Below are 115,343 nucleotides of genomic sequence, written 5' to 3'. Positions count from 1 at the left end.
TGCACATGAATCTACTTTTTTTAACTTCGGAATCAACGTTTTAACGTTCGTTGCCTGACAATCATCACACACACGAAATTCGTTTCCCATTATATATAACACTTCCTCTATTTTAAACTTTTCACAAGTACATTTTAAAATAAACACTAAATGGTATTTTACCGCTCTTTGAAGCTTGTTGCAAGTCTCCGGGCATGGCTCTATTCCTATATAAGGCTACATATTATTTATATTTTCTCCTTCAAAAGCTTCCACCATTCATAGCAAAAATTTCTTCTCTTCATCGAAATCTACCATATTTTTAAAAGCTTTGTATAAAAGCTTTTTTTTTTGCCCATTATAAAAATAGGAAGTTCATAAAAAGAAAGGGAGTTGAATCTATGAAAGTAAGACAAGATGCTTGGACAGACGAGGACGATTTATTACTTGCTGAAACGGTGCTTCGCCATGTTCGAGAAGGAAGTACTCAATTAAATGCATTTGAAGAAGTAGGAGATCAGTTAAACCGCACATCCGCTGCTTGTGGTTTCCGCTGGAACGCTGTCGTTCGTTATAGTTATGAGCAGGCTCTTCAACTAGCAAAAAAACACCGTAAAGATAAAATGCGTGCTGCGAGCGGTGAACAAGCGAAAAAACGTTTACTTTATACACCAACAGCCTCAGGATCAATAACTGATTACGAGGAACTAATGCCAAACGAAACAGCTGTCCAATATAAAGAAGCTAGTCCATATCAAGAACCGACTGTTCCTACTTCAAAAAGTTCAATAACAATGCAAGATGTTATTTACTTTTTACAAACAGTTGGATCTTCAAATATAAAAGTAACAGCTCTTGAAAACGAGAATACGAGATTGAAACAAGAAATTAAAGCGCAAATACTCCGAAATGAAGAACTAGAGAAGAAACTAGAAAAATTAGAGCAACAATCTCATACTGTACAAGAAGATTACGAAACACTTATGAATATCATGAACCGCGCTCGCAAATTGGCAGTAATGGATGATGAGGAACGCTCACAAACATCTTTCCGAATGGATCGAAATGGTAATTTAGAAAAAATTGCAGAATAAAAAGGATGCAGGCAATGCATCCTTTTTATTCTTTCACTTTATATCCGAGAAAACCCCTCATTTTTTGCTATAATAGAGATTGTCATTTTAAAGATAAGGGGTTAGTTATATGAGCAATTCCCGTTCAATTTTATCTCAGCCAGAGTGGCGTATTGTAGATCAGTCTAGTTTAGGACCGACATTCCATGCCTTGCAATCATTCGCAATGGATGACACATTATGCACAAGTATTGGGAATGGCGCATCCGCTGCAACAATGCGTTCTTGGGTTCATCACAATACAATCGTTCTCGGCATTCAAGATTCACGCCTACCACACTTAGAAGAAGGTATTTCCTTTTTAAAAGAAAACAACTTCAATGTTATCGTTCGTAATTCCGGTGGACTTGCGGTCGTACTTGATGAAGGTGTGTTAAACGTATCACTTTTATTCCAAGAAACAGAAAAAGGTATCGATATTGATCTTGGATACGATACAATGTGGCATTTAATTAAGGAAATGTTAAACGATTACGACGTTACAATCGAGGCAAAAGAAATTGTTGGTTCTTATTGTCCTGGTAGCTATGATTTAAGTATTCGCGACCAAAAATTCGCAGGTATTTCTCAGCGCCGTATTCGCGGTGGGGTTGCTGTACAAATTTACTTATGTGCTACAGGAAGCGGATCGGAACGCGCTGCGCTTGTTCGCGACTTTTACAATGTAGCAATTCAAGGCGAAGAAACACGCTTCACGTACCCTGAAATTGTACCGAGTACGATGGCCTCACTCTCAGAATTACTTGGTGAAACAATTACAGTACAAAATTTAATGATGCGTCTTTTAAAAACATTACAGCAATTCGCTCCAAAGTTAACACCATCTCAATTAACAATAGATGAGATTCCTTTATATGAGACGAATTTGCAACGTATTATTGATCGTAATAATAAAGCACTTGGTTTAGAAAAATAAAAAAGACCACCCGCATTTCAAAAGAAATAGGGTGGTCTTTTTTCATATTAATTCATTATAGAATTAAAGTGCTTGAGCTGCTGTAATTAAAGCTAACTTGTACACTTCTTCTTCGTTACATCCACGAGATAGGTCATTTACAGGCATGTTTAAACCTTGTAAGATTGGTCCTACTGCTTCGAAGTTACCTAAGCGTTGAGCGATTTTGTAGCCGATATTACCAGCTTCTAGGCTTGGGAATACGAATACGTTAGCATCACCTTTAATTGTAGAACCTGGAGCTTTCTTCTCAGCTACAGATGGTACGAATGCAGCATCGAATTGGAATTCTCCATCTAAAGTTAATTCAGGAGCCATTTCTTTCGCAATGCGAGTTGCTTCCACAACTTTTTCTGTTTCTGGAGATTTCGCAGAACCTTTTGTAGAGAAGCTTAACATAGCAACGCGTGGGTCAATGCCGAATAGTTCAGCAGTTTTCGCACTTTCGATACCAATTTCAGCTAAATCTTGGCTGTTTGGTGCAATGTTAATTGCGCAATCAGCGAATACATACTTCTCTTCTTCACGTACCATGATGAATACGCCTGAAGTTTTTGTAACGCCTGGTTTTGTTTTAATAATTTGAAGTGCTGGACGAACTGTATCAGCTGTAGAGTGAGCTGCACCACTTACTAAACCTTGTGCTTTGCCCATGTATACAAGCATTGTACCGAAGTAGTTTTCGTCTTTAAGGATTTTGCGAGCATCTTCTTCTGTTGCTTTACCTTTACGGCGTTCAACGAAAGTTGCTACCATTGCATCCATTTCTTCGTATGTAGCTGGGTCGTAAATATCAACGCCCGCTAATGTTAAGTTCATGCTAGCAGCTTTCGCGCTAATTTCTTCTTTATTACCAACTAAGATTGGTTTTACTAACTCTTCTTTTGCTAAACGCTCTGCAGCGCCTAAAATTCTTTCATCAGTTCCTTCAGGAAGTACGATAGAAATGCCTTTTCCTTGAACTTTTTCTTTTACTGTTGTAAATAAGTTGCTCACGAATAAACCCTCCTACATATGTTAAAAAAACTCTATCTTTAAGAATACTGCTTTTCCTCTATATTTTAAACTTATAGCTCCCAAAAAATAGATAAAATAAAAATGATTATATTTTCATAAAATTCAGCCGAAAAATAAAGCCTACTTAATCCTTATTTTCTCCCGTTTTGAGTAAATATAAATGTGACAATTTTATGCGCCGAAACTTTATGTAGATGTTTTTAACCCTATATATGCTATAGTTAACGTGTAAAATATCATTAACTGAGGTGAATAGAATGAGTGAAGCAACAACAACGTTAGATGGCTGGTATTGTTTACATGATTTACGTTCTATTGATTGGGCAGCATGGAAAACATTATCTAGTGACGAACGCGGACAAGCTGTGTCTGAATTTTTAAATGTCATTGAAAAATGGAACGAAGTAGCTGCTGCGAAAAAAGGCAGTCACGCAATGTATACAGTTGTTGGCCAAAAAGCAGATATTATGCTTATGATCTTACGTCCAACAATGGAAGAATTAAATGAAATTGAGACAGAATTAAATAAAACAACATTAGCTGAATATTTAGTTCCCGCATACTCTTACGTATCTGTTGTTGAACTAAGCAACTACCTTCCAGCTGATGAAGATCCATACCAAAATCCACAAATCTTAGATCGCTTATATCCTGAGTTACCAAAAGCAAATCATATTTGCTTCTATCCAATGGACAAGCGTCGCCAAGGTGATGACAACTGGTACATGCTTCCTATGGAAGAACGTAAAAAAATGATGTACAGTCACAGTAAAATCGGTCGCCAATACGCAGGGAAAGTACGCCAAGTAATTTCAGGATCAGTCGGATTCGACGATTTTGAGTGGGGCGTAACATTATTCGCTGACGATGTTCTTCAATTTAAGAAGCTTATATATGAAATGCGCTTCGATGAAGTAAGTGCTCGTTACGGTGAATTCGGTACATTCTTCGTTGGGAACATTTTACCAGACGAAAAAGTAGAGAAATTTTTAAACATATAATAATGAAAAAGGAACGACTTTCGTTCCTTTTTTATTATCCTCTATATTTACCCACCAAAAACTTCTTTTCTCTGCAAATTTGAACAAAAATCGACAAATTATTTTCAAATTTCTTGTAAGATTGTAACCTTTTTACATCCGAATTTATGCTAAAATGGTACGAGCTATATGCTAATAACGATGCGAAGGTGATAATGTATATGAAGAAAATCTTGTCTATTTTACTAGTGTTCCTATTGTCAATTTCTTCCTTATGAGTAACAACATCCCATGCAGAAGAAAAAATACATATAGAGGCAGCTGCTGCACTTCTATTTGATGCAGATACAGGAAAAATACTGCATGAACAAAATCCAGATGAATTACTAGCTATCGCTAGTATGTCAAAATTAATTGTTGTTTATGCCGTATTAGAAGCAATTAAAGAAGGAAAAATCACTTGGGATACGAAAGTAAACATTTCTGATTACGCTTATGAAGTTTCACGTAATTATGAATTCTCTAACGTACCGTTCGAAAAGGGACGCCAATATACTGTGATAGAATTATATCATTCTATCGTTATCTTCTCTGCGAATGGATCTAGTATTGCTTTAGCAGAATTACTTGCAGGCAGTGAGAAAAACTTCTTAAATCTTGCAAATGAACATGCAAAAAAACTAGGGTTAAAGAAATATAAATTTGTAAACGCTACTGGGTTGAATAACGCTGATTTAAAAGGGAAACATCCTGAAGGAACTGATCCGAATGGAGAAAACTCTATGTCAGCTCGCGATATGGGTATTCTTTCAAAAACAATTATTACAAAGTATCCAGAAATGCTAGAGGATACAAAACAAAGATTTAGAAACTTCCCAGATAATCATCCAGTTCCAATTCGTATGGAAAATTGGAACTGGATGTTACCAGGTGCTGCTTTCTCTTATGAAGGAGCGGATGGTTTAAAAACAGGAAGTTCTGATACCGCTGGATATGGATTCACTATTACAGCAAAACGCGGTGATTTACGCCTTATTTCAGTTATTATTAAAACGAAATCAATGGACGAACGTTTCACAGAATCTCGCGCATTAATTGAATACGGGTTTAATAACTTCGAAAAACAGAAATTAAAAATAGATAAAAATAACAAAATTTCTGTAGTAAAAGGAAAAGAAGACTACGTAACAGTTGTACCAGAAAAAGAAGTGACAGTAGTTACTGCAAAAGGTAGCAAAGCACCTTACAAAATTTCTACTGAAGCGGATAAATCACTCGCTGAAGATGGACATTTAGTTGCTCCTATTAAGAAAGATGCAAAGGTCGGTTCCATCGTTTTAGAACCAACTGATAAATACGGATTTTTAGATGGAAATAAAAGTATGAAAGTTGCTGCAAAAACGACAGAAGAAGTAGAAAAAGCAAATTGGTTCGTATTAACAATGCGTTCCGTTGGTGATTTCTTCTCAAATTTATGGTCTAAAATGTTCTAATGAAAAAGCTAGCCCACGCTAGCTTTTTTTCTTTCCCCCTCTAAATGTAAAACTTCGTTTGGTTGTCATATCTGAGTCCTTTTTCTCATACGTATGAACTAGTAATTGTTCCACACTTCATCTAGAAATAACCTCTTTCCAAAAGGTATTCCAAAAAGAGAGGTGACACATAATGGGTGTTATTGCTTATAACGAGGAAGATGTAAAGTTATTAGCTAGACTGATGCGTGCTGAAGCCGAAGGAGAAGGGCAACAAGGAATGTTGATGGTCGGAAACGTTGGGGTAAATCGGGTCCGCGGAAATTGTTTAGATTTTAAAAAAATACGTAATTTACGTCAAATGGTTTATCAAAATCCTGGTGGTTTTGAGGCAACGCAAAAAGGGTATTTTTATCAACGAGCAAGGGAACAAGATATCGCCTTAGCAAGACGAACCATTCAAGGGCAACGTTTTTGGCCTGCCAACTTTTCCTTATGGTTTTTTAGACCTGAAGGCCCTTGCCCACCAACTTGGTATGACCAACAAAATTCTGGCCGCTTTAAAAAACACTGTTTCTTCCAACCATCTGGTGAGGATTGTCCTGGCGTATATTAAGGAATGAAAATGAGGAGGGATTTTTGAATGGCACAGCAACAAAACCCATACTACGGAACAGGTTTTTATCAACCATCTGGAACTTATGTGCAACCGCAACAAATGACTCCTGGGCAACAGCAACAGCAACAAGCGATGCAACAACAAGTTGCTCAGGCTCAGCTTGCAGTTTCTCAAGGGATGTTACCACTAGAGCAATCGTATATCGAAAACATCCTTCGTTTAAACAAGGGTAAGCCAGCTACAGTTGTAATGACTTATGAACGTGGTAGTTCGCTTGGTACACAATCTTATACAGGGATCATCGAGGCAGCTGGCCGTGATCATATCGTTATTAGTGAACCGAAATCCGGAAAACGCTACTTGCTACTAATGATTTACTTAGATTATGTAGAATTCCCAGGAGAAATTACGTATTTACCTAGTCAACAAGCAACTTATCCTCCAAGACCATAAAAAAAGCTGGCTCCTGCCAGCTTTTGTTTTTTATAATCCTTTTACAACTGCAGTTCCTACTAGAATCCAAGCCACAATAAATGCCACACCACCAAGAGGTGTAATTGGGCCAAAGAACTTAATACCTGTCGTACTTAATGCATACAAACTGCCTGAGAACATAATAATCCCAGCTACCATTAGCCAACCAGCAGTAGTTAAAAGTGATGATTGAATCTTATCCATCAATAAAGCTACTACAAATAGTCCACCCGCATGAAACATTTGATATGTAACGCCTGTTTTCCAAACTTCTAACATTTTTGCAGAAATTTTATTTTCTAAACCGTGTGCTCCAAAGGCTCCTAACGCAACAGATAGCCCCGCTGCAATACAACCTAGTAAAAAGAAAATTTTCATCTTAATTCCCCTTTTTTACTTTTATCATAAGCAATTTTTTCATATAAGCCAAACGATTTTGCTTTTAAAAATCCAATAAAGAGTTACCGTTTGCATCATCTTCTTTTATATATACTGGCTCTCCAGAAATCGGCATAACTGGTTGAACTGTTGTCATAGGCTGAGATCCGATTATTTGTGATTGAACTTGTGGCTCTCTATACGTATGCGATTCAACTTGTTCATCTAATAATAAATCACATAATGCTCGCACAACTAATAAATGTTCTTTAGACTTTTGCCCTTCACTACTTTTTGCCTTTGCAATTTCATTCGCCATTTTATTTAAAACCTTGTCGCTAGATATTTGCATTCCTTATCACCTCGTACTTTGTAATTCTTTCTCAAATTGCCCCAGTTTCTGTACTGAACCAAATACTATTATCATATCACGTTCTTGCAGTTTTTCCTGCCCCGTTGGATTATGAATAATATTTCCATTCCTTAAAATAGCTAAAATTGTTACATCAAACTGATTTCTTACATCGCTCTCTAATAATGATTTACCAACTAATATAGAATCTTTGCCAACTAAAATTTCTTCAATGACAAATGACTGTTCTACTCCATATAAAACTGTATCAATATAATTAACTGTTAATGGATTCGCAATACCTTTTGCAATATGAATTCCTGCCATACTAGACGGATTAATAACCTTATTCGCGCCAGCACGCCGTAACTTCTCTTCTGTTTCTGGCTTTTCAGCTCTTGCTACAATTTTAATTGCATCGTTCAATCCTCTTGCTGTTAATGTAATAAATACATTTTCAGCATCATTTGCTACGATAGCAACTAGACCAGCCGCCTTTGAAATTCCCGCGTTATGTAATACGTGATCTTCCGTTGCATCTCCATTTACATATAAAAGCTTTTCCTGCTCGAATATACTTTCATCTTTATCCACAACGACAAATGGAATTTTCTTCTCCTGTAATTCATGTACAACTTGAAGTCCTACTCTACCACACCCACATACTATAATATGATTTTGTAACTGTGCTATTTGTTTATCCATCTTCTTCCTCCGCACTGCATGAAATAAATTCCCTTCAATAATCATAGCTGCTACTACCCCTATTGCATACGTAACAATACCGACGCCAACAGGGATAATAAGAAGTGCAAATAATTTCCCCGCCTGCGTTACAGGAACGGCATCTCCGTATCCAACAGTTAATACAGTAATCATTGTCATCCAAAATGCTTGAAATAAACTAATCTCTTCAATTGTCATAAATCCTAATGTTCCTAGAAGTACAACAGAGGTCATACATATAACTGCTATCCATAATTGCTTGCGTGCATTCATATCGTGTTTCAACTCTTTTCTCTATCTACATTCTTTGCCAGTGGAAATGAAATACGTATATACTAGATACGTAATCTATGAAAGAGGTTGATATAATGAAGATATTTCTTTCCGCCTTACAATGGGCACTATTTATTTTAGCTGGAAGCCTTATTGTACCAATTAGTGTCGCAACTAGTTATGGTATCGATGGTGCTGAAGCTATCGCATTTGTACAAAGAACATTATTTGTTCTTGGCTTTGCCGGCCTACTGCAAGCTATATTTGGTCATAAACTTCCTATTCAAGAAGGTCCTGCAGGCCTTTGGTGGGGAATTTTCTCCCTTTATGCAAGTTTAGGTGTCGTATTATTTGGATCAAGCAATGAAACGCTTAAAGTTCTTCAGTACGCTTTCCTATTAAGTGGAATTATTTGTATTATTCTTAGTGTGTTTGGACTTATCGATAAACTAGTTCGTTACTTTACACCGACAGTAATTGGAACATATTTATTCCTTCTTGTCGCACAACTTAGTGGCTCCTTCTTAAAAGGCATGTTTGGTCTTGATGGACAACATACAGAAGTACAGGCTAACGTATTTATTCTTTCACTCATTGTTATTTTACTATCTTTTTTCATTATGAAGCTACCTATTATTGGACAATATTCCGTTCTTTTCAGTATCGTCTTCGGCTGGATATTATTCGCATGCTTCGGATTATCTAATCCAGTAACACCTGTGACAGATATAATTCGTCTTCCATCTCTATTTGTTTTCGGCATGCCTCGCATTGAATGGAACATGGCAATTACAGTAATTTTCGTCACACTACTACTTCTAACAAATATGTTAGCAAGTATTCGCGTTGTACAAAAGGTTGTTTCTAAGTATGAAGAAGATGCCGCTCCAAATCGTTTCAAACAAGCTGGCATTATAACAGGAATAAATCAATTACTAGGCGGCCTATTTTCAGCCATTGGTCCTGTTGCCATTTCTGGATCAGCAGGATTTATCGCAACGACAAATATTTATAAACGCCTTCCATTTATGTTAGGGTCAAGCTTTATCATTCTTGTTAGTATATTCCCAAAGATTACTTCATTCTTTGCAGCAATCCCCGTTGCAGTTGGGTATGCTGCGATTTATCCTGTATTTGCAAGCATGATTGGTCTCGCTTTTCGCGAATATAACACTGTACAAAATAAAGAACAATTATTTAAAGTAGCAGGTCTTTCAATATTTACAGGAGTGGGAGTTATGTTCATTCCGGCAGGAGCATTTTCTACGCTACCACCATTTTTAGCATCATTTTTAAGTAACGGTCTCGTTCTTGGGTCTGTTATGGCTATTTTGCTGGAAATACTATTTTCGCGTTCGAACGAAAAGCAACTATCGTAAATTGGAAAACTTCCATTATTGCACTCTACCTTTAGAGTTGTTACGATAATGATAAATTATCATGGGCAACACGCTCATGATAATTTATACTAACAATGCAGAACCTTTCTTATCTTCATGCAAAGAGGTTCGATGTCTTACTATATATATTCCCCAATATCTTCATAAAAATTTATTTCTATTCCAACAAAGAAAGGAATTTTCTATATGACTTATAAAATGATTGTTTTAGATTTAGATGATACTTTATTACGCGATGACCATACCATTTCACCTCGTACGAAAGAGGCTTTAATGACAGCACAAGAGCAGGGGGTCAAGGTCGTACTTGCTTCAGGGCGTCCAACGTTTGGTATGCGCAACGTCGCAAAAGAACTTCGTTTAGAAGAATACGGCAGCTTCATTCTATCTTTTAACGGCGCAAAAATTATTAACTGTAAAACAAATGAAGAAATCTTTAGTAGTACGCTATCTCCTGAAATCGTTCACAACCTATTTGAAATTAGTAAAACTGAAGGTGTATGGATTCATACTTATATTGGCGATGATATCGTAACAGAAGAAAATAATCCATACACTGAAATTGAAGGCGAAATTACTGGTATGCCAATTGTTGTAGTAGATGATTTTAAAGCCGCTGTAACAGAGCCTGTAGTAAAAGTATTAATGAATAAAGAAGCTGAACGTCTTGTTGAAGTAGAAAAGAAACTACAAAAACAACTAGAAGGCCAATTAAGCGTTATGCGTTCAAAACCTTTCTTCTTAGAATTTACTGAATATGGTGTTACAAAAGGAACAAGTCTAAACCAACTAATCCAAAAACTTGGTATTAAGCGTGAAGAAGTTATCGCAATGGGTGATAGCTATAACGACCAAGCAATGATTGAATTTGCTGGTCTTGGCGTTGCAATGGGCAATGCACCAGATGATATTAAAGAAATTGCGAACTACGTGACAGACACAAATATGAACGATGGTGTTGCAAAAGTTGTAGAGAAATTCGTTTTAAAAACGGAAGTACTTGTTTAATATTTTCATTCATAAAACCTATTTGAAGTCAAATACTTCAAATAGGTTTTTATTTAAATTACAACGCTTTTGTGACTATATTTTGAACTTTGCACTATTCTCGTAGTGTAAACTTTCTTTTTGTATATAATGGAACAAAATAGACTATTTTATTTTGAAAAAGAATACAAATTTACTATAAACAAGCATTCATTAAAGGAGGCTACTTCATGTTATCTACACCAATCGGACGATTACGAGCAATCGGACTAGTTGAGGGGATTTCTTTCCTATTACTATTATTTGTAGCAATGCCGTTAAAATATTTCGCAGGATTTGCAACAGCTGTTAAAATTACAGGTATGGCTCATGGCGTTTTATTTATTCTATTCATATTTGCAGTAATTCAAGTAACAATCGTACATCGCAAATCAATTTTATGGGCACTTGGTGCACTTGTTTCATCAGTTATCCCATTCGGTACTTTTGTACTAGATGCAAAATTAAAAAATGAACAATAATAGTAAAAAGGTAGTTAACAATTGTTAGCTACCTTTTTTGCGTTCATATATTCGGAATTTGCCAATCGATTTCTTTTTCATCCATGTTAGATAGAATCTCATTTACTTTAGAGTATGGCTTACTACCAAAGAAACCTCGTCTTGCTGATAATGGACTTGGATGTACAGATTCAATAATATGGTGATTCGTATTCGTAATTAACTTTTTCTTCGCCTGCGCGTGACGTCCCCACAGTATGAAAATAACTGGCTTTTCACGTTCATTTAATAGCTCAATTACGCGATCTGTGAAATGCTCCCATCCTTTTCCTTTATGAGAGTTTGCTTCACCTTGTCGAACTGTTAATACAGTATTTAATAATAAAACTCCTTGCTCCGCCCACTTTACTAAATAACCGTTATTCGGAATTTCATAACCATATTCATCTCGAAGTTCTTTATACATATTTAACAATGACGGCGGTGTTTTAATACCAGGTTGTACAGAAAAGCTTAAACCATGCGCCTGATTCGGTCCATGATATGGATCTTGTCCTAAAATAACAACCTTTGTATTTTCATAACTTGTATACTGAAGAGCGTTAAAAATATCTTCTACCTTTGGATAAATCACATGCTCCTCATACTCTTCTTTTAAAAAGTTAGCTAAATCTTGATAGTATTCTTTCTCAAATTCTGGCCCCAGTAATGGTCCCCAATCATTCTGCAAAATGTTTTCCATACTTTCACTTCCTGTCCAATTAATTCACCATATCCTGCCTTGTAAATACTACAAACGAAATAATAAGGGAAACAACTGCCCAAACAGTTAAATTCATTAAAGAAAATCCCATCGATAAACCTTGTAATGCAGGTAATTTTCCTGATAAATAATCCGTTAACGTTAAGTTCACACTAAAAATATATTTCGCACCTTCCCAAGATGTTGCAAATGAGCTTAAAATGCCTCCTGCAATTAATGCGGCTAGCATAACGCCCATACCAGCTGGTGTATTACGAATTAAAACAGAGACCATAAATGATATAGTTCCGACAACGATAGCGACAAACCAAGCTAATCCATACGCCATTAAGATGTATTGCCACTGCGGAATAAGATGTACAAAATTCGTATTTAATGTCTCCTTATCAATGACGAATCCTGTTAAAACAGGCAAGTTCCATCCAGAGTATCCAAATACAAGCCCGGATAATACGTAAGCAAACAAACCTACAAGAAGCAGTATGAGTGAAATGAAAAATAACATCGTCACGTACTTACTAAGAAGTATTTTCCAGCGCCGGATCGGCCGCGTAAGTAACATCTTCATCGTCCCATCACTTCGTTCTCCTGAAACAATATCAATAGCGACAATCATTACAAGAAGCGGAATAAATAATGTAATTCCTTGCTCAATAAATGCCCTTACAAAAGTCGGTGCGCCCGGCGCCATCGGGTTAATATCATGATCTAAATAATATTGTTGTTGCTCCACTCTTACCTTTAGCCAATCACGCCATTCTTCTGGCAATCTAGAGTTGTTCAAACGGTTCTGTGAATCAACAATTTGTTGTTGTAATGAAACTTTCCAATCCGTTGTACCGAGTCTTTTTTGCGTCGTTTCTATTTCACGATACTGAGCATACACGAAAAGTGGGATCAAGATTGCTAAAATAAGCATGACAACAAAAATACGTTTCTTACGATAAATTTTCTCCGATTCATTTAAAACTAGATTCGCAAATTCACGCATGCTGCTCACCCCTTGTGAGTTCAATAAATAAATCTTCTAGCGTAAATACCAGTTCCTTAACGCTATGCACATCTATCCCATTTTCTACAAAGAGTTTATTCCAACTACTTATAGATGCAATATCCATGCGGCATAGTAATCGGTCATCTTCTATACTCACTTCCCTTACTTCCTCAGCCAATTCAAGCATATTTTTCGCCTTAGAGATCGGTGTAACAATCCATTCTACACGATCACTTGCTGTTTTAATTAACTCTTCAACCTTGGCAACTGTTATCATTTTTCCTTTATGAATAATAGCAACACGATCGCATATCATTTGTACTTCACTTAGCAAGTGACTTGAAATAAACACACTCATATTTTCTTCTTTCACAAGCTTATGTATAAATTCCCTAAGTTCTCTAATTCCAACTGGATCTAAACCATTTGTTGGCTCATCTAATATGAGCAATTTGGGATTTCCAAGAAGCGCCTGGGCAATTCCAAGGCGCTGTTTCATACCGAGTGAGTATGTTTTTACCTTGTCGTGAATTCTTTCATCCAAATGAACCATTTGAGCAATTTCAAGAATACGTTCATCTGATATACCACCTAGCATACGAGCAAATTGTTTTAAATTTTCCCATCCAGTTAAATATGTATACAGTTCTGGGTTTTCAACGATACTCCCTATTTGACGCATCGCTTCTCTGAAATTTTCCTTAATAGAATAACCACCTATAGAAATCGTACCTTCTGTTTCTTTAATCAATCCAACTAACATTCGAATTGTAGTCGTTTTTCCGGCACCATTTGGCCCTAGGAAGCCAAACACTTCCCCTTGTTTTACATCGAAGGAAATATTCTCTACAATTGTCTTCTTTCCAATTACCTTCTTCACGTCTCGTACAGAAAGTATCGTCGTCATTTTACCCCTCCTTGTTCTAGTTTTAATTTACTCACAACATTTTGAACTAATCGGTCCGCCATATATGTATACCCTACTTCATTCGGATGGAAATGATCGGAGTATAATAAATCTTTTCCACGGTTTTGGAATAAATCAAATGTCGGTGTAATATACACATTTTTATTATTTATCGCCAATTTTTCTAAAGATGCATTCCAATCTACAACAATGTTTGAAGACCCTTTTAAATCTTCTACATCTTCAAAAGGATTATATAAACCTAGCCAAAAAATTGGGCTGTCTGTATTTAACTTACGAATTTCTTCTATTATTTTCTTCGCTTCATTTTGGAACGTCGCTGTATCAGGACGGTATGTTTCTAAATCTATCTTTCCAAGCGATTCCCAGCCTGGAAATAAATCATTTCCTCCAATTGTTAAAACGATTACATCCGCTTGCTTAATTGAATATTGAGCGCCACTACTCTCAATTTGTTTTAATAAGTCAGGCATTTTCGCACCACTAACAGCTAAGTTTGTTAATGCAACCTTTTGCTTATAATCTTTTTGTAAATCCTCTTTCATACGCCCAATATAGCCAATTCCTTCTTTATCACCAACACCGCGTGTTAATGAATCACCTAAACTAACGACTTGCAATGTTCCGGTTTTCTTTTTCTCTTTTGCTACTACATCCGTTTTCTTAATTAAACTTGAAGCTTTCGGATTTAATACATCATTTACACCTGAAACAAAGCCATATGCAAATAAACAGAAAGATGCAATTGTAATGAGTAGAGTTACTTTTACTACTTTTGATCTCATATCAAAACCCCTTTTAGCCCTCATAGATTGTCCATAATTATACCAAACGCAATTTTGAAAAGCGATTTTCACACCTTATCTATTATGTTGTTTCCCTTTGTACTAATTCTGGCAATAACTCCACGTGCTTTACATCTATTTGCTCTTCATTAATCTTTTCATATAATAATTCAAATGCCTTCACACCAACATTTTTACTACAATATGAAATCGTCGTAATGCCTAAAATGTCTGCCACATCTTGATCATCACAACCGATAATCGTAATATCTTCTGGAATACGAATTCCTTGTTTTTTCGCCTCCGTTACCATTCCCGCTGCAATATGGTTGCAAGATACAAGAAACGCAGTTGGTTTTACTGACATAGAGGCCCATTCCCTAATTACATTCCGTCCATCTTCCACCGTAAAACAGCCTTTAAACTTCCAGGCCTCTATCGGTGCTACAGCCATCTGTTGAAGCGAATCTTCATATGCTTGTTTTCTCCTTTGGCTATTAATGCTATTACTTCTTCCAATGCAATACCCAATACTTGTATGGCCCGCATCTATTAAGCTCTTCATACCGCGCGAAAACACTTTATAATAATCAATATGCACACTCGAAATTAAATTCGAATCTATTTCTTCACACATAACAATTGGACCAAATTTCGTATATTCTTCAAGCTTTTCCTTACTATTTGCCCGCGAACATATAATAACCCCATCAAGCTTTTTCATTTTTAACATATTCAAAATTTCTAATTCTCTTTCCTCACTATAATTCGTCTGACAAAGCATCATATTATAATTATTTTTTGCTGTTTCCTTTGATATTCCCTCGATAATAGCGCTATAATATTGATCATTTACGTGCGGCAATAAAACACCAATGACATTCGTTTTTCCTTTCACTAAATGAATTGCATTCACATTTTGCGTATAATTCAATTCTTCTATAATTGCTAAAATTTCTTTTCGTTTCTGTTCATTCACATATGGATGATTATTCAGTACACGTGAAACAGTTGAAACAGACACCCCAGCAAGTTCAGCAATCTTTCTTATATTTGTCATCTCTTTTTCCCCTTCTCACAAAAATTCTCCCTTGACCTGGTAAGCTTTCCACAATATATCCTTTCCTAGCAAATACATTTTGAAAGGATATACAACTATGCTTCGATTCAAATTAGAATATATATTTTTCATTGGTGGTTTACTCATTCTCGCCATCGGCATTAATATGATGACGACAATTACTTCCTTTGGACTTAGCCCTTATGATTCCTTCTTTATTGCACTATATCAAAATTTCGGCATAAGTATCGGTTTTTGGATTTTCATGATTAACTTTGTTTTTACCCTAATCGTACTCTTTTGGGACAAAAAACAAATTACAATCGGCACAATTGTAACGATGATTCTTATTTCTCTTTTTGTTGATTGGGTTGGTTCTATTACGACTATTATGGACGCTATCCGCTCTCTTCCAAAATATATAACACTTATTTGCGGAAATCTATTCGTCGGAGCCGGAATTGGTCTTTACGTCTCTACTAACCTTTGCGCAGCACCTCAAGAGGCTTTCGTTTTAACTGTTGCTGAGAAAAAGAAGTGGACATTTAGAAGAACAGAAATTTCATTAGCTTTTTTATTTTTAACATTAAGCTTCTTATTAGATGGGCCAATCTATTTTGGAACAATTATCTTATCCTTTACAACAGGTTGGATTATTCAAGCATTTATTCAAGTTGGTACGCAGATTTTAAATAGAAAAAAACCTATTAAGCAAGCCGCTTAATAGGTTTTTTCATTTTATCCCGCTATTTGCGGGCAGTAAAACTCCCACCTCAAAATCCAGCGAATGCAAAGAAGTTAGGTGGGAGATAACTGCCCCTAAATGCCCGATTGGTGAAGACAAATAATCAGTGGGGGATGGACAAAACCCCCACTGATTAAAGTTTCACTTTATGATAAGAGATACTACTTAGCATCTCCTTCAATTCGATAGTTTGCTTTCAAACAATCTATTTCTTCATACGATTGCAATGTATGTAGAATGTACTCGTAATCCGCAAGAGAAGCACGATGCGTTACAATTACAATTTCTGCTTTCCCTTTCTCTTCAAGCGGCATTTGAATAATCTTTTCAAAGCTAACACCACGCTCAGAGAACAATGATGTAATTTTTGCAAATACACCAATTTCGTCTTTTACATGAAGTCTTAAAAACTTTTTCACAACAATTTCATCTGGCTCTTTTAATACTTTTTCATACTGAGGAGATACCGCACTATTTCCGTTTACACCTAACCTAATATTTTGCATTACAGCAACTAGATCTGACACAACAGCTGTCGCTGTCGGTAAGCTTCCTGCTCCCGGTCCATAAAACATCGTTTCTCCTACCGCTTCACCATACACATAGACAGCATTATATTCATTTTGTACTGCCGCAAGAGGATGTGTATTTGGAAGTAACGTTGGTTCAACTGTAACCTCTAATTTTTCACCATCTCGCTTTGCAAGACCAATTAATTTAATTGTATAACCTAAGCTCTTACTATATTCAATATCTTCTGCTGTAATAGAAGTAATTCCCTTTACCTTCACATCTCCAAGCTCTACATTTGTAGAGAAACCGAGAGTAGCCAAAATCGTCATTTTCCTTGCTGCATCTAAACCTTCTACGTCTGATGTTGGATCTGCTTCTGCAAATCCAAGCTGCTGAGCTTCTTTTAACACGTCGTTATATGCTCTCCCTTCATCTGACATTTTCGTCAAAATAAAATTTGTCGTTCCATTTACAATTCCCATTACTTTCGTAATAAGATCTGAAGAAAGTCCTTCTACGATGCTTCGTAAAATCGGAATTCCTCCGGCTACACTTGCTTCATAAAACAGATCAGCTTTATTATCCTTTGCTACCGCCAATAATTCCGCTCCGTGTAACGCCATTAAATCTTTATTTGCAGTCACAACGTGCTTCCCACTTTGTAAAGCTTGTAAAATATATGCTTTTGCATCATCAATGCCACCCATTACTTCGATGACAACATCAATATTAGGATTATCTAAAATTTCATTCGCATCTTGTGTTAATAGAGTAGAAGATACTTCGACCTCCCTCTCCTTCTCAATGTTTTGCACCAACACTTTCGTTACTTTCACTGGACAACCTACTTGGTGTATGAGTCGTTCTTGATGATCTGTAATAATACGAACTACACCGCTACCAACTGTCCCAAGACCTAATAAACCAACTTGAATTTCTTTCATAATACTGTCCACCCCTCAAAAATTGTGTTTAGATGAAATTATATGAGTAAAAAATCTGAAAAACAATGTATTTTGAACATTCGGAAAAATAAAGATTAATCTTTACAAAGAAAACGTTGCCACGTGTTACACAATCTTTTTTTACAATACATAAGGGGTTTCTTGATACACGTAATAATTCAACCAATTAGAGAATAATAAATTCCCATGACTCCTCCACCTAACAAGCGGTTTCTCATTTGGATTATTATGCTTAAAATAATTTTTTGGCACATCAATATTTAACCCTTTTTGACGATCTCGTTCGTATTCTTCTTTTAACGTATCACAACTATATTCGCTATGACCGAGTGCGAAAACTTGCCTTCCCTCTTGCCCAATAACAAGGTGAACACCAGCTTCTTCAGAGTTTGCTAACAATGTTAATTCTTTTACCCTTCTAATATCACTCTCTCGTACTTCTGTATGACGAGAGTGCGGGGCAAAAAACAACTCATCAAAGCCTTGTAACAATTTCACATGTTGTTCAAGGACCTCATGTTCAAATACACCAAACATTTTTTCCTTAAGAGGATACTTTGGAACGCCATAATGATGATACAAACCAGCCTGTGCCCCCCAGCAAATATGAAGCGTAGATGTTACATTCGTTTTTGAATACTCCATAATACTTTTAAGCTCTTCCCAATAATCTACTTCTTCAAAAGAAAGAGTTTCAACTGGTGCTCCTGTAATAATGAGCCCATCAAATCTTTCATTTTCAATATCACGAAACGTTTTATAAAAGCTTGTTAAATGGTCCTGCGCTACATTACGAGACAGATGTGATTCCATATGAAGCAAATGAACATCTAATTGCAACGGTGTATTTCCAATTAATCGAAGTAATTGTGCCTCTGTGTCTTGCTTCGTTGGCATTAAATTTAATATGGCAATTTTCAATGCCCGGATATCTTGTGTTTCTGCTCGTTCCTTCGTCATTACAAAAATATTTTCTTTTTGCAATACTTTACGAGCTGGTAAATCTTTATCAATTATGATCGGCATGTTGTTTGCCTCCGATTAATGCCGCTTCTAAATCTGCAATAATATCAGAAACATCTTCTATACCAACCGATAAACGAATTAAATCAGATGTAACACCAGCTAAACGCTGATCTTCAGCACTTAATTGTCTATGCGTCGTACTAGCAGGATGTATAACACAAGTTCTTGCATCAGCTACATGAGTTACGAGAGTCGCTAGTTTTACATTTGCGATAAATTCTTTTGCTGCTTCTAATCCACCTTTAATACCGAAAGTTAAAACTCCACTAGCACCTTTTTTCAAATACTTTTGTGCTAACGAGTAATTTTCATTACTATCTAACCCCGGATAATTCACCCATTCAATACGTTCATGGTTAGCAAGCCACTTGGCAACTGCGAGAGCATTTTCGCTATGACGTTCCATTCGTAAATGCAGTGTTTCTAAGCCAATATTGCTAATATACGCATTGAATGGGCTCATACAGTTTCCATAGTCTCTTAATAATTGAACGCGCGCTTTCACAATATAAGCTGCCGCTCCAAAATTTTGTACATAACTTACGCCGTGATAACTCGGATCAGGTTCGACAAGCTCAGGATATTTTCCATTTGTCCAATCAAAGTTTCCTCCGTCAATTACAATGCCACCTAAAGAGCTTGCATGACCATCAATATATTTCGTCGTAGAATGAACAATAATATTTGCTCCATGTTCGAACGCTTGGCATAAATAAGGAGTCGCTAATGTATTATCAACGATAAAAGGTACTTCTAATTCTTTTGCTGCCGCTGAAAGTTCTTTGAAATTCAAAACGTTCATTGCTGGATTTCCTAACGATTCTGCATAAACGAGTTTTGTCTTATCATTCGCAAGTGCCGCAATTTCATCTGCTGTTAAATTTGGATTAAAGAACGTAACATCAATGCCCAGCTTACGTAAACTTACTCCAAATAAATTAAATGTTCCCCCGTAAACTGTTGAAGAACAAAGAAGATGATCTCCACTACTACAAATATTTAAAACTGCCAGCATAATGGCCGCCTGCCCAGAAGCTGTCGCAACAGCCCCCACACCGCCTTCTAAATCTGATAACTTTTGCTCAAATGCAGCTAAAGTAGGATTTCCAATACGCGTATATATATATCCTTCTGCCTCTAAATTAAATAGTGCCGCTAAATCATCCGAGGTATCGTATTTATACGTTGTACTTTGATAAAGTGGCAAAACACGCGGTTCACCATTCTTTGGCGTATAGCCACCTTGCACACAAATTGTTCCTTTTCCCCATGATTCTCCCATCTCTCATTCTCCTTTCTTTTATACAAAATAAAAAACTGCCCCTTTCCTGAAAACAAGAAAGGAGCAGTTTGAAAACACGCTCTAAAGGCTCTTTCTTATCTCTCAGGATTATTACCTGCAGGATTTGGCACAATTCCGTTATACGGCTGTTGCCAAGGTTTCATCGGGCCTGTCCCTCCACCTTTTCTTGATAAGACTATGCAATTACCGTTGATTTTATAGCAATAATTTCCTGATGTCAATTGTTTTTTCTGAATGTTCTAAATCAAATTCATGAATTTTAATATAGACAACAAAAGAAATATATTCCATATTCATTTAAAAAAGACCTTTTAAAAACCTCGATCAATATATAGAATTAAATAAGTAGTTTAAGCGTATAGGTTCAAGATTCTCAAGAGACTCCATTATATTGAATAAGCCAGCCTCTCAAAAAGATACTATATATATTCAATTCATTTCACACTAGCATATTTAATCCTTTCTACATTAAAACTTACATAACGGAGGTATAACATGAAAAATAAAAAGGACATGCACTATATACTCGTCCTATATGGCATTCTTTTAGGCTCTATAGTAGGGGCTACAGTTTGGTTATTTTTAGTTACGCTAAATATCGGAATCCACTTTATTTGGGGATATTTACCTAACGTTTTCTCTTCTCCTCCTTATTACACTCTTTGTGTAACAATCATCGGCGGTATCCTCGTTGGTTTAACACAAAAATACTTCGGTACATATCCACGTCTTATGCCAGAAGTAATGGGTGAATATAAAAAAACAGGTAGAATTGAATACCGTTTTGTACATAAAGCTACTTTAACTGCGCTTATTGTTTTAATATTTGGAGCTAGTCTAGGTCCAGAGGCCGCACTTGTTGGAATTATCGGTGGACTTTGTACATGGGTAGGGGATCGCTTTAACTTCGCTTTAAAGGGAATGAACGAACTAACAGAAGTTGGAATTGGTGCCACTTTAAGCGTCATTTTTAACGCTCCATTATTCGGTTATTTAGCTCCGAATGAAAATGAGGGTGAACAAATTAATGGGTTTTCTAAAAGAAAAAAAGCAATTGTATATCTAACTACTACTTTTGCTGGTTTTTCCGTTTATTTATTGCTTAGTAAACTCGATAATCGTGGATCTTTTATTGTTGATTTTGGGGAAGGATCTCTTTCAATCAATGAATGGATCGCCTTTCTCCCTCTTGCTTGTATCGGTGCTATCGTCGGTTTCCTTTATTTCAAAGTAGAATTTACATTAGAGAAAATTATCCATCCTTTCCGCGAATACAAACTAACACTTGGAATTATAGGTGGGGTTTTATTAGGAATTGCGGGGACTTTTCTCCCATACACATTATTTTCTGGGGAACATCAATTAAAAGATTTAGTTGTTGAATGGAGCCATTTATCTTTTTGGGTATTACTTCTTTCAGGAGTTTTAAAATTATGTATTACCGCCGTTTGTTTAAATACAGGTTGGCGCGGTGGACATATCTTCCCAATTATATTTGCTGGATCAAGTATCGGATTCGCGATGGCTTCCATTCTTCCTATAGATCCAATAGCATCTGTGGCCATCGTAACAACAGCAATCTCAAGCTATGCGTTACGAAAGCCAATAGCTATAACCTTGTTATTACTTATGTTTTTCCCGCTCAATTTACTATTACCAATGCTTGGAGCGGCAGCGATTGGTAATGCATTTCCACTTCCTAAAAACAACGAAGCTACAAACGAATAAAAATAGGCAGTAGGGACAAAAGTTCCACTGCCTATTTTTATCCCGCTATTTGTGGGCAGTAAGACTCCCACCTCAAAATCCGGCGAATGCGAGGGAGTTAGGTGGGAGATAACTGCCCGTAAAAGTCCGATTGGTGAAGGCTAATAATCAGTGGGGGATGGACAAAACCCCCACTGATTAAAGTTTCACTTTATTACACACGCTGCTTTAATAGCGCGTATAACTCTTCAAAACTATGCACTTCATATGTTGGCACAATCTCGCTATTATTTGGTTTCTTTTCTGGATTAAACCAACAAGTATCAATTCCTGCTACATATCCACCTTTAATATCGGCACTTAACGAATCCCCAATAATGAGCCCTTCTTCAAAAGCAAAATTAGGAATCCTTTCAAAAACATAATCAAAATACTCTTTCAGCGGCTTTTGGAATCCCGTATCTTCAGAAACAAAAATATCTTTAAACAATGAATGTAATCCTGCATTACGTAAACGTTTATCTTGCGTCTTAGAAATACCGTTTGTCACTATATATAGATCATACTCACTTTGAATTTGATTTATAAATTCAAATGCACCTTGCATGAGTTGGTTTCCTTCTTCTAAGTAGCTACGATAATTATTTTCGAATAATATCCCATCTACTTCTTCCCCGTACTCTTTAAACAAAATCGAAAATCGTGTATTTACGACTTCATCACGGTTTATTTCACCTTCTTCAAAAGCATCCCAAAGGCTTTTATTAACTTTTTTATACTGCGCTTCAACCTCGCTAGTTAAAGGAATCCCTTTCTCTTCAAAGAGCATACGTAACGCCACTTTCTCCGCCTTCTGAAAATCTAACAATGTATCATCTACATCAAATAGCAATGTTTTATATTTTTTCATAAACCCCTCACGCTCTCTTTTCTACAAAAACAAATTTACATAAATCGTATCATTCTTCCTTGTAAAAATAATAGGAGATATCTCATACTACAAACAGGGGTGAAAATATGAAAATCAGTAAAAATGAGAAAGAAATTTATCAACACATACAAATTCATCAATTCCATACTCTTTTTTCCTTTCATGTCTTACCATATGTAGAACTACATTCTTTTCAAAAGAAAGAGATGATATGTAAGGAGGGGATCGACCTCCCTTATCTCTATTACTTAATTTCCGGGAAAGCAAAAATATATATGAGCCATAAAAATGGGAAAGTCTCTTTAATTAATTTTATTCAAGCACCTTCATTCATTGGGGAATTAGGATTAATTGGCGTAGAATCTGTTACGAAAGGGGTTGAGGTGATTGAAGATTGCATTTGCTTAGCGCTTCCTCTTAAAGATTGTCAGCATCTTTTATTGCAAGATGCTACCTTTCTACAGAAACTATGCAAATTTATTGGAGAAAAAACAATTACCCGAACAGAAAATTACGCCAAAAACTATAGTTATCCGTTTGAAAACCGATTAGCTGCGTTTATTCTATTAACGGAACAAAATAATTGCTATACCGAAAAACATACTGAGGCCTCAGAATACTTAAACGTCAGTTACCGCCATCTTTTATATGTATTAAACCAGTTTTGCCAGCAAAATTATTTAAAAAAAGAAGGCCGAACATATTATATACAAGATCGAAATCAATTAGAAAAACTTGCTGACGAGCTGAAAATATAAAAAAACAGCATTAACTTTTATGTTAATGCTGTTTTTTGAGTGGCGATTATAATTTCAATTAAAATTTGCTTGCTACTTTAGCTGCTTCTTCAAGACCTGCAGTAATGATTTCTTCTGCTTTATCTGGAAATTGGTTATGTCCCTCGATAACTACCGTTTCCATGTTTTTTGCACCGAAGAAGCCCATCATGCTTGCTACATATTTAACAGCCATTTCAACTTCCGCCGCTGGGCCTTCAGAGTATACGCCGCCGCGTGCATTTAATAATGCAATTTTCTTATCTCCGATTAGGCCAACTGGACCTTCTGGTGTATATTTAAACGTTTTACCTGCACGGTTTAAATAATCAATATACGTGTGTAGTACTGCTGGAATCGTTAAGTTCCATAATGGGAAACCGAAAACAACTTTATCAGCTTCTAAGAATTGATTTAAATACTTATCAGCAACTGCTACTACTTTTGCTTCTTCTTCTGTTAAATCAAATCCTCTGCTTGCTTTGAATGTACCATTAATCATGTCTACGCCTACATATGGTAATTCTTCTTTATATAAATCAAGTTCTACTACTGTATCATTTGGATGTGTTTCTTTATAGTTTGCTAAAAATGCCTCGTATAATTTCACACTTACTGCTTGTTCCGCTGGGCGGTTGTTTGCTTTTACAAATAAAACTGTTGCCATGATTCTTTTCCTCCTACTATTCACTCTTATGTTGTTATATATTACTTACGAAAAAGGGTTTCTCCCTTGTAATTGTTGTTGCTTACAAATACATTTTATCTTTATTTCAAGACAATTTCGTCCTCACATAGACGTATTTTTCCATAAAAAAGGTCCACCTTCTAAAGGCGAACTCAGTCTTACGACTTTAGTCTTATACAATTCCATTTTTCACTGCATATAATGCTGCTTGTGTGCGATCTGATAAATGTAACTTGCTCAAAATACTACTCACATGAGCTTTTACCGTTTTTTCCGTAATAACTAAAACAGAGGCGATTTCTTTATTACTCATCCCTTTCGCTAATAGCTGCAATACTTCATTTTCTCTTGCTGTTAGCACATCCACTTGAATAGAAGGTTCTTCTTCCTTTTCTTCCACAGGTAATGTTTGAGAGAGAAGAGCATTTGCTATATCCGGGTGTAATTGAATATTTCCTTTATATGCGCTTCGAATAGCTTCAACAAGCTGATCCGGTTCTACATCTTTTAAAATATAACCACTCGCTCCAGCTTTCAATGCCGGCAATACATGAGCCTGATCAGAAAAACTAGTTAAGACAATTACTTTCACGTTTGGATATTCTTTTTTAATACAAGCTGTCGCCTCAATCCCATCCATCTCAGGCATATATAAATCCATTAGTACAACATCAGGATTTGTTTCTCCTACTTTCACTAACGCTTCTTTTCCATTATTGGCTTCCCCAACTAATTCAAAATCTTCCTGTGTACTTAGAAAAAACGCTAATCCTTTTAAAACGACTGTATGATCATCAACTAACAATACTTTTATTTTCACAAACTTCCCTCATTTTCACATCATAATGGTACATTTACTTTTACACTTGTTCTTTTCTTATCACTTACAATTTTAATTGTTCCACCAACTAATTCTACTCTTTCACGCATCGTAGTCATACCAAGTGATTTCTTCTCTTTTATATCCTTTTCTTCAAAGCCGTTTCCTTGATCGATTATTTCTAATGATACATTTTTCTCCGTCACCTTGAAATAAATCGTCGCTTCTCGTACATTCGCATGCTTACTTACGTTATTTAAAGATTCTTGTCCAATTCGCCATAGCGCTTCCTCTACTACGCGTGGCAAATCACGAACACCAGTAACCTGTTCCCGAATTTTCAATCCCAAACTTTCGCCATATTGCTTTAGAGCTGGTAATAACCCTTTCTCTAATCCTGCCGGACGAAGCTGCCAAATCAAGGTCCTCATTTCTTTCAAAGCACCTTGCGCTAGTTCACGCATTTCATACAAAGAACTATCTACCTTTTCATTTTGGCCTTTTAAAACAGCTTCAGCACCCTTCGTCATAAAAGTTAATGAAAATAATTTTTGTGATACAGAGTCATGCAAATCTCTAGCTAAACGATTACGTTCCTCCATTCGTACAAGCTCTCGGCGTTTTTCATTTAACCTTAAGTTTTCTATCATTAATGATATATGATTTGCTAAAGCCTGTACTACATCTATCGTATTTATATCAAATTCTCCATTATTAGAACTTACACTTAATACGCCAAATATATGATTTTGAATATGTATTGGAATGGCAATAACTGCACTATTAGGATGTGCTATATTACTAACCTGACTCTTTAATAAAACAGGTTCTTCTTTTTCCAGCGCTTCCTGTGCTGCTAACTTCAAATCTTCTTGCAGCTCATCCATCTTATAAGAAGCCCTTACAGCAAGTTCATTTTCTTCTCTAATGAAGAATACAACTTGCTCCCATAGAAATAATTTCCCTATTTGTTCTACAATCCCCTCTGGCAATGCATTAAATTTATGAATCGCTCTTAAGGCTTGAATAAAACGCTCCAATTTCACATAATAATGCGCTCTTCGCTTTTCATTTTCATATAGTTTTGCCCGCTTTAAAGCCGTTCCAATTTGGAAAGCAACGGATTGGAGTAGTACTAATTCTTCTTCCGAAAAATGTGTTTTACCTGGACTTGCTACATTTAATACGCCAAACTTTTCTCCTCCAGCTTTTAAAGGAACCGTAGCATGATGAAGAATTCCTTCCGTATCTCCCCAATTATATTCAATTGCATTATTAATTCTTTTACATTCAATAATATTAACTGCTCGTTTTAATTTTCCATCTACAAATCCTCGTAAACACCAACACTCACCTTCACACATCGGGCGTTTATTTTCATATGTAAGTGCCTCTGGTAATTGGTAATCGATTAACTTCGTATACTTCCCATTTTCATCCGCAAGAAAAATCCATCCTGTCGTTAAACCTGTTACACTTAGTAATTTTTCTAGGACCGCTTGCAATACATGGTAGGTATCATTTGAGGTATTCAACGTTTCTGCAATCTCTTTTAATATAACTAATTCATTTGTACGATTCTCTTGAAACATAATTCGTCTCCTGCATACAAGATTTTAAATAGTACTTAACATAAATCATCTACTTTTCACTTTGTACTTATTCGTAACATTGATATAATAGTGAAAACATAGTTTTCATTATATCACTTGAGGGGGCTTTCATAATGACATTACATAAGGCACTTACAATCGCGGGTTCTGACACAAGTGGCGGTGCTGGTATACAAGCAGATTTAAAAACATTCCAAGAACTTGGCGTATATGGAATGACATCTCTTACGACAATCGTAACGATGGACCCACATAACGGTTGGGCACATAACGTATTCCCGATCGCGGCTTCTACATTAAAACCACAATTAGAAACAACAATTGAAGGTGTTGGCGTAGATGCTTTAAAAACAGGTATGCTTGGATCAGTAGAAATTATCGAAATGGTTGCGGAAACAATTGAAAAGCACAATTTCAAAAATGTAGTAGTTGATCCTGTTATGGTATGTAAAGGGGCCGATGAAGCGTTACACCCTGAAACAAACGACTGCTTACGTGACGTTCTTGTTCCAAAGGCACTAGTTGTAACACCAAACTTATTTGAAGCGTATCAATTAAGTGGTGTGAAAATTAATTCTCTTGAGGACATGAAAGAAGCTGCAAAGAAAATCCATGCTTTAGGTGCTAAATACGTACTAATTAAAGGTGGTAGCAAACTAGGTACAGAAACTGCTATTGATGTATTATATGACGGTGACACATTCGATCTTCTAGAATCAGAAAAGATTGATACGACAAATACACACGGTGCAGGTTGTACATATTCTGCTGCAATTACAGCAGAACTTGCAAAAGGAAAAACTGTAAAAGAAGCGGTAAAAACTGCAAAAGAATTCATCACAGCTGCAATTCGTCATTCATTCAAAATTAACGAGTATGTAGGACCAACACATCACGGTGCATACCGCAAATTCGTTGCACAGAAAGAGCTTGTCTAATAATAAATTAAAAAACATACTAAAACCGACAGAGCATTCATTGTTCTGTCGGTTTTAGTATGTTTTGCAAAAATGTTTTAAAGTACTCCTCGAATTCCTATGATGCTGAACTAACTTGGTTTCTACCATTTCTTTTTGAATAATATAATGCATCATCCGCTGCTTGAATAAATTGCTCAGGTGATTTTTTATACTCTGAAATCCCAACAGAAACTGTAATTTTAATTTTTGTTCCGTTTTTCAGTTGGAATGAATGCTTTTCAACAGCTAGTCGAATTTGTTCCCCTATACGAGTTCCAAATGCGAATCCCTTTTTCGGTATCAACAAGGCAAATTCTTCGCCACCCTTTCGAAAAACCAAATTAGAGAATGGTCCATTCTCTAACAAAATATGCCCTACTTGTTTTAACACTTCATCCCCAGCAGGATGACCGTATGTATCATTTACATACTTAAAGTGATCAATATCGATAAGTAATAAACAGAGTGAATCATTTTTCATATACTTGTTATCAATATGACGATTCATCTCTAAATCAAATTGCCTTACATTTCCTAGATTCGTTAATGCATCTATCGTTGCATAATGCTTCATCGTTTGAAATAATTCATTTGATTGCAATACGTAACTTGTACTTACAAATGTGATATATGCCGCTACAATACAACAAACTAAATATAATGAAACTACATACATATCCTTAAATAAAATATAAAGTGGCAGTATTAAAATAGACAAACTGCACACATTGAACCATATCCATTTTGTAAATATAGAAATTTTCATTCGCCAAATAAGGGTAATGCCAATCCCTATTGCCACGATAGTATAGCAAGCCAATTCAGAGGCTAAAGAATACTCAGTAAAAAGCACCCGCGTTATTAAAATGATCATAACTGTTATACTACTAGCTATTGGGCCACCAATTATAACTGCCAAAATAACTGCTAAATAACGTAAATCCAACATAATATCTTCAATATGCTATTGTATTACGTAATCCCTATAATTCCCAATTTTTTTATTTTACTGTTCCACGTGGAACAGTAAAATAAAAGAGGAGACGAAATTTCGTCTCCTCCATTAGCAACATCGTGATATCTTTCCGCCTTTTGCATTAAATCTAGCTTCTTGTGCCTCAGCAAAAAATTGCTTTTGACATAGAATTTTCTCTTCTGGATGATGCGCTTTCATATGATTTACATACGTTTCATAACTTGGAACTCCAACAAGCAAACTAATAAATTGCTTCCTCTTTCTCCATACGTTCCGTAAACTTTTAAGCATAGTTCCTCGACTCACTTTCATCTCTAGGAATATATGGCGCCTCTTTTAGCGGCATCGGCTTATTTCTTAATACTTGGATCCAAATTCGAAGTGCAGAAATTAATACAGCGATTACAACTATCATAAAAATTCCACAAAGTGCCGCATCAATATAGTCATTAAAAATAATTTGTTTCATTTGCGCAACGTTTTTAGCTGGAGCTAATACCTTCCCGTCATCTAATGCTCCCTGGAATACTTTCGCATGTGATAGAAATCCTATTTTAGGATTTTCATGAAATAACTTTTGATAACCAGCTGTCATTGTTACAATAAGCAATCCGACAGTTGGAATAAGTGTCACCCAAACATATGCTTTTTTCCCCATTTTGAACAAAATTGTCGTTCCAAGTAATAATGCAATACCTGCTAACATTTGGTTTGCAATACCAAAAAGTGGCCATAGCGTATTAATTCCGCCAAGAGGATCTACCACTCCTTGATATAAAAAGTACCCCCACCCTAGTACACATAGTGTTGTAGCTATCACATTTGCTAATGTAGAATCTGTTTTCGCAAACGGCTTATATACATGTCCTAAAATGTCTTGAATCATAAATCGCCCTACACGTGTTCCAGCATCAATCGTCGTTAAAATAAATAGTGCTTCAAAAAGAATCGCAAAATGGTACCAAAATGCCATCATCGCCGTTCCACCCATTACTTGTGAAAATATATACGCCATACCAATTGCTAATGTTGGTGCGCCACCTGTACGTGATAAAATGGTCTGTTCTCCGACATTAACAGCAAGTTCTTTTAATTCATTCGGTGTAATAGCAAATCCCCATGAGGAAATAACTTGAGCTGCTTGTGATACATCAGTCCCAATTAGTGCTGCTGGGCTATTAATTGCAAAATAAGTTCCTGGTGTTAATACACAAGCTGCAATCATAGCCATCGCCGCTACAAACGACTCCATCAACATCGCTCCATAACCGATTGGCCTTGCATGGCCTTCTTCCTCAATCATTTTCGGTGTCGTGCCTGATGAAACGAGAGCGTGGAATCCAGACACAGCACCGCAAGCTATTGTAATAAATAAGAACGGGAATAAATTTCCAGAGAAAACAGGTCCTGTTCCATCAATAAATTGAGATACTGCCGGCATCTTTAAATCTGGAGCTACAACTAAAATGCCAATTGCTAATCCAAGTATCGTTCCTATTTTTAAAAATGTACTTAAATAATCTCGTGGTGCAAGAAGCATCCAAACTGGTAATGCTGATGCAATAAATCCATATACGATAAGCATAATAGCAATTGTCTCACCACTAAAAGTAAACATACTTGCAAGCGTCGGATTTTCTGCTACATATTGTCCTCCAACAAGAGATAAAACTAGTAAAATAATACCAATTACTGATCCTTCTCCTACACGTCCTGGCCTAATGTAACGCATATAAACTCCCATTAAAATAGCAATTGGAATCGTTGCTGCGATTGTAAACATTCCCCACGGACTTCCAACGAGCGCTTTCACGACTACTAAAGCTAATACCGCTAATAAAATTATCATAATACCTAAAATACCAATCATCGCAATTAATCCTGTAACAGGACCAATCTCATCTTTAATCATTTCTCCTAATGATTTACCGTTACGTCTCATTGAAGCAAATAAAATTACAAAATCTTGTACAGCTCCAGCAATAACTACTCCAACGATAATCCAAATTGTCCCGGGTAAATAGCCCATCTGCGCCGCCAAAATTGGACCTACTAAAGGACCTGCCCCTGCAATCGCTGCAAAGTGATGGCCAAATAAAACCCATTTATTTGTCGGAACATAATCCTTCCCATCATTTAATGTATGAGCAGGTGTTTGCCTATTATTATCTAGTCCGAAAACTTTCCTCGCTATAAATCTACTATAAAAGCGATAAGCAATCGCATACACTGATACAGCAGCAACTAATAGCCATACAGCATTAATTGTTTCGCCTTGAGATAAGGCTATTACACCAAAAGCAGATGCTCCTAGTGCTGCAATAACTCCCCAAAGTAAAATTGACTTCAACGTTTTCACATACAATCCCCCCATTACTACTTCTTAGTGGAGATTGTACTAAATTTTCTGAATATTTAAGTTAAATCCTCCTTATCATGAAGGATTTCTAGTTTATCATGTTAAAATTCTCTCATTACTTGTCATAGTTCAATTTTATTTCGAAGTCGTTTTACATAATTACGACTTACTGGAATCGGTTGCTCATCGTACCCGTCTAAATACAAATTATACGTGCCATTATAATAAGGTTTAAGTTCTTGTACATATAACATATTAATTAAATAACTTTTATGTACACGTAAAAAATCATATGCATTAAGCTTATTTTCTAATTCCTGAAGTGTATATGTTGAAATATGATGATTATTCGTTGTATAAATTGAAACTGTTTTATTTTCCTTATTTTTACTTACATATATAATATCCTCTGGAAAAATATATCTAATTCCCTCATGGCCTTCTATCGGCAGTTTACGCAAATGACTCTTTGCTTTCTCACTTTTTTCTTTCCCCATTTTATATAAAATGAATTGTAAATCTTCTTCACGAAATGGTTGCAATAAATAATAAAATGCTTGGAAACGAAAAGCTGTAATTGTCTCCTCTATATCCTCACCAATAAAAATAAATTTTGTATAACAATTCACTTCTCGTAACAAGCTCGAATATTCAAAACCAGTGCCGTCTACTAATTGCGAATTTAAAAAAACAAAATCAGGTGTATGCTTTTTCATTATTAGCAAAGATTCTGTTCCGGTTCTCGCTTCAAAACATTCTACATTTCGAATGTTCTCAGTAAAGTACTCAACTAATTTTCTTCGCTCTTCTGTCTCTTCCATGATAAGTAAAATTTTCATTTATCCAACCACCTAATTCCTTTGTCCATATGTCTTGTTGTATACATTCGCTTTAGTAAGAAACAATCCCTTTTTCTTACTATACCATTATTTATCTAAAAAAACAGAAAAAAGGAAACCACTTTGGTTTCCCCTTTTCTTTTATCTCGATTGGTGCGTGCTAATAATCAGTGGGGAATAGATGAAACCTCCACTAATTAAAGTTTCACTTTATACCAATTCCTGCTGTTTCGTTTCTTGCCCAAGTATAATCACAGCAAGTGTCCCAATTAAAATTGATCCACAGAAAATCGTAAATATTAGCGATAGTGAAGCTTGTGAAGCAACTAAATATCCTACTAATAGTGGTCCAAGAATACCACCAATACGTCCAAATGCCGCTGCCATTCCTGCACCCGTACCGCGAATAACTGTTGGATACTGTTCAGGTGTGTAAGCGTATAATGCACCCCAAGCACCTAAGTTAAAGAAGGATAATAACATTCCCGCTACTATTAATGCTGTTAATGAATCCGCGATTCCGAACACATAAGCACTACATGCTGTACCAATTAAATACGTAACCAATACAAATTTACGACCAAGACGTTCAATAAACCATGCTGCTGTAAAATATCCTGGTAATTGAGCTAATGTCATAATAAGTACGTACTGGAAACTTTTTATTAAACTAAAACCTTTCAGTACCATTACACTAGGTAACCAAAGGAACATTCCATAATAGGAAAAGACAACACAAAACCATAAAATCCATAACATAATTGTTGCTTTACGATACTTCCCAGACCAAACCGATTTTATATTCTCAATAATAGATGGCCTTTTTTCAACCTTTTGAAACCTTGGAGAATCGGGTAAATTCCATCTTAAATATAAAGCATATAAAGCCGGAACTGCACTTAATACCATCGCAACTTCCCAACCGTATTTAGGAATCACAAAGTACGAGATAAGAGCTGCAATTAACCAGCCACCAGCCCAAAAGCTTTCTAATAGCACAACTATTTTCCCACGTTCGTGCGCTTCAACACTCTCTGATACGAGGGTAGATGCAACTGGGAGTTCTCCGCCGAGTCCCATACCAATTAAAAAGCGTAACATGAGGAACATTGTGAGTGTCGTCGTTAAGGCTGTTAAGCCACTACCAATAGAAAATAGTAATAATGTAATAATGAAGACCGATTTCCGTCCTATTTTATCTGATAGTACCCCAAAGACAAGCGCTCCTACAGCCATACCAATTGAGTTAATACTACCTATCCAACCCATCTCTTGAGTACTTAATCCCCAATCTTTTTGCAACGCCACTATTACAAATGAAAGCATTCCAACATCCATTGCGTCAAATAGCCATCCAAGCCCCGCTATACCAAGTAGCTTTCGCTTCGAAATTTCTTTTACCTTGCTCACAAGAAGTCCTCCTTACACAGCTGTCTTTACACATCATTTTACATGTGTGTATTGTATAAGTAAAATACTTTCGTGTAAAAAATTCTCCTTCATCATTCCCCAAAGGTAAAATGTTTATCAAAAATAAACAAATAAAAAAAGTAGCGATGTTCCGCTACTTTTTTGAACGCATTACTTCTTTTAAAAACTCAGCTAGTACTAACTGACGACGCCAGCGTGTTGGATTACTACATAATCTGTAAAACCACTCTAAGTTAATAGCTTGGATCCATTTTGGCGCACGTTTTACCTCTCCAGCCCACACATCTAAACTACCGCCTACTCCAACAGCCATTTTCGTTTCTAAACGATGCTTATTGTTTTGGATAAAGTTTTCTTGTCTTGGGAATCCCAGCGCAACAAGTAATAGATCTGGTTTTGCTTCTTGAATACGAGAAACAATATTCTCTTCTTCTTCTTGTTTAAAATACCCATCTTGTGTACCCACAATAGATACAGCCGAATATGTCTTCGTTAAATGATTAGCTGCAGCTTGTACAACATGTGGTTTTGCACCTAATAAGAAAACAGATACTGGTCTATTATCTTCTGATAACTTTGCAAGTAAATTACACATTAAGTCAAAACCTGCCACACGCTCTTTTAAAGGTGTACCAAGCATACCACTTGCTTTAACAACCCCGATACCATCAGGTGTAATTAAATCTGTATTTAATAATGTTTTATGGAATTTTTCATCCTTTTTTGCGCACATAACAATTTCAGGATTCGCTGTTACTACCTGAAAAGTATGAGTTTGCTCCAATTCTAGTTGTTTCTTTAAATATTGGATTGTTTCATCCATTGTCATTGTAGAAAAAGGAACACCTAGAATATCAACCGTTTGTACTGCCATATTTAACTATCCTCTCTATCATTAAAGGTTTTTCGTTATTAATTGCTGATATGTTTCTTTCGTATCTTCATATAATTTTTGAAGTGAGAAGTTCATAGTAGCATGCTCATAAATATGTTTACCCATTGCTGCTAACTCTCCAGTTTTCCACTTATCATACGCTTCTTCTAATGCCGATGCTAATGCTTTTCCATCACCAGTTGGCACAATCCATCCGTAAGTTTCGTCTGCGATTAACGGCTCGATCTCTCCCGCTCTAGTCACAATTGATGGTACACGCTGATTTGCCGCTTCTAATAAAACTAATGGAAATCCTTCGCTATGGGAAGTTAATAAATTTACATGTGATGAAGCAAATAATCGTTTCACATCTTGACGGTGCCCTAAAAATTCAACTTTATCATTAATTCCTTTTTCAGTAGCTAACGCCTTTAACTCTCCTTCTAACGGCCCGTCACCAACTAATAATACTTTAATCTTCTCCAATTTTGTTTGTTGTAACGCATCGAATAAAACTTCATGTCCTTTAACAGGATGCAGACGTGCTACTTGGATTGCCGTAAACACATCTTCATCAATATTAAACATTTCCTTGTTATTATAGCCAGCTGCTTTTTCCTGATCATATTCAATACCGTTATAAATAACATGCATCTTTTCATTTGAAATCCCTAATGCCGCTAAACTTTTTTTCAACCTATTCGTTACAACAAAAAATAAATCTATATTTTTTAAAGCTTTTAAATTTAACTTAGTAAAAATCCAACCTTTTATGCCTTGTTTAGTGAAGTCTTGAAATGGATCACTATGAATTGTCGTTACCCATTTTGCCGCGAATTTCTTTTTCATTAAAGAAACAAAGAAATTTGCCCTAGGACCGTGTGTATGAACTACATCAAATTTTTCTTTATTAATGAATTCACTTATGTTTTTTAAAATGGATAAATCATAGCGAGATTTTTGTGAAAACACATGAACTTTTATCCCTAGCTCTCTTGCTTCTTTCGCAACAATTCCATCTTCAAATACTGCTAATTCTACTTCACCATCCGGAAACTGATCGAGCAGTGAAATAATATGTGTTTTTCCTCCACCATCTTCTGCTCCTGCATTCATATGCAATATCCTCATATTTTTTCCTCCTTTAAATCCTCGCTACATTTCCATCTATCTTTATTTTACTGTACTAAAAAATAAAAGCTAACAAAAGTTAGCTTTTATTTTTATCATTCAATTTCTAAATCTACAATTAGATAAGCTAACACCACTACAAAGTAAATTCCCACTCCTGGTGCTGTCAAAATATGTCCTGCAATGTACGCAATACCTAGTGCTAATACTAAGCTTGCTGAAATCATTCCATATTTTATATTAAATATTTCCTTAAATCTTGTAACAAATGCTATCAAGATTCTTAAGCCATAATAAATAAATGGAATCATCATTAATGCAAAACCAATAATTCCGAAATCATAAAACCAATCATGGAAGTCCATTTCAATTAACTTCGGATCTGGTTGTTTTTGTTCGTTATACTTAAAGTTACCTGCGTAACCCATTCCGAATAGTTTTTGTGACATTGGCGCTTCCTTAAAGAATTGCTTATGTCTTTCTTCATATACTTGACGTCCGCTGAAAATAAGATTTTCTTGATTTTCTTTCTTTTGCTCTTTCTCAATCTCTTTTTTAACTTCCGCCTCTATCTTTGCTTTTTCTTCCGGCTTTTCAACTTTATGTTGTTTTTCTTCTTTTTCTTTAATTTCTTGTTCTTTTTTTATTTTCTCTTTAATTTCTTGTTCTTTTTGCCCTTGTTGTGCTACGTTTTGTTCTGATAAATAGTTATTATGAATACCCATATTTTGTGCTAATGGTGTCTTTTTAAATGTTCCAACTACACCAGCTAATAGGACAATAGCAATTAATGCATTAAGTACAAGAGCTTTTTTGTTTGGATTTTTTCTATCAAATAATAATTGTAGTACAATAATCCCGATTGCTGCCGCTAACGTAGCACCAATTGAGCCCATTCCTACCTTCGTTCCAACTTGAATTAAAGAGTAAATCATTAACAGCGATGGAATCCAATATAAAACGTGTTTCATGCTCTTTGTTTTTTGAATAGAATATAGTACCACAATAGGGAAAATAATAGCTAAAATTGATCCTAATTCATTACCTGCATAGAACCATCCTCGGGAACCAACTTTCATCCACTCATAACTTCCAAAGTCTGTAGAAGTTGTAATAGAAACAACCATAACAGCATTAATAATTAATGTTGAATACACAATGTTATTTCTAACTTTATCGCTAATATTTACTGTCTTCTTCAGTGATTTTAAAGCTAAAATGTATGAGCCAAGCATAATATATATATACAATGCTTTTCCAATGAATTTAACTTCTTCTGCGAGTACAATAGGACTCTTGATTAACTTGTTATTAATAAATCCTATTCCTAATACAACTCCTAGTAATACAAGATAAATCAAAAACTTCCTATTTTCTCTTTCTTTTGCCTGAATTAAAATATAAATGCCACCCATTGCCATAATGAGGAATCTTACCATAATTCCAACTGTCGCATTTACTTTTAATAACTCAATGCTAAGAGACGTTAATAAATCTAAAACAGGCTGTAAAATAATAAAAAAGAGCAAAAAATGCTCAAATCTAACCCTAGCTTGATTTGCTAACATTCCAAGACCTCCATACTAAATCTTCACATTATCTTTTAATCATAGTTTTCTACTGTCTAAACATACCTAGCAATTATAACATAACTCATATTTAAATTGAGAACTATTTTTCATGCCGAAACTAGTCAAATCCAGCATTATTAGTAACCAAAAACAATGTCCTTTAGCTATCCTTTCCTATCCCTATAAAAACTATCTAACACATATGCACTTACTTTCGACAGTACAGAAATATTTTTTCATCATTTTATATAAATGTACAAAACGGACTTCTCCTATTGTACCATCCCTCTAACTAAGCTACATCAAAAAACTATGCAATGAATCTTCCCACACTTTTTCACTTTACTTTATTGCTACTTATCAAGCATTTTCAAACGCTTTCTTTAGCTATTTCATCCGTTTTTCTACATGTAGCGAAAAGTAATTGTTATTTCCAAAACTTTAGTGTATATTTTTTCTCTGGAACATCTTTAAGAGGAAGGAATTAAAGCCATGTTATTAATCGATATATTTACGTTTCTTGGCATTATCGCCGCTGCCATTTCTGGTACATTAGTTGGTTTGAAAAAAGATCTAGATTTATTTGGTGTCCTTTGTTTAGCTGTAGCTACTGCGCTCGGCGGCGGTATTATTCGTGATATTATGATTGGTAACCTGCCTCCTGTCGCATTTGTAAAACCCATTTACTTTTTTGTAAGTGTACTATCAGCATTATTCACATGTATGTTTTTTGAGCGCATTAATAAACTTCAAGTTGTTATTATGCTTTCTGATGCTGTTGGTTTAGGTGTATTTACAGCTATTGGTGCAAATGCAGCAATGTCACATCACGTTGACGCCTCATTTTTAGTCGTTTCAATGGGAGTTATTACAGGTATTGGGGGCGGTATTTTACGCGACATTTGCGCTCAAGATATCCCGTATGTATTCCGAAAAGAGATATATGCAATTGCTTCTATTTTAGGAGCAGTTAGTTTCCTAATTACACATGCAATGGGGGCACACGTATTAGCTTTCTATGTTTGTTTATTAATAACATTCGTTATTCGTGTAGTCACCGTAATATATAATGTACATTTCCCAGTTTTCTTTAAAACACATGCAAAAATTAATAAAGGCCATTAAGAGAATTCTACATAGAATTCTCTTAATTTATATACAATTTTGCATACTATAGAGTAATTATATATAAAAAATTGAAAATGAATTAGAAACTATCCCACAAGTAATGAAGAGTATTCAAGACGATTCCTCGAAAATGGCCTTAACGGTGGATAATTTACAACTAGAACTAAACCGATAAGGCGAATCGATACAAAAAAAGAATCCGAAATGGATTCTTTTATTGTCTGAAAAATATTTTTTGGCAATAAAAATAACCCATATAAACACCAAAGCTTTGTAAAATAAACAAAGCTGGCATAATGATATTATAGTATGCCATATCTACTTGAAAGAGCCTTAACGATACATATCCGGTAATTAATAATACAAACAACATATATCCTTCATTTTGCTGTTTCTTAATTAGAAAATGTAATAAAGCTATGGCCATAAACAATGTCACCACTATAAATATAAGCTTTTCACATTTAAAAAGAATAGAATTTATCCCCTCATTTGAAAACTGGCTAATAACTGGTTTTAACAGTTTAAATCTTTCTACTTCCATTTCTTTTAACTCTTGATCAATTTGCTCTTTTACACTTTGATTTTCAGATGTTTTTTCTTCATTTTGACTTTTTCCAATTAAAACAGATTGAACATAATTCTGATTAGAAATCGTATACTGTGACATTCCCATCATCTTGATACCATAGCTCACACCAAAATGAGTACTATAAAACAGAATAAGTATTCCTATCATTTTTAATAGTAATTTTTGTTTCGCCCCTGATTGAAATAATTCAATTAACAGCACATATACAGCTATAAATATAGGTAAAAATAACCCCATTGGAAAAATCATATTGCTAAGCGCAAATAAAACGGCTGAAATTACCCACATATAAGGATGATCCAATCCTTTATATAAAAGTATGTAACAAGCACAATAAAATAAAAATATTGCGAGTGATTCCGCCGTTAATACAGAACTCATAAATATATTTGGAATATATAAAGCATAAAACACGGACGCGATACGACCACACTCTTCTCCAAAGACCATTGCCGCAATGCGGTAAATGAAAAATGCAGTTCCTGTACAAAATAAAATATTAAATAGTTGCAAAGCGAATACCGTATCACCAAATATACGAATGATGATCGATTCATAAATAATAAAAGGTAACTGCGCTACATTCTCTATATTATTTCCAATTGCAATCTGCTTTGCAGACTCATACATAGCTTTCATATCACCTATTATTGGACCATCTACAAATAGAACTGTGATAAATCTTGCAACTATAGATACGCTTATAAGAAAGATAAGAAATTGTTTATCTGTAAAACGATATTGCAAAATCGATGCCACTAACAAAATAAGAATAACAAAAATTACTAATACGATTGTTATACTTGTTGTACTTCCTCCAAAAAATTGCTTACTTGTTTCAAAAGCCGACCAACAATTATAAACAAAAAATGCAAGCATCGCACCAATCGTTATTTTACTGAAGAAAGACGAAAAATTTGTTTGTATATGATTCATATGTCCATTGCACCTCTACTTCCATTTATAACAAAACGATTCTATCATGAATAGGCACAAGGTTAATAGGGAATTTCTATGACAAATACATAGTCATTACTTTTTCACTTGCAATGTAAGCGAATCCTCTTTTACACTACATTTTATATACGATAAATTTTCTTTCAGTTACATGAATACAAATACAGAAATTTCAATAAAGTGAAACTTTAATCCGCGGGGGTTTCATCCTCCACTGACTATTATCCTGCTATTCGCGGGATAATCCTCTTGGAACACTTTACTTCATTAAATATCTAATATGAGTAATCCACTTACACATGTCACTCTGATTGAAAACAAAAAATAGGGGATGAATATATGGAAAAGAAATTCATGCGAGAATCAAAAGCAATTAAAACAACACGTGTTTTTCCTAACGATTTAAATAATCACCAAACACTTTTCGGTGGAAAATTATTAGCAGAGATTGATAGTATCGCTTCAATCGCAGCTGCGAGACATAGCCGCAAACATTGCGTAACAGCATCTATCGATTCCGTTGATTTTTTAACTCCAATTCACCAAGCAGATTCTGTCTGTTATGAAGCATTCGTATGTTATACAGGAAAATCTTCAATGGAAGTTTTCGTAAAAGTAATTGCAGAGGATCTACTAGCAGGCGAGCGTAGAATGGCCGCAACTTGTTTCATTACATTTGTCGCATTAAAAGACGGAAAACCTTCATCTGTACCACAAGTAATTCCTGAAACAGAGGAAGAACATTGGCTACATACAACTGGTTCAGATCGTGCAGAAAATAGAAAAAAAGGACGTTTGAAGAGTAAAGAAATGGCTGAAGTGTTAACTTTGAATAAACCTTGGAGTATTTAATTGCATTTAGCACAGGTAAACATCCCCATATGTTCGCCTGTGTTTTTTATTTTGTCTTAAATTATGATACACATAATCACCTGTTTCATAATCCTCATTAACAAACGTCCACTATCCTGACCTTTATTTTAGTATACTACTAGTGTTATAGTAGATGAGGCTTGCAAAAAATAATACTGCCTAATTAACATTATAAAGGATGGTGCAATATGTCTGTTGAGGTACCAATTGTAATACCTAAAACTTTGATTATTATTCCCGCTTACAACGAAGAAGAAGCGATTGCAGATACATTAACAAGACTTTTAGAACTAAAAGAACACTTTGTAGGGTTAGATATTTGTGTAATTAACGATGGTTCAATGGATAAAACGCCTGAGATTGTTACAACATTCCCGGTCCATCTTGTAAATCTACCTTATAATTTAGGAATTGGGTCCGCTGTACAAACTGGATACAAGTATGCTTATGAGAATGACTATGATATCGCTATTCAATTTGATGCCGATGGACAACATAACCCAGAGGATTTATATAAAATCATCCAACCTATTGCTGAAAATCAATGCGATATGGTGCTAGGGTCTCGATTTACGGAAAAAACTGCATATAAGGGAAGTCTTTCAAGACGAATTGGTATATTTTACTTTACTGCCTTATTAAAATTACTAACGAAACAAACATTTATGGATCCAACATCTGGATACCGTGCTATTAATCGCGAAGTAATTCAGATTTTCGCACACAATTATCCAAAAGATTATCCAGAACCAGAAGTACTTATCCACTTAAAAAAGAAAAATCTTCGCATTAATGAAATATCAGTTAATATGCAAGAAAGACAAGGTGGACAATCTTCTATTACACCATTGAAATCTGCATATTACATGATTAAAGTAAGTTTAGCTATATTGATGCAAAAAATTGTGAAAGGTTGATAATCCATGCCTATAATTACCTTTTCATTTATCTTTATCCTATTATTATTTTTCTTGATTATTAACTCGATACGTAAAGGAACTTTAGAAACAAAATATTCCATCCTTTGGATTTTTGTTTGTATCGCAATGGCGATTTTAAGCTCTACAGATAAGATTATAAATTGGATTGGGAAGCTATTACACGTAGAATACCCACCATCTGTTTTATTCCTGTTCGGACTTTTATTCTGCTTTATTTTAATTTTTGATTTAACTCGTAAGGTTTCTAAGCAGCATCACCAACTTGTAACATTGACACAAGATTATGCGCTGCTAAAACAAAAATTAAATAATAAAGAACAAAATGATTCTTTACACGATGCATAATTAAAAATGACCTATTTTCAGAAAATAGGTCATTTTTATATACCATTTAAATGTAATGTTTTTGATAAATTTAATTACATCATTTATCTATTTTAGAAATGGTCTGCTAACCCTCATAACAGTTGCGACAATACCTACACCTATCATTATAAATAGCATTGGCATCAATGGAAGTGCATAACGATCATACGCAAAGTACAAGCTATTAAAATACGTTTGGAATAGAATGTTTATCCATAGGAATGAATACTCTCTCCATCTTCTCCAACAGAATGCAAATGCTAGGATTGAGCAAATTATGAAGCCTGTTTTAATTGGTTCATAAATTTTCTTCATATCTTCTCCAGATATATCAAAAATACTAATTGTAGTGCCTGGATAATAATATGCCTTCTCCCAGAAAATTTGTGGCTTTAAAATTAAATAACTTTTCAGCATTGATTTTTTATCTGTATGCCACCATTCCTTAATACGGTCCATCGCTACTTCTTGTTGCTTCGCCATTAATTCATGTGCTTCTATACCCGGATATTTCGCGAGAATTTCCGCATCGATTTCTTCCATACTTTTCCCAGGTGGATAACCTTCACCTTGATATGTACCCAGTAGCAACGGATTTCCTGAACCTGCTGTAAGCGGAATAAACTTGTGAAATTGAACATAATTACGCGCCCACCAAGGACCAAGCACAACAAGTAACACTAATACACTAATACAGGCTTGCTTTATCATTAGGCGGAATGGATAGCGTTTTGCTACAAGGTATACAAATAATAGAATTGGATATAAAGCGATTTGTACCCTGAAATATAGTGCTACAAAGTAGAATAATAAAATAATATAAAAATCTTTCATTGAATGCGTATCTGCTAATTTCAAGCTCCAATATAATAGCCCTAATGATAGAAATAGATACGGGCTTTCTGTCAACGTCAAGTTCTCTACTACCACTTCAGGAGGGTATAATGCTAATAACAATGCAGCAATTAATCCTACTGCTGGATTTAAGATATATGTACCAATCTTATAAGTCATATAAATACTTAAGACACCGAAAGTTATCATAACTAATTTTGCACATAAAACCCCTAGGCTTCCGTGCCCAAATATGGCGAATATGCCTGCTAATAAAAATACTTGTCCAGGCATAATATGAGCAGTTGGTTTTGTCGGATCATGATACGTTAACATGCCCGTTTCTAAGAAATTGACAGCATTTTTTTGATACATTAAATCATCATTAGCGAGTGTTAAATCACTACCATATGTTATTAAAGTCATAAGCCGGAATATTAGGCCGATAACTAAAATAATACCCAATATAATTAACTCCGGTCTTCGAATATACTTGCGTAACATGCTAAATTTCCTCCCTTTTATTGCAAAACATTTGTATTTCAAACAAAAATATACACATACATCCTTTTATTATAACCAATTTCCATATAGGACTTCTATATTTTTAATAATAATTATTATATGCATAAAGTTGATTTACAAACTTTATATGCGGTAAACTTATACAGATAGGTATTCTGATAACCTTTTTTCACAAAAAGATTTACATAATAAAAATTTGAGGAGTTAAAATTCTATGATAGAACAAAACCAACTCGTCTCAGTTGTTATTCCTTTATATAATGCAGAGAAATATATTGAAGAGACGATGGAATCGATACTAAATCAAACATATAAACATATTGAAATTGTAATTGTAGATGACGGAAGTAAAGATCAATCAGCTTCTATCGTAAAAAATCTTGAGCAAAAATATCCAGGACAAATAAAATACATCCCTCAAGAAAATCAAGGTGTTTCTGTTGCTCGTAATACAGGAATTGAAAATGCTAGCGGAGAATATGTTGCTTTTCTTGATAGTGATGATTTATGGCATCCAACAAAAATCGAAAAACAAGTTGAAAGCATGCATAAAAACAACATGAATGCCTGTTATTGTGGCTATATGAATTTTTATGAAGAAACTGGTGAAAAAGTTGAGCACACGACAAACTTTATTAAAGGTGATATGACGAAAGCTTTCTTAACGCATCAAGTTGTTGCTCAAACGAGTACTTGGATTTTCAAAAGATCTATCGTGATGAATCATAACATTCGTTTCACACCAGGATGTAGCTGGGGAGAAGATTTAGAATTTCTATTTAAATTAATGAGTGTAGCAAACGTATGCTATGTAGATGAATATTTGACATATTACCGAATCTTATCAGAAGGAAATCTTTCTTCAAAGTATAAAGATTATGAATTAAAAACAGCAAAAGAATTAGAAGTATTTAATCGAATGAAGGATTGGGTTCATAATAAATCAAAAGACTTAATCGTGAATGATTCTACAGAACTTCTTGAAATTCTTGAAACCTACCTATTCCCATATACAGTCATTAATAACGCTTGTATATACATTAAGAGCAGCTCTAAATTAGATAAATCACAAGTACAACTAATCAAAAGCGATATAAATAAACATTGTCGCAAAATTTATTCAAAAAATGGAAAACGAAGCAAGAAGTTATACGCGATGCTTTGGTTTGTACGAATCAAGTTTATGTTTTCTTAAATAAAAAATACGCTTCTAAACATTCTTTCCGTAAACAAATCAAATTTACAAATAGGACGAAGCGCGTCCTGAAGAATAGAAAGGTCTTTTTCCATGAAAACAAATAAAATCCTTAAAAATGCCTCCTACCTCTTTGTAGGAAATATTACTGTTCGATTTGTACTTGCTATTGCGACGATTTTCTTTGCAAGATATGTTTCACCAGGTGAGTATGGGATGTTTACAACTGCATTAGCAGTTTCCGCTGTTATTTGTTATTTTACAGATGCAGGTTTAACACATACGTTTATGCGTGAAGGAACGAGAAGTGATGCTAACATTAGTGTGCTAATCAGCAGTTATTTACGCATTCGTTTAGTATTAGCTATCGTAATTTCCGTACTCTTCGCTATTTTTGCTCAGTTCTTCTATACTGATGCTTACTTACGCGCCATGGTATATTGGGTTGTATTACCGACCATGTTTGGAGCAACTTTACAAGGTGTTGGAATGGCTTACTTCCAAGTTACAGAACGTATGCAATTTACAGCGATTATTTCTGTAATACAAGGTGTCACAGCCGCAGCTGCGCTTCTACTAGGAATGTCATTTAAATGGTCACTTATGATGGTCGCTGCCATGTACGGAATATCTAGTCTTGTAACAGGAGCCATCGCCTTTATAATGGTACTCCGCCATACAACAGTTCATAAAGGCTGGGACAAAGGTATTTTAAATCAATTACTGATTTTCACAATCAATGGCATTATCATTATGCTCTTACCACAGTTAGGGCCTATTATATTAGAAAAAGTTTCAACGTATGAGCAAGTTGGATTCTTCGGCGCTGCATCGAAAATACCCGCTGTACTTTATCAAATACCAGGTGTAATTGCAGCAGCCTTTTATCCAAAGTTATTTGCTTTTGGAAATGAAAAGAATATTGATGAACATAGAAAACTATCTCTGTTTGAATTAAAGCTTATGTCTTTCTTAGGGATGGGAATTTCTATCCCATTTATCGCTGATCCAAGCTTTTGGATTGTTACTTTATTAGGGGGAGAGTATGCACCAGCTGGTGATGCTCTTGCAATTTTAGCCTTTATGGTCATTTTACAATCTATCAACTATCCACTTGCTGATAATTTAACAACAATTGGTCAACAGTGGAAACGTGCGACAACGATGGGAATTGGATTAGCTGTCGCTATTATAAGCTACATCGCATTAGGTAGCCAATTTGGAATGATGGGAGCTGCGGCAGCTGCGATCATTACCGAGATTACGTTATTAATCGGATTTACTTTATTCGTTCATAAAGGCTTTTCATTACTATTCAAAGGAATAATATTTAATAGCCTAGCATTTATAGTCAGTTACGCAATATACCGCACAGTATTAATTAACTTACCACCACTAATAGCTTTAACATTTACTGGTATATTGTACGGTATTATCGGTCTTGCCATTGACCCTCAAATACGTGGATTGATTTTAGGATTTGTAAAGAAAAAGCTAGGTAAGAAAATAGCATAAAGGCCAAGTTCTTTTTCATCTTTATGAAAAAGAACTTGGCTTTTTATTTATTATCCTCTACATATAAAATAGTTTCTTTTGATCCTTCATAACACCAACTCTTCTCGACGACATTTTTCATATCCCACAATGTAATTAAACACCTTTCAATTACACTCTATATTTCCCCAGAAGCAACGCAATGTTAATCTTGCAAAAATATACATTTTGAAAGGATAGCATTATACTCAATAATTTAGTATCATGATTCAAGACACTATTTCGAAATGGACGGAGGATACTATGAGCTTATTAACAGTCGAGAAATTAGGCCATACATTTGGCGATCGCACATTATTTAAAGATGTATCCATGCGTTTACTAGCAGGGGAACATGTTGGATTAGTCGGTGCAAACGGTGTAGGCAAATCAACATTTATGAATATTATTACTGGTCAACTTATCCATGATGAGGGCCGTGTAGAATGGACACCTGGTACAAATTACAGTTACTTAGACCAGCATACAATTTTAACACCTGGTCGCACAATTCGTGATGTATTAGCTGACGCATTTTTACCTTTATTTGAAAAAGAAAAAGCTTTAAATGAAGTTGCAGAAAAAATGGGAACTGCAACACCAGAAGAATTAGAGGAACTTCTTGAGGAGATGGCGGAAATACAAGATGCCCTCGAAGCAGGTGGTTTTTATTTATTAGATATTAAAATTGAAGAAGCGGCACGTGGTCTTGGAATTGATGCAATCGGTTTAGACCGTGATGTTGCTGCATTAAGTGGTGGACAACGTACAAAAGTATTACTAGCAAAATTATTACTTGAACAACCAGAAGTATTACTATTAGATGAGCCTACTAACTATTTAGATGTTGAACATATTCATTGGTTAACAACTTATTTAAAGGAATACCCACATGCATTCCTATTAATTTCCCATGATACGGAATTTATGAATAAATGTGTCGATGTTATTTTCCATCTAGAATTTACAAAAATGACGCGTTATACAGCGACATATGAAAAATTCCTAGAACTAGCAGAAATTAATAAAAATCAACATATAAATGCTTATGAAAAACAGAAAGAGTTTATTAAAAAGCAAGAAGACTTTATTGCGAAGAACAAGGCTCGTTATTCAACGACAGGTCGTGCAAAGAGTCGTCAAAAACAACTTGATCGCATGGAGCGTATTGATCGTCCTGAAACAGCAATTAAGCCGGAATTCTCATTTAAGGAATCTCGTGCAAGTAGTCGTTTCGTCTTTGAAGGCGAAGATGTAGAGATCGGATATACACATCCATTATTACCAAAACTAACAATGACAATTGAACGCGGTGAAAAAATTGCCATCGTTGGTTGTAATGGTGTCGGTAAATCAACATTACTAAAAACGATTTTAGGAAGAATTAAACCTTTAAGCGGTAAAACAAGTCTTGGTGACTTCTTAGAGCCTGCATACTTTGAGCAAGAAGTAAAAGCGGATAATATAACACCAATTGATGATGTTTGGAACACATTCCCTAGCATGGACCAACATCAAATTCGTGCAATGTTAGCGAAATGCGGATTAAAAAATGAGCATATCTCTCGCCCGCTAAATCAATTAAGTGGTGGCGAACAAGCAAAAGTTCGTTTATGTAAGCTAATGGGTGAAGAAAGTAACTGGATCCTATTCGATGAGCCAACAAACCATCTTGACGTTACAGCAAAGGAAGAACTTCAAAAAGCTCTGAAAGCATATAAAGGGACGATCCTTCTTGTATGTCATGAACCAGAATTTTATGAAGGTTGGATTACAAAAACTTGGAATGTTGAAGAGTGGGCAGAACAAAATAAATAAGCCTTAAATTCTTTCATTATAATTGTAAAATAAAATCCGTTCCTAGAAAGTACTTTCTAGGAACGGATTTTTTTATAATAATGAAACTTTCATTAGCTTCAGGCCAGTACGACGAAAAGATTAAACTAACATTTCATTATTTCAACTCGATATTATAATATCGAGCTAACCTTACTCTAAAATCCTTCAAATCATTATATGCTTCCAAATTCGCTAACATCCCTCGAACCACTGGAATCCTAGGATTTTGAACTCTCATTTCTGATTCTAAAACATCTAAAGTGACTAAAACCTCATCATTTTCCAGTTGGTCTGCTAATGTTCGTTTTAATATAATAATTTCATTTAAAAAGTGCTCTTTCACCTGTTCTTTAATAAGCTCTGAGCTACAAAAAAGCTCCCCAATCTTTTCTTCATTTAAAACCGGCTCCTCCGAAGAATCTAGAAGCCCTTCTACTAAATCGTCTACTCTTTTTAAAATAAAGGAAGCAACATGAGAGAAATCAATTTCCGGTTCATTTAAAATAATCAATTGTAAATAACCGTGGCATATCCCTTCCACCATAATTACCAAATCTAATAAATATGGACTGACCGTTTCACCATAAATAGACAATAAGCTATTCCGATAAAATGCATGAGATTCTAACTTCATCCGTATCATAAACTCTTCTACTTCTTTATTAAACGGAATAGCATTTTCTCTTGCATGCATAATAATAAATTCTTTATGTTTTTGCACATCAGTAAACTGAAAATATAACTGCTTTTCAAATTTTTCACGTGGTAATAAAGACTCTTTTTCAATATCCAGCATTTTCTTTTGGATTTTGTCATAATAATATCGAAGTGTCGCTAATAAAAGCTCATCTTTCGATTTAAAATACAAATAAAAAGCCCCTTTTGATATACCACAAGATGTGACAATCTCTTGTACTGACGTTGCACTTACACCCTTAGTCGCAAATAACTTCATAGCCATCTCTATAATTAAGCGCTCTTTTTCTTTCATATCATATCTTCTCTCCTAAACTTAATTTCGCATCTTATGTAAATGTAAATTTAATCTTATATTAGCAAGTAGCAAAACCCCTACCTCAATAGCGGGTCAAAAAGTTATTTTTAGGCCTACTACTTACCTAAAAGCTCCATTAATAAAAGCTAATGATTCAGTAAGGAATAATAAAAAGTCTCTCCCCTTATAGTTTCAATTTATTATACCATCTCTTTTCATTGACGACTGACCAATCAGTCAGTTATATTATGTATTAGACTGACCAGTTGGTCAATACAATAAAAAGGGAGCGCAAACATGAACAAAATCATCAATTTCTCATTAAAAAATAAGTTCGCGGTTTGGCTACTAACCATTATTGTTACCATTGCAGGGATTTATTCTGGGCTTAACATGAAGCTGGAAACAATTCCTGATATTACAACACCTGTTGTAACAGTAACTACGGTTTATCCTGGTGCTACACCAGAAGAAGTAGCTGACAAAGTTTCAAAACCGATGGAAGAGCAACTGCAAAATTTAAGCGGTGTAAACGTTGTTAGTTCATCATCTTTTCAAAACGCATCTTCTATTCAAGTAGAGTATGATTTTGATAAAAATATGGAAAAGGCCGAAACAGAAATTAAAGAAGCTCTCGCGAACGCGAAACTTCCTGAAGGCGTAAAAGAGCCGAGAGTTTCTCGAGTAAACTTTAATGCTTTTCCTGTTATTTCGTTAAGCGTAGCAAGTAACAATGAATCTTTAGCTACGTTAACAGAAAATGTAGAAAAAAATGTTGTTCCAGGATTAAAAGGACTTGATGGTGTTGCATCTGTTCAAATTTCAGGTCAACAAGTAGATGAAGTACAACTTGTCTTCAAGAAAGATAAGATGAAAGAATTAGGTTTAAGTGAAGATACTGTAAAAAATGTGATTAAAGGATCGGATGTATCTTTACCACTTGGCTTATATACATTTAAAGACACGGAAAAATCAGTTGTTGTAGATGGAAATATTACAACGATTAAAGCATTAAAAGAGCTAAAAATCCCAGCTGTACCTTCATCACCTAGCGCTCAAGGTAGTCAAAATGCTGGAGCTGGTGCACAAACGCCGCAAATGAATCCAGCCGCTATGAATGGAATTCCAACAGTTACATTAGACGAAATTGCTGACATTAAAGAAGTTGGGAAAGCAGAATCTATTTCTCGAACGAATGGAAAAGAAGCAATCGGAATTCAAATTGTGAAGGCTGCTGATGCGAATACAGTTGATGTTGTAAATGCAGTTAAAGATAAAGTAAAAGACCTTGAGAAAAAATATAAAGACTTAGAGATTATTTCAACATTCGACCAAGGCGCACCTATTGAGAAATCAGTTGAAACAATGCTGAGCAAAGCAATTTTCGGTGCTATCTTTGCGATTGTTATTATTATGTTGTTCCTACGAAACATTCGAACAACACTAATCTCTGTCGTTTCTATACCACTTTCTTTATTAATTGCTGTTTTAGTAATAAAACAAATGGATATTACACTTAACATTATGACACTTGGAGCAATGACAGTCGCTATCGGCCGTGTTGTCGATGACTCAATTGTTGTTATTGAAAATATTTACCGACGCATGTCGTTATCAGAAGAAAAATTACGCGGGAAAGATTTAATTCGTGAAGCTACGAAGGAAATGTTTATCCCGATTATGTCTTCTACCATTGTAACAATTGCTGTATTCTTACCACTTGGACTTGTAAAAGGTATGATTGGTGAAATGTTCTTACCATTTGCCTTAACTATCGTCTTCGCTTTATTAGCATCGTTACTAGTGGCCGTTACAATCGTACCAATGCTAGCTCACTCCTTATTCAAGAAAGAGAGCATGAGGGAAAAAGAAGTACATCACGAAGAAAAACCAAGTAAATTAGCAAATGGTTATAAACGTATACTTGAATGGGCTTTAAATCATAAAATCATTACATCAAGTATCGCTGTCCTTCTATTAGTTGGTAGCCTCGCACTTGTGCCAATTATCGGTGTAAGTTTCTTACCATCTGAAGAAGAAAAAATGATTATCGCAACGTACAATCCTGAGCCAGGTCAAACGTTAGAAGACGTTGAAAAAATTGCAACAAAAGCTGAGAAGCACTTCCAAGATAAAAAAGAAGTGAAAACAATTCAGTTCTCATTAGGCGGAGAAAACCCAATGAGCCCTGGCCAATCAAATCAAGCTATGTTCTTCGTTCAATATAATAACGACACGAAAAACTTCGAAAAAGAGAAAGAACAAGTCGTTAAAGATTTACAAAAGATGTCTGGCAAAGGCGAATGGAAAAACCAAGATTTCGGAGCAAGTGGCGGTAGTAACGAAATTAAACTATACGTTTACGGAGACAGCTCTGAAGACATTAAGCCTGTCGTAAAAGATATTCAAAATATCATGAAGAAAAATAAAGACTTAAAAGATGTAGACTCTAGTATTGCAAAAACATATGCAGAGTACACTTTAGTAGCAGATCAGGAAAAACTAAGTAAAATGGGTCTAACGGCTGCGCAAATTGGAATGGGACTTTCTAATCAACATGATCGCCCTGTTCTGACAACAATTAAAAAAGACGGTAAAGATGTCAATGTATATGTAGAAACTGACAAACAAAATTATGAAACAATCGATGACTTAACAAATCGTAAAATTACAACACCACTTGGTAATGAAGTGGCTGTGAAAGATGTAATGACTGTAAAAGAAGGTGAAACTTCTAATACAGTAAAACATCGTGATGGTCGCGTTTATGCAGAAGTTAGTGCGAAATTAACATCGGATGACGTTTCAAAAGCATCTGCTGCAGTTCAAAAAGAAGTAGATAAAATGGACCTTCCTTCTGGTGTGGACGTTTCTATGGGAGGCGTTACAAAAGATATTCAAGAATCATTCAAACAACTTGGCTTAGCGATGTTAGCTGCGATTGCCATTGTATACTTCGTTCTTGTCGTTACATTTGGCGGTGCCCTTGCACCATTTGCAATCTTATTCTCGCTACCATTCACAATCATTGGTGCACTCGTTGCCTTGCTAATCTCTGGTGAGACGTTAAGTGTATCTGCAATGATTGGTGCGCTTATGTTAATCGGTATCGTTGTAACGAACGCAATCGTGCTTATTGACCGCGTTATTCATAAAGAAAATGAAGGTTTATCCACACGCGAAGCATTACTAGAAGCCGGTGCAACACGCCTACGTCCTATTTTAATGACTGCCATTGCAACAATAGGGGCTCTTATCCCGCTTGCATTAGGATTTGAAGGCAGCGGCTTAATTTCTAAAGGACTAGGTGTAACCGTAATTGGTGGATTAACAAGTTCAACGTTATTAACACTTCTTATTGTTCCAATCGTTTATGAAGCACTAAGCAAATTTAAAAAGAAAAAAGTAAAATAAACTAAAAAAATAACCTCGCTAACTGCGAGGTTATTTTTTATTTCCAAACAAAATTAAAAAATCACCATATCCTTCTTTCTCTAACTCCCCTTTCGGGATAAATCGAAGGGCCGCTGAATTTATACAATAGCGAAGTCCATTTGGTCCTGGACCATCTGGGAATACATGCCCTAGATGTGAATCGCCTTCCTTACTTCTCACTTCCGTGCGCGTCATATTATGACTAACATCCATTTTTTCTTTCACGCTAGCTGCCATAACCGGTTTCGTAAAACTTGGCCATCCGCAGCCGCTATCAAATTTATCTAAAGAAGTAAATAACGGTTCCCCTGAAACGATTTCTACATAAAGACCTTCCTCTTTATGATTCCAGTATTCATTTTGAAAAGGCGGTTCAGTTCCATTTTCCTGTGTTACATAAAATTGCATCTCATTCAGTTTTCCCTTTAAATGAGCATTATCTTTTGGCCAATGTTGCTTAATAAACGCATCTCGCCCTGAGCCCTTACGGTATAACTCGTAGCGGAATTCATTTTTCTTATGATATCCTTGGTGATATTCCTCTGCCGGATAAAAAGTAGTAGCTGGCAATATTTTTGTCGCAATCGGCTTTGAAAAGCGCCCGCTCTTTGCAAGCTCTTCTTTTGAAGCCACCGCTTTTTTATGTTGTTCTTCATTGTGATAAAAAATCACTGTTTCGTAAGACTGTCCGCGGTCGTGGAATTGCCCACCTACATCAGTCGGATCAATTTGTCTCCAATATAGATTTAATAACTCTTCATACGGCATTTTATTTGCGTCAAATGTAATTTGTACTGCCTCATAATGTCCCGTCGTTTCTGAACATACTTCTTTATACGTTGGATTCTCTTTATGACCACCTGTATAGCCAGAAACAACCTTTATAATCCCTTCCATCTCTTCAAATGGCGAAACCATACACCAGAAGCACCCTCCAGCAAATGTAGCTAACTCTACCTTTTCATTTACAGCCATTATTTCACCCCTATTCTATCTTCTCCTTACAGTATGGCATAAGAAACATGATGTTATAAAAGAAAAAGCATCGAACATCGATGCTTTTTTAATCTGTCCCCTTTGTAAAGGACAGTACCCCCCAATGATTAAAGTTTCACTTTATTTACGAGGTTTTAAGGAATCTTGAAAATGGAAAGTGTTATTTATTAATAGCAAAATAAATATTTGTATATTTGCTTTAAATTCTAATTCTAGTAATATGAAATGGCAAATACATTTGTTGAAAATAAAATCATAGAGTGTATTAATTTACTTTAAAAGGAGAGTTTGTGAAATGAAAAAGTTACTAGTATTACCAGCAATCGCTTTATCTTTAATTGGAACAGGGACAGCTGCAGCATCAGTACCAGAAACGAACATGAATAAAACTCCTGAAGTAACAGAAATTCAGCTAGGAAATGGTGACGATTCAATCATCATGTATTCATCATCAATATTATTAGGGAGTCAAACCGTTTCCTTTGATCATGGCTCTGGGTCCGGTTATTTTTGGAATAAATCTGGCGATGATCTTAAATTTCGGATTCAAAACACGGGGCCAAGTACTTTACGCTATAAACTTATAAATTCAGCAGGCCATACGCTTTATCAAGAAAGTATAAGTCCAGGGGCGCAAAAAACTCTTTACTTTAGTACTAGTTGGTCAGATTGGGTATCAAGTGGCAAATATACCATCTCTGCATATACTGATGATGGAGGTGTTGGTTCATTTAAATTTGCAGCAAGAGCATTTCCAGAAGGATTTTAAGATCGCAAAATAAATTTATTAAATTATATATAGAGATATTTAATTATTAATTAATTAGTTAATAATAAATAAGTGTTTTATTTAATTAAACCCCAAATCGTGGATACTAAAAAAGTCCATGATTTGGGGTTTTGGTGCATTTTCACGCTCATTCCTCATTATAATGGAAACGATGATAAAAGTGAGATACAGGAAATGAGCAAAATTATTTTTAATGAAATACAAAGGAGAATTCTTTTGTTAAATTATCCACTTTATAGGGTACATTTCATTTCTTACTTCACTTTATTTTTTTCCAACGTCCTTCTCCATTTCATCACTTGTCACATCTAAGACATCTAATAAGAAAATGAAGATCGGAATACCGATAATAAGTCCCCACACACCTAAGAAATGCTCTGAGAAAATTAATACCATAAATGTGTAGAAGATTGGTAAGTTTGTTTTTTGCGACATAAATTTCGGGTTCAACACGTAGCTCTCAAGCGCATGAATTACTGTTACGATAACTAAAATATAAACGACATACATAATACCGCCGATGTTGTAAGCAATCATACAAAGTGGAAATAACGAAATGATAACACCTGCGACTGGAATTAAACCAAGCAAGAAAATCATTAACGCCAAACCTAGTAATTGCGGGAATCCTAATATCCATAATGCGATAACAGATAAAACACAGTTAACAATTGCAATTAAAAATTGTGCTTCGATTACTTTTCCGAATGAACGTGCAAATTTCTTTCCAAAATACTCTATTTCGTTATAGAAAATTGCAAGTCGACTTTCTTTAAATTTCGAAGTAAAAGCAACGATACGTGCTTTTTCAAGTAAGAAAAATAAGCTTAAAATTACAGAAAGTAAAACTTGAAGGCCAAATTTCCCAACATTCGTAATAGATTTATACAAAATGTCTACGCCTTGCCCCACATATTTAGAAAGCTCCATATGATTAACTGCATTAACTGCATACTTAATTAATTCACTATCAGGTGGATTTCTTAAAAATACATTAAATTGATAAATCAATTGTGAAATTTGTATTGTTAATACCGGTAAATATTTAAATAGCGTAATGGCAATTCCAGCCACTAACATTACATATAAAAGCGCTATAATAATTTTCCGATTAATTGGCATGAAATGATCTAATTTACGAGAAATAAACTTTTGGAATCGATCCATTAAATACGTCAGCATAAACGTAATTAAAATTAAATTTAACATACTTTGCATCCCATACAATATGAGAGCAAGTAATACTAATACGATTAACCTCTGAAATCCTTTGCTTTGAAACAGGTTTTTTATTTGCATAATCGACGAGTACTCTCTCCTGTCCTATAAAGTAAAACGTTAACAAGTAGATCTCTCTCTATTCTCTACTTATAATTATCCTTTAATATTAAAGCCATTGCGAGCAATTTATCTTCAATCCTAACCGCTCATTAATTGTGCTAATATATTATGTTACTTCTTATTTTACAATACAATGACCTATTTCAAAATGCATTATGCACAGTATTAATGAAGATTTAAGGAAAGTTTTACTCTCCTAAAAATAGGTCTTACCACCACTGTAACATAAAAAGCAAGCTATCAGTAGAAATCCGTCCTACAAATAGCTTGCTTTTATATTTTTTTAAGTAAGTTTTATCATCCAATAAATGGAATGAACATTGGAATAACCACCACTGTGACAACACCAACTACTGTCACAGCTATACTTGCCATAGCCGCTTCTACTTCACCCATTTCGATACCTACTGCAACCCCTAACGCATGTCCCGCTGTTCCAAGAGCCAAACCTTTAGCGATCGGATGTTTAACTCTAAATGTTTTTAAGAATAAAGCTCCTAATGCGTATACGATAACTGCATTAAAGATAACTGCAAATGATGTAATTGCTGGAATACCACCGATACTTTCAGATATTGGTAATGCAATTGCTGTTGTTGCTGCCTGCGGTAACATCGAGTTCATAACAGCTGTATCTAAACCAATTGCTTTTGCGACAATGAACACGACAACCACGGAACAAATAGATCCAACCACGATAGCCGATAAAATTTGCCACCAATATTTTTTTAACTTATCAACTTGTTTATATAATGGAATTGCAAAGGCGATGGTTGCTGGCTCTAAAAAGAAACTAATCATCTTCCCGCCAGTATTATATTCTTCAAAAGTAAAGTTACCTACCTTTAAAAATACAATCCCTAATACCATTGCTACGAATAGTGGTGTAAATAAGAAGAATCCTTTTGAGTGTTTGAATAAAAATGTTCCGATTCCGTATGCAATTAATGAAACGACGATTCCGAAATATGGAGTCATTGTGCTTGTCATGTTCATTACCTCCTAACCATGTATGGTCTAAAATAGTTACGCAACTTTTCCGTGTTTGCTTCCTTCGTTTACAACTTTCAACTCTTTTGTATCTTTTGTTTCTTTGTCATCTTTACCTAAAATTAATTGTGCAAATAAACCTGTTACAGCAAGTAAAATAAGTGTTGCAACAACGATTACGGTTAAGATTTGTACGAAATATTGGCTCATTACACCAAGAGAATTAATAACTGAAATACCTGATGGGACGAAAAGAAATCCGATAATCCCCGTTAAAGCCGTTCCGAGTGATTCAACTTGCTCCAATTTAATAACCTTTAGACATAATAGGCTAAATAAAACAACTAACCCGATTACCGATGAAGGCATCGGAATTGGTAAATGTGTTGCAATAATATTAGAAACTAACATAATAGCTGAAAATATGAATGCTTGTGATAAGAAACTATATACTTTTTTCGTACTCATTTTGGCCACCTCTTTCGATTTGGTACCTTTATTGTATAAGATACAAACAAAACTGTAAGCGTTTACACAACGGAACGTCAAATATACAAAATTAGTTACAAATATAGGCAGATGAAATACAAAAAGCTACTGCTTAAATACGAAGCAGCTTTTTGAGTTCTTTTGCATATGTACGGCTAACCGGGACTTTAGACCCCTCTTTCATAATTAAGTTATAAGTGGAATTAAACCACGGCTGTATCTCAGAAATATGATTAATATTAGTAATGAAACTACGGTGAACGCGCATAAAAATGGTTTGCGGTAATTTCTTTTCCAAAATCACAAGTGTATCATGTGTTACATATGTTTCTTTCATTGTTTTTACAGCTACTTTCCCATCTACAAGCCCTACATAAACAATATCTTCAATATTAATAAGTACAATTGATTCCTCAATTGGTAATGCTAATTTATGCATCTCGGTCGTTACATCTACACTCTTTACATCTTGCTTTGTTTCTAATTTTATTTGCTTTTGTTTTTTATATTTCTTTAATGTCTGTACGATTCGTTCTTCATCAAATGGCTTTAAAATGTAATCTAACGCATCTACCTCAAACGCTTGCAGCGCATATTGATCGTATGCAGTAGCAAACACAATTGAAGGTGGATTTTTCATTTTCTTTAATATATTTGCGATTTCAAATCCGTTATCATCAGATAATTGAATATCTAGAAAAACAATATCTGGTTTGTTTTTCATTAATTCTTCTAATGCATCCTCTACACAATCCGCCTCACCAATTATCTCTACTTCTTTCGTTTGCTCTAATAAATATTTCAATTCATCCCGTGCTAACATTTCATCATCAACTACTAATACTTTTAACACTCCGTTTTTCCTCCTCTACTTTTTTCGGAATTACAAAGAGGATCTCTGTCCCTTGCTCTAATTCACTTTCAATTTGAAGCATTGTCTCTTTCCCAAATAACCCGATAAGTCGTTCGTTAATATTATATAAAGCTGTTCCCGTCCCTTTCTTTGATGGAACTACCATTTTTCCTAATTGCTCTAGACGTTCACTCTCAATCCCTTGTCCATTATCCTTTACTTCAAAGTGAACCATCCCTTCTTTTTCAAACACATGTACCTCGACTTGGCACACTGGCTGCTTTTTCGGAAAAGCATGGCGTAATGCATTTTCAACTAATAGCTGAAGCACAAATGGTGGTACTAAGGTTACCTTTAGCGCTTCTTCAATGTACATCTTCACTTCATACTTATTCGGAAATCTCGCTTGCTCTAACGATAAATATGCATGTACATGATTCAACTCTTGTTCTAATGGAATAAGTAATTGGCGTGCCCCTTGCAAATTACAACGAAAATAAACGCTAAGCTGCAATAATAATTTTCTCGCTTTCTCTACATCTGTTCGGCATAGAGCTGATACCGTATTAATCGCATTAAATAAAAAATGCGGATTGATTTGTGCTTGCAGCGCTTTTATTTCGGCATCTTGCAATAACTTACTTTGTAACTCAGCTTCACCTAACTCAAGCTGTGTGGAGAAGATTTTCGCCAGCCCTTCCGCTAACTCTTCTTCAACACGACTTAATTGATTAGAGTTTTTAAAATAAAGTTTTAATGTTCCTATCGTATTTCCATGTGAAGTTAATGGAATAACAACTGCCGCTTGTAATGGACACCCTTCATGTTGACAATTAATCATCTCACGCGACTTCGCTTTCATTATTTCCCCTGTTTTTAATACGGATTTTGATAAACCTGTTATTAAACTGTGTGAAGGAATATGATGGTCTGATGCTAATCCAACGTGAGCTAAGATTTTCTCTGTATCTGTTAAGGATACCGCATCCGTTCCCGTAAAGCGGTGAATAATTTGTGCCACATGTTTACAAGACTCTTCTGTTAACCCTTGGCGAAAATACGGTAATGTCTTATCAGCAATTCGTAATACTTTATGTGTTTGCAGAGCTTTTGCATTCTCTTCCTGACGCAAAATGGCTTGTATCATAGAAAGTAAAATAAAACTCCCGAAACTATTCACAAGGATCATCGGTATCGCAATTGTTTTCACAATACTAATTCCATCCTCTACAATTAATAGAATCATAACCATTTCTAAAGAAACGATAAAGACACTTAAAATCGCTGAAAATTTAGGTGTAATTGTGCGATTATATTTTTTGAAAATGTATCCAATATAACCCGTTATAACTCCTGCCAAAATTGACGAGATGGCACAACTTAGCGCTGTCGTCCCACCAAGCATATAACGGTGAATACCAGCAATTGATCCTACTCCAATTCCAACGATAGGACCGCCAAGCAATCCACTAATTCCAACACCCATAATACGTGTATTCGCAATTGTACTTGATGAAGAAACACCTTGTAGCCAATTTTCATTCATAATCGTATTTCCCGCTATTTCAATCCCTGTGTAATTGCTTACAATTGTAAACACTGAAAAAATACAAATAAGCTTAATTTTATCTACATATCCGTCTTGCTTATGAAGAAGGCGCCTAAACGTTTTAATATGAGAAAGTAAAAATCCTAAAATAACAATAAGTCCGACACGTTCAATCATCATAAGTACTAAATTTAGCATCTTTGATTCATTCCTTTTTATATTAGTTAGTTTTATTATGGGAAAATAATGAAGCGGGAGTCAAGAAGAATGAAATGCTTTTTGAAATATTTTACACATAACAATTCCCACTTTATTTGACAATCTAACAGAAGAGTGCTAAAAATAAAGTAATATAATACAGTCCTTTAACCCAACCCCGTGAGGTTGAGAAGGAAGTCGGAATATACTATACGTATGGTCTTTTTTAGGGATACGTATGCTTTTTTGGCCTTCTCATCATATCAGGTGAGAAGGCCTTTTGTTATTCTTCCATAGCGACTGTAGAAGAAAATAAGGAGGAGTAATGATGAACGTCACTACTAATGTACAATCATCAACAGAGGAGACAAAAGAGAAAAGATATAAAACATTGTTTGGTTCTGCGCTAGGATATGCAGCAGAAGGTTTAGATATGTTGCTCTTATCTTTCGTACTCGTCTACATTTTAAAAGAATTTCATTTAAGCCCTGTTGAAGGTGGAAACTTAACATTAGCTACCACAATAGGAATGCTAATCGGGTCTTATTTATTTGGATTTATTGCTGATTTATTTGGGCGTATCCGTACGATGGCCTTCACAATCTTACTATTCTCACTAGCAACAGCACTCATTTATTTCGCAACAGATTATTGGCAATTATTAATTCTTCGCTTTTTAGTTGGAATGGGAGTTGGTGGTGAATTCGGGATTGGAATGGCCATCGTAACTGAAACATGGTCTAAAGAAATGCGCGCTAAGGCGACATCCGTTGTTGCACTTGGATGGCAATTTGGCGTACTAGTCGCTTCACTCCTTCCGGCATTTATCGTCCCGTATTTTGGATGGAGAGCTGTTTTCTTATTTGGACTCATTCCAGCTCTACTAGCTGTTTACGTCCGCAAAAGTTTAAGTGAACCGAAAATATGGGAACAAAAACAACGATACAAAAAAGAATTGTTACAAAAAGAAGCTGAAGGTAATTTAACAACTACTGAGGCAGAACAACTAAAGCAAATGAAAAAGTTCCCACTTCGAAAGTTATTTGCAAATAAAAAAGTAACGATAACAACAATTGGTCTTATTATTATGTCATTCATCCAGAACTTCGGATATTATGGAATCTTCACATGGATGCCAACTATTTTAGCGAATAAATATAACTACACATTAGCAAAAGCGAGCGGTTGGATGTTCATCTCTACGATCGGCATGCTAATTGGAATTGCGACTTTTGGTATTCTAGCCGATAAAATTGGTCGCCGTAAAACTTTTACAATCTATTATGTCGGTGGTACTATATACTGTCTCATTTACTTCTTCTTATTCACAGACTCAACATTATTGTTATGGGGAAGTGCATTGCTTGGATTCTTTGTCAATGGCATGATGGGAGGATTCGGAGCAGTTTTAGCTGAAAACTATCCTGCTGAAGCTCGCTCGACAGCAGAGAACTTTATTTTCGGAACAGGACGCGGTTTAGCTGGATTTGGGCCTGTTATTATCGGCTTACTTGCCGCAGGTGGCAATTTAATGGGAGCACTATCTCTCATCTTCAGTATCTACCCAATTGGTTTAGTTACGATGCTATTATGTGTCCCAGAGACGAAAGATAAAGTATTAGAATAGAATAGATTAAAACTATACGAAATGTTTGTTCGAGTACTATCCCCTTCAGGAAAAGTAGTTGGATAAATAGAAAAGAGGAAGCATCTCAAATAAAATGCTTCCTCTTTTTATATAAAATAAAACATACAATTTGTTTATTTTTTATTTTGATTTACTAGCTTTTTGGAACAAGAAGTAAGTTTTATCTTCTTCTTTTACAATACCTTGTTTTAATGCTAATTCCCCTGCAACTTTAGGCGCAAGCCACAGCATTGGGAATAACAGAATGGATACAGGAACAGCCGTCACTACAATGAAGGATTGTAAGGCGTTAATACTTCCCTCACCCATGTATAAAAGAATCGCTGCAACTGCGCCCATAATAAGCGACCAAAAAACTCGCAAACTAATTCTAGGATTTCCATCTCCAGTCACTGCCATTGAAATCGAATAGGCCATTGAATCTCCTGTTGTCACTACAAATAAAATTGTTAATAAAAGAAATGCCGGTCCAACAATATTAGAGAGTGGCAGTTGCTCTGTAATTGCAATCATAGCCGCTGGCATATCAGATTCACTTAATGCGGTCGAAATAGAACCAGGCTTCATTAACTCATAAAATACACCTGATCCTCCCAAAATCGTAAACCAAAACGTTGTAATAATAGGTGCAATAATTCCAATTGCAACGATGATTTCTCGGATTGTTCTGCCTCTTGAAATACGGCTCACTAAAATTGCCATCATCGGTCCATATCCAATAAACCATCCCCAGAAAAAGATTGTCCACGACCCTAACCAACCTGTATCACCACGATATGTGCTCATTGGAATAAATTCATTTATATAAAATCCAAACGAAGAAACAAATGAATCAATAATAAATCCACCTGGTCCAAACAGTAATACGAATACCATTAATAAAACTGCTAACCTAACATTTAAATTACTTATAATTTGAATCCCTTTATCAATTCCCGTTACCGCAGATATAGTAGAAACAGCTACTACACAAACAATAATCGCTAATTGAGTAGTAAACACATCAGGAATGCCAAACAATGCTTGTAACCCATAACTCGCTTGTAGTCCTAAAAATCCGATCGGGCCAATCGTCCCTGCAGCTACCGCAATAATGGCAAATACATCGATCATTGTTCCAAGCCAACTCTTTCGCAATTTCTCTCCAAAAATAGGATATAAAAGTGTTCGAGGTTTTAACGGCATACCTTTATGATAATGTCCGTACATCATAACTACCGCACTAATTGTACCTAAAATCGTCCAAGCAAGGAAACCCCAGTGCATGTAACTTTGTGCTAAAGCAGGCATTACCGCTTCTTTCGTTCCAGCAGTTATACCTTCATGTATTGGTGGCACCGTCATCAAATGGTACATCGGCTCGGCAGCTGCCCAAAAAACGCCACCTCCGGCAAGTAATGTAGACATAATAATAGCGAGCCATTTTGTCGTACTAATTTCAGGTTTTTCTAGCCCCCCAAGTTTAACTCTCCCATATTTCGAGAACGCCATACACATAGCAACAACAAATGTACCAATTAATAAAACCTGCCAAAAGGCACCAAAATATTTAATTGAAGCTGCAAAACTGCTATTAATGACTCCCTCTACGTAACTTTTATTTAAAATAACTGCAATTACAAATAATAAAAGTGAGCCACCACTAATAAGAAATACAGGCCAATCCGTTTTTCGACTCTTCATTCTCATTTACACTTCCTCCTTCCTCAGCAATCTAAAAAAACAACTTTATTATGTTTTATTGTTTACACCCAAAACACAATGATTATATAAGCATAATAATTCATCGATTTTCTACACACTTATGTTGTCCCTAAAAATATGCTAAATCCCTTATTTAAAAGAAAATTTCTATTCCTATTACATAAAAAAGCAAAACAAAAGACCTTATATTTCTATAAGGTCTTCGAAACAGAAATTTGATTATAACATAAGGAACTCCTTGGTTCAAAAAGCTCCTTCCAAAAATAACCAAGAGTAAAGACTTCCATTTGCTACGTAACAGTAATTAAAAAAATTATATTTTGCATAAAAAACTATACTAAATATCATTTATGAAAGAAATTCGGCTTCAAAATTTCATTCGGATACGGTTTATGATAAATATGAGTGGTAGCTGGCGACAGCGGTGGAATGAGCCACACCCAATTGCCTGTTACAACCCGTCCACATGCTGCTTCTTGCTTCTCAAATTGTTGAAATTGTTGTGCAGCTGTATGGTGATCCACAATACTAACTCCTTGTTTTTTGAAGGAATGCAATACAGCAATATTCAACTCAATTAATGCCTTGTCTTTCCATAACGTACCGTTTCTCGATGTATCTAACTCCATCATCTCCGCAACAGCCGGCAGTAAATTATAACGATCATGATCCGCTAAGTTACGTGCCCCAATCTCCGTCCCCATATACCATCCATTGAACGGAGCGGCTGTATAGGAAATACCGCCAATTTCTAAGCGCATATCTGAAATCATTGGAACCCCATACCATTTTGCTCCAAGGGATGAAATCGGGTATTCTGGGTGTTCAATTGGCACTTCTTTTACTTCTTCTCTCGGAATTTCTTTATATGTAGGCGCCTTCCCGTTTATAGAAAAAACAAGTGGCAATACATCGAAATTCGTACCTTCTCCTTGCCATCCAAGTTCCTGGCAAAAATCCGTAAACGCAGTAGAATAAGAGTCACCAATCACCCCTATTTCTGTTTTATATCCTGCATACCGAATCAATTGGTGATTATAAATTCGTATATTATTTTCTTCACCTTGATATTGCTTAAAAATTGTAATTGTCGGTTTAACTTTCCCATCGTTCGTTGCATATTTAATATGATGAATTAATGCATTATATACACCTTCCTCATCATTTACTTCACGTGCATCTAATATGTGCATCTTACTCCAAAATAGTCTTCCGATACATCGATTACTATTGCGCCATGCCATTCGCGATCCATGAACAAGTTCTTCAAATGTATGCTCATACGTGCCCGTCTTTTCTATCTCTATTAAAATTTCTTCCATACGCTCTTTTATTAATTGCTCTTTATTAAGTTCCTTATAGCAAATAGTAATAAAGTTACTTGCTTCCTCTATTAATTGTTTCGTTTTACTCATAAACAATCTCCTTCTATATCAACAAGACACTACTACTTTACAGTATAAGCAAAAAAGATAAGAGTCACAAACGAAAGTGGAAGTGTTACTTTTATCGTAATATTTGTCAGAAGATTTCTAGAATTATTGTTGACTTCCGAAAAAAACAAGTGTATTTTTGACTTAAAGAAATTTTTTTTACCTAAACCAACTTTTTGAGTAGAAAGTCGGTAATTGCATGTTTTTTCAATTACCCAATCTTTCATAAGGCTATGGTGAACTAGATCCATATATTGATGATGCCTGCCATTCATCATGCGTGTAAGGTAAATTTGGTAATGTAAAACTAGTATTGTTGAAATCCTCCTAAATCCCCCGGATTGCCACCGGGGGATTTATAATTACTTCAATCTGTTTATGTAATGCTGTAAAACATTTTTTATTTCTGCATTTAATTCTCGGAATGAAAATCCTAATTCACGAGCCTTTCCATTATGTAATGTACAATTAATCACTTCATTATAAGGCGCTACATTATCTCCTACCTCTTGAACGAGTGCTTTTATTCCCGTATTTTCTTCTATGAAATGAATGATTTCTCTAGTAGAAACTACTCCGTTACTACAAGCATTGATTGGCCCTTCTATACTTTCCACCCCGCACCAAGCTAAAAATTGGCCAGCTTCTTCTTCATGTATAAACGACAATTCTCCATCTAAATGATTCACCGCGACAGGCTCTCGCCCCGCAATATGTTCAACGTAAAGTTGTAACCTTTTCGTATAATCGTTTTCTCCAATAACAACTGGAAAACGCACTGCAACAACTGGGAATGTTGCTTGTTGAAATACAGTAGCTTCAGCTAATCGCTTGCCTTCACCATAATTAAAATCCTTCCTATCCCCATACGTAATGGCATACTCATACGGATTAAAGTTCTCTTCTAACAACCCTATTGCTGGCTCGTAAACAGCCATTGAAGATGTCATAACGTATTTCTTCGTTTTCCCTCGTAACACTTCACATATTACCTTTGCTGCATTCGAGCTATAGCATAAATTATCGTATACGATATCATAACTTTTATCTTCTAGACGCTCTACAAGTTGTTTTTTGTCTTCTCTATCGACAATCAGCCTTTTTACTGCACTTCCAAAAGTATCTTCTGTAATCCCTCTCGTCGCAATCGTTACATTGTGTCCATCTTGCAAAAGTGCTTCTACTAAATGTTTACCAAAAAACCTTGTTCCCCCTAGAACCAACACTTTTTTCACTTTCATCATCCCCTATTTTGTAAAATACTACCTTAATTATAAACCTACATATAAACAAAAAGCATGGAATCTTGATAATGATTCCATGCTTTCTTACATACGATACTTTAACGTACTCGATATTTAAAAATACAATAGCAGAAATATAAAATAGAAATTACGGATACATAAACCCATAGTTCATATACGAATCCCTCTCCCCATACTCCCATAAAATAAAAGAGTGAAGGCAACGTCAATGTTACCCATGATTGTACAAAGGCAATTCTGCCAAGATATTGATTGATATTCTTTTTTTGTGCATTTAACACAAAGAATAAATACCAAAGTAATGCCCACATAAACCATGTTAACGCATTAACAACATCGTGGAATTGAACAAATGAAACGACCATATAGAATAGGGCAATAATTGCTACCCAAATACAGAACCAGCCTAGTCCGCTACTATCCATTCCTTTAATAAAAGTAATGCCTACATATAAATAAGTTAAACCAAATAAAAAGGTAGCTGCATATGAATATACCGTCCAATTACTTTGATCAGAAATCATAATTAAATAAAACGGTATAATAATTTGTAATGCCCCTACAAATAAATTAAAGACACCAGCGCTTTTCATCTCTACTTTGCCCAATATAACAAGACTATTTAAAAATAAAGCTGCACCTGAAAGTAATAATCCTACGTAACCCATATATATTCGTGTGAAAGTCTTTCCCTTTCACACCTTTAACCTCCCCACAATATAAAGTGATCCTTTATTATTTTTCTTCTTATTTAAAACTACATACATAATTTTCAATCTAAATAAGTCAGACTTCCTACCTTAAAAAAGCCCAAATTTAAAACGCTTTCAATAATAAATAACCCTATCTAAACATTAAATAGGATTCCTTGATTATAAACGTACTCTGACCATGATACAAGTATTGGAATTCTTTTCAATATTACGTTTTTTATTTCTATAAAAAATTAATAGGATAATGCATTGTTCCTATCTCACTCTACTAATTTCTAACATAGAATATTATAGAATGGACCGGTCAGTAATACATTCATCTTTATAAGATAATCGTATTACTGACCTAAACTGTCATAGTCAATCTTGATAGTTTCTCATTCCTAATAATTGCTATTTATCATAAATATCATTCGGATTAATTGTGGGAATAAATCCATTTATAGAACTATATTTTTTAGATACGTTATTTGGAGTAACGGTAAATGTTACAATTTTATTACTTTGTTGTTTAAAATAGCGCATCCAATTTTGACTCCATTCATCTTTCGCAATAACTTGTTTATTGAAGTCTTCCCATTATTTTTATAATATGGATGTTTAGTTCACAATCTGGGAACGTAACACTTGAATACTCCATTTTGCAGCTGACTATAATTGGCGCTTATGCAAACGGGATGGTCCTCGTCATCACGTTACTCCTCTTATATTTTGAAGATCATAAAGGAGCATCTCGAACATCGGCTCTGTTCTTTTTTGCAAACCTGTTATTAAGTCTTCTTCTACTACCATTTGGATTCGATGGTTACGGTATTAGTTTTGTACTCGGATCTTCTGTTACATTCTTATATGCTATTTCTAGACTCTTTACTTATATTAAAGATATTGACTACTATACATTTTGTCAGTCAAACACCTCTATGAGACAACGAACTTTCTTTACTAAACTGGGCAATAAACTTAATAAACAGATAAAAAAATGACCTCTTGCTTATGCAAAGGTCATTTTTTTATCTGTTTATTAAACTTCTAGATAGCCATTTTTGTTATTTGATTGCCATCTCCAAGAATCTGCACACATTTCTTCTAATCCGCGTAGTGCTTCCCATCCTAATTCACGCTTCGCTTTTGATGCATCTGCAAAACATACTGCAACATCACCAGGACGACGTTCCGTAATTTTATAAGGAACTTCCTTGCCTGAAACTTTTTCAAATGCTTCAACCATTTCTAATACACTATAGCCCGTACCTGTACCAAGATTGTATGCATCTATCCCAGTAGTGCCAAGTACCTTTTCAAGCGCCTTCACATGGCCATTTGCTAAGTCTACAACATGAATATAATCACGGATACCCGTGCCATCCTTTGTTGGATAGTCATTTCCAAATACACTTAATTCCTTTAACTTCCCTACCGCTACTTGTGTTACATATGGCATTAAGTTATTTGGAATTCCATTTGGATCTTCTCCAATACGCCCACTTTCATGCGCTCCAAATGGATTGAAGTAACGAAGTAATGCAATACTCCATTCTGCATCTGCAAATGCTACATCACGCATAATTTGCTCAATCATTAATTTTGTTTGACCATATGGATTTGTTGCACTTAATGGAAACTCCTCCGTAATTGGTGATGTTTCTGGGATACCATACACTGTTGCAGACGAACTGAAGATCATTTTCTTCACATCATGCTTCTGCATCACTTCACATAGCACTAATGTGCTTGTAATGTTGTTATGATAATACGTTAACGGAATTGCTACTGATTCTCCTACGGCCTTAAAGCCCGCAAAGTGAATAACAGCTTCAATTGTATTTTCTTCAAAAATCGTATCCAGTGCTTCGCGATTTAAAATATCTTCTTTATAAAACTTAAACTGTTTTCCTGTTATCTCTTTCACTCGATTTATAGACTCTACTGAGCTATTCGAAAGATTATCTACTACTATAATTTCGTAACCGTTATTTAGTAATTCTACGCATGTATGACTACCAATATATCCTGCTCCACCTGTTACAAGTATTGCCATAATTATAGTCCTCCATATTTCATTCATTATAAACTTCTCAAAGTATATCACATATTTCTTATCCTATGTTTATTATGCGAACACAGAAACTTACATTTTATCCCATAATTATTTTATACAATACATGATTCCAATCAGGTAATAAAAAAACGCCACATAACAGACATCGCGTGGCGTTTTTTGATCAAATTACGTAACAATATACACTTAGAAAATGCGCAAGACTACCTAACAATACAAAAACATGAAAGATTTCATGGTGTCCCATATATTTAAACTCCAACCATTTTGGCTTCGCACCATAAATAAACCCACCAATCGTATAAAAAATACCTCCAAGTACTAAGAAAATAATACCTCCTGTACTTAAATTATCAGCTAGCGGTGCAAAGAATAGAACAATTAACCAACCCATCAGAAGATAAATTGCTGTCGATAACCATCTTGGACAATTAAACCAAAACATTTTAAAAACAATACCACAAATCGCAGTTCCATAAACTAAACAAAATAATAGCAAACCATTTGCCGAATTTAATGTAATTAAGCAAAAAGGTGCATATGTACCTGCAATTAATATAAAAATCATAGAATGATCTAGCTTCCTAAAGAAATAAATAACACGTTCACTCGCTACAACACTATGATACACAGCTGATGCCATATAAAGGACCATCATCCCGATACCAAATAAAATAACAGCTGTAATTGCAGCAAAAGATGGCATCTTAACAGAAACTTTCACAAGCATAGCTAATAATGCAATAAATGATAATACAGCTCCTCCTAAGTGAGTAAATGCATTAATCGGTTCTCTTACATAAGCATTCATATAAACACCCCTCATATAATTACATGTAGTTTTTATAACTACATGTAATTATATACACATTATCTATACAGGTCAACATTTACATTTCATTCGTTTCGTAATACCATATTTAAAGATATACTAAACATTAAGTTCCACTAAGTTATAAAAGTGAGGGATTCTACGTGGAAAATATAAATAAATTACTTGAATCATTACATTTGGAAAAAAACATTAAACTTGAAGATATCCCAAATGTCGACTTATATGTAGATCAAGTCGTTCAACTATTTGAGAATACTTATGCGGATACAACAAGAACTGACGATGAAAAAGTATTAACAAAAACAATGATTAACAATTACGCAAAAGGGAAATTATTCATCCCTATCAAAAATAAAAAGTATTCAAAAGAGCATATGATTTTAATCAGCTTAATTTATCAATTAAAAGGAGCCCTTTCCATTAATGATATAAAAAGCTCCTTAGAAAACATAAATGCACCTTTAATAAACGATGATACATTCGAATTAAACACTCTATATAAAGATTATCTTTCTCTTACTGAAACCAATGTAGAAAGCTTTAAACAAGACGTAAACAAACGCGTTACGGATGTAAACGAGGTTTCTTCCTTAGAAGATCCAACGCTAGAAAAGTTTTTATTACTAACATCCTTCGTGGCGATGAGTAATATGTATAGACGTTTAGCAGAAAAATTAGTTGATGATTTAAAAGAATCTTAAATAAAAAAGCTATCCATCTGTTACATTGGATAGCTTTTTTGTTTACTTAATTGCTTCATGGACTTTTAATTGTTTCCCTTTAATCGTTGTATTTTTCATGATTTTTAAAACAAGCGGTCCTTTTCCATTTAATATTTCAACGTAAGAAACATTATCTTGGATTGTAATAATGCCTATATCTTCTGCTGTAACACCTTTAATTTTAGCAATTGTACCGACGAAATCTACCGCCCTAATTTTCTTTTTCTTCCCGCCATTAAAGTACAATTTCATAATTCCTTTGTTTAGGTCTGCATTTTTATCTTTCTTTATAATTGGTTTAGCATGTATCTTTTCCTCAAATGCTGCTTTCCCTTTTATAACCTCTTCTTTTGAAGGTGAAAGTGCCTTTGGAATTTCAAATCCGATGTATTCCTCAATCTCTTCTAAAAATCTATTTTCATACGGCGTTATGAATGTAATAGCTTTTCCATTATTACCAGCTCGTCCCGTTCTTCCTGTACGATGTACATAACTTTCCTTTTCTAATGGAATATCATAGTTAATAACATGTGTAATATTATCAATATCAATCCCTCTAGCTGCTACGTCTGTCGCTACTAAATAACGGAACTTTCCTTTTCTGAAATCGTCCATAACTTCAAAACGATCTTCTTGTACCATACCGCCATGTATTTTGTCACAAGGATAGTTAACGCGCTTTAACTGTCTAAATACGTGATCTACATTTTCCTGTGTACGGCAAAAAACAATACAACTATCTGGATTCTCAATCGTTGTTACATCCTTAAGAAGTGAAAGCTTCTCCTCTTCTATCGTCTCAAAAAGTGTATGTTCAATTTTGTCTGTTGTAATCCCAGCAGCCTTAATTTCAATATGCGCTGGCGAATCCATATACTTACGAGATAATTTTTCAACATCTTCTGGAAGTGTTGCCGAAAATAGCATAGTCATTCGTTTTGTAGGTAGTTCGTCAATAATTGCCTCTACTTGATCAATAAAGCCCATATTCAACATTTCATCTGCTTCATCAATAACTAAATACTTCAAACACTCTAAAGAAAGGGTACCTTTTTCAATATGATCTAACACACGGCCAGGAGTCCCAACTACAATATGTGTTTTTTGCTTTAACTCTAATTTTTGACGCGCAAATGGAGATTTACCATAAACTGCAGCAGCCTTAATCCTTTTGAAGCGGCCTATATTCGTAATATCTTCTTTTACTTGCACCGCAAGCTCTCTCGTCGGTGTTAAAACTAAAGCTTGGGGCTTATTCTCTTCCCACTCCACCATTTCACAAAGTGGTATGCCAAATGAAGCGGTTTTTCCACTTCCAGTCTGCGATTTCACGACAAGGTCTTTCTTTTGCAAGGCAACTGGAATAACCTCTCCTTGCACTTCCGTTGGATGTTCATATCCTAAACCAGTAAGTGCTCTTACAATTTCTTTACTTAATGCATAATCAGAAAAACTTTTTTTACTCATATATTAACCTCTTTTTATTCTATATTATTTTCTTTTTTCGCTTTTCCTATCAATGAATCATCATATACGTTATTATCACCTTTTTCATTATACTTGAAAGCTCACATAAAAAGGCGAATCATTCGTAATCCACCTTTTTATATAGAAATTTTCTATTTCGAAAAATTATTCCATTATAAAAATAAACCTCTATCACTTCATATACTGTTCAACTAACTGATAGCACCTTTCCTTCGTACTATTTACATTCGATGAAATACTTGCTAAACCTGACAATGTTCCCTGCCCGGATTCATTCCAAGCTTCCTCCGCCTTTTGATCTCGATACGTAATCCATTCACGCTGTTTCTCTCTCAAAGTGTTCATTTCATTTGTAGGAAGTTGCATTTTCAAAACACCATAAATCTCATTTAATGCTTTATCCCATGCCTCGTATCTTTTGCTCTCACCCTCTTTCATTTCAGTTGTAATTCCCTTCTCATATAAGTAATCGAGTTTCTTCAAACTCTCCTCAATACTATTTAATTTAGTAATATACTCTACCTTCTGACCGGTAATAGCACTTTCTTTCTTAAGCTCTTCTACTTTCGGCTTCTCTTCATTTTTATTTTCTTCTTTTACTTTTTCTTCCTTAAGATTCTCATCTTTTCTTTTATCTACATCTATTGCCCTCGGCACAATCTGTGTAATTTGTTCATTCGCATTTTGATAATATACTTTAAACTGTTCTTTCCCTTTCGTTTCCCTAATAATTACGTTCAGTTGCTCTTTTACATCCACAAACTTCTGTTGGTTTTTCAACTCTTCTACTTTAGCAAGCATTTGCTTATATTTTTCTTCCTCATCTTTTTGATTAGATAAAGCTTCTCGTTTTTCTTTTGCTTGTTTGGCTAATATAACTGAACTAGCAGAATCATTTTCAATTTCTCTTAATAACGAAATTGCCAGGTCTATATTACTTTCCTGCAATACTTCAATCATTTTATTCGTTTGATTCATCTTCAGCCTTACTTCTCGGTCATCCTTATTTTCTTTTAATGCTAATTCAAAAGATGCGACTGCTCTATCGTATTCTTTATTTTCCAATGCTAAATCTCCTTGTTTCTTCGCCTTATCAAATGCATCATTATTGCTGCATCCAGCAACAATCAACAAAGTTATTCCTATTGTTAGTATTAACTTTTTCATAGTATTTCCCCAGCCCCCTCATCCAAAATAAGAAGCACACATATAATTTTATGCAATTATCGAAACTTTCCTTACTTTTTTTATAAACGAACGTTATACATATAAAAACCATTTAAATTCGTTTTTAACGTTATTTTTAAAAGATATTAGCTTTTTTCAAAAAAAATGTTAAGAAAATCTTTGACTTCTTAATAAAAATGATATAAATTATCCTATGGACGAACATTTTTAATCAATAAAAATAAAATATTCGTATTTTAGGGGTGTAAATGATGGAAAACGTATTTGACTATGAAGATATTCAATTAATTCCTGCAAAGTGTATTGTGAACAGCCGATCTGAATGTGATACAACTGTCACTTTAGGAAAACATAAATTTAAATTACCTGTCGTACCTGCAAATATGCAAACGATTATAGATGAAAGAATCGCAACTTATTTAGCTGAAAATAATTACTTCTATATCATGCATCGTTTCCAACCAGAGAAACGAATCTCATTCATTAGAGATATGCAATCACGTGGATTAATTGCTTCAATCAGCGTTGGTGTTAAAGAAGACGAGTATGAATTCGTACAACAATTAGCTGCTGAGCAACTTTCACCTGAATACATTACAATCGATATCGCACATGGTCACTCTAATGCCGTGATCAACATGATTCAACATATTAAAAAACATTTACCAGAAAGCTTCGTTATCGCTGGAAACGTTGGAACTCCAGAAGCGGTAAGAGAATTAGAAAACGCTGGTGCTGATGCAACAAAAGTTGGTATTGGACCTGGTAAAGTTTGTATTACTAAAATTAAAACAGGCTTTGGAACTGGTGGTTGGCAGTTAGCTGCACTTCGCTGGTGTGCAAAAGCTGCAAGTAAGCCAATTATCGCTGATGGCGGTATTCGTACGCATGGTGATGTAGCTAAATCAATTCGATTTGGAGCAACTATGGTTATGGTCGGTTCTCTATTCGCTGGTCATGAAGAGTCTCCAGGGGAAACAATCGAAAAAGATGGCAAACTTTATAAAGAGTACTTCGGTTCAGCCTCTGAATTCCAAAAAGGCGAGAAGAAAAACGTTGAAGGTAAGAAAATGTTCGTTGAGCATAAAGGTTCTTTAGAAGACACTTTAATCGAAATGGAACAAGATCTTCAATCTTCTATCTCTTACGCTGGTGGAACAAAGTTAGACTCAATTCGTACTGTAGATTATGTAGTCGTGAAAAACTCTATTTTCAACGGTGATAAAGTATATTAATTTTTAAATCTAACTAGAAGGACAAGCATCTTTATGCTTGTCCTTCTTTTTCATGTATAAAAATGTAAAATATTTTCATTTTGCTGAATTTTCTAGTATCATATTTTTAGATACTTATAATAAGGGGGATATAACAAATGAAAAATGTAATTGAGAAACGCCTTATTCGCGCAGAAGTCTCTACTGAATTGACATGGGATCTTTCTGATTTATACGAATCTGACAAAGAGTGGGGAAATGCATTACGTGTATTAACGGACGATATAAAAAAACTTGATGCATTTAAAGGACAATTACACACTGGCCCCGCTACCTTATTAAATTGCCTACTTTTAGAAGAAGAGCTTTTAATGAAGTTAACAAAACTCGGCACATATGCAAATTTAAAAGAATCCGCTGATCGTACAGATCCAGTTATTCAAGCGAACTCTTCAAAAATTTCCGCTTTAGGGACGAAAGTACATACCGCACTATCCTTTATTCATAATGAAATTCTCTCCTTTGAAGAAGGAACAATTGAAAAATATTTAACTGAGGAAACAAAACTTGAGCCTTTCCGTAAATCGTTACTAGAAATACTACAAAAAAGGCAGCACACGCTCTCTCCTGAAACAGAAGAAGCTCTTGCTGCACTTGGTGAAGTTCATAGTTCTCCCTACAAAATTTACGGCATGACTAAATTAGCCGATATGGATTTCTCTTCTATACAAGATGAACAAGGAAATGATTTACCTGTATCGTTTGCATTATTTGAAAGTAAATATGAATTTTCTCCAAGCGCATATATACGTAGAAAAGCATATTCATCATTTGTTTCCACATTGAAACGATATAAAAATACAGTTGCAACAACGTATGCTACTGAAGTAAAAAAGCAAGTGACACTTTCTCGTTTACGTAATTACGAGTCTGTTACCCATATGCTTTTAGAACCTCAAAAAGTTCCACTTGAAATGTATAACAACCAACTAGATATTATTTATAACGAATTAGCGCCTCATATGCGCCGTTTTGCAGATTTAAAAAAGAAAGTATTAGGTCTCGATCAAATGCTCTTCTGCGATTTACACGCACCGTTAGATCCTGAATTTAATCCAACCATCACATACGATGAAGCTGGTAAATTAATTCAAGAATCTTTAAAAGTATTAGGACCTGAATATAATACGATTATCAAAACAGGCTTTAAGGACAGATGGGTAGACCTTGCAGATAATGTTGGAAAATCAACAGGTGCTTTCTGCTCTAGCCCATATGGTTCCCATCCTTACATTTTAATTACATGGCAAGATACGATGCGTGGATGTTTCACATTAGCTCATGAATTTGGACATGCTGGTCATTTTTATTTAGCCAATAAAAATCAGCGCATTATGAACGTACGTCCATCTATGTACTTTGTTGAAGCACCATCAACGATGAATGAATTACTATTAGCCCAGCATTTACTAGCGACTACTGACGATAAGAGAATGCGCAGATGGGTTATTCTGCAACTACTCGGCACATATTACCACAACTTCGTCACCCATCTACTTGAGGGAGAATATCAAAGACGAGTATATACTCTAGCGGAAGAAGGACAAGCACTCACAGCTACAACTTTAACCGAAATAAAAACAAAGGTCCTTTCAACATTCTGGGGAGATTCCGTAGAAATTGATGAAGGCGCTGGCTTAACATGGATGCGTCAACCTCACTATTATATGGGCTTATATTCTTACACATATTCTGCGGGCTTAACTGCATCTACTACTGTAGCTCAAATGATTAAAGAAGAGGGACAACCTGCTGTTGATCGCTGGCTTGATGTACTCCGTGCAGGCGGTACAATGAAACCACTCGAATTAATGAAACACGCTGGAGTAGACATGTCAAAACCAGATGCAATCCGTAAAGCTGTTTCTTACGTCGGTTCCTTAATTGATGAATTAGAGCGTTCTTATCAAGAATAAAAATAAGCCCTCGCTTTATGAGGGCTTATTCTATATTACTTTCCAAATCTTTTGCGGTATCCGCACTTTCTACATAGCTCTTCGACTGCAACTCTTTTCGAAAATCCATCGACAATATTTGTTGCTCTTTCACCTTCAATAATGTTAGAAAATGAATCAGTATTAATATTACCAAGATTGATGATACCTTCACCATCTAAGCAACAAGGAATAACAGTTCCGTTCGCTAAAATTCCAGCCTGATTACGAAGTCCATGACAGAACCCTTTTCCATCATCCTCTTCTTCATGTAATGCCGGCCACTGGAATTCGTAGTCTTGATTAATAAAGACACGTTCCGCAATTTTTATACCTTTTCCTGGTGTAAGCTTCTCTTCAATTTGATAAGATAGATCAAACTCATTTTCAATTATAGATAATAAATCCCTATTTTTCTGGATTTCAGCATTTGTTTTATTATCCTGAGTTAAATTCCATAATCTTAGTGAAACGATTAAATCCGATTGACTTGTCGCCTCTCTAATGAAAGAAAGTATACTCCTTACATAGCCTTCTTTATCTTGCGATCCTGGGTGTCCATCAAAACTGTGCAGCGAAAAATTCATTTGTCTTAACGCAGGCTTATTTAACAGCCTATGCCTTCTCTTATTAATTAACGTTCCGTTCGTTGTAATATTAACTTTAAACCCTTTTTCATGGCTTAAATCTAATAGTTGATCTATTTTCGGGTGGAGCAACGGCTCACCCTTCACGTGCAAATAAATGTAGTCTGTGTGAGGTTTAATTTGGTCTAATCTTTTAGCAAAATCCTCTACAGAAATGAATTGCTTCTGCCTTTCCGTCGGCGGACAAAAGCTGCACGCAAGATTACATACACTCGTAATCTCCAAGTAAAACTTCTTAAACTTCTTCACCTTTAATTCCTCACTTCTCTGACTACTTATACTTTTTCCTCTTCATATTACAGCATACTTTTTTAGAAATAGAAACATACTTATTTTAGGAAATGAAGGTTTACTGCATAAAATACTTCTTCAACCTCTTTTCAATTTCCGAAAGCTGCATATAGCTATCATGTTTTCTATCTTTAATCTCTTGAATACCTCTCGCAAGGATTTCTTTTGCTTTCTCTTCTTGCCCTGACATCATATAAAAATCACATATTTTTTCATAAAAAATAATTGGACTCCTTGTTGCATAATCTGCCGCATTATCCCAGTCATTAATTTGCGAATAATATGGAATTCCAACATTCATTACATTATCTATAAACGCACTAAATTCCGCCCTATCATATTCTGAATTCGTGAGCTTCCAATACCGTGTACTCCTTCTCCAGCCTGGAATATTCCACTCTGCATCTCCGGCTATTGAATTATTTACTAGCTTATTTCCCCATTGTTCTTTATACCATTTAGAATACTTTTTTGACGTAACACCCCACATAGTCCAAAACTCACAATAATCTTCAGAGTCCCATTTACTGAGTGAAAAACTAAAAGTTAGCTCAAAATCACCTTGTGTACGAGAAAATTTAGGTACACTCTTTGCATAACGGAAACCTAATTTTTGTAATTCATTCACTAAAAAATTTTCTATATATAAACTTAGTAGTTGTTTTGGCTTCATACTGTTCACCCTATTACATATTGTGAAATATAGAAAACGGCCACATATGTAGCCGTTTTAATGTACTGGTATACAACTATTTATGATACGGTTCCCCGCGATTAATACGAAAAGCCCTATACACTTGCTCAAGCAATACTAGACGCATTAATTGATGTGGTAATGTCATCTTTGAGAAAGACAGAGATTCGTTTGAACGCTTCATTACTTCTGAGCTAAGTCCAAGTGATCCACCAATTACAAACGTTACTTTACTCTTTCCATATGTAGCAAGACGATCTAGACTTGCTGCAAATTCTTCTGATGATTTTTGTTTTCCTTCTATTGCTAACGCAATAACGTGCGCATCATCAGAAATTTTATCCAGTATACGTATGCCTTCTTTTTCTTTTACAATTAACATTTCTGCTTCACTTAAATTTTCTGGTGCCTTTTCATCTGGCAATTCAATTACTTCTACTTTTGCGTAAGAAGATAATCGTTTTAAGTATTCTGCTATACCTTGTTTTAAGTATTTTTCTTTTAATTTTCCGATTGAAACAATCGAGATATTCACATCTATTCCCCACCTTACAAACACGTTATCCACAGGACTTATCCACATATCCACAAATGTTACCCACATATTGTGTGAGAATCTGTGTTCGATACAACATATGTCGCCTCATTTTGACAAAATTCACATGTTTTTTTCTTTTCTTCAGAGTTATCCACATTGTTAATAACTGGCGCAACTTCACACTCATCCACAATGATATCTAATGCTAATTCAACATGTTCTAAACAACAAGGTAAATTCATATTCTTCACCTCACTTTTCTACAATAGAAAACAGGAGGTAGGCCCTCCTGTTTTTAATACTTTTGAATGCCTAATTTCACCGTTGTTGTCGCTCGTTTTGTACCACGATAAAAAGTAAGAGTCATTTTATCATTAATTTTTTTATTATATAAGGCCGTGCGGAACCCAATAATATCGTGCACCGCTTTTCCATCTACCGCCACAATAACATCATGTTCTCTTAGACCAGCTTCCGTACCTGGCGAAGGACTTTTCACATCTAAAACACAAACTCCTTCTGTTACGTTACCTGGTAGGTTTAATGTTTTTGACCAATAGTAACTTGGAATCTCATTTAATGATCTTAGTTCAATCCCAACGTAAGGTCTTCTTACTTTACCGTACTTTTCAAGCTCATTCATAATAGGAACAGCTCTCGTGACTGGAATAGCTAGTCCAATTCCCTCTACTTCTTTTGCTGCAATTTTCATTGAGTTAATACCTATTAATTGTCCAGATACATTTACAAGCGCTCCACCACTATTACCTGGATTAATTGCCGCATCTGTTTGCAATACTTCTACTTGCCAATCGTAATGTCCATCTTGATCTAAATCCACAGGAACAATGCGCTCATTAGCCGAAATAATACCTTGTGTGACAGTTCCAGAAAATTGTAGCCCCAGTGGATTTCCAATTGCAATAACAGGTTCTCCTCTACGAACGGTATTAGAATCACCAATTTCAATCACTTTCTTCACATGCTTCGCATCTATTTCTAGTACTGCTAAGTCCGTGACTACATCGGTTCCCAATACTTTACCTGGAACTTTCTTACCGTCACTTAAGCTAACTTCAATACGATTCGCCCCAGCGACAACGTGGTTATTTGTTACAATATACGCATGTCCATCTGTTCTCTTATAAATCACACCAGAGCCTGTACCAGCTTCCGAATCTGCCTCTGAAAAATCATCTCGTTGAATATTAATAACACCCACAACAGCCTCCGAAGCACGATCAACAGCATCTACAAAGCTAACTTGTTTAACAGACTCATTTCCGCTTTGAGCTTCAGCCATATTTTTTTCACTCGCTTCAACTTGCGGAAGCTTACCTTCATCATTTGAAAATAAAGGCGCTCCAAATGCAAATAATGAAGCCCCTACAATTGTTCCCGCTATACTAGAAATAACAATACCTTTATGTTTCTTTTTCCCTGCACGTTTAATACGATATTTTTCTTCATCAATAAAGGACATATTTGTTCACCTATCTTCCTGAAAACAACTATATTCACCTTTATTGTTTACTAAAATGAAGAATTATACGTATTGAATTTTCGTAGGCATTTTTGGATCTGTATCATGTATTTTAAAGGATTCTCCAACCCCAAAACCTTTTTCTTCTAATACTTGTGATACAGACATACGAGCTAATTCTTTCATGTTATTATCCAAGCTTAAATGCGCTAAATAAATGTGTTTTGTTTCGTCTGTAATAACATCTGCCATCGCTAATGCAGCATCCTCATTACAAACGTGACCTACATCACTTAATATGCGTCGTTTAATGCTCCATGGATAACGTCCCATACGAAGCATTTCCACATCATGATTGCTTTCAAATACGAAAGCATTCGCTCCCTTAATAACACCTTTCATACGGTCACTTACGTAGCCCGTATCTGTAATAAGAGCTAACTTTCTATTATTGTTATGAAAAGCATAAAACATCGGTTCTGCCGCATCATGAGAAACACCAAATGATTCAACTTCAATATCCCCAAATGTTTTCACGTCTCCTACTGAGAAAATAAATTTTTGATCAGTTGGGATATTACCTATTAAATGTTCCATTGCATTCCATGTTTTCTCGTTCGCATAAACAGGTAAATCATATTTACGCGCCAATACACCTAATCCTTTAATGTGGTCACTATGCTCATGTGTTACAAGAATACCTGATATGTCATTTATATTCAGTTCGGCTTGCTTAAATAATGCCTCTGTAGCTTTACCACTTAAACCTGCATCGACAAGCAATTTTTTTTCATCTGTTCCTACATATAGCATATTCCCTGTACTTCCACTTGCAAGCACACTAAAATGCATACTCATTCTTTCTCACTCCATTATGTTCTTCCGGCACTTGAGTTTCCCCTAATTCCATAACTTGTCCTTCAATTGCATTCACAAAGTAGTCCTTTTTCTGCTCTGTCTTTAAGTTCCACGTTGGAGCAAGCACTTGTATATTAGAAGAAGATTCAGCTAAAGTCGCATATCCAATCTGCGCCTCTTTCACGTGCGTATTTTCTGCAATTTGATTTTTTACATATATATTTTCTAAAGCTGTTTGAGCAGTGATAATTTCTTGTTCTTTCGTTTTTTCACTTTCGCCCATTTCCTTCAAATCCGTTAACATTGTTTGTGTATACGAAACAAGCTCATTTTTTTCATTCAAATCTACAACAATCATTGCATGATTGTTGTAGAAAATCGGCTTATCCTTATACTTTTGAAAGAAATAAATTTTTGAATCTTTCATTGCCCCGAACTCGTATTTCTGCCCATCAAGCACGTAATTTTTTAAGAAATCATTATACTTGTCCTTTGATAACGATTTTGCATTTAAAAATGGTTCTTTCAACTTGCTTTCTATCTTATATTCTTCTTGCAGATGCACTGTTTGATTTTTTAAAGACTGCACATCTTCTTCCTTAAAGCTTTTATTTTTCGCCATAATAAACGACTCTTTTTTCGGCTCTTTAGGAAAACTCCCCATAGTAATTTTAGACTCTTTTAATTGTTGATCAATTTTTGTTTCTGTCACAAGTTCCAATTGATTACTATCTTGCTTTTGAATGAACTGAAAGATAAGAAAGAGATCTAAAACAAAAAAGGTCACAATAAATATGGTTTTAATTCGATCCCAATCCATTTAGTCCCCCCTCACTCCATTCAAATATTTTTTGCTTACCATTTTCTTCACATTTTACATACCATATTGGCTTTAAAATAATGTTTTTTCCTTCGTTAATGGAATCTTCCAATGATAACTTATAACCAATTCCAACATCCTGAATTGAATTTTTATCAATTTGCGGATTATTCTCTAATGATGTCATCACTGTACGACCCGATGCGAGAGAAGTTTTTAGTTGTTTACTAGGTAATTTGAAACTTGGATCAAAAAAAGGTCTTTCATACTGCATGATTTCACCTGAACCCCATGCTTGCTTTAATTCCGCCATTCCATCGCTATTAAATACAGGCAATCCCTCCTCATAAAAACGGAAGGACGTTTTTCCCTTATTAATATAATCAAAACGATAGAGTTTTAAGGCACCACTATGTCCACTTACAAAGTCAAAACTTTTTTGTAAAAGTGCTGCATTATCCATAGATTCATCACTATGTACAGCGGAGTTTTTGTATTTCAACATCGCATTTGACTGATCAATTTCCATAGAACGTATACCATCTGTAAATGTTTTCTTTGATTTCTCAGAAATAGGGCTTAAATAACGTGGATCACTAAATAATGCATTTTTAAATGTATCCTCATCTAGCCTAGATCCAAAATACTCTACCTCACTTAATTCCGTAATTCCATCTGGTAAGTAAAGTTTTTTTCTATCACTTATTTGATATTCAAAATACGGTCTCGCTACTGTTATAAGTTGATTTTGAGCATTTATAACATCCTTTACATAAACACCACTCAATTTCGCTTCATATATTTTACGATAAGGATAAGTATCATAGGAAACAAAACTAATTTTAATTTCTTGGTCCTTACTTCGGGAAGGGTCAATTATAATACGATTGAAACTCCTATTACCTTCTATGTTTTTATCTTTAAAATTAAACATACTTTTAATCGTACCCAGTGGAATGTTTGCAGGAAAAATAAATTCGATTTTTTCTTCTCCATGTACATACGAAAGAAAATCACCTTTAGGAACTGTCCCTGTTATTTCCTTTAAATCATGTAACTCTCCATTTTCAAGAATTCTATAAATTAAATCCACATTACTTTTGTTTTCACTCACATAATGATTTTTCTCTTTATGAACAATGACAGAGGATGGGCGAACAACCTCTGAAAGTTTTATTGGATTTATCTCTTCATTACCTTGAACAAATTTTGCATTTTGTATCGAAGTAGAATCGGGAACATATGTCCATAAATTAAAAGTAAGAAATAGGCTAATAACAACTAAATTAATTAAAACTATCGTTTTAAAGTTTTCCATACTCATTCCCAATCGTCCTCTTCATCAGTTGCCATTGGCAGTGTGAAATAAATAGTTGTGCCTTTTCCTTCCTCACTTTTCGCCCAAATTGAGCCGCCGTGTGCCTCAATCATTTCTTTCGCAATGGCTAATCCAAGACCTGTACCACCCATTTGTCTTGAGCGAGCTTTATCTACACGGTAAAAACGTTCAAATATTTTATCTACATTTTCCTTTGGGATACCCATTCCTTGATCACTCACACTAATTTCTAATAACTCACCGCGGTCACGCAGGCGATATGTTACTGTGCCACCTTCTGGCGAATATTTTAATGCATTGGAAATAATGTTATATAAAACTTGTGTAATTTTGTCTGTATCCATATCAATAAATCGAGATTTCTTAGAGAAAGATCTTTTGAAGCTTACATTTTGCTCTTTAGACATTTCAAAGCGATCGATAACGTTATTAAAGAAATCAGTAAAGTCGACCCATTCCTTCATTAAGCGATGTTCTGTACTATCTAGTTTAGATAGTTGTAACAACGCATTTACAAGTCTAATCATTCTTTCTGTTTCTTCTTGTGTAACCGTTAAAAATTGCGGTGCGATATTCGGATCTTGCCATGCACCATCCGTAAGTGCTTCTAAGTAACTGCGCATTGTTGTTAACGGTGTTCTTAGCTCGTGAGATACATTCGCAACAAACTCACGACGCTCTCGCTCTATACGCTCCTGCTCCGTTACATCATATAATACAGCAATTAAACCATTTGCCTTACCTGTTTCTTTTTGAATGACAGAGAAACTAGCACGTAAAATATATGGTTCATTCCTCGTACTAAAATCTAATAAAACTGAATCAGGTTCTTCATATAAATGATCCAGCGTAAATTCTTCTTGTATCCCTAGCACTTCTAAGACAGATTGATCTAGTGCCGTTTCACGCGAAACATTTAACATTTTTTCCGCAGGATCATTTAATAAAATGATGTCACCTTTTCGATCAGTAGCAATTACTCCATCTGTCATATGTGATAAAACAGATGATAGTTTGCGTCTTTCACTCTCTGTTGAAGAGCGAGCTTGTTGTAATTTTTTGGATAAATTATTGAAAGATAATGCTAGTTGTCCAATTTCATCATGGCTATGCACTTTTACTTTTCTCGAATAGTTTCCTTTTGCCATTTCAATTGCTTGTCTCCGCATATCTGAAATTGGTCTTGTAATTGTTTGAGCCAACAAAATCCCAAGTACAGCTGTTACTAGTAAAGCAATTACTGTCCCCGTCGCGAAAATTTGGTTTATATCTTTCATTTGTTTATACACATCTTCCATAGATGCAACAATACGAATGACGCCAAGTACCTCTCCTTCTTGTTCTTTTAGAATAGGAGTAATCATCACTTGAACCCGATGACCTGTTTTCACGTCTTTCTCAACCTTTGACTCTGGTTTTTTTTGTACCATTACCCGTTGTACAGCTGTGTCTGCTGACGTTCTTCCTACTTTATTTTGCTTAGACTCGTCTGAAATTGCCATTAATTTTTTAGTAGAATCAATTACACTTATTTCTTGAATATCTCTCTTACGATCCGATGCAAATTTTTGAATTGAATCGTTAATAGCTTTATCTACCGATTCTGCTTTAGGACGTTCTTTTACAAACTCTTGCTTCAAGTTATAAGAAAGTAAGTTTGTTTGCTGCGTTAAGGAATCTTGAAAACCTTTTACAAGGCTTTTTTCTAATTCCCTAACGAAATATACACCAATTACTTGCATTGCTATTAATATTAACAGCATATATATGAGCACAAATTTTAAATGAATAGATTGAAAAAAACCAACTTTCTTCATATACTATTCCTGTTCTGGGTCACGCAAGTAATACCCTACCCCACGTCTAGTTACAATTAAAGTAGGATGACTTGGATTATCTTCAATTTTTTCGCGTAAACGACGTACTGTTACGTCTACTGTACGTACATCTCCAAAATAATCATAACCCCAAACTGTTTGTAATAAATGTTCACGAGTCATAACTTGACCTAAATGCTTCGCTAAATAATGTAGTAATTCAAATTCACGATGTGTAAGCTCAATGCTTTCTTCGCGCTTCGTTACACTATAAGCATTCGGATTGATAACGATTGGTCCAATAACCATCTCAGTATTTTCTTCTTTCTCTGCAGCACCACCCTGCTGATGACGACGTAAATTCGCCTTCACACGGGCAAGTAACTCCCTCGTACTAAATGGCTTCGTTACATAATCATCCGCCCCAAGCTCAAGTCCTAATACTTTATCAATTTCAGAGTCTTTTGCTGTAAGCATAATAATTGGCATTTCTGAGCTTTTACGTATTTCACGACATACCTCTAAGCCATCTTTTCCCGGTAACATAATATCTAATAAAACCATATCTGGCTTTTCTTCATTTGCTTTTTCAATCGCCTCATCACCATCATGCGCCATTACAATTTCAAAACCTTCTTTTTCTAGGTTGAACTTCAAAATATCTGCAATCGGTTTTTCATCATCAACTACTAAAATTTTCTTTCCCATCATCGTCTATTTCCTCCTTATAAAAATATGGTCAATAATCCCTAAACACATTGACGTTTATATAGTATGTCCCTATATGACCGCACCTTTTGTTTAAGTATTTTCTCCTCTATTCTCATAGACTCATGTATGATCCACTTTTTCACGGAATCCTATACGATCTATAGAAAAACCTCTAGCTTCAACTGCTAGAGGCTCCCCATTCTATTTTAAAATAACTACTCACTTTTGTAAAATTACATAAATAAAAAGGATATTAAGTGGGCCCACTTAATATCCTGAGAGTGGCTCGGGACGGAATCGAACCGCCGACACGAGGATTTTCAGTCCTCTGCTCTACCGACTGAGCTACCGAGCCAAAACTATATATAAAACCACTAATGGTGGTATAAACAAAAGTGGCGGTCCCGACCGGGGTCGAACCGGCGATCTCCTGCGTGACAGGCAGGCATGTTAACCGCTACACCACGGGACCAAAAAATGAACATAAAAAAACATGACCCGTACGGGATTCGAACCCGTGTTACCGCCGTGAAAGGGCGGTGTCTTAACCACTTGACCAACGGGCCACGAAAAATAAAATGGTGAGCCATGAAGGATTCGAACCTTCGACCCTCTGATTAAAAGTCAGATGCTCTACCAACTGAGCTAATGGCTCATACTCACCAACGTCATATTTCGTGACGACAAAATGTATCATAACATGTTTTCTTTTGTTTTTGCAATACCTTTTTTAATTTTTTTATAAAAAATAAGAAAAAACTCATGCGGACATGAGTTTTTTCTGGAAAATATCAATTAAGCTTCGTATACGTTACGAACGATATTTGTTTGATTACGATCTGGTCCAACTGAGAACATAGATAATTGAATTCCTGTTAACTCAGAAACACGCTCTACGTATTTTCTTGCATTTTCAGGAAGCTCATCTAATGATTTTACACCAGTAATATCTTCTGTCCAACCTGGAAGCTCTTCGTATACAGGCTCACATTTCGCTAAAATATTTAAGTTCGCTGGAACTTCATCGATAACTTCGCCATTGTACTTGTAAGCAACACAAATTTTAAGAGTTGAAATACCTGTTAGAACGTCGATAGAATTTAATGATAGATCTGTTAAACCACTAACACGACGTGCATGTCTTACAACAACGCTATCGAACCAACCTACGCGGCGTGGACGACCAGTTGTTGTTCCGTATTCACGACCAACTTCACGAATTTGATGACCGATTTCATCATTAAGTTCAGTAGGGAATGGACCATCACCTACGCGGCTTGTATATGCTTTACATACACCTACAACGCGAGTCACTTTCGCAGGACCCACTCCAGTTCCGACTGTTACACCACCAGCAATTGGGTTAGAAGATGTAACGAACGGGTACGTACCGTGGTCAATATCAAGCATAACACCTTGTGCACCTTCGAATAATACACGATGATTGTTATCTAGTGCATCATTTAATACAACAGATGTATCACATACATATTGCGCGATTTGTTGTCCGTATTCGAAGTACTCTTCAAAGATATCTTCTACGCTGAAACCTTCTGTGTCGTACATTTTTTCAAATAAACGATTTTTCTCTACTAAGTTGCGCTCAAGCTTCTCTTTAAATGCTTCACGGTCTAAAAGATCAGCCATACGGATACCGATACGAGCAGCTTTATCCATATATGCAGGACCGATACCTTTTTTCGTTGTACCGATTTTGTTATCACCTTTACTCGCTTCTTCTAACTCATCTTGTTTTAAGTGATAAGGTAAAATAACGTGCGCACGGTTACTTACACGTAAATTATCAGTACTTACACCACGATCGTGTAAGTATTTTAACTCTTCAAGTAATGCTTTCGGATCTACTACTAATCCGTTTCCGATTACACAAATTTTCTCTTTATAGAAAATACCGGATGGAATTAAGTGTAATTTATATTTAACTCCGCCGAAAACAATTGTATGTCCCGCGTTATTTCCACCTTGATATCTTGCAACTACTTCCGCATGCTCAGAAAGAAAATCAGTGATTTTACCTTTTCCTTCGTCGCCCCATTGTGTTCCTACAACTACTACTGAAGACATTATTAAAGCACCTCCGCGATTTTCAAACGATCTATTCAAACAATATAATTGTACCAAAACCGAAAAAGAAGTCAACCAAAAAGCGAACATTTTTTTATTAAAATTCATTTTCGTTCGTAAGAATTATATTTTCATCTTATGAAAGCCTTATCTTTCCTATATAAAAAAAGAAACACATCTTATTATAAGAAATGTGTTTCTTTTTTATACTGCCTTTATGCCCCGTCCTCAAAGCGTCGTTCTAAGTTGACGAATTTATTAAATTCCTTAACAAATGCAAGCTCTACTGAACCTACGGGACCATTACGCTGCTTTGCAATAATAATTTCAATGGTGTTTTTATTTTCCGTTTCTCGGTCATAGTAATCTTCACGATATAGGAAAGCTACAATATCAGCATCCTGCTCGATACTTCCCGATTCACGAATATCAGACATCATTGGACGTTTATCTTGACGAGATTCTACACCACGAGATAACTGCGATAAGGCAATAACAGGCACTTGCAATTCACGTGCAATCCCTTTTAATGTACGAGAAATCTCAGATACTTCCTGCTGACGGTTTTCTCCTGATTTCCCGCTACCTTGAATAAGCTGCAAATAGTCAATTAAGACCATACCAAGACCTTGTTCTTGCTTTAACCTACGACATTTTGCTCGAATCTCATTCACTTTAATCCCTGGTGTATCATCAATATATATACCAGCATTAGAAAGGCTACCCATCGCCATTGTTAATTTTGCCCAATCATCAGAAGTTAATGAACCGGTACGAAGTCTTTGTGCATCAATATTTCCTTCTGCACAAAGCATACGCATAACAAGCTGATCAGAGCCCATCTCTAGACTGAAGATCGCTACATTTTCATCCGTTTTTGTCGCTACGTTTTGTGCGATATTTAATGAAAATGCAGTTTTCCCTACCGATGGACGCGCCGCCACGATAATCAAATCATTTCGCTGAAAACCTGCGGTCATCTTATCTAATTCAGTAAATCCAGTTGGTATTCCCGTAACTTCACCTTTTTGATTATGCAAAAGTTCAATTTTATCATAAGCATCTACAAGAACATCTTTAATGTTTTGAAATGCTTTTGCATTTGTTTGATGAGATACTTCTAATATTTTTTTCTCAGCCTCATTTAAAAGGCCGTCCACATCATCTTCTCTCTCGTATCCATCCGATACAATATGAGTTGCCGTTCGAATTAAACGACGTAAAAGCGCCTTTTCAGCGATGATGCGTGCATAATATTCTACGTTAGCAGCTGTTGGAACAACTTCTGCTAACTCTGCTAGATAAGAAACCCCACCAACTTCTTCTAGTAATCCTTGATCAGCCATCGATGATGTCATTATTACTAAGTCAATTGGTTCTCCCTTATCAGACAACCCAAGCATGACTTCAAAAATCTTTTGATGTTTCGTTCGATAAAATGAGTCAGGTACCAATAGTTCCGATGCTGACGTTAACGCATCCTGATCAATTAATATGGCACCTAAGACTGCCTGCTCAGCTTCTATATTATGCGGAGGGGTACGATCAGCCATTACATCACTCATGCGCAATCCTCCTTGCTTAATTTATTTTTATTGTTCACTAACATGAACTTTTACTGTTGCTGTTACTTGCGGATGCAATTTCACAGTGACGTTTGTATAACCTAACGCACGGATTGCATCGTCCATTTCAAATTTACGTTTATCAAGTTTAATCTTGTGTGATTTTTGCATTACATCTACAATTTGTTTACTCGTGATAGAACCAAATAAGCGGCCACCTTCTCCAGATTTCGCCTTTAATTCTACAGTTAGTTCCTCTAATGTTCCTTTTAATTGTTTTGCGTTTTCAAGCTCTGCTGCTGCATCTTTTTCTTCTTTACGTTTTTGAGCTTCTAAAGTTTTCATACTACTGTTTGTTGCTTCGGCAGCTAATCCTTGTTTTAATAAGAAATTGTTTGCATAACCGTCTGGTACGTTTTTTATTTCTCCTTTTTTCCCTTTACCTTTTACATCTTTTAGAAAAATTACTTTCATGATTGTGTGCCTCCCTGTAAATAGTCATCAATAACAAATTGAAGCTTCTCCTCAGCTTCATCTACTGTAACATTTTTCATTTGTGTGGCTGCATTTGTCAAATGCCCGCCACCTCCTAAATTCTCCATGATTAGCTGTACATTCAATTCACCTAAAGACCTACCGCTAATTCCAATGAAATTCTCTCCACGTTTCGCAATAACAAATGATGCAATGATACCTGTCATCGTCAATAACGTATCTGCTGATTGCGCAATAAGCACCTGATCATAATAATCATCACTATCAACTTTAGCAATCGCAATTCCATTTTTATAAATGTACGCATTTTTAATGGCTTTTGCAACTCGTAAATACTGATTCATGTCTTCTTTTAAAAGTTCTTGTACAAGTACAGTGTCTGCACCATGCGAGCGTAAATAAGAAGCTGCATCAAATGTGCGAGCACCTGTACGGAATGTAAAACTTTTCGTATCAACGATAATACCAGCTAACAATGCCGTTGCTTCTAACATTGTCATCTTTAAATTTTTCGGTTGATACTCAAGTAATTCTGTAACAAGCTCTGCTGTTGAAGAAGCATACGGTTCCATATAAACAAGCAATGGATCTTCAATGAAATCTTCCCCGCGGCGATGATGATCAATAACCACTACATTTTCAATCTTATGTAACAGTTTTTCCTCCATCACCATCGAAGGTTTATGCGTGTCAACAACAACAAGTAATGAATCATCATTTGCAAATCCCATCGCTTGCCCTGGTGTAATAAAGTGTGACCATAACTCTTCATTTTGTTTCACTTTATCCATCAAACGTTTGATTCCTTTATCCGAATCATTTTCGTCTAATACAATATATCCTTTGCGCTCATTTAATTGAGCTACCTTTAAAATACCAATCGCTGCACCAATCGCATCCATATCAGGAGCTCTATGCCCCATTATAATGACATTACTGCTTTCTAATACTAAATCCTTTAATGCATGCGAAATAACTCTAGCACGTACACGAGTACGCTTTTCGACCGGATTCGTCTTACCACCGAAAAACTTAACTTTACCCGTTGCTTGTTTAATAGCTACTTGGTCTCCTCCTCGTCCTAACGCAAGGTCTAAACCAGATTGAGCCATCGCTCCAAGCTCCGATAAAGGTAAATCACCTGAGCCAACACCAACACTTAATGTAAGTGGTATATTCCTTTTGGATGTTTCTTCACGCACTTGATCCAAAATGCTAAATTTCCCTTTCTCCATTTGCGCTAAAATACTTTCATTTAGTACAACGAAGAATCTTTCTGAAGATGCACGTTTCAAATATGCACCATACTTAACAGCCCATTCATTTAGACGCGACGTGACAAGGCTTGTTATATTCGTACGTAATTGATCATCTAATCCTTGTGTAACTTCATCATAATTATCTAAATAAATAACAGCTAAAACCGTACGCTGATCCTCATACATTTTTTCAATCTCTGTTTGCTCAGTTACATCAAAAAAATAAATTAGTTTTTCTTCTTTTCTTACAAATACACGAAACTTTCGACTATTTAATGATACTATATCATCAGAAGTCTCTCCTTTAATAAAAAGGAGTAATGTTTCTGATACATCGTACAGATGCCACCCAGCTAATGCGTGTTGCCCCAAACATGAAGACAAGTAAGGATTTGCCCAATCAATCCCATAATCCTTATTGTATAACAATATACCAATTGGCATCTGATTGAATGCTTCGTTACTCACCTTTTTTACCCTAGTAATCATATCTGTCGTATATTTTTCAAAGTTCCTTTGAAAAGTGAGTTCAAATCGTATAACCAAAAAGAAAACGATGCTAAAAATAAAAAAGGCGGCCATCCCCATAATTAAGTGAAAATAACAAAGAATCGAGATTAGCACCAACACAAAAAATGCCAATACGTAAACAGGATATAAAAACCACTGTTTCTTATAAAATTCAGGCATGTATACAACTCCTATAACGTAAAACTAACTCCATTTCTAGTTAGTTAAACAGATTAAACACCTTAAAATAGCATAAACATGCTATTTTATCCCTTTGTTTTTCATTGAATTTTAGAACGCAATGAAATCCCTAAATCAATTATACCTAAGATTGTCACAAGAGGAAACAGCATTGGAATAAACATACATACAATAAAACTAATAATAGGAACGCCTTTCGTAAAACCTTTTTTGTGTGCTAAAAAAGTGATAAACGTTAATCCTTGCAATACAAGTAGCAAAGCAAGGATTACATATAGATTAGAAAATACCATATGTAAATATGATGTCGGTTCAACTTTCATGAAAGTTGATAGCAGAATAAAGATGACGTAATACCAGACAATACTCTTTGGCAATTGTATATCTTTAAATTTGGGCCAAGGCGCCGTGTCGTACTTTAACTTTCTCAAAACACTACCTGATATTATCACTGTGATCCAAGAAAAACATACAGAAACTAGCACAATTATACTTGGAAATAACGTTTGTAATATATCATTCATTTGTGCAAATAACTCTTTTTGTTCTTTACTAACTGGCATACCAGCCGCATTTGCTATTTTTTCACTTTGCACCATGCTTTCACTAAACATATTTTGCATTTGCTTCATTAAATCTATGTTAAAAAACTTTATACTTCCTACATAAATGAGCATCATACCAATTAAATATGCAAGTGTTCCAGCTATTAATATCTCCACTGGTTTTTTCCCTTTTTTATACATACATCCTAATACAACACCTATTAACCCAAACATCACTGTCTTTACGAGACTAATCGGTTGACTCACGATAATTGTAACAAACAGTGCCGCTACAAAAATCACGAGCACATTAGATAGTTTATGTCTTACTGTTAATAATATAAATGGTAACGGCAACGCAAATATTGCAACTGTACCTAAAATCGGAACATACATAGATATAAGCAATAAAATTGCATATATTGCCAATAACGCTGCACCCTCAGTAATAAATTTCGTACTTTTCATCATCTAACCTCTCTTTCAAAAAGAAAAGCATAGCAAAATGCACAGTAGAGTCCGACTCTACTGTGCATTTCATACGCTATTATTCACCAACATATGGTAAAAGTGCCATTTGACGAGCACGTTTAATTGCAACTGTAAGTTTGCGTTGGTATTTTGCGCTTGTTCCTGTTACACGACGAGGTAAAATTTTACCACGCTCAGAAACGAAACGTTTTAATAAATCAACATCTTTATAGTCAATGCGAGTGATGCCGTTAGATGTGAAGAAACACACCTTACGACGCTTCGCACGTCCACCTTTGCGTCCTGCCATGTCTATTCCCTCCATTCTTTGTTAAAAATAGCCGATTCATACCATTAAAATGGTAAATCGTCGTCCGAAATGTCAATCGGTTGACCAACATTCGAAAATGGATCGTCATTCTTCGTAAATCCAGAGTTACCTTGGTTACCTGAATTACTAGATTGACCAAATGGGTTAGAGCTTTGGTTACCGAAACCAGCTCCTGATGGTTGCTGATTGAATGAACCACGTTGCTCCCCACCGCCATTACGCGGCTCTAAAAATTGTACGCTCTCCGCAAGAACTTCTGTTACATATACACGTTTACCATCTTGTCCATCGTAATTACGAGTTTGAAGACGTCCGTCTACGCCTGCTAAGCTACCTTTTTTCAAATAATTTGCCACGTTTTCTGCTTGTTTACGCCATATTACACAATTAATAAAGTCAGCTTCACGCTCACCTTGTTGATTCGCAAATGCGCGATTCACAGCTAACGTAAAAGTAGCTACTGCAACACCATTGGGCGTGTAACGTAAGTCAGGGTCCTTAGTTAAACGACCAACGAGGATAACACGATTCATCAATCGAACCACTCTCCCTTATATATCAATTATTTTTCTTCTTCTTTAACAACGATATGACGAAGGATATCTTCGTTGATCTTAGCTAAACGGTCGAATTCGTTAATCGCCTCTGAGTTAGAGTTCACGTTTAAGATCATGTAGAAACCTTCACGTAAGTCGTTGATTTCGTAAGCTAAACGACGCTTACCCCACTCTTTCGTGTTAATGATTTCTGCACCATTGTTTGTTAAAACACCTGCAAAACGTTCAACTAAAGCTTTTTGAGCTTCTTCTTCAACGCCAGGACGAATGATGTACATAATTTCGTACTTTCTCATTACACTTTCACCTCCTTTTGGTCTAAACGGCCCATAATGGGCAAGGAGCAATTAATTTATAGTAATTACTCACGAGTTTAGATTATATCATAGTAAGTTATATGAATCAACTCACCAATACGTAAAAAACTTGGCAAACATATAATATATTTGCCAAGTTCATATCTTTATTTTTCCTAGGAAATATTAAATTAAACGTTAAAGCGGAAGTGCATAACATCTCCGTCTTTTACGATATACTCTTTTCCTTCTAAACGTACTTTTCCAGCTTCTTTTGCAGCTGTCATAGAACCGTTTGTCATTAAATCATCATAAGAAACTGTTTCTGCGCGAATAAATCCGCGCTCAAAGTCTGTATGAATTACGCCAGCACATTGTGGTGCTTTCATACCTTGTTTAAACGTCCATGCACGCACTTCTTGCACACCAGCTGTGAAGTAAGTAGCAAGTCCTAATAAGTCATATGCAGCACGAATTAACTGATCTAAACCTGATTCTTCAATACCTAATTCTTCCAGGAATACTTTTTTCTCTTCTTCGTCTAACTCAGCGATTTCTGATTCGATTTTTGCACATACAACGATAACTTGAGAATTTTCATTTGCAGCAAATTCTTTTACCATTTGTACATATTTATTTTCAGAAGGATCCATAATATCATCTTCACTTACATTTGCTACGTATAGCATTTCTTTCGTTGTAAGTAAATGAAGGCCTTTAACAATCTTCATTTGCTCTTCTGTAAATTCAACAGTACGAGCTGGTTTTCCCTCTTCGAAGGCTTCTTTTAAACGCACTAAAATTTCATGCTCATATACTGCTTCTTTATCTTTTTGTCTTGCTAATTTCGCAACACGCTCGATACGTTTATCAACTGATTCTAAATCCGCTAAGATTAGTTCTAAGTTGATTGTTTCAATATCATCAATTGGATCTACTTTCCCTGAAACGTGTGTAATGTTTTCATCTTCAAAACAACGAACAACTTGGCAAATTGCATCTACTTGGCGAATGTGAGATAAGAATTTATTTCCTAATCCTTCACCCTTACTTGCACCTTTTACGATACCTGCAATATCAGTAAATTCGAATACAGTCGGAACAGTTTTTTTCGGTTCTACTAATTCCGTTAATTTATTTAAACGCTCATCTGGTACTTCTACGATCCCTACGTTTGGGTCAATCGTACAGAATGGATAGTTCGCAGATTCTGCTCCTGCTTGTGTAATTGCATTAAATAAAGTGGACTTTCCTACGTTAGGTAATCCAACAATCCCAGCCGTTAATCCCATATTTTTCACTCCTATGTCTCAATCTTTCATCATTATAGATAGTAACGAAAAAAATGACAAGTTTCCTCCAAACGAAAAAAAGTAACAATTGCCTACTGCAACTGTTACTTTCTCTCTATTCTTCATGCTTCACAAGTATTTTTTTTACCTTACGATCAAACTCTCTTCGAGGAATCATTACCGAATGGTCACATCCCTCGCACTTAATGCGGATATCCATTCCCATACGAATAATCTTCCATCGATTTACACCACATGGATGGGCCTTCTTCATTTCCACAACATCGTACAAGTTATATTGCTTTTGCTCCACTCTCCAAACCCCTCTCTATACTAAATTGCCTTTTCACTAACCAATTCTTCACGATTATATAAAACCATACGTGGATATGGAATTTCGATTCCATGTAAATCTAGACGATTTTTAATTTCTTTACGAAGGGCTCTTGCAATAACTGCATGTTGCATCGGCTCCACTTCAGCAATAACACGTAATATAACTTCTGATGCAGCTAATGTTTGTACACCTAACAATTGAGGCGTTGTTACCATCTTCTCGTACTTTGCAGGTAATTCTACTAATAACTCTTCAATTACTTGCTCTGCTTTTGCTATATCGGCCTCATACGAAATAGATACATCAACGAATGCTACACTATTACTAACTGAAAAATTAGTAACTTGAATAATACTTCCGTTTGGTAAAGTATGAATTTCCCCTGTCCAGCTCTTTAGTTTCGTTGTACGAAGTCCAATTTCTAAAACAACTCCCTCAAACTGACCAATTCTTACATAGTCACCAACTGAAAACTGATCTTCTAGCAAAATAAATAGTCCTGTAATGACATCTTTCACTAAACTTTGGGCACCAAATCCGACTGCTAAACCAATAACCCCAGCACCAGCTAATAGACCTGATGCATTAATATTGAACACGCCTAAAATCGCAATCAACATAATAAATATAACAACGTATGCCACAATATTTTCAAGTAACTTCGCTACTGTAACTGTACGACGTTCTGAAATTTGAATTGGCGAACGACTTCCCATGCGAAACGCATTTCGTACAATTGCCCTTGCAACTCGCACAATGATTGCACCAAGTATTAAAATAACGACTATTTTTAGTGATTTCACACCTATATTCGTCCAATCAATGGACTCAAACCATTTCAACGCTAAATCCATGTACCTCTACCTCTCCAGCTAAAATTTCTTTTTAGTTATCCTTCTCATTGTATCAGAAGTCTCTCTGATTTCTGATAAAAATTTATGACTTTAATTCGATTTGTTAACTTCCATTCAGGTATAAAATGGAGCGAATATATATATACTAGTACTATTATTTCCGTTTTTATTAACATTTTGCAAAAATATGCACTTATAATCTTTCAGTTTACTCACCATATAACATATTTTTAAAATTTATTAAAAGGATGGGTGCTTCATGAATATTGGAAGTTTTCGCTTACCTTTTTTTGAAAAAGAAACTCAAAACGTTATGCACCAAGACTTAGAAGCCTCCGAGACAATCAGTAATTTCCTACTTTCCCATATCCCTATTAGAACTAATACACCACTTATTCTTGTTTGTATTGGGACAGATCGTTCCACCGGTGATGCACTCGGTCCATTAGTCGGTACAAAACTGGAACAAGTAGAAATTAAAAACTTCCAAGTATTCGGCACACTAGATGAACCAATACATGCGTTAAATTTAGAAGAGGGAATTCAGAATATACAGAAAGATAATCCTACTTCTTTTATAATTGCTGTTGATGCATGCTTAGGAAAATCTCAAAGTATCGGTTCAATTACTACCGGAAAGGGACCTAGTAAACCTGGAGCTGCGATGAATAAGAAATTACCTGCAGTTGGTGATTTACATATACATGGCATCGTCAATCTAAATGGTTTTATGGAGTTTTTCGTTCTTCAAAATACAAGGTTAAGTTTAGTCATGAAAATGGCTGATGTAATCGCGCAAAGTATAAAAGAAACGGACCAAAAATTATCTGCGTTAAAAAAAGCAAACCATCTCTAAATAATAAGATGGTTTGCTTTTTAGTTTTTCTGTGATAATAATTCTAAAATACGATTTAAATCTTCTTTATTGAAAAATTCAATTTCAATTTTACCTTTTTCTTTTTTTGTTTCTTTAATTTTTACATCTGTACCAAACTTTTCTCTTAAGAACGTTTCGCGCTCTACGAAGAATATATTTCGCTCTTTTTTTATCTGTTTTGTTTCACGTGAAACGCTTTGATTAATCTCCTGGACAATTTTTTCTAATTGGCGAACATTTAATCCTTCTTTTTCGATCCGTTTCAATAAAGACTTCAACTGTTCTTCATCTTTGATCGTAAGTAAGGTTCTACCGTGAGCCATTGAAAGTTGACCATTTGCAATCATATCTTGTACGAACGAAGGGAGGCTTAATAATCGAGTATAATTTGCAATGTAAGGTCTGCTTTTACCAAGACGTTTCGCTAATTGTTCTTGCGTTACATTTAGCTCATTCATTAACATCTGATATGCCATTGCCTCTTCCATAGGATTTAAATCTTCTCGTTGTAAGTTTTCAAGCAAAGCAAATTCCATCATTTGCTGCTCGTTTAATTGTCTTACAACGGCAGGCACCTTTTCAAGTCCAGCCTCTTTAGCAGCACGATATCTTCTTTCACCTGCAACAATTTCATATCCCTTAATACTCTTTCTAGCAATTAATGGTTGCAATATGCCATGTTCTTTAATAGAGGCCGCTAATTCCTGAATTGCTTCTTTATTGAAATGCTTACGTGGTTGATATGGATTCGGCCTTAATTCAGTTACTATAATCTCCTGAATTGTTTCTTCTTCCTTCACATCCAAATCAGGAAAAAATACATTAATCCCTCTTCCTAATCCTTTAGCCACCTGCAATCACTTCCTCTGCTAAATCTATATATACTTCTGCTCCTCTTGATTTAGCGTCATACTGCATAATCGGTTTCCCATGACTTGGTGCCTCACTTAAGCGCACATTTCGAGGAATAATCGAACGGTACACTTTATCCCTAAAGTATTTTTTCACTTCATCTATAACTTGAATCCCTAAATTTGTACGGGCATCCAACATCGTTAACAATACACCTTGAATTGCTAAATTTTTATTTAAATGTTTTTGCACAAGTCGAACTGTATTTAATAGCTGACTTAATCCTTCTAGTGCGTAATATTCACACTGAACAGGAATAATAACTGAATCTGCTGCTGTTAATGCATTAATCGTTAATAACCCTAAGGATGGGGGACAGTCGATAATAATATAATCATATTCATCACGAACTGGCTGTAATGCCCTTTGCAAACGTACTTCCCGGGAAATAGTCGGTACCAATTCAATTTCAGCACCGGCCAATTGAATTGTAGCGGGTAGAACATCTAAGTTTTCAGTTGCGGTTTTCCGTATAACTCCTTGAACATCTGCATCTTCTACAAGAACATTATAAATACATTGATCTAATTCAGACTTTTCAATTCCTACACCAGTCGTGGCATTTCCTTGAGCATCAATGTCTACGAGAAGGACTTTTTTTCCTACTTGTGCCAATCCAGCCCCTAAATTAACAGATGTTGTTGTTTTTCCAACACCGCCTTTTTGATTAGCAATAGCAATGATTTTTCCCATGATGTCACCTACTTTCAACCTTTCTATCTTATTCTAGTAACAATTACGTTTATTGTAACATGAAATAAAAGCTTTTCTTTTACGTCCTTATTAAACTTCAAAATTTATTTCTAAACTCCTTCTTCATTAACAAGAAAATATAGTAAAAGAGACCTCTCCAATAGGATAAGGTCTCTAACACGCCATTATTATTTTTTCTTCGGAATTTTAATCGTAATTTGATAGTACTCATCAAATTCTTCTTCCTCAGAATTAACATTTAAACCACTATTAGCAACCATTTGTAATGACTGCCTAATTGTATTCATAGCAATTCTCGTATCTCTACTTACTGCTTTTTGCTTTGCTTTACGCTTCGGTTTTGCTTCCTCTAGTAATTTTGCAATTCGTTCTTCTGTTTGTTTTACATTCAGTTGTTTTTCCACAATTTCTTGTAAAACCTTCAGTTGTAATTCCTCATTTTTTAAAGGAATGAGAGCACGAGCGTGACGTTCTGTAATACTTTTTTCCAATAACGCACTTTTTATTTCTTCAGGCAACTTTAACAATCGCAACTTATTTGCGATTGTGGATTGCCCTTTTCCAAGTCGTTGTGCCAGTGCTTCTTGTGTTAAATTATGTAACTCAATCAGCTTTTGATATGCCACAGCTTCCTCGATTGCTGTTAATTCCTCACGTTGCAAATTTTCAATTAGCGCTACAGAAGCTGTCTCTGTATCATTTAAGTTCTTTATAATTGCAGGAACCTTTTCCCACCCTAACTTCGTTGCTGCGCGGAAACGCCTTTCTCCAGCAATAATCTCGTACTTATCATCCTCATATTGCCTCACGACAATCGGCTGGATAAGCCCGTGAGTACGAATCGTTAATGCTAATTCCTCGATTCGTGCATCATCGAAAACTGTTCGTGGTTGATAACGGTTAGGGGTAATATTTACTATCGGGATTTCTTGTATTTCCTCATATACCTTTTTATCTATTTCTTCATGGCTTTCCTCTTGTAATTCGAATTCGCTCTCTTTATCTCCAAAGCCAAATAAACGAGAAAACGTATTTTTCATACATATTCCACCACCTTTTAGGCCTATTGACTATTCTCCATAAAATGTTTCCTATGAAACATTTACGTTTTCATTTATATAATTCAATCTTACGTCTAATAAGATTTACTTTTCAATAGGTAATTTATTGGGTGTTCCCGGTTTGCGTGGATATTTCTTTGGTGTCTTGCGCTTTTTCTCGATTAATAAAATATTACGTTCACTTTCCTCAAACGGTAATTGGAACGTAGACATTTCTTTTAATTCCCCGCCTAGCACCTCTAAAGCATACTTACCATTTTCAATTTCTTCGTTCGCTGCAGCACCTTTCATTGCAATAAATGTTCCTCCAACTTTTACAAGTGGTAAACATAGCTCACTTAATACAGAAAGACGCGCGACTGCACGTGCCATTACAATATCGTATGATTCACGTACACCTTCTTTTTTCCCAAATGTTTCAGCACGATCATGACAAAAGGCAACATCACTTAACTCTAATTTTTGCGCTAAGTGATTTAAGAAATTAATACGTTTTTGTAATGAATCTACAATCGTTACTTTTAAATGTGGGAAACAGATTTTCAGCGGGATACTTGGGAATCCAGCTCCTGCGCCAACATCGCAAATAGAGAATGGTTTCGAAAAATCATAATAAAAAGCAGCTGTAATAGAATCAAAAAAGTGTTTTAAGTATACTTCTTCCTTCTCCGTAATAGCTGTTAAATTCATTTTTTCATTCCACTCTACTAACGTTTCAAAGTAGATTTTGAACTGCTCTAATTGTCTAGAAGAGAGGGTGATACCCTTCTCTTCTAGCATAGATTGAAATTGTTCTATGTTCATCTAGCAATATCTCCTTACTATTTATTGGTTCGATACTCGTGCAATTTTTCCTTGTTCAATATACACAAGCAAAATGGAAACATCAGCTGGATTTACGCCAGAAATACGTGAAGCCTGCCCCATTGAAAGTGGACGAACATCTTTCAATTTCTGTCTCGCTTCTGAGGCAAGGCTAGAAATCGCATCATAATCAATATCCACAGGGATTTTTTTGTTTTCCATTTTCTTCATACGCTCTACTTGCTGTAAAGATTTTTCAATGTATCCTTCGTACTTAGTCTGAATTTCAACTTGTTCCGTAATTTCATCACTTAATGCTACTTCACTTGGTACTAAAAGATGAATATGCTCATATGACATCTCTGGACGACGTAATAAGTCACTTGCACGTATTCCATCTTTCAATTCACTTCCGCCAACACTACGAATTAATTCTTGAACTTCAGGACGTGGTTTAATAATAATGCTCCCTAAACGTTCCTTTTCCTGTTCAATTTGTAACTTTTTATTTGTAAATCGCTCATAGCGATCTTCTTTAATTAGGCCAATTTCACGACCAACTTCAGTTAAACGAAGATCAGCATTATCGTGGCGTAATAATAGGCGATATTCTGCACGAGACGTTAATAAACGATATGGTTCATTTGTACCTTTCGTTACAAGGTCATCAATTAAGACACCAATATAAGCATCCCCGCGACCTAAAATAACTTCCTTTTTACCTAAAGAACGACACGCTGCATTAATACCAGCCATAAGCCCTTGTCCTGCTGCTTCTTCGTAACCGGAAGTTCCGTTAATTTGTCCTGCTGTATATAAATTTTTAATTTTTTTCGTTTCAAGTGTCGGCCATAATTGAGTTGGTACAATTGCATCATATTCAATTGCATAACCTGTACGCATCATTTCAACATTTTCTAGACCAGGGATTGTTCTAAGCATGTCACGTTGCACATCTTCTGGTAAACTTGTCGATAATCCTTGAACATATACCTCTTGTGTATTACGACCTTCTGGCTCTAAGAAAATTTGATGACGTGGTTTATCATTAAATCTAACTACCTTGTCTTCAATTGAAGGGCAATATCTAGGACCTGTTCCTTTAATCATACCAGAATACATAGCTGAGCGATGTAAGTTTTCATCTATTAAACGATGTGTTTCTGTACTTGTATACGTCAACCAACATGGAATTTGATCCATAATAAATTTTGTCGTTTCAAAAGAGAAAGCTCGTGGTTTATCATCACCTGGTTGAATTTCTGTTTTGCTGTAGTCAATTGTATTACTGTTCACGCGCGGAGGTGTACCTGTTTTAAATCTAACAAGATCAAATCCAAGCTCCTCTAAATGCTCAGATAATGTAATAGATGGTTGCTGATTATTTGGACCGCTCGAATATTTTAATTCACCCATAATAATCTCACCACGTAAAAATGTTCCAGTCGTAATTACGACTGTTTTTGCTGTATATTCAGCACCAGCTTGTGTAATTACCCCTTTACATACGCCATCTTCAACGATTAAACGCTCTACCATTCCTTGGAACAACGTTAAATTTGGTGTTTCTTCAATTGTTTTCTTTAATTCATGCTGGTAAGAGAATTTATCAGCTTGTGCTCGAAGCGCACGTACAGCTGGTCCTTTACCTGTATTTAACATACGCATTTGAATATACGTTTTATCAATATTGCGTCCCATTTCTCCGCCTAATGCATCAATTTCACGAACAACAATCCCTTTTGCTGGTCCACCAACAGAAGGGTTACATGGCATGAATGCTACCATATCTAAGTTAATTGTTAACATTAAGGTTTTTGAGCCCATTCGTGCTGCCGCAAGACCAGCTTCACATCCTGCATGACCTGCACCGATTACTATGACATCGTATGAACCGGCATTGTATCCCATTGTTTATTCCTCCTAATAATCTCTATCTTTCTAAAACGTTGCTTCGTTTTATTATTTTCCTAAACAAAACTGAGAGAATAACTGGTCAATTAAACTTTCATGGACGGTATCACCAGTAATTTCACCAAGTATTTCCCACGTTCTTGTTAAATCAATTTGTACCATATCGATTGGAACACCATTTTCTATCGCTTCAATTGCATCTCCAATCGTCTTTCCTGCTTGTGTTAATAATCCAATATGTCTCGTGTTAGAAACATATGTCATATCTGCAGAATCAATTGCTCCTTCAAAGAATAAATCAGCTATCGCCTTTTCAAGCTCATCAATTCCCTGCTCCTCAATTAAAGACGTCGTAATAACACGATTGCCTGCAGCTAGCTCTGTAACACGTTCCATATCAATTTCTTGTGGTAAATCTGTCTTATTGACAATAATAATGAAGTCTTTTCCTTGTACGGCACGGAATAGTTCTTCATCTTCATTTGTTAAAGCTTCACTATAATTGACTACAACTAACACTAAATCGGCTTGGCTCATCATTTCTTTTGAACGCTCTACACCAATTCGTTCAACAACATCTTCCGTTTCACGAATACCAGCTGTATCTATAAGTTTAAGTGGTACACCACGCACATTAACGTACTCTTCAATAACATCTCTCGTTGTTCCTGCAATATCAGTTACGATTGCCTTTTTCTCCTGAACGAGACTATTTAATAGCGATGATTTCCCAACGTTAGGTCTACCAATAATCGCAGTAGCAATACCTTCACGTAAAATCTTTCCTTGCTTCGATGTTTCTAATATTTTTGCAATTTCAGCACGAACATGTGTAGCTTTCTCAATTAAAATATTATGCGTCATCTCTTCTACATCATCATATTCTGGGTAATCTATATTTACCTCAACATGGGCTAACGTTTCCAATATGTCTTGACGCAGGCGGCCAATTAATTTAGATAATCGCCCTTCCATTTGGTTAATTGCCACGTTCATAGCACGATCTGTTTTTGCACGGATTAAATCCATAACAGCTTCCGCTTGTGATAAATCAATACGCCCATTTAAAAAAGCACGTTTCGTAAATTCACCAGGCTCTGCCAAACGTACTCCTTGTGCTAAAATAAGCTGTAATACTTTATTTACCGAAACAAGTCCACCATGACAGTTGATTTCTACTATATTTTCACGCGTAAAAGTCCTAGGTGCACGCATAATCGATACCATAACTTCTTCAATTACTTGATTTGTATCTAAATCGACAATATGACCATAATGAATTGTATGAGAATCAACCTGTGTTAAATCTTTTCCTTTAAAAATGCGATCGACTTTCTCAATCGCATCATCCCCACTTACTCGAACAATGGCAATTGCACCTTCCCCAAGAGCTGTGGAAATTGCGGCAATTGTATCAAATTCCATGTCCTTTCACCTCACTTGCTTATTTATATCTATTTCAACATGATTTTTTTACGTCACTAAATTATTAGGATACCATAACGAACCTATCTGCAAAAGAATAATAACTCATTTTATTATGTCCTCATGTAAAAAACACTAAACTTATTAACAGTGGATAAGTTAGTGGTTTTTTAGTTATCCACATTTATTTTCGCCTCAAAAAAACCGGCACTCAATTGAGTAACCGGTCACTTGGAAGATATTACAACATATCGATGTGGTTCTTTTCCTTCAGAAGTTGTAATGATATTTTGATGATTAGATAATGCCTGATGAATAATCTTTCGTTCAAAAGATGGCATAGGTTCCAACATAACTCTTTTTTTCGTACTTACTGCTTGTTTTGCTAATCGATAAGAAAGCAATTCTAACGTACTTTTTCTTTTACTACGATAATTTTCAGCATCTAGTGTGATGCCAATATATTGCTTCGTATTACGATTTGCCACAAGTTTTGTTAAATACTGTAAAGAATTCAAGGTGTTTCCTCTTTTGCCAATCAAAACACCTACATTTTCACCAGAAATTGTAAATTCCACTTCGCGGCCTTTTACAACTTTTCTAATCTCAACCTCCACACCCATATTGCGAATAACGTTTTTTAAATATTCTTCACACTCTTGGATGGGATCTTTCTTCACTACAACTTCTACTATAGCGGGGCGATTCCCAAATAAACCTAGGAATCCCCTCTTACCCTCATCAATAATCTTTATATCCACTCGATCTTTCGAAACGTTTAATTGTCTTAAAGCATCTTGTACTGCCAGCTCGACTGTTTGTCCTTTAGCAGTAATTATACTCACTTGCTTGATCCTCCTGCCTTACTAGCCTTAATTTCAGGCCCTTTGATCAAATACATTTGAGCAATACCAAAGATGTTACCAACTACCCAGTATAGTGATAGTGCTGCTGGGAAGTTAATTGCAAAGACTAAAATCATGATTGGCATAAGCCAAATCATCATTGCCATTTGCGGGTTTTGTCCAGCTGTCCCTGCCATTGCAAGTTTTTGCTGAATAAAAGTCGTAATAGCCGCAACAACTGGAAGGATATAGTAAGGATCTGCCTGTCCTAAATCAAACCATAAGAATGTATGCTTACTAATTTCTGATGTTCTCATAATCGCATGATAAAACGCGAATAAAATAGGCATCTGAACAAAAATTGGTAAACATCCTGCTAATGGATTTACACCATTTTTTTGATATAACTGCATCATTTCTTGTTGTAGTTTTTGCTGTGTTGCTTGATCTTTAGAGCTATATTTCTCTTTTAATCTTACCATTTCTGGTTGTAACGCTTGCATTGCCTTCGTACTTTTCGTTTGTTTAATCATTAATGGTAATAATGCAAAACGAATAATAAGAGTCGTAACAACGATTGCTAAACCATAATTCTTACCGAATAATTCTGCAAAATACGTGATTAACTGAGACAGTGGATATACGAAATATTCGTTCCAAATCCCAGTACTATTTGGCGTAATCGGCTGACCCGTTTCACTACAACCAGTAGCAATTGCCATTAATGCAACAACCATGGCTAGTAAACCTAGTTTCTTTTTCAAAGCCTACTCCTCCTTGTATCGGTATGTATATAGTGTAATTCATTTCCTTACGCTACTTTTTTATTCTTTTCATACCAGAGCGTTTAAAGACATGAATTAAGCTTTTCTTTACTTCTTCATATGTCATCTCTGCACAAGGCTTCCTTGCTATTATAACAAAATCTTTTCCAGAATCTATCTCATCTTTTAATTCCATAATCGCTTGGCGAATCATACGCTTGATTCGATTACGAACTACTGCATTTCCTATTTTCTTACTAACAGAAAGGCCGATGCGAAAGTATGGCTGTTTTTCTTTATTTAATTGGTATACAACAAACTGACGATTAGCATCCGACTGTCCTTTTTGGAAAACAGCCTGAAATTCATCATTCTTTTTTATACGATTTTTTTTCTTCATATCAATTGACACTCCTGTAGTTCATCAGCGGAAATTCATTATTATTAGAAAAAAAGACCACTGAACGATCAGTGGTCTACGCAGATAATACTTTTCTTCCTTTACGACGACGAGCTGCTAGCACTTTACGTCCGTTCGCTGTGCTCATACGGCTGCGGAAACCATGTACTTTGCTGCGCTTACGTTTATTTGGTTGGTAAGTTCTTTTCATTATATGACACCTCCCTGAGGAATATCTGTTAAAGACAGTCTAATAAATTATAGTAAATCAACTAGGAAAATGTCAATGGTTCTTGAAATTTTCATCAAATATTCATTTTGAACCTATTCACAGACTTTTTCACAGCCCCTATATTTCCTTGTGGATAAATATATTTTCGCTTTTTTTATATCCACAAACTCTTTTTTTACTTTTACACAGTATATCGTGTTGTGGACAAGTTTATTCCACAAGGTATTGATTTTGTGGATAACTTTCTTAAATTCATTGCTATAGCTACTGTTTTTTGATATTATAGTTGTGTTTTCACTTTGAATAAGTTTTCCACATCTTTATTTTATCCACAATTTGTGTATAACATGTGGACAGTTTAAATCACATGTGGGTAAATAGTTGTCCACATTTGTTTTTTTGTCGAAAACTCTATCTCGGATACAAACAACGTTTTTATATTTTAAAATACGTTTCGTATAAATATGCATTTAAAATACTTATGGGTTGTACAATTGTTGCACAACCTTATTCTTTTACCATCTTTGTAAAGGAGGGACACCTTTGGAAAATATCTCTGATTTATGGAATAGTGCCTTGAAAGAATTAGAAAAAAAGGTAAGTAAGCCGAGTTATGAAACATGGTTAAAATCAACAACCGCTCATAACTTGAAAAAAGATGTATTAACTATTACAGCTCCAAATGAATTTGCTCGTGACTGGCTAGAATCCCATTATTCGGAACTAATCTCCGAAACACTTTATGATTTAACAGGGGCAAAACTAGCTATTCGTTTTATTATTCCCCAAAGTCAGGCGGAAGAGGATATCGATCTTCCTCCTATTAAAAAAAATCGAGCACAAGATGATTCTACTCATTTACCACAGAGCATGTTAAATCCAAAATATACATTTGATACATTTGTTATTGGCTCTGGTAATCGTTTTGCACATGCTGCTTCTTTAGCTGTAGCTGAGGCGCCAGCTAAAGCTTATAATCCGCTCTTTATTTATGGGGGCGTTGGACTTGGAAAAACACATTTAATGCACGCAATTGGGCATTATGTAATTGAACACAACCCGAATGCAAAAGTTGTATATTTGTCATCTGAAAAATTCACAAATGAATTCATTAACTCTATTCGTGATAATAAAGCTGTCGATTTTCGTAATAAATATCGTAATGTAGATGTCTTACTGATAGATGATATTCAATTTCTTGCTGGAAAAGAACAAACACAGGAAGAGTTTTTCCATACATTTAATGCGTTGCATGAAGAAAGTAAACAAATCGTGATTTCAAGTGATAGACCACCAAAAGAAATCCCAACTTTAGAAGATCGCCTTCGTTCTCGCTTTGAATGGGGTTTAATTACGGATATTACGCCACCAGATTTAGAAACTAGAATTGCAATTTTACGTAAAAAAGCAAAAGCAGAAGGCCTTGATATACCAAATGAGGTTATGCTTTATATTGCAAATCAAATTGATTCTAACATTCGTGAGTTAGAAGGTGCACTTATTCGAGTTGTAGCTTATTCATCTTTAATTAATAAAGATATTAATGCTGATTTAGCAGCTGAAGCACTTAAAGATATTATTCCAAACTCTATACCTAGAATTATTTCTATTTCAGATATTCAAAAGGCCGTTGGGGGCGTCTATCAAGTAAAATTAGAAGATTTCAAAGCAAAAAAACGTACAAAATCCGTTGCATTCCCTCGCCAAATTGCAATGTATTTATCACGCGAGCTTACGGACTCATCTTTACCAAAAATAGGTGAAGAATTTGGTGGCCGCGATCATACAACAGTAATCCATGCTCACGAAAAAATTTCGAAGCTATTAAAAACGGATACTCAATTACAAAAACACGTCGAAGAAATTAATGATATTTTAAAGTAGTAGTAGCTGAATAGTGTGAATAACTTACCTTGTTTTACGCACAGTCTATCCACATGTAGATAGACTGTTTTTACATCTTTAAACGGGGTTATCCACATATCCACAGGCCCTATTACTATTACTACTATTTTTTTATCTTTATTAAATAAATAAAATCTTATACTTACCGGAGGTTTTTCGTTATGCGTTTTACAATACAAAAAGACTATCTTGTAAGAGGTGTACAAGATGTAATGAAGGCAGTTTCTTCTCGTACAACAATTCCAATTCTTACAGGAATTAAAGTTGTAGCAACTGAAGAAGGAGTTACTTTAACAGGTAGCGATGCAGATATCTCTATCGAATCATTTATCCCAGTCGAAGATGCTGGAAAAGAAGTTGTTGAAATTGAACAATCAGGAAGTATTGTTTTACAAGCAAAATATTTTAGTGAGATCGTAAAAAAATTACCTAAAGAAATTGTTGAAATTTCTGTGGAAAATCATTTTATGACAAAAATAAAGTCTGGAAAATCAGAGTTTAATTTAAATGGTTTAGATTCAGCTGAATATCCGTTACTACCTCAGATTGAAGAACATCATGTATTTAAGATTCCAACAGATTTACTTAAACATATGATTAGGCAAACAGTATTTGCAGTTTCAACTTCTGAAACAAGGCCGATCTTGACAGGTGTAAACTGGAAAGTATATAACAGCGAGTTAACTTGCATTGCAACAGATAGTCACAGACTAGCGCTTCGTAAAGCAAAAATTGAAGGGCATAATATTGCTGATGAATTTCAAGCCAATGTCGTTATTCCTGGTAAGAGTTTAAATGAATTAAGTAAAATCCTAGATGAATCTGAAGAAATGGTAGATATCGTTATTACGGAGTATCAAGTATTATTCCGTACAAAACATTTATTATTCTTCTCGAGATTGTTAGAAGGAAACTATCCAGATACAACACGTTTAATTCCAGCCGAGAGTAAGACAGATATTTTTGTGAATACAAAAGAATTTTTACAAGCAATTGATCGTGCTTCGCTATTAGCAAGAGATGGTCGTAACAATGTTGTTAAATTATCGACATTAGAACAACAAATGCTTGAGATTTCTTCAAATTCACCAGAAATCGGAAAAGTAGTAGAAGAAGTTCAATGTGAAAACGTAGATGGAGAAGAATTAAAAATATCTTTTAGTGCAAAATATATGATGGACGCATTAAAAGCTTTAGATAGTACAGAAATTAAAATTAGCTTTACTGGGGCGATGAGGCCGTTTTTGATTCGTACAGTAAATGATGATTCCATCATCCAATTAATTTTACCGGTACGTACTTACTAAGTAAGGATTGAGGGTTGCTAGTTTAAAGGTACTAGTGGCCCTTATTTGATTTTAGGGTATTACTTTCCTAATGCTAGTTTATTTAGTACAATGAAAGAATGAACACTTTCAGAAAGTGAGCGATTTTTATGAAAAGTATTAAGATTTCAACAGAATACATTACACTAGGACAATTTTTAAAGCTAGCTGATGTAATTGATACGGGCGGGGCTGTGAAATGGTTCTTACAAGAATATGAAGTGTACGTGAATCAAGAGCTTGAGAATAGAAGAGGTCGCAAGTTATATGCGAATGATATTATTGAAATTCCGGGAAGTGGAACTTTCCAAGTTCAGGCATAAAGGGGGATCCCTTTGTTTATTACAGAAATACAATTAAAAAACTATCGCAATTATGAAAAATTAGAGCTCTCCTTTGAGGATAAGGTCAATGTAATTATTGGTGAAAATGCACAAGGGAAAACAAATTTGATGGAAGCCATTTACGTATTAGCGATGGCGAAATCTCATAGAACCTCTAATGATCGTGAGCTTATTCGATGGGATGAGGATTACGGTCAAATCAAAGGTAGATTACAAAAAAGAAATAGTTCTTTGTCTTTAGAATTAAATATTTCCAAAAAAGGTAAAAAGGCAAAGCTAAATCAACTTGAACAACAAAAGTTAAGCCAATACATTGGTGAAATGAATGTTGTTATGTTTGCCCCAGAAGATTTAAATCTTGTAAAAGGAAGCCCTCAAGTAAGAAGGCGCTTTTTAGATATGGAACTAGGACAAATAGCGCCTGTTTATTTGTATGAACTAAGCCAATATCAAAAAGTGCTCACGCAACGAAATCACTTGCTTAAAAAGATGCAAGGGAATAGTAAAAATGAGGAAACGATGTTGGATGTATTTACACTTCAACTCATTGAGCATGGTGCAAAAATATTGCGAAAACGTTTTGAGTTCTTGCATTTACTACAAGAATGGGCTGCGCCGATACATCGCGGGATTAGCAGGGGATTAGAGGAATTAGAAATCATCTATAAACCAAGCCTAGATGTATCAGAATCAATGGATTTGTCGAAAATAAAAGAAGTATACTATGAAAGTTTTCAATCTGTGAAACAACGTGAAATTTTCCGTGGTACAACTTTAATTGGTCCTCATCGTGACGATTTACAATTCTTCGTTAATAGTAAAAATGTTCAAGTCTTTGGTTCGCAAGGACAACAACGAACGACCGCACTGTCCCTAAAATTAGCTGAAATTGAATTGATTTACTCAGAAGTTAAGGAATATCCTATTCTTTTATTGGATGATGTATTATCAGAATTAGATGATTATCGTCAATCACATCTGTTAAATACAATTCAAGGAAAAGTGCAAACATTTGTGACAACGACGAGTGTCGACGGAATTGAACACGAAACATTAAAAGAAGCGAAAACAATTCATGTAATGAACGGCACGGTAGATTGTGAAATGGACAGGGCATAATCCCTGTTTAAATGGAAAAGTAGGTGATCTTTGTGTCAATGGAACAAAAGCAAATGCAAGAAAATGCATATGATGAAAGTCAGATACAGGTACTTGAAGGACTAGAGGCAGTTCGGAAACGTCCGGGTATGTACATTGGTACTACAAGTGGAAAAGGACTTCACCACCTTGTATGGGAGATTGTCGATAATAGTATCGATGAAGCCTTAGCGGGGTATTGCGATGAAATCAACGTTAGTATTGAAGAAGATAATAGTATTCTTGTAACGGATAATGGACGTGGTATTCCAGTTGGTATACAAGAAAAAATGGGACGTCCTGCAGTAGAAGTTATCATGACTGTCCTTCACGCCGGAGGTAAATTTGGCGGTGGCGGTTATAAGGTTTCTGGTGGTTTGCATGGTGTTGGTGCATCTGTTGTAAATGCCTTATCAACAGAACTAGAAGTATTTGTACATCGTGATGGAAAAATCCATTACCAAAAGTATGAAAGAGGTATTCCAGTTGCGGATTTAAAAGTCATCGGTGATACAGATAAAACTGGAACAATAACTCGCTTTAAGCCGGACCCAGAGATTTTTAAAGAGACGACAGAATATGAATTTGATACGTTAGCGACTCGTATGCGTGAATTGGCATTTTTAAATCGTAATATTAAATTAACGATTGAAGATAAGCGTGAACATAAGCAAAAGAAAGAGTTTCACTATGAAGGTGGAATTAAATCATATGTTGAACATTTAAATCGTTCAAAACAACCAATTCATGAAGAACCTGTATATGTAGAAGGTTCAAAAGATGGTATTCAGGTTGAAGTTGCGCTTCAATATAACGAAGGATATACAAATCATATTTACTCATTTACAAATAATATTCATACGTATGAAGGTGGTACACATGAGGTAGGATTTAAAACTGCCCTAACACGTGTGATCAACGATTATGGTCGTAAAAATAATATTTTAAAAGATGCGGATAGTAATTTAACTGGTGAAGATGTTCGTGAAGGTTTAACAGCAATTGTGTCAATTAAACATCCGAATCCACAATTCGAAGGACAAACGAAGACGAAACTTGGAAATAGTGAAGCAAGAACAATTACAGAGTCAGTATTCTCAGAGGCATTTGAAAAGTTCTTACTGGAAAATCCCAATGTTGCACGTAAAATTGTAGATAAAGGGACGATGGCAGCGCGTGCACGTGTAGCAGCTAAAAAGGCTCGTGAGTTAACTCGCCGAAAGAGTGCTTTAGAAGTTTCAAGTTTACCAGGGAAATTGGCAGACTGTTCTTCTAAAGATCCAGCAATTAGTGAAATTTATATCGTAGAGGGTGACTCTGCGGGTGGATCTGCAAAACAAGGGCGCGATCGTCATTTCCAAGCAATTTTACCGCTGAAGGGTAAAATTATTAATGTTGAAAAGGCACGCTTAGATAAGATTTTATCAAATGATGAAGTTCGTACAATTATTACGGCGATCGGTACAAATATCGGCGGGGACTTCGCTATTGAAAAAGCACGCTATCATAAAGTTATTATTATGACCGATGCCGATGTTGATGGTGCACATATTCGTACCCTATTATTAACGTTCTTCTATCGTTATATGCGTCAAATAATTGAGTGTGGATATATATATATCGCACAGCCACCTTTGTTTAAAGTACAACAAGGTAAGAAAATTCAATATGCTTACAACGATAAGGAACTTGAAAAAATCTTAGCGGAATTACCAGCTCAACCTAAGCCAGGGATTCAGCGTTATAAAGGTCTAGGAGAAATGAATCCAACTCAGTTATGGGAGACGACAATGGACCCGGAAGTTCGTTCATTACTTCAAGTTTCTCTTCAAGATGCAATTGAAGCAGATGAAACATTTGAAATTTTAATGGGAGATAAAGTAGAGCCGCGTCGTAACTTTATCCAAGAAAATGCAAAATACGTGAAAAACCTTGATATTTAAATGAGTAATGACAGGAATCTAAGTATTCCTGTCTTCTACATATAAATCAATGTATGTGTAACGGAAATGTAAGAGGAGGTGCTCGTTGATGTCAGACAATCAACAACAAGCACGAATTCGAGAAATTAATATTAGTCATGAAATGCGTACCTCATTTTTAGATTACGCAATGAGTGTTATCGTATCTCGTGCATTACCAGATGTTCGTGATGGATTAAAACCTGTGCATCGTAGGGTTTTATATGCGATGAATGATTTAGGAATTACTGCAGATAAAGCGTATAAAAAATCAGCGCGTATTGTCGGTGAAGTAATCGGTAAGTATCACCCTCACGGCGATTCAGCTGTTTACGAGACAATGGTACGTATGGCGCAAGATTTTAGTCAACGTTATATGCTTGTTGATGGGCATGGTAATTTTGGTTCTGTTGATGGTGATTCGGCAGCAGCAATGCGTTATACAGAAGCAAGAATGTCTAAGATTTCTATGGAATTAATACGTGATATTTCAAAAAATACGATTGATTATCAAGATAACTATGATGGTTCTGAAAGAGAGCCAATTGTATTGCCAGCGCGCTTCCCTAATTTATTAGTGAATGGTACGACGGGTATTGCAGTTGGTATGGCAACAAACATTCCGCCGCATCAACTTGGTGAAGTAATTGATGGTGTATTGGCACTAAGTCATAATCCCGACATTACTATTGCGGAATTAATGGAGTTTATTCCAGGACCAGATTTTCCAACAGCAGGTTTAATTTTGGGACGAAGTGGGATTCGAAGAGCGTATGAAACAGGTAGAGGCTCTATTATGCTTCGAGCTAAAGTTGAAATTGAAGAGAAGTCAAATGGTAAACAATCTATTCTCGTAACTGAACTACCTTATCAAGTTAATAAGGCGCGATTAATTGAAAAAATTGCAGAATTAGTTCGTGATAAGAAAATTGAAGGTATTACGGATTTACGTGATGAGTCAGATCGAAACGGTATGCGTATTGTTATGGAAGTACGTCGTGATGCCAATGCCAATGTACTATTAAATAATCTATATAAACATACAGCACTTCAAACAAGTTTCGGTATTAATATGTTGTCTCTTGTAAATGGAGAGCCACAAGTATTGAATTTAAAACAAAATTTATATCATTACTTGGAGCATCAGAAGGTAGTAATTCGTCGACGTACTGCTTATGAATTAGAAAAAGCAGAGGCGCGTGCTCATATTTTAGAAGGATTACGAATTGCTCTAGATCATCTTGATGAAGTTATTACGTTAATCCGTAGTTCGAAAACAGCAGATATTGCAAAGCAAGGCTTAATGGAACGTTTCGGTTTAAGTGAGAAACAAGCACAAGCAATTTTAGATATGCGTCTGCAACGTTTAACAGGATTAGAACGTGAAAAAATTGAGCAAGAATATCAAGAGTTAATGAAGTTAATCGCTGAATTAAAAGCAATCTTAGCAGATGAAGAGAAAGTTCTTGAGATTATTCGTGAAGAATTAACGGAAGTAAAAGAGCGCTTCAATGATAAGAGACGAACGGAAATTACGATTGGCGGTATGGAATTTATTGAAGATGAAGATTTGATTCCAGAGCAAAACATTGCAATTACGTTAACTCATAACGGTTATATTAAGAGGTTACCAGCTTCTACGTACAAAACGCAGAACCGTGGTGGGCGTGGCGTGCAAGGAATGGGAACGAATGATGATGATTTCGTAGAACATCTATTGACTACTTCTACACATGATCATATTTTATTCTTCACTAATAAGGGTAAAGTATACCGTACGAAAGGATATGAAATCCCAGAGTATAGTCGTACAGCAAAAGGTATACCGATTATTAACTTATTAGGTGTAGATAAAGGGGAGTGGATTAACGCCATTATTCCAATTCGTGAATTTGGTGATGATCAGTTCTTATTCTTTACAACAAAGCAAGGTATCTCTAAAAGAACACCACTTTCGTCATTTGCAAATATACGTACGAATGGCTTAATTGCGATTTCTCTTCGTGAAGAGGATGAAGTAATCTCTGTACGCTTAACATCTGGTGATAAGGATATTATCGTTGGGACAAGCAACGGCATGCTAATTCGTTTCAATGAGCAAGATGTGCGTTCTATGGGACGTAATGCGGCTGGTGTAAAAGCAATTACATTAGGTGATGAAGATCAAGTTGTAGGTATGGAAATTGTCGAAGAGGATGTAAATGTTCTAATTGTAACGAAAAATGGTTACGGAAAGCGTACACCGATTGATGAATACCGCCTGCAAAGTCGTGGTGGTAAAGGTCTGAAGACTTGTAACATTACAGATAAGAACGGTAAATTAGTAGCAGTTAAGTCTGTAACAGGTGAAGAAGACATCATGCTAATTACAGCGGCAGGCGTTATTATTCGTATGCCAGTTGATCAAATCTCTCAAATGGGACGTAATACACAAGGTGTCCGTCTAATTCGTTTAGAGGATGAGCAAGAGGTAGCGACAGTAGCAAAAGCACAGAAAGATGAAGAAGAGGAATCTAATGAAGAGGTTTCTTCTGAAGAATAAGAGGGGGGATTTTTCCTCCTCTTATTTTTTTATAATAATACTTGCATAGTGATAGAAAAGTCTATATAATAGGCAGAGTCAGCAAATGAGAGATATAAATTATCTTAAAAAACTTGTTGACGAAAATAATATACTATGATATATTATGAAAGTCGCTGAAACGCGATGTTGAACTTTGAAAACTAAACGAAACAAACAACGTGAAACGTCAATTTTTATTTTTAGATGCTAGACAAACTAACTTTATTGGAGAGTTTGATCCTGGCTCAGGATGAACGCTGGCGGCGTGCCTAATACATGCAAGTCGAGCGAATGGATTAAGAGCTTGCTCTTATGAAGTTAGCGGCGGACGGGTGAGTAACACGTGGGTAACCTGCCCATAAGACTGGGATAACTCCGGGAAACCGGGGCTAATACCGGATAACATTTTGAACTGCATGGTTCGAAATTGAAAGGCGGCTTCGGCTGTCACTTATGGATGGACCCGCGTCGCATTAGCTAG

General features: G+C 35.4%; 104 protein-coding genes, 4 tRNA genes, 1 rRNA gene, 5 pseudogenes and 1 riboswitch (1 of these 115 running past the window's edge). Of the genes and pseudogenes, 35 read left to right on the top strand and 79 right to left on the bottom strand.

The annotated features are described in order from the left end of the window. A protein-coding gene (locus tag JDS80_RS10565) for a YuzB family protein (RefSeq protein ID WP_000526075.1) crosses the window boundary here: on the bottom strand, nt 1-90 show its start. It extends 135 nt beyond the left edge of the window; only the first 90 of its 225 coding nucleotides appear in the window; its start codon is at nt 88-90; its stop codon lies off the left edge, out of view. Nucleotides 91-380: 290 nt separating this feature from the next. Between JDS80_RS10565 and JDS80_RS10560 the strand changes: the two genes are divergently transcribed. Next, on the top strand, nt 381-1,073 hold the full coding sequence (locus tag JDS80_RS10560; protein WP_071744029.1) for an RsfA family transcriptional regulator: 693 nt from the start codon (nt 381-383) through the stop codon (nt 1,071-1,073). Nucleotides 1,074-1,182: 109 nt separating this feature from the next. After that, nucleotides 1,183-2,028: an octanoyl-[GcvH]:protein N-octanoyltransferase gene (gene lipL, locus JDS80_RS10555; RefSeq protein ID WP_071744028.1), complete on the top strand. Its 846-nt coding sequence runs from the start codon at nt 1,183-1,185 to the stop codon at nt 2,026-2,028. Between the two features lie 63 nt (nt 2,029-2,091). Here lipL and pta read toward each other — a convergent pair whose 3' ends face one another. Next, the gene (pta, locus tag JDS80_RS10550; RefSeq protein ID WP_071744027.1) at nt 2,092-3,063 is read right to left on the bottom strand and encodes a phosphate acetyltransferase; all 972 of its coding nucleotides are present in this window, start codon (nt 3,061-3,063) and stop codon (nt 2,092-2,094) included. Nucleotides 3,064-3,341: 278 nt separating this feature from the next. On the opposite strand from pta, the gene hemQ reads away from it, so the two are divergent. The 4 genes and pseudogenes from hemQ (at nt 3,342) to gerQ (ending at nt 6,608) form a co-directional block, all read left to right on the top strand. Further along, nucleotides 3,342-4,085: a hydrogen peroxide-dependent heme synthase gene (hemQ, locus tag JDS80_RS10545; RefSeq protein WP_199638376.1), complete on the top strand. Its 744-nt coding sequence runs from the start codon at nt 3,342-3,344 to the stop codon at nt 4,083-4,085. Between the two features lie 194 nt (nt 4,086-4,279). Next, nucleotides 4,280-5,557, top strand: a pseudogene (locus JDS80_RS10540) (serine hydrolase). 172 nt (nt 5,558-5,729) lie between these two features. After that, nucleotides 5,730-6,152, top strand: coding sequence for a cell wall hydrolase CwlJ (gene cwlJ, locus JDS80_RS10535; RefSeq protein ID WP_000538162.1), 423 nt, complete (start codon nt 5,730-5,732; stop codon nt 6,150-6,152). A 27-nt stretch (nt 6,153-6,179) separates the two neighbouring features. Next, complete coding sequence (gene gerQ / locus JDS80_RS10530) at nt 6,180-6,608, top strand: spore coat protein GerQ (RefSeq protein ID WP_071744024.1); 429 nt, start codon at nt 6,180-6,182, stop codon at nt 6,606-6,608. 30 nt (nt 6,609-6,638) lie between these two features. Here gerQ and JDS80_RS10525 read toward each other — a convergent pair whose 3' ends face one another. From JDS80_RS10525 to JDS80_RS10515, 3 genes are all read right to left on the bottom strand, one after another. Continuing rightward, complete coding sequence (locus tag JDS80_RS10525; RefSeq protein WP_000688311.1) at nt 6,639-7,007, bottom strand: DUF423 domain-containing protein; 369 nt, start codon at nt 7,005-7,007, stop codon at nt 6,639-6,641. A gap of 64 nt (nt 7,008-7,071) precedes the next feature. Next, the gene (locus JDS80_RS10520) at nt 7,072-7,359 is read right to left on the bottom strand and encodes a YwdI family protein (RefSeq protein ID WP_071744023.1); all 288 of its coding nucleotides are present in this window, start codon (nt 7,357-7,359) and stop codon (nt 7,072-7,074) included. A gap of 6 nt (nt 7,360-7,365) precedes the next feature. After that, nucleotides 7,366-8,358, bottom strand: coding sequence for a potassium channel family protein (locus tag JDS80_RS10515; protein WP_071744022.1), 993 nt, complete (start codon nt 8,356-8,358; stop codon nt 7,366-7,368). A gap of 95 nt (nt 8,359-8,453) precedes the next feature. On the opposite strand from JDS80_RS10515, the gene JDS80_RS10510 reads away from it, so the two are divergent. The 3 genes from JDS80_RS10510 (at nt 8,454) to JDS80_RS10500 (ending at nt 11,266) form a co-directional block, all read left to right on the top strand. Further along, nucleotides 8,454-9,737, top strand: coding sequence for a purine/pyrimidine permease (locus JDS80_RS10510; protein ID WP_199638373.1), 1,284 nt, complete (start codon nt 8,454-8,456; stop codon nt 9,735-9,737). A 207-nt stretch (nt 9,738-9,944) separates the two neighbouring features. Then, entirely contained in the window at nt 9,945-10,766 is an 822-nt protein-coding gene (locus JDS80_RS10505) for a Cof-type HAD-IIB family hydrolase (RefSeq protein WP_199638370.1), read from the top strand. 209 nt (nt 10,767-10,975) lie between these two features. Next, nucleotides 10,976-11,266, top strand: a complete 291-nt coding sequence (locus JDS80_RS10500; protein ID WP_002123681.1) for a DUF3817 domain-containing protein — start codon at nt 10,976-10,978, stop codon at nt 11,264-11,266. Nucleotides 11,267-11,309: 43 nt separating this feature from the next. Here JDS80_RS10500 and JDS80_RS10495 read toward each other — a convergent pair whose 3' ends face one another. Genes JDS80_RS10495 through JDS80_RS10475 form a run of 5 tightly spaced genes read right to left on the bottom strand, consistent with a single transcriptional unit; the run spans nt 11,310 to nt 15,775 of the window. Then, nucleotides 11,310-11,987, bottom strand: coding sequence for a uracil-DNA glycosylase (locus tag JDS80_RS10495; RefSeq protein WP_071744019.1), 678 nt, complete (start codon nt 11,985-11,987; stop codon nt 11,310-11,312). 19 nt (nt 11,988-12,006) lie between these two features. Next, nucleotides 12,007-12,999: an ABC transporter permease subunit gene (locus JDS80_RS10490; protein ID WP_001206485.1), complete on the bottom strand. Its 993-nt coding sequence runs from the start codon at nt 12,997-12,999 to the stop codon at nt 12,007-12,009. Next, nucleotides 12,992-13,909: an ABC transporter ATP-binding protein gene (locus tag JDS80_RS10485; RefSeq protein ID WP_199638367.1), complete on the bottom strand. Its 918-nt coding sequence runs from the start codon at nt 13,907-13,909 to the stop codon at nt 12,992-12,994. Before JDS80_RS10485 ends, JDS80_RS10490 begins: the two co-directional genes overlap by 8 nt. After that, nucleotides 13,906-14,787, bottom strand: coding sequence for an SGNH/GDSL hydrolase family protein (locus JDS80_RS10480; RefSeq protein WP_116733417.1), 882 nt, complete (start codon nt 14,785-14,787; stop codon nt 13,906-13,908). Before JDS80_RS10480 ends, JDS80_RS10485 begins: the two co-directional genes overlap by 4 nt. 10 nt (nt 14,788-14,797) lie before the next feature. After that, complete coding sequence (locus tag JDS80_RS10475) at nt 14,798-15,775, bottom strand: LacI family DNA-binding transcriptional regulator (RefSeq protein ID WP_199638364.1); 978 nt, start codon at nt 15,773-15,775, stop codon at nt 14,798-14,800. A gap of 97 nt (nt 15,776-15,872) precedes the next feature. Here JDS80_RS10475 and JDS80_RS10470 point away from each other — a divergent pair, with 97 nt between their 5' ends. Continuing rightward, nucleotides 15,873-16,499 carry a YczE/YyaS/YitT family protein gene (locus tag JDS80_RS10470; protein ID WP_071744015.1) on the top strand — a complete coding sequence of 209 codons (627 nt, stop codon included), beginning with the start codon at nt 15,873-15,875 and terminating at the stop codon, nt 16,497-16,499. A 182-nt stretch (nt 16,500-16,681) separates the two neighbouring features. On the opposite strand, the gene JDS80_RS10465 is transcribed toward JDS80_RS10470, so the two are convergent. From JDS80_RS10465 to JDS80_RS10455, 3 genes are all read right to left on the bottom strand, one after another. Continuing rightward, nucleotides 16,682-17,977, bottom strand: coding sequence for a homoserine dehydrogenase (locus tag JDS80_RS10465; protein WP_071744014.1), 1,296 nt, complete (start codon nt 17,975-17,977; stop codon nt 16,682-16,684). 141 nt (nt 17,978-18,118) lie between these two features. Further along, nucleotides 18,119-19,024 carry a homoserine O-acetyltransferase MetA gene (metA, locus tag JDS80_RS10460; protein ID WP_071744013.1) on the bottom strand — a complete coding sequence of 302 codons (906 nt, stop codon included), beginning with the start codon at nt 19,022-19,024 and terminating at the stop codon, nt 18,119-18,121. Further along, entirely contained in the window at nt 19,008-20,306 is a 1,299-nt protein-coding gene (locus tag JDS80_RS10455) for a bifunctional O-acetylhomoserine aminocarboxypropyltransferase/cysteine synthase (protein ID WP_071744012.1), read from the bottom strand. The genes metA and JDS80_RS10455 overlap by 17 nt, the downstream gene beginning before the upstream one ends. A 92-nt stretch (nt 20,307-20,398) precedes the next feature. Next, nucleotides 20,399-20,503: riboswitch (SAM riboswitch) on the bottom strand. Nucleotides 20,504-20,822: 319 nt separating this feature from the next. Here JDS80_RS10455 and JDS80_RS10450 point away from each other — a divergent pair. After that, on the top strand, nt 20,823-22,055 hold the full coding sequence (locus tag JDS80_RS10450) for a chloride channel protein (RefSeq protein WP_071770529.1): 1,233 nt from the start codon (nt 20,823-20,825) through the stop codon (nt 22,053-22,055). A gap of 193 nt (nt 22,056-22,248) precedes the next feature. Here JDS80_RS10450 and JDS80_RS10445 read toward each other — a convergent pair whose 3' ends face one another. After that, a complete protein-coding gene (locus tag JDS80_RS10445; protein ID WP_097831410.1) occupies nt 22,249-22,944 on the bottom strand; it encodes a YjjG family noncanonical pyrimidine nucleotidase in 696 nt (231 codons plus the stop codon). Nucleotides 22,945-23,051: 107 nt separating this feature from the next. On the opposite strand from JDS80_RS10445, the gene JDS80_RS10440 reads away from it, so the two are divergent. Further along, nucleotides 23,052-23,723, top strand: coding sequence for a transcriptional regulator YeiL (locus tag JDS80_RS10440; RefSeq protein ID WP_199638361.1), 672 nt, complete (start codon nt 23,052-23,054; stop codon nt 23,721-23,723). Between the two features lie 58 nt (nt 23,724-23,781). Here JDS80_RS10440 and JDS80_RS10435 read toward each other — a convergent pair whose 3' ends face one another. The 3 genes from JDS80_RS10435 to JDS80_RS10425 form a co-directional block, all read right to left on the bottom strand. Then, on the bottom strand, nt 23,782-24,408 hold the full coding sequence (locus tag JDS80_RS10435) for an FMN-dependent NADH-azoreductase (RefSeq protein ID WP_199638358.1): 627 nt from the start codon (nt 24,406-24,408) through the stop codon (nt 23,782-23,784). Nucleotides 24,409-24,601: 193 nt separating this feature from the next. Beyond that, nucleotides 24,602-25,249: a response regulator gene (locus JDS80_RS10430; protein WP_071744007.1), complete on the bottom strand. Its 648-nt coding sequence runs from the start codon at nt 25,247-25,249 to the stop codon at nt 24,602-24,604. Nucleotides 25,250-25,269: 20 nt separating this feature from the next. Continuing rightward, nucleotides 25,270-26,841: a GAF domain-containing sensor histidine kinase gene (locus JDS80_RS10425; protein ID WP_199638356.1), complete on the bottom strand. Its 1,572-nt coding sequence runs from the start codon at nt 26,839-26,841 to the stop codon at nt 25,270-25,272. A 134-nt stretch (nt 26,842-26,975) separates the two neighbouring features. On the opposite strand from JDS80_RS10425, the gene pdxK reads away from it, so the two are divergent. Beyond that, nucleotides 26,976-27,800, top strand: coding sequence for a pyridoxine/pyridoxal/pyridoxamine kinase (pdxK, locus tag JDS80_RS10420; protein ID WP_199638354.1), 825 nt, complete (start codon nt 26,976-26,978; stop codon nt 27,798-27,800). Between the two features lie 97 nt (nt 27,801-27,897). Here pdxK and JDS80_RS10415 read toward each other — a convergent pair. The 8 genes and pseudogenes from JDS80_RS10415 to JDS80_RS10380 form a co-directional block, all read right to left on the bottom strand. Further along, nucleotides 27,898-28,785 (bottom strand): annotated as a pseudogene (locus JDS80_RS10415) (GGDEF domain-containing protein); the annotation flags it as partial. 99 nt (nt 28,786-28,884) lie between these two features. Continuing rightward, nucleotides 28,885-29,088, bottom strand: a complete 204-nt coding sequence (locus JDS80_RS10410) for a YbdD/YjiX family protein (RefSeq protein ID WP_071744004.1) — start codon at nt 29,086-29,088, stop codon at nt 28,885-28,887. Further along, complete coding sequence (gene cstA, locus JDS80_RS10405) at nt 29,081-31,156, bottom strand: carbon starvation protein CstA (RefSeq protein WP_098889032.1); 2,076 nt, start codon at nt 31,154-31,156, stop codon at nt 29,081-29,083. Before cstA ends, JDS80_RS10410 begins: the two co-directional genes overlap by 8 nt. Before the next feature lie 122 nt (nt 31,157-31,278). Next, a complete protein-coding gene (locus tag JDS80_RS10400) occupies nt 31,279-31,995 on the bottom strand; it encodes a LytR/AlgR family response regulator transcription factor (protein ID WP_071744002.1) in 717 nt (238 codons plus the stop codon). 210 nt (nt 31,996-32,205) lie between these two features. Beyond that, a complete protein-coding gene (locus JDS80_RS10395; RefSeq protein ID WP_199638352.1) occupies nt 32,206-33,405 on the bottom strand; it encodes an MFS transporter in 1,200 nt (399 codons plus the stop codon). Nucleotides 33,406-33,559: 154 nt separating this feature from the next. Then, nucleotides 33,560-34,300 (bottom strand): WecB/TagA/CpsF family glycosyltransferase, encoded by a 741-nt coding sequence (locus JDS80_RS10390; RefSeq protein ID WP_016131015.1) that lies wholly within the window; start codon nt 34,298-34,300, stop codon nt 33,560-33,562. A 21-nt stretch (nt 34,301-34,321) separates the two neighbouring features. Then, nucleotides 34,322-35,431 (bottom strand): glycosyltransferase family 4 protein, encoded by a 1,110-nt coding sequence (locus JDS80_RS10385; RefSeq protein ID WP_199638350.1) that lies wholly within the window; start codon nt 35,429-35,431, stop codon nt 34,322-34,324. Between the two features lie 95 nt (nt 35,432-35,526). Then, on the bottom strand, nt 35,527-36,999 hold the full coding sequence (locus JDS80_RS10380; RefSeq protein WP_199638348.1) for an O-antigen ligase family protein: 1,473 nt from the start codon (nt 36,997-36,999) through the stop codon (nt 35,527-35,529). Nucleotides 37,000-37,494: 495 nt separating this feature from the next. Here JDS80_RS10380 and JDS80_RS10375 point away from each other — a divergent pair, with 495 nt between their 5' ends. Next, nucleotides 37,495-38,127 carry a trimeric intracellular cation channel family protein gene (locus JDS80_RS10375; RefSeq protein ID WP_000924380.1) on the top strand — a complete coding sequence of 211 codons (633 nt, stop codon included), beginning with the start codon at nt 37,495-37,497 and terminating at the stop codon, nt 38,125-38,127. A 217-nt stretch (nt 38,128-38,344) separates the two neighbouring features. Here JDS80_RS10375 and JDS80_RS10370 read toward each other — a convergent pair whose 3' ends face one another. Further along, nucleotides 38,345-39,658: an ArnT family glycosyltransferase gene (locus JDS80_RS10370; protein WP_199638346.1), complete on the bottom strand. Its 1,314-nt coding sequence runs from the start codon at nt 39,656-39,658 to the stop codon at nt 38,345-38,347. A gap of 360 nt (nt 39,659-40,018) precedes the next feature. On the opposite strand from JDS80_RS10370, the gene JDS80_RS10365 reads away from it, so the two are divergent. The 3 genes from JDS80_RS10365 (at nt 40,019) to JDS80_RS10355 (ending at nt 41,838) form a co-directional block, all read left to right on the top strand. Next, a complete protein-coding gene (locus tag JDS80_RS10365; protein WP_002123645.1) occupies nt 40,019-40,531 on the top strand; it encodes an acyl-CoA thioesterase in 513 nt (170 codons plus the stop codon). A 209-nt stretch (nt 40,532-40,740) separates the two neighbouring features. Further along, nucleotides 40,741-41,469 carry a glycosyltransferase family 2 protein gene (locus JDS80_RS10360; RefSeq protein ID WP_000110207.1) on the top strand — a complete coding sequence of 243 codons (729 nt, stop codon included), beginning with the start codon at nt 40,741-40,743 and terminating at the stop codon, nt 41,467-41,469. A 6-nt stretch (nt 41,470-41,475) separates the two neighbouring features. Next, entirely contained in the window at nt 41,476-41,838 is a 363-nt protein-coding gene (locus JDS80_RS10355; RefSeq protein ID WP_002089883.1) for a DUF2304 domain-containing protein, read from the top strand. Between the two features lie 87 nt (nt 41,839-41,925). Here JDS80_RS10355 and JDS80_RS10350 read toward each other — a convergent pair whose 3' ends face one another. Continuing rightward, complete coding sequence (locus tag JDS80_RS10350; protein WP_071770519.1) at nt 41,926-43,197, bottom strand: glycosyltransferase family 39 protein; 1,272 nt, start codon at nt 43,195-43,197, stop codon at nt 41,926-41,928. A gap of 235 nt (nt 43,198-43,432) precedes the next feature. On the opposite strand from JDS80_RS10350, the gene JDS80_RS10345 reads away from it, so the two are divergent. The 3 genes from JDS80_RS10345 (at nt 43,433) to JDS80_RS10335 (ending at nt 47,764) form a co-directional block, all read left to right on the top strand. After that, the gene (locus JDS80_RS10345; protein WP_199638344.1) at nt 43,433-44,413 is read left to right on the top strand and encodes a glycosyltransferase family 2 protein; all 981 of its coding nucleotides are present in this window, start codon (nt 43,433-43,435) and stop codon (nt 44,411-44,413) included. A 93-nt stretch (nt 44,414-44,506) separates the two neighbouring features. Next, on the top strand, nt 44,507-45,928 hold the full coding sequence (locus JDS80_RS10340; protein WP_199638342.1) for an oligosaccharide flippase family protein: 1,422 nt from the start codon (nt 44,507-44,509) through the stop codon (nt 45,926-45,928). A gap of 282 nt (nt 45,929-46,210) precedes the next feature. Further along, nucleotides 46,211-47,764, top strand: coding sequence for an ABC-F family ATP-binding cassette domain-containing protein (locus tag JDS80_RS10335; protein ID WP_199638340.1), 1,554 nt, complete (start codon nt 46,211-46,213; stop codon nt 47,762-47,764). A 136-nt stretch (nt 47,765-47,900) separates the two neighbouring features. Here JDS80_RS10335 and JDS80_RS10330 read toward each other — a convergent pair whose 3' ends face one another. Continuing rightward, on the bottom strand, nt 47,901-48,776 hold the full coding sequence (locus JDS80_RS10330; RefSeq protein WP_199638338.1) for a TetR/AcrR family transcriptional regulator: 876 nt from the start codon (nt 48,774-48,776) through the stop codon (nt 47,901-47,903). A 300-nt stretch (nt 48,777-49,076) separates the two neighbouring features. Between JDS80_RS10330 and JDS80_RS10325 the strand changes: the two genes are divergently transcribed. Continuing rightward, nucleotides 49,077-52,193, top strand: coding sequence for an efflux RND transporter permease subunit (locus JDS80_RS10325; RefSeq protein WP_199638336.1), 3,117 nt, complete (start codon nt 49,077-49,079; stop codon nt 52,191-52,193). 30 nt (nt 52,194-52,223) lie between these two features. Here the strand turns inward: JDS80_RS10325 and msrB are convergent, their stop codons facing one another. Together msrB and msrA are read right to left on the bottom strand one after the other, a co-directional pair. Continuing rightward, a complete protein-coding gene (gene msrB, locus JDS80_RS31425; protein WP_346011362.1) occupies nt 52,224-52,676 on the bottom strand; it encodes a peptide-methionine (R)-S-oxide reductase MsrB in 453 nt (150 codons plus the stop codon). A 45-nt stretch (nt 52,677-52,721) separates the two neighbouring features. Beyond that, nucleotides 52,722-53,189: pseudogene (gene msrA, locus JDS80_RS31420) on the bottom strand (peptide-methionine (S)-S-oxide reductase MsrA); the annotation flags it as partial. 316 nt (nt 53,190-53,505) lie between these two features. Between msrA and JDS80_RS10315 the strand changes: the two are divergent. Further along, on the top strand, nt 53,506-53,979 hold the full coding sequence (locus tag JDS80_RS10315; RefSeq protein WP_199638332.1) for a hypothetical protein: 474 nt from the start codon (nt 53,506-53,508) through the stop codon (nt 53,977-53,979). Nucleotides 53,980-54,264: 285 nt separating this feature from the next. Here the strand turns inward: JDS80_RS10315 and JDS80_RS10310 are convergent, their stop codons facing one another. The 5 genes from JDS80_RS10310 to lytS form a co-directional block, all read right to left on the bottom strand. Further along, entirely contained in the window at nt 54,265-55,299 is a 1,035-nt protein-coding gene (locus JDS80_RS10310; RefSeq protein ID WP_199638330.1) for an AI-2E family transporter, read from the bottom strand. A gap of 339 nt (nt 55,300-55,638) precedes the next feature. After that, on the bottom strand, nt 55,639-56,331 hold the full coding sequence (lrgB, locus tag JDS80_RS10305) for an antiholin-like protein LrgB (protein WP_071151678.1): 693 nt from the start codon (nt 56,329-56,331) through the stop codon (nt 55,639-55,641). Nucleotides 56,332-56,367: 36 nt separating this feature from the next. Continuing rightward, the gene (lrgA, locus tag JDS80_RS10300; protein WP_199638328.1) at nt 56,368-56,799 is read right to left on the bottom strand and encodes an antiholin-like murein hydrolase modulator LrgA; all 432 of its coding nucleotides are present in this window, start codon (nt 56,797-56,799) and stop codon (nt 56,368-56,370) included. Between the two features lie 133 nt (nt 56,800-56,932). Next, a complete protein-coding gene (locus JDS80_RS10295) occupies nt 56,933-57,673 on the bottom strand; it encodes a LytR/AlgR family response regulator transcription factor (RefSeq protein ID WP_071770510.1) in 741 nt (246 codons plus the stop codon). After that, on the bottom strand, nt 57,651-59,420 hold the full coding sequence (lytS, locus tag JDS80_RS10290) for a two-component system sensor histidine kinase LytS (RefSeq protein ID WP_199638326.1): 1,770 nt from the start codon (nt 59,418-59,420) through the stop codon (nt 57,651-57,653). The genes JDS80_RS10295 and lytS overlap by 23 nt, the downstream gene beginning before the upstream one ends. Before the next feature lie 328 nt (nt 59,421-59,748). Here lytS and JDS80_RS10285 point away from each other — a divergent pair, with 328 nt between their 5' ends. Continuing rightward, a complete protein-coding gene (locus JDS80_RS10285) occupies nt 59,749-61,047 on the top strand; it encodes an MFS transporter (RefSeq protein WP_199638324.1) in 1,299 nt (432 codons plus the stop codon). 141 nt (nt 61,048-61,188) lie between these two features. Here the strand turns inward: JDS80_RS10285 and JDS80_RS10280 are convergent, their stop codons facing one another. From JDS80_RS10280 to JDS80_RS10260, 5 genes and pseudogenes are all read right to left on the bottom strand, one after another. Next, entirely contained in the window at nt 61,189-62,757 is a 1,569-nt protein-coding gene (locus JDS80_RS10280; RefSeq protein ID WP_199638322.1) for a BCCT family transporter, read from the bottom strand. A gap of 359 nt (nt 62,758-63,116) precedes the next feature. After that, nucleotides 63,117-64,187, bottom strand: a complete 1,071-nt coding sequence (locus JDS80_RS10275; RefSeq protein ID WP_199638320.1) for a nitric oxide synthase oxygenase — start codon at nt 64,185-64,187, stop codon at nt 63,117-63,119. Between the two features lie 380 nt (nt 64,188-64,567). Beyond that, on the bottom strand, nt 64,568-65,449 hold the full coding sequence (locus JDS80_RS10270) for an NAD-dependent epimerase/dehydratase family protein (protein ID WP_199638318.1): 882 nt from the start codon (nt 65,447-65,449) through the stop codon (nt 64,568-64,570). A 98-nt stretch (nt 65,450-65,547) separates the two neighbouring features. Beyond that, the gene (locus JDS80_RS10265) at nt 65,548-66,138 is read right to left on the bottom strand and encodes an AmiS/UreI family transporter (protein WP_071743979.1); all 591 of its coding nucleotides are present in this window, start codon (nt 66,136-66,138) and stop codon (nt 65,548-65,550) included. A gap of 438 nt (nt 66,139-66,576) precedes the next feature. Further along, nucleotides 66,577-66,762 (bottom strand): annotated as a pseudogene (locus JDS80_RS10260) (endo alpha-1,4 polygalactosaminidase); the annotation flags it as partial. Here JDS80_RS10260 and pelG point away from each other — a divergent pair. Then, nucleotides 66,753-67,166: pseudogene (pelG, locus tag JDS80_RS10255) on the top strand (exopolysaccharide Pel transporter PelG); the annotation flags it as partial. The pseudogenes JDS80_RS10260 and pelG overlap by 10 nt on opposite strands. 38 nt (nt 67,167-67,204) lie before the next feature. Here the strand turns inward: pelG and galE are convergent. Together galE and trhA are read right to left on the bottom strand one after the other, a co-directional pair. After that, on the bottom strand, nt 67,205-68,221 hold the full coding sequence (galE, locus tag JDS80_RS10250; protein ID WP_199638316.1) for a UDP-glucose 4-epimerase GalE: 1,017 nt from the start codon (nt 68,219-68,221) through the stop codon (nt 67,205-67,207). A 184-nt stretch (nt 68,222-68,405) separates the two neighbouring features. Beyond that, nucleotides 68,406-69,053 carry a PAQR family membrane homeostasis protein TrhA gene (gene trhA, locus JDS80_RS10245; RefSeq protein WP_199638314.1) on the bottom strand — a complete coding sequence of 216 codons (648 nt, stop codon included), beginning with the start codon at nt 69,051-69,053 and terminating at the stop codon, nt 68,406-68,408. A gap of 164 nt (nt 69,054-69,217) precedes the next feature. Here trhA and JDS80_RS10240 point away from each other — a divergent pair, with 164 nt between their 5' ends. Next, on the top strand, nt 69,218-69,778 hold the full coding sequence (locus JDS80_RS10240; protein ID WP_071770499.1) for a DUF1836 domain-containing protein: 561 nt from the start codon (nt 69,218-69,220) through the stop codon (nt 69,776-69,778). A gap of 42 nt (nt 69,779-69,820) precedes the next feature. Here the strand turns inward: JDS80_RS10240 and JDS80_RS10235 are convergent, their stop codons facing one another. After that, nucleotides 69,821-71,266: a DEAD/DEAH box helicase gene (locus tag JDS80_RS10235; protein WP_199638312.1), complete on the bottom strand. Its 1,446-nt coding sequence runs from the start codon at nt 71,264-71,266 to the stop codon at nt 69,821-69,823. Between the two features lie 192 nt (nt 71,267-71,458). Beyond that, on the bottom strand, nt 71,459-72,454 hold the full coding sequence (locus JDS80_RS10230; RefSeq protein WP_199638310.1) for a lysozyme inhibitor LprI family protein: 996 nt from the start codon (nt 72,452-72,454) through the stop codon (nt 71,459-71,461). A 272-nt stretch (nt 72,455-72,726) separates the two neighbouring features. Here JDS80_RS10230 and guaC point away from each other — a divergent pair, with 272 nt between their 5' ends. Together guaC and pepF are read left to right on the top strand one after the other, a co-directional pair. Then, on the top strand, nt 72,727-73,710 hold the full coding sequence (gene guaC, locus JDS80_RS10225; protein WP_000432440.1) for a GMP reductase: 984 nt from the start codon (nt 72,727-72,729) through the stop codon (nt 73,708-73,710). A gap of 137 nt (nt 73,711-73,847) precedes the next feature. After that, nucleotides 73,848-75,665, top strand: a complete 1,818-nt coding sequence (gene pepF, locus JDS80_RS10220) for an oligoendopeptidase F (protein ID WP_199638308.1) — start codon at nt 73,848-73,850, stop codon at nt 75,663-75,665. A gap of 35 nt (nt 75,666-75,700) precedes the next feature. Here pepF and JDS80_RS10215 read toward each other — a convergent pair whose 3' ends face one another. The 25 genes from JDS80_RS10215 to JDS80_RS10095 form a co-directional block, all read right to left on the bottom strand. Continuing rightward, nucleotides 75,701-76,579, bottom strand: coding sequence for a radical SAM/SPASM domain-containing protein (locus JDS80_RS10215; RefSeq protein WP_097831363.1), 879 nt, complete (start codon nt 76,577-76,579; stop codon nt 75,701-75,703). A gap of 100 nt (nt 76,580-76,679) precedes the next feature. After that, the gene (locus JDS80_RS10210) at nt 76,680-77,294 is read right to left on the bottom strand and encodes a hypothetical protein (RefSeq protein WP_199638307.1); all 615 of its coding nucleotides are present in this window, start codon (nt 77,292-77,294) and stop codon (nt 76,680-76,682) included. 76 nt (nt 77,295-77,370) lie between these two features. Continuing rightward, nucleotides 77,371-77,850, bottom strand: a complete 480-nt coding sequence (gene rlmH, locus JDS80_RS10205; protein ID WP_071770493.1) for a 23S rRNA (pseudouridine(1915)-N(3))-methyltransferase RlmH — start codon at nt 77,848-77,850, stop codon at nt 77,371-77,373. A gap of 59 nt (nt 77,851-77,909) precedes the next feature. Beyond that, nucleotides 77,910-78,095, bottom strand: coding sequence for a CxxH/CxxC protein (locus JDS80_RS10200; RefSeq protein WP_071770492.1), 186 nt, complete (start codon nt 78,093-78,095; stop codon nt 77,910-77,912). A 53-nt stretch (nt 78,096-78,148) separates the two neighbouring features. After that, nucleotides 78,149-79,336: a S1C family serine protease gene (locus JDS80_RS10195; RefSeq protein ID WP_199638306.1), complete on the bottom strand. Its 1,188-nt coding sequence runs from the start codon at nt 79,334-79,336 to the stop codon at nt 78,149-78,151. 63 nt (nt 79,337-79,399) lie between these two features. Next, complete coding sequence (locus tag JDS80_RS10190; RefSeq protein WP_071770490.1) at nt 79,400-80,194, bottom strand: MBL fold metallo-hydrolase; 795 nt, start codon at nt 80,192-80,194, stop codon at nt 79,400-79,402. After that, nucleotides 80,178-81,014, bottom strand: a complete 837-nt coding sequence (locus JDS80_RS10185; protein ID WP_199638305.1) for a two-component system regulatory protein YycI — start codon at nt 81,012-81,014, stop codon at nt 80,178-80,180. The genes JDS80_RS10190 and JDS80_RS10185 overlap by 17 nt, the downstream gene beginning before the upstream one ends. Continuing rightward, entirely contained in the window at nt 80,995-82,338 is a 1,344-nt protein-coding gene (locus JDS80_RS10180) for a YycH family regulatory protein (RefSeq protein WP_199638304.1), read from the bottom strand. Before JDS80_RS10180 ends, JDS80_RS10185 begins: the two co-directional genes overlap by 20 nt. Next, nucleotides 82,335-84,170, bottom strand: a complete 1,836-nt coding sequence (gene walK, locus JDS80_RS10175) for a cell wall metabolism sensor histidine kinase WalK (RefSeq protein ID WP_199638303.1) — start codon at nt 84,168-84,170, stop codon at nt 82,335-82,337. The genes JDS80_RS10180 and walK overlap by 4 nt, the downstream gene beginning before the upstream one ends. Before the next feature lie 3 nt (nt 84,171-84,173). Next, on the bottom strand, nt 84,174-84,881 hold the full coding sequence (gene walR, locus JDS80_RS10170; RefSeq protein ID WP_083595905.1) for a cell wall metabolism DNA-binding response regulator WalR: 708 nt from the start codon (nt 84,879-84,881) through the stop codon (nt 84,174-84,176). Between the two features lie 282 nt (nt 84,882-85,163). Further along, nucleotides 85,164-85,236 (bottom strand) — tRNA-Phe (locus JDS80_RS10165). 41 nt (nt 85,237-85,277) lie between these two features. Beyond that, a tRNA-Asp gene (locus JDS80_RS10160) sits at nt 85,278-85,353 on the bottom strand. A 22-nt stretch (nt 85,354-85,375) separates the two neighbouring features. Beyond that, nucleotides 85,376-85,447 (bottom strand) — tRNA-Glu (locus JDS80_RS10155). Between the two features lie 13 nt (nt 85,448-85,460). Beyond that, a tRNA-Lys gene (locus JDS80_RS10150) sits at nt 85,461-85,536 on the bottom strand. A gap of 140 nt (nt 85,537-85,676) precedes the next feature. Beyond that, nucleotides 85,677-86,966, bottom strand: a complete 1,290-nt coding sequence (locus tag JDS80_RS10145; protein WP_071744213.1) for an adenylosuccinate synthase — start codon at nt 86,964-86,966, stop codon at nt 85,677-85,679. Between the two features lie 215 nt (nt 86,967-87,181). After that, nucleotides 87,182-88,531 (bottom strand): replicative DNA helicase, encoded by a 1,350-nt coding sequence (gene dnaB, locus JDS80_RS10140; protein WP_071744214.1) that lies wholly within the window; start codon nt 88,529-88,531, stop codon nt 87,182-87,184. A 27-nt stretch (nt 88,532-88,558) separates the two neighbouring features. Further along, on the bottom strand, nt 88,559-89,005 hold the full coding sequence (gene rplI / locus JDS80_RS10135) for a 50S ribosomal protein L9 (protein ID WP_071744215.1): 447 nt from the start codon (nt 89,003-89,005) through the stop codon (nt 88,559-88,561). Further along, a complete protein-coding gene (locus tag JDS80_RS10130) occupies nt 89,002-90,975 on the bottom strand; it encodes a DHH family phosphoesterase (RefSeq protein WP_199638302.1) in 1,974 nt (657 codons plus the stop codon). The genes rplI and JDS80_RS10130 overlap by 4 nt, the downstream gene beginning before the upstream one ends. A 101-nt stretch (nt 90,976-91,076) precedes the next feature. Further along, nucleotides 91,077-92,009, bottom strand: a complete 933-nt coding sequence (locus tag JDS80_RS10125) for a YybS family protein (RefSeq protein ID WP_199638301.1) — start codon at nt 92,007-92,009, stop codon at nt 91,077-91,079. Nucleotides 92,010-92,088: 79 nt separating this feature from the next. After that, nucleotides 92,089-92,322, bottom strand: coding sequence for a 30S ribosomal protein S18 (gene rpsR / locus JDS80_RS10120; RefSeq protein WP_000918874.1), 234 nt, complete (start codon nt 92,320-92,322; stop codon nt 92,089-92,091). Nucleotides 92,323-92,366: 44 nt separating this feature from the next. Beyond that, nucleotides 92,367-92,879: a single-stranded DNA-binding protein gene (gene ssb, locus JDS80_RS10115; RefSeq protein ID WP_016093691.1), complete on the bottom strand. Its 513-nt coding sequence runs from the start codon at nt 92,877-92,879 to the stop codon at nt 92,367-92,369. 26 nt (nt 92,880-92,905) lie between these two features. Then, nucleotides 92,906-93,196 (bottom strand): 30S ribosomal protein S6, encoded by a 291-nt coding sequence (gene rpsF, locus JDS80_RS10110; protein WP_001233782.1) that lies wholly within the window; start codon nt 93,194-93,196, stop codon nt 92,906-92,908. Between the two features lie 191 nt (nt 93,197-93,387). Next, on the bottom strand, nt 93,388-94,488 hold the full coding sequence (ychF, locus tag JDS80_RS10105) for a redox-regulated ATPase YchF (protein ID WP_000524664.1): 1,101 nt from the start codon (nt 94,486-94,488) through the stop codon (nt 93,388-93,390). 115 nt (nt 94,489-94,603) lie between these two features. Then, nucleotides 94,604-94,801: a DUF951 domain-containing protein gene (locus tag JDS80_RS10100; RefSeq protein ID WP_000436055.1), complete on the bottom strand. Its 198-nt coding sequence runs from the start codon at nt 94,799-94,801 to the stop codon at nt 94,604-94,606. A gap of 20 nt (nt 94,802-94,821) precedes the next feature. Further along, nucleotides 94,822-95,679, bottom strand: coding sequence for a mechanosensitive ion channel family protein (locus JDS80_RS10095; RefSeq protein WP_199638299.1), 858 nt, complete (start codon nt 95,677-95,679; stop codon nt 94,822-94,824). Nucleotides 95,680-95,938: 259 nt separating this feature from the next. On the opposite strand from JDS80_RS10095, the gene yyaC reads away from it, so the two are divergent. Then, nucleotides 95,939-96,535 (top strand): spore protease YyaC, encoded by a 597-nt coding sequence (yyaC, locus tag JDS80_RS10090; protein WP_199638297.1) that lies wholly within the window; start codon nt 95,939-95,941, stop codon nt 96,533-96,535. A 20-nt stretch (nt 96,536-96,555) separates the two neighbouring features. On the opposite strand, the gene spo0J is transcribed toward yyaC, so the two are convergent. The 10 genes from spo0J to rpmH form a co-directional block, all read right to left on the bottom strand. After that, nucleotides 96,556-97,407, bottom strand: a complete 852-nt coding sequence (spo0J, locus tag JDS80_RS10085; RefSeq protein ID WP_083596240.1) for a stage 0 sporulation protein Spo0J — start codon at nt 97,405-97,407, stop codon at nt 96,556-96,558. Then, nucleotides 97,400-98,161, bottom strand: a complete 762-nt coding sequence (soj, locus tag JDS80_RS10080) for a sporulation initiation inhibitor protein Soj (RefSeq protein ID WP_000516117.1) — start codon at nt 98,159-98,161, stop codon at nt 97,400-97,402. Before soj ends, spo0J begins: the two co-directional genes overlap by 8 nt. 188 nt (nt 98,162-98,349) lie before the next feature. Further along, a complete protein-coding gene (gene noc, locus JDS80_RS10075) occupies nt 98,350-99,222 on the bottom strand; it encodes a nucleoid occlusion protein (protein WP_071744222.1) in 873 nt (290 codons plus the stop codon). A 105-nt stretch (nt 99,223-99,327) separates the two neighbouring features. After that, complete coding sequence (rsmG, locus tag JDS80_RS10070; RefSeq protein WP_001019628.1) at nt 99,328-100,047, bottom strand: 16S rRNA (guanine(527)-N(7))-methyltransferase RsmG; 720 nt, start codon at nt 100,045-100,047, stop codon at nt 99,328-99,330. 21 nt (nt 100,048-100,068) lie between these two features. Next, nucleotides 100,069-101,958 (bottom strand): tRNA uridine-5-carboxymethylaminomethyl(34) synthesis enzyme MnmG, encoded by a 1,890-nt coding sequence (gene mnmG, locus JDS80_RS10065; RefSeq protein ID WP_071744223.1) that lies wholly within the window; start codon nt 101,956-101,958, stop codon nt 100,069-100,071. 51 nt (nt 101,959-102,009) lie between these two features. Continuing rightward, nucleotides 102,010-103,386: a tRNA uridine-5-carboxymethylaminomethyl(34) synthesis GTPase MnmE gene (gene mnmE, locus JDS80_RS10060; protein WP_071744224.1), complete on the bottom strand. Its 1,377-nt coding sequence runs from the start codon at nt 103,384-103,386 to the stop codon at nt 102,010-102,012. A 227-nt stretch (nt 103,387-103,613) separates the two neighbouring features. Beyond that, nucleotides 103,614-104,231: an RNA-binding cell elongation regulator Jag/EloR gene (jag, locus tag JDS80_RS10055; RefSeq protein WP_000022801.1), complete on the bottom strand. Its 618-nt coding sequence runs from the start codon at nt 104,229-104,231 to the stop codon at nt 103,614-103,616. Next, on the bottom strand, nt 104,228-104,995 hold the full coding sequence (gene spoIIIJ / locus JDS80_RS10050; protein ID WP_071744226.1) for a YidC family membrane integrase SpoIIIJ: 768 nt from the start codon (nt 104,993-104,995) through the stop codon (nt 104,228-104,230). The genes jag and spoIIIJ overlap by 4 nt, the downstream gene beginning before the upstream one ends. A 52-nt stretch (nt 104,996-105,047) precedes the next feature. Then, nucleotides 105,048-105,395 (bottom strand): ribonuclease P protein component, encoded by a 348-nt coding sequence (rnpA, locus tag JDS80_RS10045; protein ID WP_199638295.1) that lies wholly within the window; start codon nt 105,393-105,395, stop codon nt 105,048-105,050. Between the two features lie 76 nt (nt 105,396-105,471). After that, nucleotides 105,472-105,606: a 50S ribosomal protein L34 gene (rpmH, locus tag JDS80_RS10040; protein ID WP_000831901.1), complete on the bottom strand. Its 135-nt coding sequence runs from the start codon at nt 105,604-105,606 to the stop codon at nt 105,472-105,474. Between the two features lie 564 nt (nt 105,607-106,170). On the opposite strand from rpmH, the gene dnaA reads away from it, so the two are divergent. The 7 genes from dnaA to JDS80_RS10005 form a co-directional block, all read left to right on the top strand. Further along, nucleotides 106,171-107,511 carry a chromosomal replication initiator protein DnaA gene (gene dnaA / locus JDS80_RS10035; RefSeq protein WP_071744228.1) on the top strand — a complete coding sequence of 447 codons (1,341 nt, stop codon included), beginning with the start codon at nt 106,171-106,173 and terminating at the stop codon, nt 107,509-107,511. A gap of 182 nt (nt 107,512-107,693) precedes the next feature. Continuing rightward, complete coding sequence (gene dnaN, locus JDS80_RS10030; RefSeq protein ID WP_071744229.1) at nt 107,694-108,839, top strand: DNA polymerase III subunit beta; 1,146 nt, start codon at nt 107,694-107,696, stop codon at nt 108,837-108,839. A 128-nt stretch (nt 108,840-108,967) separates the two neighbouring features. Beyond that, entirely contained in the window at nt 108,968-109,180 is a 213-nt protein-coding gene (gene yaaA, locus JDS80_RS10025; protein WP_000835828.1) for a S4 domain-containing protein YaaA, read from the top strand. A 12-nt stretch (nt 109,181-109,192) separates the two neighbouring features. Continuing rightward, nucleotides 109,193-110,320 carry a DNA replication/repair protein RecF gene (gene recF, locus JDS80_RS10020; RefSeq protein ID WP_071744230.1) on the top strand — a complete coding sequence of 376 codons (1,128 nt, stop codon included), beginning with the start codon at nt 109,193-109,195 and terminating at the stop codon, nt 110,318-110,320. Nucleotides 110,321-110,358: 38 nt separating this feature from the next. Then, nucleotides 110,359-112,281, top strand: a complete 1,923-nt coding sequence (gene gyrB, locus JDS80_RS10015) for a DNA topoisomerase (ATP-hydrolyzing) subunit B (RefSeq protein WP_000435985.1) — start codon at nt 110,359-110,361, stop codon at nt 112,279-112,281. Between the two features lie 88 nt (nt 112,282-112,369). After that, nucleotides 112,370-114,841: a DNA gyrase subunit A gene (gene gyrA / locus JDS80_RS10010; RefSeq protein ID WP_071744231.1), complete on the top strand. Its 2,472-nt coding sequence runs from the start codon at nt 112,370-112,372 to the stop codon at nt 114,839-114,841. A gap of 243 nt (nt 114,842-115,084) precedes the next feature. Then, a 16S ribosomal RNA gene (locus JDS80_RS10005) occupies nt 115,085-115,343 on the top strand; the annotation flags it as partial.

The sequence above is a fragment of the Bacillus cereus group sp. N8 genome, from assembly GCF_016483685.1.
GTDB classification, from domain to species: domain Bacteria; phylum Bacillota; class Bacilli; order Bacillales; family Bacillaceae_G; genus Bacillus_A; species Bacillus_A proteolyticus.
This window is presented reverse-complemented; position numbering and strand designations above follow the sequence as displayed.

Coding starts and splice junctions, on each gene's coding strand:
- mnmG (WP_071744223.1), bottom strand. CDS start 101,958: ATGGGATACAATGCCGGTTCATACGATGTCATAGTAATCGGTGCAGGT.
- JDS80_RS10525 (WP_000688311.1), bottom strand. CDS start 7,007: ATGAAAATTTTCTTTTTACTAGGTTGTATTGCAGCGGGGCTATCTGTT.
- JDS80_RS10360 (WP_000110207.1), top strand. CDS start 40,741: ATGTCTGTTGAGGTACCAATTGTAATACCTAAAACTTTGATTATTATT.
- JDS80_RS10505 (WP_199638370.1), top strand. CDS start 9,945: ATGACTTATAAAATGATTGTTTTAGATTTAGATGATACTTTATTACGC.
- JDS80_RS10130 (WP_199638302.1), bottom strand. CDS start 90,975: ATGCCTGAATTTTATAAGAAACAGTGGTTTTTATATCCTGTTTACGTA.
- JDS80_RS10285 (WP_199638324.1), top strand. CDS start 59,749: ATGAACGTCACTACTAATGTACAATCATCAACAGAGGAGACAAAAGAG.
- walK (WP_199638303.1), bottom strand. CDS start 84,170: ATGAAGAAAGTTGGTTTTTTTCAATCTATTCATTTAAAATTTGTGCTC.
- JDS80_RS10345 (WP_199638344.1), top strand. CDS start 43,433: ATGATAGAACAAAACCAACTCGTCTCAGTTGTTATTCCTTTATATAAT.
- dnaN (WP_071744229.1), top strand. CDS start 107,694: ATGCGTTTTACAATACAAAAAGACTATCTTGTAAGAGGTGTACAAGAT.
- pdxK (WP_199638354.1), top strand. CDS start 26,976: ATGACATTACATAAGGCACTTACAATCGCGGGTTCTGACACAAGTGGC.
- JDS80_RS10365 (WP_002123645.1), top strand. CDS start 40,019: ATGGAAAAGAAATTCATGCGAGAATCAAAAGCAATTAAAACAACACGT.
- gyrB (WP_000435985.1), top strand. CDS start 110,359: ATGGAACAAAAGCAAATGCAAGAAAATGCATATGATGAAAGTCAGATA.
- gerQ (WP_071744024.1), top strand. CDS start 6,180: ATGGCACAGCAACAAAACCCATACTACGGAACAGGTTTTTATCAACCA.
- JDS80_RS10510 (WP_199638373.1), top strand. CDS start 8,454: ATGAAGATATTTCTTTCCGCCTTACAATGGGCACTATTTATTTTAGCT.
- trhA (WP_199638314.1), bottom strand. CDS start 69,053: ATGAATGCTTATGTAAGAGAACCGATTAATGCATTTACTCACTTAGGA.
- JDS80_RS10440 (WP_199638361.1), top strand. CDS start 23,052: ATGAAAATCAGTAAAAATGAGAAAGAAATTTATCAACACATACAAATT.
- JDS80_RS10315 (WP_199638332.1), top strand. CDS start 53,506: ATGAAAAAGTTACTAGTATTACCAGCAATCGCTTTATCTTTAATTGGA.
- lipL (WP_071744028.1), top strand. CDS start 1,183: ATGAGCAATTCCCGTTCAATTTTATCTCAGCCAGAGTGGCGTATTGTA.
- lytS (WP_199638326.1), bottom strand. CDS start 59,420: ATGCTAAATTTAGTACTTATGATGATTGAACGTGTCGGACTTATTGTT.
- JDS80_RS10265 (WP_071743979.1), bottom strand. CDS start 66,138: ATGGGTTACGTAGGATTATTACTTTCAGGTGCAGCTTTATTTTTAAAT.
- lrgB (WP_071151678.1), bottom strand. CDS start 56,331: ATGACAAGCACAATGACTCCATATTTCGGAATCGTCGTTTCATTAATT.
- JDS80_RS10200 (WP_071770492.1), bottom strand. CDS start 78,095: ATGAATTTACCTTGTTGTTTAGAACATGTTGAATTAGCATTAGATATC.
- JDS80_RS10400 (WP_071744002.1), bottom strand. CDS start 31,995: ATGAAAATTTTACTTATCATGGAAGAGACAGAAGAGCGAAGAAAATTA.
- cwlJ (WP_000538162.1), top strand. CDS start 5,730: ATGGGTGTTATTGCTTATAACGAGGAAGATGTAAAGTTATTAGCTAGA.
- mnmE (WP_071744224.1), bottom strand. CDS start 103,386: ATGGAATTTGATACAATTGCCGCAATTTCCACAGCTCTTGGGGAAGGT.
- JDS80_RS10370 (WP_199638346.1), bottom strand. CDS start 39,658: ATGAATCATATACAAACAAATTTTTCGTCTTTCTTCAGTAAAATAACG.
- galE (WP_199638316.1), bottom strand. CDS start 68,221: ATGGCAATACTTGTAACAGGTGGAGCAGGATATATTGGTAGTCATACA.
- JDS80_RS10235 (WP_199638312.1), bottom strand. CDS start 71,266: ATGAGTAAAAAAAGTTTTTCTGATTATGCATTAAGTAAAGAAATTGTA.
- dnaB (WP_071744214.1), bottom strand. CDS start 88,531: ATGAGTGATGTAATGGCTGATCGTACCCCTCCGCATAATATAGAAGCT.
- JDS80_RS10310 (WP_199638330.1), bottom strand. CDS start 55,299: ATGCAAATAAAAAACCTGTTTCAAAGCAAAGGATTTCAGAGGTTAATC.
- JDS80_RS10280 (WP_199638322.1), bottom strand. CDS start 62,757: ATGAGAATGAAGAGTCGAAAAACGGATTGGCCTGTATTTCTTATTAGT.
- JDS80_RS10185 (WP_199638305.1), bottom strand. CDS start 81,014: ATGGATTGGGATCGAATTAAAACCATATTTATTGTGACCTTTTTTGTT.
- JDS80_RS10270 (WP_199638318.1), bottom strand. CDS start 65,449: ATGATGAAAGTGAAAAAAGTGTTGGTTCTAGGGGGAACAAGGTTTTTT.
- JDS80_RS10465 (WP_071744014.1), bottom strand. CDS start 17,977: ATGAAAGAAATTCAAGTTGGTTTATTAGGTCTTGGGACAGTTGGTAGC.
- JDS80_RS10145 (WP_071744213.1), bottom strand. CDS start 86,966: ATGTCTTCAGTAGTAGTTGTAGGAACACAATGGGGCGACGAAGGAAAA.
- metA (WP_071744013.1), bottom strand. CDS start 19,024: ATGCCGATCATAATTGATAAAGATTTACCAGCTCGTAAAGTATTGCAA.
- soj (WP_000516117.1), bottom strand. CDS start 98,161: ATGGGAAAAATCATTGCTATTGCTAATCAAAAAGGCGGTGTTGGAAAA.
- JDS80_RS10230 (WP_199638310.1), bottom strand. CDS start 72,454: ATGAAAAAGTTAATACTAACAATAGGAATAACTTTGTTGATTGTTGCT.
- noc (WP_071744222.1), bottom strand. CDS start 99,222: ATGAAAAATACGTTTTCTCGTTTATTTGGCTTTGGAGATAAAGAGAGC.
- rpsF (WP_001233782.1), bottom strand. CDS start 93,196: ATGAGAAAGTACGAAATTATGTACATCATTCGTCCTGGCGTTGAAGAA.
- lrgA (WP_199638328.1), bottom strand. CDS start 56,799: ATGAGTACGAAAAAAGTATATAGTTTCTTATCACAAGCATTCATATTT.
- JDS80_RS10350 (WP_071770519.1), bottom strand. CDS start 43,197: ATGTTACGCAAGTATATTCGAAGACCGGAGTTAATTATATTGGGTATT.
- JDS80_RS10560 (WP_071744029.1), top strand. CDS start 381: ATGAAAGTAAGACAAGATGCTTGGACAGACGAGGACGATTTATTACTT.
- JDS80_RS10435 (WP_199638358.1), bottom strand. CDS start 24,408: ATGGCAACAGTTTTATTTGTAAAAGCAAACAACCGCCCAGCGGAACAA.
- JDS80_RS10385 (WP_199638350.1), bottom strand. CDS start 35,431: ATGAGGATATTGCATATGAATGCAGGAGCAGAAGATGGTGGAGGAAAA.
- JDS80_RS10445 (WP_097831410.1), bottom strand. CDS start 22,944: ATGAAAAAATATAAAACATTGCTATTTGATGTAGATGATACATTGTTA.
- JDS80_RS10515 (WP_071744022.1), bottom strand. CDS start 8,358: ATGAATGCACGCAAGCAATTATGGATAGCAGTTATATGTATGACCTCT.
- JDS80_RS10490 (WP_001206485.1), bottom strand. CDS start 12,999: ATGCGTGAATTTGCGAATCTAGTTTTAAATGAATCGGAGAAAATTTAT.
- JDS80_RS10495 (WP_071744019.1), bottom strand. CDS start 11,987: ATGGAAAACATTTTGCAGAATGATTGGGGACCATTACTGGGGCCAGAA.
- JDS80_RS10470 (WP_071744015.1), top strand. CDS start 15,873: ATGCTTCGATTCAAATTAGAATATATATTTTTCATTGGTGGTTTACTC.
- JDS80_RS10125 (WP_199638301.1), bottom strand. CDS start 92,009: ATGAAAAGTACGAAATTTATTACTGAGGGTGCAGCGTTATTGGCAATA.
- JDS80_RS10390 (WP_016131015.1), bottom strand. CDS start 34,300: ATGGCAGTACAAACGGTTGATATTCTAGGTGTTCCTTTTTCTACAATG.
- guaC (WP_000432440.1), top strand. CDS start 72,727: ATGGAAAACGTATTTGACTATGAAGATATTCAATTAATTCCTGCAAAG.
- JDS80_RS10330 (WP_199638338.1), bottom strand. CDS start 48,776: ATGAAAGAAAAAGAGCGCTTAATTATAGAGATGGCTATGAAGTTATTT.
- JDS80_RS10475 (WP_199638364.1), bottom strand. CDS start 15,775: ATGACAAATATAAGAAAGATTGCTGAACTTGCTGGGGTGTCTGTTTCA.
- JDS80_RS10275 (WP_199638320.1), bottom strand. CDS start 64,187: ATGAGTAAAACGAAACAATTAATAGAGGAAGCAAGTAACTTTATTACT.
- JDS80_RS10095 (WP_199638299.1), bottom strand. CDS start 95,679: ATGGATTTAGCGTTGAAATGGTTTGAGTCCATTGATTGGACGAATATA.
- rpmH (WP_000831901.1), bottom strand. CDS start 105,606: ATGAAAAGAACTTACCAACCAAATAAACGTAAGCGCAGCAAAGTACAT.
- JDS80_RS10410 (WP_071744004.1), bottom strand. CDS start 29,088: ATGCTTAAAAGTTTACGGAACGTATGGAGAAAGAGGAAGCAATTTATT.
- JDS80_RS10450 (WP_071770529.1), top strand. CDS start 20,823: ATGAAAAATAAAAAGGACATGCACTATATACTCGTCCTATATGGCATT.
- JDS80_RS10425 (WP_199638356.1), bottom strand. CDS start 26,841: ATGTTTCAAGAGAATCGTACAAATGAATTAGTTATATTAAAAGAGATT.
- JDS80_RS10355 (WP_002089883.1), top strand. CDS start 41,476: ATGCCTATAATTACCTTTTCATTTATCTTTATCCTATTATTATTTTTC.
- JDS80_RS10455 (WP_071744012.1), bottom strand. CDS start 20,306: ATGGGAGAATCATGGGGAAAAGGAACAATTTGTGTGCAAGGTGGCTAT.
- hemQ (WP_199638376.1), top strand. CDS start 3,342: ATGAGTGAAGCAACAACAACGTTAGATGGCTGGTATTGTTTACATGAT.
- JDS80_RS10195 (WP_199638306.1), bottom strand. CDS start 79,336: ATGTCCTTTATTGATGAAGAAAAATATCGTATTAAACGTGCAGGGAAA.
- JDS80_RS10375 (WP_000924380.1), top strand. CDS start 37,495: ATGTTATTAATCGATATATTTACGTTTCTTGGCATTATCGCCGCTGCC.
- rplI (WP_071744215.1), bottom strand. CDS start 89,005: ATGAAAGTAATTTTTCTAAAAGATGTAAAAGGTAAAGGGAAAAAAGGA.
- gyrA (WP_071744231.1), top strand. CDS start 112,370: ATGTCAGACAATCAACAACAAGCACGAATTCGAGAAATTAATATTAGT.
- JDS80_RS10520 (WP_071744023.1), bottom strand. CDS start 7,359: ATGCAAATATCTAGCGACAAGGTTTTAAATAAAATGGCGAATGAAATT.
- JDS80_RS10500 (WP_002123681.1), top strand. CDS start 10,976: ATGTTATCTACACCAATCGGACGATTACGAGCAATCGGACTAGTTGAG.
- JDS80_RS10190 (WP_071770490.1), bottom strand. CDS start 80,194: ATGAGTATGCATTTTAGTGTGCTTGCAAGTGGAAGTACAGGGAATATG.
- ychF (WP_000524664.1), bottom strand. CDS start 94,488: ATGGGATTAACGGCTGGGATTGTTGGATTACCTAACGTAGGAAAGTCC.
- JDS80_RS10210 (WP_199638307.1), bottom strand. CDS start 77,294: ATGAAGCCAAAACAACTACTAAGTTTATATATAGAAAATTTTTTAGTG.
- JDS80_RS10340 (WP_199638342.1), top strand. CDS start 44,507: ATGAAAACAAATAAAATCCTTAAAAATGCCTCCTACCTCTTTGTAGGA.
- JDS80_RS10180 (WP_199638304.1), bottom strand. CDS start 82,338: ATGAGTATGGAAAACTTTAAAACGATAGTTTTAATTAATTTAGTTGTT.
- JDS80_RS10325 (WP_199638336.1), top strand. CDS start 49,077: ATGAACAAAATCATCAATTTCTCATTAAAAAATAAGTTCGCGGTTTGG.
- JDS80_RS10380 (WP_199638348.1), bottom strand. CDS start 36,999: ATGTTAGCAAATCAAGCTAGGGTTAGATTTGAGCATTTTTTGCTCTTT.
- JDS80_RS10485 (WP_199638367.1), bottom strand. CDS start 13,909: ATGACGACGATACTTTCTGTACGAGACGTGAAGAAGGTAATTGGAAAG.
- rpsR (WP_000918874.1), bottom strand. CDS start 92,322: ATGGCAGGACGCAAAGGTGGACGTGCGAAGCGTCGTAAGGTGTGTTTC.
- yaaA (WP_000835828.1), top strand. CDS start 108,968: ATGAAAAGTATTAAGATTTCAACAGAATACATTACACTAGGACAATTT.
- yyaC (WP_199638297.1), top strand. CDS start 95,939: ATGAATATTGGAAGTTTTCGCTTACCTTTTTTTGAAAAAGAAACTCAA.
- rsmG (WP_001019628.1), bottom strand. CDS start 100,047: ATGAACATAGAACAATTTCAATCTATGCTAGAAGAGAAGGGTATCACC.
- pepF (WP_199638308.1), top strand. CDS start 73,848: ATGAAAAATGTAATTGAGAAACGCCTTATTCGCGCAGAAGTCTCTACT.
- JDS80_RS10335 (WP_199638340.1), top strand. CDS start 46,211: ATGAGCTTATTAACAGTCGAGAAATTAGGCCATACATTTGGCGATCGC.
- rnpA (WP_199638295.1), bottom strand. CDS start 105,395: ATGAAGAAAAAAAATCGTATAAAAAAGAATGATGAATTTCAGGCTGTT.
- walR (WP_083595905.1), bottom strand. CDS start 84,881: ATGATGGGAAAGAAAATTTTAGTAGTTGATGATGAAAAACCGATTGCA.